Annotated in this window: 100 protein-coding genes, 1 tRNA gene and 1 pseudogene; 45 read left to right on the forward strand and 57 right to left on the reverse strand. The window is 62.6% G+C overall.

Annotated elements, in window-relative coordinates; all coding sequences use genetic code 11:
• Both KUL93_RS05285 and KUL93_RS05290 read right to left on the reverse strand, forming a co-directional pair.
• Positions 1–186, reverse strand: a 186-nt coding sequence (locus KUL93_RS05285; protein ID WP_217126040.1) for a hypothetical protein, incomplete at its 3' end; no start/stop codon positions are given.
• A 104-nt stretch (positions 187–290) separates the two neighbouring features.
• Positions 291–974 (reverse strand): hypothetical protein, encoded by a 684-nt coding sequence (locus KUL93_RS05290; protein WP_217126041.1) that lies wholly within the window; start codon positions 972–974, stop codon positions 291–293.
• Positions 975–1,217: 243 nt separating this feature from the next.
• On the opposite strand from KUL93_RS05290, the gene KUL93_RS05295 reads away from it, so the two are divergent.
• Both KUL93_RS05295 and KUL93_RS05300 read left to right on the forward strand, forming a co-directional pair.
• Positions 1,218–1,691 (forward strand): Dps family protein, encoded by a 474-nt coding sequence (locus KUL93_RS05295; protein ID WP_217126042.1) that lies wholly within the window; start codon positions 1,218–1,220, stop codon positions 1,689–1,691.
• A gap of 51 nt (positions 1,692–1,742) precedes the next feature.
• The gene (locus KUL93_RS05300) at positions 1,743–2,177 is read left to right on the forward strand and encodes a hypothetical protein (protein WP_217126043.1); all 435 of its coding nucleotides are present in this window, start codon (positions 1,743–1,745) and stop codon (positions 2,175–2,177) included.
• Here the strand turns inward: KUL93_RS05300 and KUL93_RS05305 are convergent.
• The 3 genes from KUL93_RS05305 to KUL93_RS05315 are packed head-to-tail and all read right to left on the reverse strand — an operon-like array spanning position 2,130 to position 6,948.
• On the reverse strand, positions 2,130–4,643 hold the full coding sequence (locus tag KUL93_RS05305) for a DNA topoisomerase III (protein ID WP_217126044.1): 2,514 nt from the start codon (positions 4,641–4,643) through the stop codon (positions 2,130–2,132). The two genes, KUL93_RS05300 and KUL93_RS05305, sit on opposite strands and share 48 nt — an antisense overlap.
• A gap of 41 nt (positions 4,644–4,684) precedes the next feature.
• Positions 4,685–5,830 carry a DNA-processing protein DprA gene (gene dprA, locus KUL93_RS05310; protein ID WP_217126045.1) on the reverse strand — a complete coding sequence of 382 codons (1,146 nt, stop codon included), beginning with the start codon at positions 5,828–5,830 and terminating at the stop codon, positions 4,685–4,687.
• Complete coding sequence (locus KUL93_RS05315) at positions 5,827–6,948, reverse strand: LysM peptidoglycan-binding domain-containing protein (protein WP_217126046.1); 1,122 nt, start codon at positions 6,946–6,948, stop codon at positions 5,827–5,829. Before KUL93_RS05315 ends, dprA begins: the two co-directional genes overlap by 4 nt.
• Before the next feature lie 74 nt (positions 6,949–7,022).
• Here KUL93_RS05315 and def point away from each other — a divergent pair, with 74 nt between their 5' ends.
• Genes def through htpX form a run of 3 tightly spaced genes read left to right on the forward strand, consistent with a single transcriptional unit; the run spans position 7,023 to position 9,365 of the window.
• Entirely contained in the window at positions 7,023–7,526 is a 504-nt protein-coding gene (gene def / locus KUL93_RS05320; protein WP_119334162.1) for a peptide deformylase, read from the forward strand.
• Complete coding sequence (fmt, locus tag KUL93_RS05325; RefSeq protein ID WP_217126047.1) at positions 7,523–8,515, forward strand: methionyl-tRNA formyltransferase; 993 nt, start codon at positions 7,523–7,525, stop codon at positions 8,513–8,515. The genes def and fmt overlap by 4 nt, the downstream gene beginning before the upstream one ends.
• Positions 8,505–9,365, forward strand: a complete 861-nt coding sequence (gene htpX, locus KUL93_RS05330; RefSeq protein WP_217126048.1) for a zinc metalloprotease HtpX — start codon at positions 8,505–8,507, stop codon at positions 9,363–9,365. Before fmt ends, htpX begins: the two co-directional genes overlap by 11 nt.
• A gap of 59 nt (positions 9,366–9,424) precedes the next feature.
• Here the strand turns inward: htpX and KUL93_RS05335 are convergent, their stop codons facing one another.
• The 3 genes from KUL93_RS05335 to KUL93_RS05345 are packed head-to-tail and all read right to left on the reverse strand — an operon-like array spanning position 9,425 to position 12,581.
• Entirely contained in the window at positions 9,425–9,847 is a 423-nt protein-coding gene (locus KUL93_RS05335) for a GtrA family protein (protein WP_217126049.1), read from the reverse strand.
• Between the two features lie 5 nt (positions 9,848–9,852).
• Positions 9,853–11,550 carry a glycosyltransferase family protein gene (locus tag KUL93_RS05340; RefSeq protein WP_217126050.1) on the reverse strand — a complete coding sequence of 566 codons (1,698 nt, stop codon included), beginning with the start codon at positions 11,548–11,550 and terminating at the stop codon, positions 9,853–9,855.
• Positions 11,550–12,581, reverse strand: coding sequence for a glycosyltransferase family 2 protein (locus KUL93_RS05345; protein WP_217126051.1), 1,032 nt, complete (start codon positions 12,579–12,581; stop codon positions 11,550–11,552). The genes KUL93_RS05340 and KUL93_RS05345 overlap by 1 nt, the downstream gene beginning before the upstream one ends.
• Positions 12,582–12,626: 45 nt before the next feature.
• Between KUL93_RS05345 and KUL93_RS05350 the strand changes: the two genes are divergently transcribed.
• From KUL93_RS05350 to KUL93_RS05365, 4 genes are all read left to right on the forward strand, one after another.
• On the forward strand, positions 12,627–13,511 hold the full coding sequence (locus tag KUL93_RS05350; RefSeq protein WP_217126052.1) for a ChbG/HpnK family deacetylase: 885 nt from the start codon (positions 12,627–12,629) through the stop codon (positions 13,509–13,511).
• A 105-nt stretch (positions 13,512–13,616) separates the two neighbouring features.
• Positions 13,617–16,334 carry a cation-transporting P-type ATPase gene (locus KUL93_RS05355; RefSeq protein WP_217126053.1) on the forward strand — a complete coding sequence of 906 codons (2,718 nt, stop codon included), beginning with the start codon at positions 13,617–13,619 and terminating at the stop codon, positions 16,332–16,334.
• Positions 16,331–17,989 (forward strand): cation:proton antiporter, encoded by a 1,659-nt coding sequence (locus KUL93_RS05360; RefSeq protein WP_217126054.1) that lies wholly within the window; start codon positions 16,331–16,333, stop codon positions 17,987–17,989. Before KUL93_RS05355 ends, KUL93_RS05360 begins: the two co-directional genes overlap by 4 nt.
• Positions 17,986–18,882, forward strand: coding sequence for a universal stress protein (locus KUL93_RS05365; protein WP_217126055.1), 897 nt, complete (start codon positions 17,986–17,988; stop codon positions 18,880–18,882). The genes KUL93_RS05360 and KUL93_RS05365 overlap by 4 nt, the downstream gene beginning before the upstream one ends.
• A 15-nt stretch (positions 18,883–18,897) precedes the next feature.
• Here KUL93_RS05365 and KUL93_RS05370 read toward each other — a convergent pair whose 3' ends face one another.
• The 3 genes from KUL93_RS05370 to pdxH are packed head-to-tail and all read right to left on the reverse strand — an operon-like array spanning position 18,898 to position 21,617.
• Positions 18,898–19,854, reverse strand: a complete 957-nt coding sequence (locus KUL93_RS05370) for a peptidoglycan -binding protein (protein ID WP_217126056.1) — start codon at positions 19,852–19,854, stop codon at positions 18,898–18,900.
• 10 nt (positions 19,855–19,864) lie between these two features.
• Positions 19,865–20,956, reverse strand: coding sequence for a hypothetical protein (locus KUL93_RS05375; protein ID WP_217126057.1), 1,092 nt, complete (start codon positions 20,954–20,956; stop codon positions 19,865–19,867).
• 16 nt (positions 20,957–20,972) lie between these two features.
• Positions 20,973–21,617, reverse strand: a complete 645-nt coding sequence (pdxH, locus tag KUL93_RS05380; protein ID WP_217126058.1) for a pyridoxamine 5'-phosphate oxidase — start codon at positions 21,615–21,617, stop codon at positions 20,973–20,975.
• A 34-nt stretch (positions 21,618–21,651) separates the two neighbouring features.
• Here pdxH and KUL93_RS05385 point away from each other — a divergent pair, with 34 nt between their 5' ends.
• Positions 21,652–22,044 (forward strand): rhodanese-like domain-containing protein, encoded by a 393-nt coding sequence (locus KUL93_RS05385; RefSeq protein WP_346731655.1) that lies wholly within the window; start codon positions 21,652–21,654, stop codon positions 22,042–22,044.
• A 3-nt stretch (positions 22,045–22,047) separates the two neighbouring features.
• Here KUL93_RS05385 and thmT read toward each other — a convergent pair whose 3' ends face one another.
• The 19 genes from thmT to KUL93_RS05480 all read right to left on the reverse strand — a co-directional run bounded on the left by thmT (position 22,048) and on the right by KUL93_RS05480 (position 37,029).
• On the reverse strand, positions 22,048–22,239 hold the full coding sequence (gene thmT, locus KUL93_RS05390; RefSeq protein WP_119334169.1) for a 2-hydroxymuconate tautomerase: 192 nt from the start codon (positions 22,237–22,239) through the stop codon (positions 22,048–22,050).
• A gap of 81 nt (positions 22,240–22,320) precedes the next feature.
• Positions 22,321–23,193, reverse strand: coding sequence for a SphA family protein (locus KUL93_RS05395; RefSeq protein WP_217126060.1), 873 nt, complete (start codon positions 23,191–23,193; stop codon positions 22,321–22,323).
• A 29-nt stretch (positions 23,194–23,222) separates the two neighbouring features.
• On the reverse strand, positions 23,223–24,008 hold the full coding sequence (dmpH, locus tag KUL93_RS05400) for a 2-oxo-3-hexenedioate decarboxylase (RefSeq protein ID WP_217126061.1): 786 nt from the start codon (positions 24,006–24,008) through the stop codon (positions 23,223–23,225).
• A 24-nt stretch (positions 24,009–24,032) separates the two neighbouring features.
• Positions 24,033–24,656, reverse strand: coding sequence for a glutathione transferase GstA (gene gstA / locus KUL93_RS05405; RefSeq protein ID WP_217126062.1), 624 nt, complete (start codon positions 24,654–24,656; stop codon positions 24,033–24,035).
• A gap of 19 nt (positions 24,657–24,675) precedes the next feature.
• Entirely contained in the window at positions 24,676–25,725 is a 1,050-nt protein-coding gene (gene dmpG, locus KUL93_RS05410; RefSeq protein ID WP_217126063.1) for a 4-hydroxy-2-oxovalerate aldolase, read from the reverse strand.
• Between the two features lie 26 nt (positions 25,726–25,751).
• Positions 25,752–26,675 (reverse strand): acetaldehyde dehydrogenase (acetylating), encoded by a 924-nt coding sequence (locus tag KUL93_RS05415; RefSeq protein WP_217126064.1) that lies wholly within the window; start codon positions 26,673–26,675, stop codon positions 25,752–25,754.
• Positions 26,676–26,697: 22 nt separating this feature from the next.
• Entirely contained in the window at positions 26,698–27,318 is a 621-nt protein-coding gene (locus KUL93_RS05420) for an antibiotic biosynthesis monooxygenase (protein ID WP_217126065.1), read from the reverse strand.
• Between the two features lie 56 nt (positions 27,319–27,374).
• On the reverse strand, positions 27,375–28,157 hold the full coding sequence (gene dmpE / locus KUL93_RS05425; protein WP_217126066.1) for a 2-oxopent-4-enoate hydratase: 783 nt from the start codon (positions 28,155–28,157) through the stop codon (positions 27,375–27,377).
• Positions 28,158–28,190: 33 nt separating this feature from the next.
• Positions 28,191–29,051 (reverse strand): alpha/beta fold hydrolase, encoded by an 861-nt coding sequence (locus tag KUL93_RS05430; RefSeq protein WP_217126067.1) that lies wholly within the window; start codon positions 29,049–29,051, stop codon positions 28,191–28,193.
• A gap of 27 nt (positions 29,052–29,078) precedes the next feature.
• Positions 29,079–30,143, reverse strand: coding sequence for an NADH:ubiquinone reductase (Na(+)-transporting) subunit F (locus KUL93_RS05435; RefSeq protein WP_217126068.1), 1,065 nt, complete (start codon positions 30,141–30,143; stop codon positions 29,079–29,081).
• An 86-nt stretch (positions 30,144–30,229) separates the two neighbouring features.
• The gene (locus tag KUL93_RS05440; protein ID WP_217126069.1) at positions 30,230–30,586 is read right to left on the reverse strand and encodes a phenol hydroxylase subunit P4; all 357 of its coding nucleotides are present in this window, start codon (positions 30,584–30,586) and stop codon (positions 30,230–30,232) included.
• A gap of 17 nt (positions 30,587–30,603) precedes the next feature.
• Positions 30,604–32,154 (reverse strand): aromatic/alkene/methane monooxygenase hydroxylase/oxygenase subunit alpha, encoded by a 1,551-nt coding sequence (locus KUL93_RS05445; protein WP_217126070.1) that lies wholly within the window; start codon positions 32,152–32,154, stop codon positions 30,604–30,606.
• 10 nt (positions 32,155–32,164) lie between these two features.
• Positions 32,165–32,434, reverse strand: a complete 270-nt coding sequence (locus KUL93_RS05450) for an MmoB/DmpM family protein (RefSeq protein WP_217126071.1) — start codon at positions 32,432–32,434, stop codon at positions 32,165–32,167.
• Positions 32,435–32,456: 22 nt separating this feature from the next.
• Positions 32,457–33,452: an aromatic/alkene monooxygenase hydroxylase subunit beta gene (locus KUL93_RS05455; RefSeq protein ID WP_217126072.1), complete on the reverse strand. Its 996-nt coding sequence runs from the start codon at positions 33,450–33,452 to the stop codon at positions 32,457–32,459.
• A gap of 38 nt (positions 33,453–33,490) precedes the next feature.
• Positions 33,491–33,727: a phenol hydroxylase subunit gene (locus KUL93_RS05460; protein WP_217126073.1), complete on the reverse strand. Its 237-nt coding sequence runs from the start codon at positions 33,725–33,727 to the stop codon at positions 33,491–33,493.
• 21 nt (positions 33,728–33,748) lie between these two features.
• Positions 33,749–35,203: a 2-hydroxymuconic semialdehyde dehydrogenase gene (locus KUL93_RS05465; RefSeq protein WP_217126074.1), complete on the reverse strand. Its 1,455-nt coding sequence runs from the start codon at positions 35,201–35,203 to the stop codon at positions 33,749–33,751.
• 42 nt (positions 35,204–35,245) lie between these two features.
• Positions 35,246–35,692 carry a GlcG/HbpS family heme-binding protein gene (locus tag KUL93_RS05470; RefSeq protein WP_217126075.1) on the reverse strand — a complete coding sequence of 149 codons (447 nt, stop codon included), beginning with the start codon at positions 35,690–35,692 and terminating at the stop codon, positions 35,246–35,248.
• A gap of 15 nt (positions 35,693–35,707) precedes the next feature.
• Positions 35,708–36,652 (reverse strand): catechol 2,3-dioxygenase, encoded by a 945-nt coding sequence (locus tag KUL93_RS05475; RefSeq protein WP_217126076.1) that lies wholly within the window; start codon positions 36,650–36,652, stop codon positions 35,708–35,710.
• 2 nt (positions 36,653–36,654) lie between these two features.
• Positions 36,655–37,029, reverse strand: coding sequence for a 2Fe-2S iron-sulfur cluster-binding protein (locus tag KUL93_RS05480; RefSeq protein WP_346731656.1), 375 nt, complete (start codon positions 37,027–37,029; stop codon positions 36,655–36,657).
• A gap of 117 nt (positions 37,030–37,146) precedes the next feature.
• On the opposite strand from KUL93_RS05480, the gene KUL93_RS05485 reads away from it, so the two are divergent.
• Complete coding sequence (locus KUL93_RS05485; protein ID WP_217126078.1) at positions 37,147–38,076, forward strand: LysR family transcriptional regulator; 930 nt, start codon at positions 37,147–37,149, stop codon at positions 38,074–38,076.
• Positions 38,077–38,125: 49 nt separating this feature from the next.
• Here KUL93_RS05485 and KUL93_RS05490 read toward each other — a convergent pair whose 3' ends face one another.
• Together KUL93_RS05490 and tyrS are read right to left on the reverse strand one after the other, a co-directional pair.
• A complete protein-coding gene (locus tag KUL93_RS05490; RefSeq protein WP_217126079.1) occupies positions 38,126–39,652 on the reverse strand; it encodes a YifB family Mg chelatase-like AAA ATPase in 1,527 nt (508 codons plus the stop codon).
• A gap of 11 nt (positions 39,653–39,663) precedes the next feature.
• Entirely contained in the window at positions 39,664–40,950 is a 1,287-nt protein-coding gene (gene tyrS, locus KUL93_RS05495; RefSeq protein ID WP_217126080.1) for a tyrosine--tRNA ligase, read from the reverse strand.
• Between the two features lie 129 nt (positions 40,951–41,079).
• On the opposite strand from tyrS, the gene KUL93_RS05500 reads away from it, so the two are divergent.
• The 5 genes from KUL93_RS05500 (at position 41,080) to KUL93_RS05520 (ending at position 46,471) form a co-directional block, all read left to right on the forward strand.
• Positions 41,080–41,226, forward strand: coding sequence for a hypothetical protein (locus KUL93_RS05500; protein ID WP_217126081.1), 147 nt, complete (start codon positions 41,080–41,082; stop codon positions 41,224–41,226).
• Positions 41,207–42,574 carry a glycerate kinase type-2 family protein gene (locus KUL93_RS05505; RefSeq protein WP_217126082.1) on the forward strand — a complete coding sequence of 456 codons (1,368 nt, stop codon included), beginning with the start codon at positions 41,207–41,209 and terminating at the stop codon, positions 42,572–42,574. The genes KUL93_RS05500 and KUL93_RS05505 overlap by 20 nt, the downstream gene beginning before the upstream one ends.
• Before the next feature lie 92 nt (positions 42,575–42,666).
• Positions 42,667–43,524, forward strand: a complete 858-nt coding sequence (locus KUL93_RS05510; RefSeq protein ID WP_217126083.1) for a sulfite exporter TauE/SafE family protein — start codon at positions 42,667–42,669, stop codon at positions 43,522–43,524.
• 96 nt (positions 43,525–43,620) lie between these two features.
• Positions 43,621–44,592, forward strand: a complete 972-nt coding sequence (locus KUL93_RS05515) for an NAD(P)H-dependent flavin oxidoreductase (protein ID WP_119334190.1) — start codon at positions 43,621–43,623, stop codon at positions 44,590–44,592.
• Positions 44,593–44,617: 25 nt separating this feature from the next.
• Entirely contained in the window at positions 44,618–46,471 is a 1,854-nt protein-coding gene (locus tag KUL93_RS05520; RefSeq protein WP_217126084.1) for an autotransporter domain-containing protein, read from the forward strand.
• Here KUL93_RS05520 and KUL93_RS05525 read toward each other — a convergent pair.
• The 7 genes from KUL93_RS05525 to KUL93_RS05555 form a co-directional block, all read right to left on the reverse strand.
• Complete coding sequence (locus KUL93_RS05525; RefSeq protein ID WP_217126085.1) at positions 46,449–47,291, reverse strand: LamB/YcsF family protein; 843 nt, start codon at positions 47,289–47,291, stop codon at positions 46,449–46,451. The two genes, KUL93_RS05520 and KUL93_RS05525, sit on opposite strands and share 23 nt — an antisense overlap.
• Positions 47,288–48,415 carry a 5-oxoprolinase subunit C family protein gene (locus tag KUL93_RS05530; RefSeq protein ID WP_217126086.1) on the reverse strand — a complete coding sequence of 376 codons (1,128 nt, stop codon included), beginning with the start codon at positions 48,413–48,415 and terminating at the stop codon, positions 47,288–47,290. The genes KUL93_RS05525 and KUL93_RS05530 overlap by 4 nt, the downstream gene beginning before the upstream one ends.
• Positions 48,412–49,098, reverse strand: a complete 687-nt coding sequence (locus tag KUL93_RS05535; protein WP_217126087.1) for a 5-oxoprolinase subunit B family protein — start codon at positions 49,096–49,098, stop codon at positions 48,412–48,414. The genes KUL93_RS05530 and KUL93_RS05535 overlap by 4 nt, the downstream gene beginning before the upstream one ends.
• Positions 49,099–49,203: 105 nt before the next feature.
• On the reverse strand, positions 49,204–50,013 hold the full coding sequence (locus KUL93_RS05540; protein ID WP_217126088.1) for an EAL domain-containing protein: 810 nt from the start codon (positions 50,011–50,013) through the stop codon (positions 49,204–49,206).
• A 2-nt stretch (positions 50,014–50,015) separates the two neighbouring features.
• Positions 50,016–51,044, reverse strand: a complete 1,029-nt coding sequence (locus KUL93_RS05545; RefSeq protein ID WP_217126089.1) for a response regulator — start codon at positions 51,042–51,044, stop codon at positions 50,016–50,018.
• Positions 50,995–54,378 (reverse strand): MHYT domain-containing protein, encoded by a 3,384-nt coding sequence (locus tag KUL93_RS05550; protein ID WP_217126090.1) that lies wholly within the window; start codon positions 54,376–54,378, stop codon positions 50,995–50,997. The genes KUL93_RS05545 and KUL93_RS05550 overlap by 50 nt, the downstream gene beginning before the upstream one ends.
• The gene (locus KUL93_RS05555) at positions 54,375–58,766 is read right to left on the reverse strand and encodes an NAD-glutamate dehydrogenase (RefSeq protein ID WP_217126091.1); all 4,392 of its coding nucleotides are present in this window, start codon (positions 58,764–58,766) and stop codon (positions 54,375–54,377) included. Before KUL93_RS05555 ends, KUL93_RS05550 begins: the two co-directional genes overlap by 4 nt.
• A gap of 88 nt (positions 58,767–58,854) precedes the next feature.
• Here KUL93_RS05555 and KUL93_RS05560 point away from each other — a divergent pair, with 88 nt between their 5' ends.
• From KUL93_RS05560 to KUL93_RS05630, 15 genes are all read left to right on the forward strand, one after another.
• Complete coding sequence (locus KUL93_RS05560; RefSeq protein ID WP_217126092.1) at positions 58,855–59,130, forward strand: DUF1289 domain-containing protein; 276 nt, start codon at positions 58,855–58,857, stop codon at positions 59,128–59,130.
• A 23-nt stretch (positions 59,131–59,153) separates the two neighbouring features.
• Positions 59,154–60,014: a deoxyribonuclease IV gene (nfo, locus tag KUL93_RS05565; RefSeq protein ID WP_217126093.1), complete on the forward strand. Its 861-nt coding sequence runs from the start codon at positions 59,154–59,156 to the stop codon at positions 60,012–60,014.
• Positions 60,015–60,053: 39 nt separating this feature from the next.
• A complete protein-coding gene (gene mnmG, locus KUL93_RS05570; protein WP_217126094.1) occupies positions 60,054–61,982 on the forward strand; it encodes a tRNA uridine-5-carboxymethylaminomethyl(34) synthesis enzyme MnmG in 1,929 nt (642 codons plus the stop codon).
• Entirely contained in the window at positions 61,979–62,629 is a 651-nt protein-coding gene (gene rsmG, locus KUL93_RS05575; RefSeq protein WP_217126095.1) for a 16S rRNA (guanine(527)-N(7))-methyltransferase RsmG, read from the forward strand. The genes mnmG and rsmG overlap by 4 nt, the downstream gene beginning before the upstream one ends.
• A 2-nt stretch (positions 62,630–62,631) precedes the next feature.
• The gene (locus KUL93_RS05580) at positions 62,632–63,435 is read left to right on the forward strand and encodes a ParA family protein (protein ID WP_217126096.1); all 804 of its coding nucleotides are present in this window, start codon (positions 62,632–62,634) and stop codon (positions 63,433–63,435) included.
• Complete coding sequence (locus KUL93_RS05585) at positions 63,432–64,328, forward strand: ParB/RepB/Spo0J family partition protein (protein WP_217126097.1); 897 nt, start codon at positions 63,432–63,434, stop codon at positions 64,326–64,328. The genes KUL93_RS05580 and KUL93_RS05585 overlap by 4 nt, the downstream gene beginning before the upstream one ends.
• Before the next feature lie 52 nt (positions 64,329–64,380).
• The gene (locus tag KUL93_RS05590) at positions 64,381–64,764 is read left to right on the forward strand and encodes an ATP synthase subunit I (RefSeq protein ID WP_217126098.1); all 384 of its coding nucleotides are present in this window, start codon (positions 64,381–64,383) and stop codon (positions 64,762–64,764) included.
• Positions 64,730–65,581 carry a F0F1 ATP synthase subunit A gene (gene atpB, locus KUL93_RS05595; protein WP_217126099.1) on the forward strand — a complete coding sequence of 284 codons (852 nt, stop codon included), beginning with the start codon at positions 64,730–64,732 and terminating at the stop codon, positions 65,579–65,581. The genes KUL93_RS05590 and atpB overlap by 35 nt, the downstream gene beginning before the upstream one ends.
• 65 nt (positions 65,582–65,646) lie before the next feature.
• A complete protein-coding gene (atpE, locus tag KUL93_RS05600) occupies positions 65,647–65,892 on the forward strand; it encodes a F0F1 ATP synthase subunit C (RefSeq protein ID WP_217126100.1) in 246 nt (81 codons plus the stop codon).
• Positions 65,893–65,932: 40 nt separating this feature from the next.
• Positions 65,933–66,406, forward strand: coding sequence for a F0F1 ATP synthase subunit B (locus tag KUL93_RS05605; protein WP_217126101.1), 474 nt, complete (start codon positions 65,933–65,935; stop codon positions 66,404–66,406).
• Between the two features lie 2 nt (positions 66,407–66,408).
• Positions 66,409–66,951 carry a F0F1 ATP synthase subunit delta gene (locus KUL93_RS05610; protein WP_217126102.1) on the forward strand — a complete coding sequence of 181 codons (543 nt, stop codon included), beginning with the start codon at positions 66,409–66,411 and terminating at the stop codon, positions 66,949–66,951.
• A 9-nt stretch (positions 66,952–66,960) separates the two neighbouring features.
• Positions 66,961–68,499, forward strand: coding sequence for a F0F1 ATP synthase subunit alpha (gene atpA / locus KUL93_RS05615; RefSeq protein ID WP_217126103.1), 1,539 nt, complete (start codon positions 66,961–66,963; stop codon positions 68,497–68,499).
• 25 nt (positions 68,500–68,524) lie between these two features.
• The gene (gene atpG / locus KUL93_RS05620) at positions 68,525–69,397 is read left to right on the forward strand and encodes a F0F1 ATP synthase subunit gamma (protein WP_217126104.1); all 873 of its coding nucleotides are present in this window, start codon (positions 68,525–68,527) and stop codon (positions 69,395–69,397) included.
• 24 nt (positions 69,398–69,421) lie between these two features.
• Positions 69,422–70,819, forward strand: coding sequence for a F0F1 ATP synthase subunit beta (gene atpD, locus KUL93_RS05625; RefSeq protein WP_217126105.1), 1,398 nt, complete (start codon positions 69,422–69,424; stop codon positions 70,817–70,819).
• Between the two features lie 15 nt (positions 70,820–70,834).
• Positions 70,835–71,272: a F0F1 ATP synthase subunit epsilon gene (locus KUL93_RS05630; RefSeq protein WP_217126106.1), complete on the forward strand. Its 438-nt coding sequence runs from the start codon at positions 70,835–70,837 to the stop codon at positions 71,270–71,272.
• A 69-nt stretch (positions 71,273–71,341) separates the two neighbouring features.
• Here KUL93_RS05630 and KUL93_RS05635 read toward each other — a convergent pair whose 3' ends face one another.
• From KUL93_RS05635 to KUL93_RS05645, 3 genes are read right to left on the reverse strand one after another with little or no spacing between them, the layout of a single operon-like run.
• Positions 71,342–72,235, reverse strand: a complete 894-nt coding sequence (locus KUL93_RS05635) for a Tim44 domain-containing protein (RefSeq protein ID WP_217126107.1) — start codon at positions 72,233–72,235, stop codon at positions 71,342–71,344.
• A gap of 28 nt (positions 72,236–72,263) precedes the next feature.
• Entirely contained in the window at positions 72,264–72,998 is a 735-nt protein-coding gene (ubiE, locus tag KUL93_RS05640; RefSeq protein ID WP_217126108.1) for a bifunctional demethylmenaquinone methyltransferase/2-methoxy-6-polyprenyl-1,4-benzoquinol methylase UbiE, read from the reverse strand.
• Positions 72,995–73,435, reverse strand: a complete 441-nt coding sequence (locus tag KUL93_RS05645; RefSeq protein ID WP_217126109.1) for a gamma-butyrobetaine hydroxylase family protein — start codon at positions 73,433–73,435, stop codon at positions 72,995–72,997. The genes ubiE and KUL93_RS05645 overlap by 4 nt, the downstream gene beginning before the upstream one ends.
• A 123-nt stretch (positions 73,436–73,558) precedes the next feature.
• On the opposite strand from KUL93_RS05645, the gene phoB reads away from it, so the two are divergent.
• Together phoB and KUL93_RS05655 are read left to right on the forward strand one after the other, a co-directional pair.
• A complete protein-coding gene (gene phoB, locus KUL93_RS05650; protein ID WP_217126110.1) occupies positions 73,559–74,266 on the forward strand; it encodes a phosphate regulon transcriptional regulator PhoB in 708 nt (235 codons plus the stop codon).
• A 3-nt stretch (positions 74,267–74,269) separates the two neighbouring features.
• Complete coding sequence (locus KUL93_RS05655; protein ID WP_217126111.1) at positions 74,270–75,553, forward strand: sensor histidine kinase; 1,284 nt, start codon at positions 74,270–74,272, stop codon at positions 75,551–75,553.
• Here the strand turns inward: KUL93_RS05655 and KUL93_RS05660 are convergent.
• From KUL93_RS05660 to gatC, 5 genes are all read right to left on the reverse strand, one after another.
• Entirely contained in the window at positions 75,523–77,070 is a 1,548-nt protein-coding gene (locus KUL93_RS05660) for a hypothetical protein (RefSeq protein WP_488165575.1), read from the reverse strand. The two genes, KUL93_RS05655 and KUL93_RS05660, sit on opposite strands and share 31 nt — an antisense overlap.
• 2 nt (positions 77,071–77,072) lie before the next feature.
• Positions 77,073–78,128, reverse strand: coding sequence for a YeeE/YedE family protein (locus KUL93_RS05665; RefSeq protein WP_217126113.1), 1,056 nt, complete (start codon positions 78,126–78,128; stop codon positions 77,073–77,075).
• A 71-nt stretch (positions 78,129–78,199) separates the two neighbouring features.
• Entirely contained in the window at positions 78,200–79,660 is a 1,461-nt protein-coding gene (gene gatB, locus KUL93_RS05670) for an Asp-tRNA(Asn)/Glu-tRNA(Gln) amidotransferase subunit GatB (protein WP_217126114.1), read from the reverse strand.
• Positions 79,661–79,673: 13 nt separating this feature from the next.
• Complete coding sequence (gatA, locus tag KUL93_RS05675) at positions 79,674–81,155, reverse strand: Asp-tRNA(Asn)/Glu-tRNA(Gln) amidotransferase subunit GatA (protein WP_217126115.1); 1,482 nt, start codon at positions 81,153–81,155, stop codon at positions 79,674–79,676.
• Positions 81,152–81,442 carry an Asp-tRNA(Asn)/Glu-tRNA(Gln) amidotransferase subunit GatC gene (gene gatC, locus KUL93_RS05680; RefSeq protein ID WP_217126116.1) on the reverse strand — a complete coding sequence of 97 codons (291 nt, stop codon included), beginning with the start codon at positions 81,440–81,442 and terminating at the stop codon, positions 81,152–81,154. The genes gatA and gatC overlap by 4 nt, the downstream gene beginning before the upstream one ends.
• A 101-nt stretch (positions 81,443–81,543) precedes the next feature.
• Between gatC and KUL93_RS05685 the strand changes: the two genes are divergently transcribed.
• The 10 genes from KUL93_RS05685 to KUL93_RS05730 all read left to right on the forward strand — a co-directional run bounded on the left by KUL93_RS05685 (position 81,544) and on the right by KUL93_RS05730 (position 92,862).
• Entirely contained in the window at positions 81,544–82,584 is a 1,041-nt protein-coding gene (locus tag KUL93_RS05685; RefSeq protein ID WP_217126117.1) for a rod shape-determining protein, read from the forward strand.
• Complete coding sequence (gene mreC / locus KUL93_RS05690; protein ID WP_217126118.1) at positions 82,581–83,432, forward strand: rod shape-determining protein MreC; 852 nt, start codon at positions 82,581–82,583, stop codon at positions 83,430–83,432. Before KUL93_RS05685 ends, mreC begins: the two co-directional genes overlap by 4 nt.
• 6 nt (positions 83,433–83,438) lie before the next feature.
• Complete coding sequence (locus KUL93_RS05695) at positions 83,439–83,966, forward strand: rod shape-determining protein MreD (RefSeq protein ID WP_217126119.1); 528 nt, start codon at positions 83,439–83,441, stop codon at positions 83,964–83,966.
• Entirely contained in the window at positions 83,921–85,828 is a 1,908-nt protein-coding gene (mrdA, locus tag KUL93_RS05700; RefSeq protein ID WP_217126120.1) for a penicillin-binding protein 2, read from the forward strand. Before KUL93_RS05695 ends, mrdA begins: the two co-directional genes overlap by 46 nt.
• Positions 85,810–86,955 carry a rod shape-determining protein RodA gene (rodA, locus tag KUL93_RS05705; protein WP_217126121.1) on the forward strand — a complete coding sequence of 382 codons (1,146 nt, stop codon included), beginning with the start codon at positions 85,810–85,812 and terminating at the stop codon, positions 86,953–86,955. Before mrdA ends, rodA begins: the two co-directional genes overlap by 19 nt.
• The gene (locus KUL93_RS05710; RefSeq protein ID WP_217126122.1) at positions 86,952–87,923 is read left to right on the forward strand and encodes a septal ring lytic transglycosylase RlpA family protein; all 972 of its coding nucleotides are present in this window, start codon (positions 86,952–86,954) and stop codon (positions 87,921–87,923) included. The genes rodA and KUL93_RS05710 overlap by 4 nt, the downstream gene beginning before the upstream one ends.
• 122 nt (positions 87,924–88,045) lie before the next feature.
• The gene (locus KUL93_RS05715) at positions 88,046–89,137 is read left to right on the forward strand and encodes a D-alanyl-D-alanine carboxypeptidase family protein (protein ID WP_430408202.1); all 1,092 of its coding nucleotides are present in this window, start codon (positions 88,046–88,048) and stop codon (positions 89,135–89,137) included.
• A gap of 8 nt (positions 89,138–89,145) precedes the next feature.
• The gene (lipB, locus tag KUL93_RS05720) at positions 89,146–89,787 is read left to right on the forward strand and encodes a lipoyl(octanoyl) transferase LipB (RefSeq protein WP_346731658.1); all 642 of its coding nucleotides are present in this window, start codon (positions 89,146–89,148) and stop codon (positions 89,785–89,787) included.
• A gap of 36 nt (positions 89,788–89,823) precedes the next feature.
• Positions 89,824–90,855 (forward strand): lipoyl synthase, encoded by a 1,032-nt coding sequence (lipA, locus tag KUL93_RS05725; RefSeq protein WP_217126125.1) that lies wholly within the window; start codon positions 89,824–89,826, stop codon positions 90,853–90,855.
• Positions 90,856–90,861: 6 nt separating this feature from the next.
• Positions 90,862–92,862: a UvrD-helicase domain-containing protein gene (locus tag KUL93_RS05730; RefSeq protein ID WP_217126126.1), complete on the forward strand. Its 2,001-nt coding sequence runs from the start codon at positions 90,862–90,864 to the stop codon at positions 92,860–92,862.
• A gap of 109 nt (positions 92,863–92,971) precedes the next feature.
• On the opposite strand, the gene KUL93_RS05735 is transcribed toward KUL93_RS05730, so the two are convergent.
• Entirely contained in the window at positions 92,972–93,394 is a 423-nt protein-coding gene (locus KUL93_RS05735) for a c-type cytochrome (protein WP_217126127.1), read from the reverse strand.
• 99 nt (positions 93,395–93,493) lie between these two features.
• On the opposite strand from KUL93_RS05735, the gene KUL93_RS05740 reads away from it, so the two are divergent.
• Together KUL93_RS05740 and KUL93_RS05745 are read left to right on the forward strand one after the other, a co-directional pair.
• A tRNA-Arg gene (locus KUL93_RS05740) sits at positions 93,494–93,569 on the forward strand.
• Entirely contained in the window at positions 93,520–94,140 is a 621-nt protein-coding gene (locus KUL93_RS05745) for a UbiX family flavin prenyltransferase (RefSeq protein WP_217126137.1), read from the forward strand. The genes KUL93_RS05740 and KUL93_RS05745 overlap by 50 nt, the downstream gene beginning before the upstream one ends.
• On the opposite strand, the gene KUL93_RS05750 is transcribed toward KUL93_RS05745, so the two are convergent.
• From KUL93_RS05750 to KUL93_RS05790, 9 genes and pseudogenes are all read right to left on the reverse strand, one after another.
• Entirely contained in the window at positions 94,095–96,554 is a 2,460-nt protein-coding gene (locus KUL93_RS05750; protein ID WP_217126128.1) for a putative bifunctional diguanylate cyclase/phosphodiesterase, read from the reverse strand. The genes KUL93_RS05745 and KUL93_RS05750 overlap by 46 nt on opposite strands.
• The gene (locus KUL93_RS05755; protein ID WP_217126129.1) at positions 96,551–97,411 is read right to left on the reverse strand and encodes a phosphate/phosphite/phosphonate ABC transporter substrate-binding protein; all 861 of its coding nucleotides are present in this window, start codon (positions 97,409–97,411) and stop codon (positions 96,551–96,553) included. The genes KUL93_RS05750 and KUL93_RS05755 overlap by 4 nt, the downstream gene beginning before the upstream one ends.
• Before the next feature lie 61 nt (positions 97,412–97,472).
• Positions 97,473–98,531 carry an RsmB/NOP family class I SAM-dependent RNA methyltransferase gene (locus KUL93_RS05760; RefSeq protein ID WP_217126130.1) on the reverse strand — a complete coding sequence of 353 codons (1,059 nt, stop codon included), beginning with the start codon at positions 98,529–98,531 and terminating at the stop codon, positions 97,473–97,475.
• Positions 98,506–99,066 (reverse strand): YqaA family protein, encoded by a 561-nt coding sequence (locus KUL93_RS05765; RefSeq protein ID WP_217126131.1) that lies wholly within the window; start codon positions 99,064–99,066, stop codon positions 98,506–98,508. The genes KUL93_RS05760 and KUL93_RS05765 overlap by 26 nt, the downstream gene beginning before the upstream one ends.
• A gap of 22 nt (positions 99,067–99,088) precedes the next feature.
• Positions 99,089–100,945 (reverse strand): signal peptide peptidase SppA, encoded by a 1,857-nt coding sequence (sppA, locus tag KUL93_RS05770; RefSeq protein WP_217126132.1) that lies wholly within the window; start codon positions 100,943–100,945, stop codon positions 99,089–99,091.
• 42 nt (positions 100,946–100,987) lie between these two features.
• Positions 100,988–101,782: a tRNA (guanosine(46)-N7)-methyltransferase TrmB gene (gene trmB / locus KUL93_RS05775; protein WP_217126133.1), complete on the reverse strand. Its 795-nt coding sequence runs from the start codon at positions 101,780–101,782 to the stop codon at positions 100,988–100,990.
• A 64-nt stretch (positions 101,783–101,846) separates the two neighbouring features.
• Positions 101,847–102,668 (reverse strand): thiazole synthase, encoded by an 822-nt coding sequence (locus KUL93_RS05780; RefSeq protein WP_217126134.1) that lies wholly within the window; start codon positions 102,666–102,668, stop codon positions 101,847–101,849.
• Positions 102,669–102,693: 25 nt separating this feature from the next.
• A complete protein-coding gene (gene thiS, locus KUL93_RS05785; protein ID WP_217126135.1) occupies positions 102,694–102,915 on the reverse strand; it encodes a sulfur carrier protein ThiS in 222 nt (73 codons plus the stop codon).
• Positions 102,916–103,355 (reverse strand): annotated as a pseudogene (locus KUL93_RS05790) (DUF4351 domain-containing protein); the annotation flags it as partial.

A 103,355-nucleotide genomic window follows, 5' to 3' on the forward strand; every position in this document is an offset into this window, starting at 1 on the left:
GACGCTTGCGGTCACCTCATCGAGTTTTTGATCGAGGTGGTTGATGTGGTTGTACTGGCTTTTGAGAAGGAGCGTATTGATGTCTTCCTGGGTCAAGCCCTCCCCGCGGGAGAACTTCTCTTCGATCTCCCGCACCTTCGGGGTGATCATTTCGATGAGCATCTCATCGACGCGGGTCTTTTTCATTGGCGGCTCCGTGCGCCATGAGCTGTTCGAAGTCGATTTTAGCTGATCCCTCCCAGATTGTGTCGCTCGATACGGAGGTCAGCTCGATCAGGAGTTGCCGAAATTCACCACGTCCTTGGCGTAAACCCAGGCTGGTTTCTCACCACCACGTCGTCGTCCGCTTGCACGAGCACATAAAGCCCTTGCTTCTCGGCATAGCGCACCACCTCATCAGGTGCGCCCATCGCCGCTACCGCCCCATGCAAAAGCTTATCGGCATACTCGGGAAACGCCGCTTTGAAGCGCGAAAGGCGCTCGAGGTGTTCGTCGACATCATCAGTGGTGAGGCGGCTTTTGCATTCCACTGCGATTGCATGATCACCGTTGATCACCAAAAGGTCGATCTCCATCACCGTTTGCCCGGCGTCATCACGCGCGCGCACATTCGGCATCACCCGATGCACCGGAATGCCCTGCTCTTGAAAAAGGCGCACCACCGCAGGTTCGACCATGTCCTGCACGAACTGCCCCAGGCGGTTTCCGAGGCGCCCCAATTGGCGCTCGAGCGCACGGATCCGGCGGTCAGTTTCCTGCATGCGGCGGTCGGTCTCTTTGCCCGACTCGCGCAGTTCGCGAATGAGGCGGTCGGTCTCTTTGCCCGATTCGCGCAATTCGCGAATGAGGCGGTCGGTCTCTTTACCCGACTCGCGCAGTTCGCGAATGAGGCGGCCGGTTTCCTGCAACTGTGCGCTGTGGGCAAAAATCATCGCCTTGAGGTCGTCCCAAGAGATTTCAGCGGCGGTGGTCATGGTGTGGGCTCCTCTTGATCCGCACTTTCTTGGGATTCTATCTTAGCCATGCAATTTGATGGCAATCTGCTTTGTTCGGCAAGGCCCAAGATCATCGCTTTGAGGTCTTTCCAGGAAATACGAGTCGGCCTCCCGGTCCTCTTTCTTGCCCATCCCAATCGTCGCGATAGGTCTTTTTGCCTCGCATTGCGGGGGTGGTGCTGCTATAGTGTAGGTTGTGAACCAAACCGGAAAGGAGCCATCATGGAACCGAAAATCGACATCGGCATCGCCGACGAAGACCGGCAAGCGATCGCGCAAGGACTTGGCAGACTCTTGGCCGATACCTTCGTGCTCTATTTGACGACGCACAATTTCCACTGGAACGTCACTGGTCCGATGTTCCAGACGCTGCATACGATGTTCATGACGCAATATACGGAGTTGTGGAACGCGCTCGACGAAATCGCGGAGCGGATCCGCGCACTCGGCCATCCGGCACCGGGGAGTCTTTCGGAGTACCTGCAATTGACCCGCCTTTCGGAAGTGCGCGGGGTGCCGAAAGCGGAGGAGATGATCCGGATTTTGGTTGCCGGGCACGAAGCGGTGTGTAAAACGGTGCGTGAGCTCGTGCCGACCGTGGAGCGGGCCAACGACGAGCCGACGTTGGATCTCCTCACCCAACGGCTCCAGATCCACGAAAAGACGGCGTGGATGTTGCGCAGTCTGCTTGCGTAGCGCTTGCTGCGGTGGCTGCGTGGATTCGTAAGCGGTAGGTTCGGCAGGGCAATGAGGCGTTTACAGCAACGCCGGTGGGGATCCGCACTGGCACGGACGTTTGCCAGTTGGTGGGTCGAGGTACGCGGCTGGGCGGCCGCCACCGCAACGCCGCAGGGGGCGACTGTGGCGCTGGCGGTGGTGGGGTTGGGTCTCTTTCTGTTCGGGCTCTGGGTGTTTGTCTTCGATTGGGATCAACTGGTGGCGCTCACCCACAACAGTGGGCGCTGCGTCCAATACCTCACCGGCCCAAAAGCGGCGTTTTTCATCGTCGCGACCCTCACCGCGGTGTTGTTGTCGCTCTTTTTCATCGCGGAGGCGGTTTCGCTCTACCTGCACCGCCGTCGGCGCAGACAGCGCTGGTCGAATTGGCTCGTGGGGCTCGGGGTTTCGAGTGCGCTACTCTGGGGCGCGCTCTTTTACGGCCTTGCGGCGTGGTGTGTTTGATTCCGGAAAGCGAAATCCCACCTGACCCGTGGCATCGAGGGTCAGTTGCGCTTTGAAGCGGCGGCGGGTCCGCGCCGAAACGAACCCTTCGAGTACGCGGGTGGTCTTTTCCCGCAGCAGTTCGGCGGCGACTTCCGGGGAGATCGGTTGCTGCAGGATGGTTGCCGCAAGGCGAAAGTCGCACGTGGGCTGCGGCGTGAGGCTGTTGCGACAGCGGTAGCCGTTTTGCCAAAAGAGGACGTCGCTGCCACACTTCGGACAGGGGCCAATTACTTCGGCGTTTGCGAGCGCTTCGCGCTGCGCTTCGGGGTCAAGGGGTTCTGCTTCGTTTGCGAACGCGAATTTCGGTTCGTGGTTTTCGTCGAGTTTGAGTTCGGCGGCAAATGGCCGTCCTTGCTTGCTGCGAAAGCCTTCAAGCGGTCCCACCCGTCCGTTGCGGATCAGGGTTTCGGCTTCGTCCGCGCTCAATTCCCGCCCTGCGATCTGCTTGAAGAAACCCCAGCCGCACGTTTCGCACTGGAACTTCTTGTAGTTCTCTTTGATGACGCCGCCGCACTTCGGGCATGGCGTGCTCAAGGTGGCGTAGTCACCCGGAACCGTTTCTGCGTCGTACCGTTTGGCGCGCTCGACGATCTCGGCGGCCATTTCGCGGATCGACGCCATGAAGGCGTCGCGCGGGATTTCACGCTTTTCCATGAGCGCAAGGCGGTGCTCCCACTCTCCGGTCAGCTCCGGAGAACGCAGCAGCTCGATCCCAAGCCCTTTGAGGAGCGTCATCAGCGAAAAGGCTTTCGGCGTGGGGATGAGCTCGCGTCCGTCGCGGATGAGGTACGCATCTTCGATCAGCCCTTCGATGATCTGGGCACGGGTCGCGGGCGTTCCCAAGCCGCGTTCGGCCATCGCGGCGCGCAGCGCTTCGTCTTCCACGAGTTTACCGGCACTCTCCATCGCGGAAAGAAGGGTAGCTTCGGTGAAACGGGCGGGCGGTTTGGTGGTGAGCGCTTTGGCTTCGATCGCTGCAACCTTCGCGGTTTCGCCTGGCGCCAGCGGCGGAAGCGTCCCCGTTGCGGTTTCGTCGTCCGTTTCGCCCTGTTTGCCATAGACTTCGAGCCAGCCGGGATGCACCAGCACCTTGCCTTCGGTTTTGAACGCGTCTTCACCGACGCGGCTGATGCGGGTGGTGATGCGGTACTCCGCGGGCGGGTAGAAGATCGCAAGGAAGCGGCGCACCACTAGGTCGAAGAGTTTCGCTTCGGCGTCGTTGAGGTGCTTGGGACGCTCGCCCGTGGGGATGATCGCGAAGTGGTCGGAGACTTTGCTGTTGTCGAAGATCCGTTTGTTGGGCCGCACCCAGCCGTTTGCGAGGATCTTGTCGGCGAAGGGCTGGTAGCTGTCCGGGAGTTGAGCCAGCGTCTCCCGCACCGTCGCGATCATGTCTTCGGGGAGCGCTTTGGCGTCGGTACGGGGGTAGGTCAGCACCTTGTGCCGCTCATAGAGCGCTTGCGCCAGCGCCAGCGTCTGCCGCGCGGAAAAACCGAATCGGCTGTTCGCTTCGCGTTGCAGGCTGGTGAGGTCGAACAAGAGCGGCGCCGACTGCTGGCTCGGTTTGCTGCGCTCTTCGACCGTGGCGGTTTGGCCGCGACAGCGATCGACGATCGCTTGCGCCGCTTCGGCACGCCAAAGCCGGTAGGGGGTGGCGTCGGGGTCGTCCCCTTTTTCGAACGATTCACAAAACCAGCGGCCGCGGTAGGTGCCAGAGGAGATCGCGAATTCGGCTTCGACTTCCCAATAGGGGCGCGGGGTGAATGCGCGGATCGCTTTTTCCCGTTCGACCACCATCGCAAGCGTCGGGGTCTGTACCCGTCCCACGGGTGTCAGTTGAAAGCCGCCCGATTTCGAGTTGAACGCCGTAAGCGCACGCGTGCCGTTGATCCCGATCAACCAGTCGCTCTCGGCGCGCGAAATCGCGGCTTCCCGCAAACCGGTGAGCGCTTCGTGGTCGCGCAGCTCGGCAAAGGCGGCGCGAATCGCTTGCGGTGTCATCGACTGCAGCCACAGCCGTTTTATCGGTTTTTTGACGTTGCCGTAGGTGACGATGTAGTGAAAGATCAGTTCCCCTTCACGCCCAGCGTCACAGGCGTTGATCAAACCGACCACGTCTGTGCGCTTCGCAAGGCGCAGGAGGAGTTTCAGGCGGTCTTCGCTCTTTTTGATCGGTTGCAGGTCGAAGTGGTCGGGTAGAACCGGAAGGTGGGCGAACGACCATTTGCCCCGCTTCGGTTCAACCCCTTCCGGGGTTTTGAGTTCGAGGAGGTGGCCTACCGCGGAAGAGAGGACGTAGTGGGCCGACTCATAGTAGTCCTTTTGCCGCTGGAACCCACCGAGCGCCCGCGCGATGTCCTGAGCCACCGAGGGTTTTTCCGCGATGATGAGCCATTTGCCGTTGGTAGGTGTGGTGTCGTTCATGAACCGGGTTCCTGTTGCGTGTCTTGTCGTTCGGGAGGGCCTTAGGAGAGGCGTTGGTAGCAGTCGCCCGGCAGTTTCGCAACCCGCCCTTCGAGCTCCCATTCCAAGAGCCGGGCGCTTACTTCGCTGCTGGCAAGTCCCGTTCGCGCTACGAGCGCGTCGAACGGCACCGGGTCGAAACCCAGCGCCTGCCAGAGGGGGTCGTCAGGAGGCGATGGCTCGGGCGGCTGCTGGGGGTAGTGATCGGGCGTACCGACCCCAACCGCTGCGCCGCTACCCGCCGCTGCGTGAGTGGGTTGGGGGGCAAACGGTAGCGGCGGCGTTTGCCATCGCCACTCTTCAAGGATATCTTCGACAGACTCGACCAGTTTCGCTCCTTCCCGGATCAGGCGGTGGCACCCCTTAGCCAACGGGTTATGGATCGAGCCAGGGATTGCGAAGACGTCGCGCCCCAGTTCTGCCGCAAGCCGCGCAGTGATGAGCGAGCCGCTATTGACTGCGGCTTCGACGACGAGCGTCCCGCGGGAAAGCGCCGCGATCAGCCGGTTGCGCCGGGGGAAGTGGTGGGGCAGCGCCGGGGTGCCGAGCGGAAATTCGCTGACGATCGCGCCGTGTTGCGCGATGCGTTGCGCCAATTGGCGATGCGCGGCGGGGTAGACGCGGTCGGCACCGGTGCCGATCACCGCAACGGTGCGGGTGATTGCCCCTTCGTGCGCTGCGGCGTCGATGCCTTGCGCAAGGCCACTGACCACGGTGACGCCCGCCTGAGCGAGCGCTTCGGCAAAGGCGCGCGCCGTGGCTTTCCCCGCGGCGCTGGCTCGACGGGCGCCGACGATCGCAAGCGCATCGCCGCTCAGCCACGCCGGGTTGCCGACGACGTAGAGCACAAGCGGCGCATCAGCAAGATCCAGGAGTGCTTTCGGGTAGCCCGGAGAAGCAAGGGTGAGCAGATGGTGGTTCGGTTGCGCAAGCCACGCGAGCGCTGCGTCAAGGAGCGCTTCCGCAGGCGGAGTTGCAAGCGCTGCCGCAACCCTTTCGCCCAATTCGGCAGCTACCCGCGAACGGGGCTGTGCCAGAACCTCTTCCGGTAACCCGTAGCGCGCCAGCAGCAGCCGCAGGTTCGCCGCCGTGAGGTTGGGGTTGAGCGTGAGGGTGAGCCAGGCACGGGCTTCTTCGAGCGACGTCATGGCGCGCGCGCGCGATCTCCCAAACGGACCGAATCGGTGGTTTCGAGCACCAGCGCGTAGGCTAAGTGCGGAAAGGTGCGAAAGACCATCGCAACACCGTACCGTTTGGGCGGTAACGGCACCGGTTGCTTCGTCTCGGGGTCGGTGATCGCGCCACGGTCACGCCAGAGCGAGACGATATGACCGCGCTCGAGCCCTTCGTTCTCACCGGCATCGAGCAAGATGACCTCGTACGCGCCGCTTTCGGGCGTTTCTTGCCAGAACCGGACCACTTCGGCGTCGAAGTCGGGGTCCGGCGCGTGCGGGACGAAATTGGTGAGCGGCTCGGATTCAGGAACGAGCACGCGGTCCCCGGCGCGAATCTCCGCGACCGTTTTGGTGAGCGTGAGGATCGCACCTTGGTGGGGATCGTCGCTGAACGCGACTTCGGCTTCACCCAGATAGCGCGCTTCATACCCAAGCAGGGTTTTGCCGTCGCGCCGGGTGATCGGTGCTGCAGAGCGGAAGAGTTGCACGCGGCGCACCCCTTCGGGAATCCCCACTGCGAACGCTCGGTCGAAAAGCCCCGCGATCGTCCGTCCTTCTTCAATGCCGACCACACGTCCGGCGTTTGCGAGTTCGCGGTGCGTTACGACTAAAGGACGGGTGAGGAAGGGATTGACCGCAGCAAGCGGCAGCGTTGGGATTGCGGCTTCGAGCGGCGTGTGACGAAGCGTCGGAAAGCGCTTTTCGTAAAGCAGCGGCTGTGCGACGCGTAGCCGCTGTTGCCTGCGGTCAAGGAGCAGTTTTTGTCCCGGATAGATGCGATGCGGATTGGCGATCGCTTCCCGATTCATGCCCCAGAGCGTCGGCCACTGCCAGGGGTCGTCGAGGTAGCGGCGGGCGATTCCCCACAGCGTGTCGCCACGCTGGACGGTATAGAGCTCCGGCGCGTCGGCGCGCAGCGTGAGGGGCGGTGTGGCAGGGCGCTCATGATGCTGTTGGACTGCGGGCGCGGCTGTAGGGGCGGCTACGGGGCGCGCGCCTGCCTCCCCCGTCTGCGCGCGCACGAACGCGGGTGGCGCTACCAGCGCCAATGCGGTGACCAACTGCGCGTAACGCTTTATAATGCCAACCATTCTTGTCCTTTGCGCCTGTGTTTTCGCGCTCATTCTAAAACAATTTTTTCTTGAGACAATAGGAAGACCCAACGATGGCTCTGCTACCGATCCTCCATTACCCCGATCCCCGCTTGCACCGCAAAGCGGAAGCGGTGGAGCATGTTACGCCGGAGATCCGGCAACTGGCAGCCGATATGGCCGAAACGATGTACGAAGCGAACGGCATCGGCCTTGCGGCAACCCAGGTCAATGTCCTCAAACGGGTGATCGTCGTCGATGTCAGCGAAACGCGCGATCAGCTGCAGACTTTCATCAACCCGGAGATCGTTGCGAAAGACGGCGAAGTGGTCAGCGAAGAGGGGTGCCTTTCGGTCCCGGGTATCTACGACAAAGTGAAGCGTGCCGAGCGGGTCACCGTGCGGGCGCTCACGCTCGACGGCGAGACGGTCGAATTCGACGCCGAAGGGCTGCTCGCGGTCTGCATCCAGCACGAGATCGACCACCTCGACGGCAAAGTGTTCGTCGATTACCTCTCTCCGCTCAAACAGTCGCGGATCAAAGCAAAGCTCGCCAAGCGCGCGCGGATCACGGCATGACGCTGGATTCTGGTGTCCGAATCGAGCGGGTGGCGTTTGCCGGGACACCCGAATTCGCGGCGCGCGCGCTGGCTGCGATCCTTGCGGCCGGGTATCGGGTGCCGCTTGTGCTCACCCAACCCGACCGACCGGCAGGCCGGGGGATGAAGCCTACGGCAAGTCCGGTCAAACGGATCGCGCAAGAAGCGGGTGTGCCGGTCTGGCAGCCGGTGACCCTCAAAACGCCGGAAGCGTGGGGGGCGCTCGTTGCCGAACCGCCCCCCGATCTCTTGGTGGTGGCCGCGTACGGCTTGATTCTGCCGCGGGCGGTGCTCGATTGGCCCCGTTATGGCGCGGTGAATCTGCACGCGTCGTTGTTGCCCCGTTGGCGTGGGGCGGCACCGATCCAGCGCGCGATCGAAGCAGGCGACGCCGTGACCGGCATTACGGTGATGCAGATGGACGAGGGGCTCGATACCGGCCCGATGATCGCACGGTACGAACTGGCGATTGCACCAGATGAGACCGGCGGGTCGTTGCACGACAAACTGGCCGTACTTGCGGCACAGGCGATCCTCGACGTCTTGCCCGATTTGCCGCAGCGTCTGGCGGCGGCAGAGCCGCAGCCCGAGGTGGGCGTGACCTACGCCCACAAAATCGATCCCGCCGAACGGCAACTCGATTGGCAACAACCTGCTCCGCTTCTCGAACGCAAAATCCGCGCGTTCGACCCCTATCCGGGAACACAGACACGCTGGCGGGGGCAACCGCTCAAGGTGTGGCGCGCAGTATTGGCGCCTGACGTGCCGGCGGTTTCCTCCGGAACGGTGGTGGCGGTCGATCCGGCGCGTGGGGTTCGGGTCGCGTGCGGCGAAGGGAGCCTGTGGCTCACCGAGCTGCAGCGAGCGGGCGGCAAACGGCTCGCTGCCGCGGAATTTTTGCGCGGCGCGGCGGTCGAAGTGGGGGAAAAGCTCGGAATGGGTAATGAGGAGGATCTCGATGTTCGGTAACTGGCTAAAGACCGGATTGTTGATGGCGGCGATCGTCGCGCTTTTTGGCGCAGTGGGCGCGGTGATCGGGGGGCAGCAAGGGATGCTCATCGCGCTTCTTTTCGGCGGGCTCACCAACCTCTGGGCCTACTGGTTTTCCGACAAAATGGTCCTATCCATGTACCACGCGCAAGAGGTGGACGAGCTCACCTCTCCCTACCTCTACCGCATGGTGCGGGAATTGGCGCAGCGCGCCGGGATTCCGATGCCGAAGGTCTACATCATCCCGGAAGCGCAGCCCAACGCGTTTGCCACCGGGCGCAACCCTGAGCACGCGGCCGTTGCGGTCACGACCGGTATTCTTGAGCTTTTGAACGAACGGGAGCTGCGCGGGGTGCTCGCGCATGAGCTCGCGCACATCAAGAACCGCGATATTCTCATCTCGACGATGAGCGCCACCGTGGCCGGTGCGATTTCGGCGCTCGCGAACTTCGGGATGTTCTTTGGCGGCCGTGACGAAAACGGCCAACCGACCAATCCGATTCTGACGCTCCTCGTGGTGCTCCTTGCGCCGCTCGCGGCGATGATCATCCAGATGGCGATTTCGCGCACCCGCGAATTCGGCGCCGACGCAGGCGGGGCAACGATCAGTGGCGATCCGTTGGCGTTGGCGTCGGCACTGGCGAAGATCGAAGCGTACGTGCAGGGCATTGCGCTTCCCACGGCGGAGAGCCACCCGGAGACGGCGCAGATGATGATCGCAAACCCGCTGCGGGGCGGTGGCGTGATGCGGCTCTTTGCCACCCACCCCTCGACCGAGGAGCGGATTGCGCGGCTTCAGGCGATCGCGCGGCAGATGGGGCGCTATTGACCGTTCCGCTCCCTTCCCGTCACGTGCGGCAAGCGGGGCAGTGGCGGCAAAAAAGCGCATCACCGGCGGAAGGTCCAGAGGCGGTTGGCCCCATAGTGCCAGAAGAAGAGGGTGACGGTCACTGCGACCTGCGCAGCAAGGTAGGGAACGTGCGCAACCGCCGTCGCAAGATAGATCAACCCGGTGTTGAGGCCCCACCCGCTTGCGGCAACCAGCAGAAATTTGGCGAGCGCTTCGCGGTGGCGGCTCTGGGTTTCGGGAAAGGCCCAGCGCCGCGCCAACAGGTAATTGACAAGCGCGCCGACGAGAAAGCCCAATGCGGTGCCCTCGGTCGGCGAGCGGTGCCCCCATTCGACCAGCGCGATCAATACCCCATAGTGGGCTGCGGTACCAAAGAGGCTTGCGGCGGCAAAGTGGGCAATGCGCCGCAACCCCGCGCGGTAGCGGGCGATTCCCTCACAATCTTTTGGTTTTTGGCGCATAGCGGTTAGGGAATCTGCGCGTCGGGCGGACGGCTGTCGCGCACGTCCTTGAGGACTGCGAGCGCGACGCCGCGGCGCGAAACGGTTGCGATCGTTTCGCCGTCGAGCACATAGTGGCAGTTGTCGTGGGTGGTGGAGAGATAGAGGTCGGCGTCCTCCCAATCGTTCACGACGACAACGTTCTCCGGTAACCACGGCTCGATCTGAAACCCCTCGGCGCAATAGGCGAGGTTGGCCACTGTACCGGGGGGTTGTTGCGCCAACCACGCGCGGATTGCGGGGAGCAAAGCGCGCGTGGCGTCACTCCAGTAGTCGGTTTCCCACGCGATATCGGCCTTTTCGAGGTCGCCGGCAAGGGTGTTGTAATAGACGTGTTCGTACGGATGAAGGGTGGCATTCACCCAAGCGACCCAAAGAAGGTTCGCGCCCCCGACGAGCGCAACGCCAGCCATCAGGGTGCGGCGCGCGCCCTGGGCTTTGCCCAGCGCTTCCCCAAGCGCAGTCCACCCGGCGGACGAAAGGGCGATGAGCCAAGGGACGAGAAACAGGAAGTGGCGGATGCCGTTATAAAGCGGCGGATGGGAAGCGGTAACAAAGGTGAGCACAAAAACGGCGGCAAAGACAACGAGCCGCAGACGTGCTTGCCGTTCTGCCGGAAAGCCGAGCCCTTCTCTGCGGCCAAACCGAAACAAGAGCCAAAGGAGTAGCCCGAGCCACACCCCTTCGGGGAGACGAACGAGCAAGTAGTGCAGCAGATAGAAGGGGCTTACTTGACTGTTGCGCAGGCGCTCTCCATCTTCCCATGTGTAGATATCGAACGCGAAATGGGAAAATTTGGTGAGCGCCAGCCAGAGGTGGTCCCAGCCCATCACGCTCCACGGCCAGGCAAACGCGGTGATCGCAAGCGCAACGGCACAGCCAGGAAGCAGCGACCAGAGCCAGTGAGGGATCCGGCGTGCGAGGGAGCGAAGCCTCGTGCCCCACGACGGGGTCCCGCTGAGAACGTCTGAGGCTCGGGGGGTGTCGGGTGCGGGGCGGGGCCAGAGGGTGTTCATCACGAACCCAGCGGCGAGGAAGAAGGGGATGAGCACGGCGCCGACGCGAATCCCGAGGGCAATCCCGGTTGCCACCCCCCAAAGGAGGAGATGGCGGCGGCGTAACCGCGTGGGTTGCTCGGCAACGCGCACGGTGTAGTAGAGCGCCCAGACCATCGCGGCGGCAAAGGGAATATCCTTGGTGTGGGTGAAGATCGCGCCCCAAAACGGCCCGGTCAGCAGGGTGAGCGCAAGGGCGACCCCTTCGCCCGTTGTGCCGGCGACGAGCCGCGCGAGCCGCGCCGTACCCCAGAGCGCCAGGAGGCCAAAGGTTGCGGTGAGGAGATGACGCCACGGCCACCATTCCCAGCCGAACGCGCGTGTTCCTGCCGCGGCGATGAGGTCGAAGAGTCCGCCGTAGAGATAGAGGTTGCTGAACGACAGGAAGGTTTTGTCAGTGGCACCCGAAAGCCAAAAATCCCAGAGGAGCTCGCCGTAGGTGTGCTGTACCCATTCGTCGTTGCTGGGGGTATGGCGATCGTACCCCTCTGCGATGAAAGCGAACGCCACCACCCAGAGCACGAAGCGCGCGATCTGAATGGGCGCAAAGCGCTGGCACAGCAATAGGCAGGCCCCCCCGCGCCGCAAGACGTTACCGAGCGCGTCCATTATTTGCGCTCAGGTTGTGCTGGTGGCGCTGCCACGCCGAAGCCGGGGGCAACGCCCGGGTCGGGCAGATTGGCAACTTCCCCCACCAGGTAGAGGGGGCGCCGTTTCACCTCTTCGAAGACGCGGCCCAAATATTCCCCCAGGACACCCAGGCTGATCAACTGCACGCCAGAGAGGAACAAGATCGCTACCATGATCGAGGCATAACCGGGTACGTCGCGCCCAAAGACGAGGGTGCGGAGGATGAGGTAGCCCCCGTAGCCTGCCGAGAGGAGCGCAACGAGCGCGCCGATGCTCGACCAGATGTGGAGCGGCAACGTGGTAAAAGAGACAAGCCCGTCGATTGCGTAGCGCCAGAGCTTACGCAGCGACCACGCGGAACGGCCTGCGTGGCGCGCTGCAGGGCGAAACGGGATCGTCTGGTGGGTGAAACCGACCCAGTTCGCCAACCCTTTGAGAAACCGTTTGCGCTCCGGAAGCGCGTTGAGCGCAGCGACGACGCGCCGATCAAGCAGCCGGAAATCGCCGCCGCCGGGGGTGAGCGCGACCTCGGAGATCGCTTGGTAGAGCCGGTAGAAGAGCCGTGTGAGCGCACGGCGCCACAGCGGGTCGGTCTCCCGGTCGGTGCGTACCGCAGTGACGATCTGCGCCCCTTGTTGCCAGAGCGCGACCATCTGCGGAATCAGTTCTGGGGGGTGTTGCAGGTCGGCGTCGAGGATCACGACTGCCTGACCGCGTGCGGCATGCAGTCCGGCGGCCATCGCCGCCTCTTTGCCGAAATTGCGCGCAAAACGGATCCCTTTGACGCGCCGATCGCCTGAAGCAAGCGCGGCGATCTCCTGCCAGCTGGCGTCGCGACTCCCATCATCGACCAAAAGGATTTCCCAGCGATCCGATTCGAATCCCTGTGGCACTTCGTGCGTAAGCAGGGCGGTTGCGGCATCGAGCGCGGCGCTCAACCGTTCATAGAGCGGCGCTAGGCCTTCGGCTTCATTAAAGACGGGGACGACGGCAGAAAGAAGGGCTGGCATCTTGCGGTAGACTCAGCAACCGATCACTGGGGTGTTGTCCAGACTATGACCCAAAAAAAGGAAAAAGTTCGCAACGGGGAAACGCGCTCCGAAGGCCGTCCGATTGTGCTCTGTGCCGACGATTTCGGTTTGTCTCCGGGCGTGAATGACGCGATTATAGAACTGATTGCGCAAGGAGCGATTACCGCAACGAGCGTGATGTCGGGGCAACCGTTTTGGTCGACAGGCGCTGCGGCGCTGCGCAGCGTTGCAGCGGGACGAGCCGCGGTGGGTTGGCACGTGACACTTACCGAACAGCAGCCGGCATTTGCGCACGGGAGGTTGGCCCGTTTGGGGCGGCTGCCGCCCCTCAAGACGCTTCTGGCCCGCGCCTGGACCCGCACGCTGCCGCTTACCGCGGTCCGCGACGAACTCGCGGCGCAACTCGATGCGTTCGAAGATCAGTGGGGTGCTGCGCCCGCGTTTGTCGACGGCCATCAGCATGTCCATCTGTTGCCGGGGGTGCGGGAGGTGTTGCTCGAGCTCCTGCTCGAGCGCTATCCCCCCACGAGCTTTTGGGCGCGCGACACGGTGGAGCCGATTGCTGCGATCCGCGCGCGCGGCGTGGGCGTGGGCAAAGCGGCGTTTTTGTCGCGCTTGGGGCGGCGGTGGCGGGCGCTTCTCGATCACCACGGCATTGCCCGCAACGAGGGTTTTGCTGGTGCGCACGATTTCGCTGCGGCGCCGCCGTTTCGTGCCAAATTTCAGGCGTTTTTGCGCCACGCGGGGCCGCGGCCGCTCCTTTTTCTCCACCCAGGGATTCCGGACGCGGCGCTTGCTCGGGTCGAGCAGCTGGTAGCGGCGCGCGCCTGGGAGTATGCTTACCTCAAGAGCGACGCGGTTTGGGCTGATCTGGCTGTAGCGGGATTACGGCCGGCCGTGACGTGGTAAAACGTCTTCACGCAATCCCGCCTCACTGGCGCCAACTCGTTGGCCGATAGGAGCTGGTGTGAGAAGATGGCGTTTAGCCACCCCCAAGGTAGTGAGGCTATCGTCATGCCCACGGAAAAGGCCGTGACTTCCCCCACCTGGCACGACCGTTTGGTCGATGCTGTCTTGCAGGCGCTACAGACCAGACGCGAGGGGCTCAGCAGTGCCGAGGCTGCCGCTCGGCTCGCCTATTACGGTCCGAACAGATTGCCACCACCCAAGAGACACGGCCCGCTCGTGCGCTTCCTGTTGCAGTTCCACAATGTGCTGATCTACGTGCTGCTTGCGGCTGCGGTGGTCACCGCGCTCATGGGCCATTTCGTCGATAGCGCCGTGATCTTGGGCGTGGTGGTGATCAACGCCATCATCGGCTTCATCCAGGAGGGTAAGGCCGAAGAGGCCCTCGCGGCGATCCGCGGCATGCTGGCACCCCGTGCCCAGGTGCTGCGGGACGGTCGCCGGCAGGAGATCGACGCTGCCGAGCTGGTGCCCGGCGATATCGTCTTCCTAGTTGCGGGGGATCGTGTTCCGGCCGACCTTCGGCTGATCGTGGTCAAGGGCCTGAAGGTTGAGGAGGCGGCGCTCACCGGCGAGTCGGTGGCGGTGGAGAAGCAGACCGAGCCCGTGGCTGCTGCCGCACCTTTGGGCGACCGCACCAGCATGGCCTGGTCCGGCACCCTGGTCACTTACGGTCGAGCGATCGGCGTGGTGGTGGCCACCGGCAGCCAGACCGAGATCGGCCGCATCAGTCAGATGCTTTCCGAGGTGGAGGGCCTAGAGACGCCGCTGCTGCGCAAGATGGCGCAGTTTGGCCATTGGCTCACCTGGGCGATCCTTGCCATTGCCGCTTTCACCTTTGTCTTTGGCATCCTAGTGCACGACTATACCGCCAGCGAGATGTTCCTCGCTGCTGTGGGGCTGGCGGTCGCTGCGATCCCGGAGGGGCTGCCGGCGATCCTTACCATCACGCTGGCCATCGGCGTCCAGGCGATGGCCAGGCGCCGCGCCATCGTGCGCCGGCTGCCGGCGGTCGAAGCGCTCGGATCGGTCACGGTGATCTGCTCGGACAAGACCGGCACGCTCACGCGCAACGAGATGACCGTGCAGGCGGTGCGCACAGCCGATCACGAGTTCACGGTCACTGGTGCGGGTTATGCCCCGCACGGCGGCTTCGAGCTTGGCGGCGCCGAGGCCAGGGTCGAGGATCACCCCATCCTGCGCGAGATCGCTCGCGTCGCCCTGCTCTGCAACGACGCAACGCTCGAGCAGGAAGGCAATGCGTGGCGGGTGAACGGCGACCCCACCGAGGGGGCGCTGATCACCCTAGCCCTCAAGGCTGGGCTGGATCCGAAGTTCGAGGCCGGTGCTTGGCCGCGAACCGACGTCATCCCTTTCGAGTCCGAGCACCGTTTCATGGCTACCCTGCACCACGACCATACCGGCCGTGCTTGGATCGCCCTGAAGGGGGCGCCCGAGCGAGTGCTTGCCCTCTGTACGACTCAGCGTGCGGTCGTGGGGGAGCAGCCCTTCGACCCGGATCGCTGGCAGACGGCCATGTATGACATCGCTGTGCGCGGCATGCGGCTGCTTGCCTTGGCGGTCAAATCGGTGGCTGGCGAGACGCGCATGCTCGAGTTTGCCGACGTCGAGGCAGGCGGCTTCACTCTGCTGGCGATCGTGGGCATTGCCGACCCGCCGCGCGAGGAGGCGATCCGCGCCGTGGCCGAGTGTCGGGCGGCAGGTATCCGCGTGAAGATGATCACCGGCGACCACGCTGCCACGGCGGCCGCGATCGGTGCCCAACTCGAGCTTGCCGACGAGATCCGCGTACTCACTGGTTCGGAGATCGAAGCGATGGACACGGTGCGTCTGCGACGGGCGGCGGTCGAGACCGCGATCTTCGCCCGCGCCAGCCCAGAGCACAAACTGCGCCTGGTCGAGGCCCTGCAAGCGCAAGGCGAGGTGGTGGCCATGACCGGCGACGGCGTGAACGACGCCCCGGCCCTGAAACGCGCCGACGTGGGGGTAGCCATGGGGATGAAGGGGAGCGAGGTGGCCAAGGAGGCGGCCGAGATCGTGCTCGCCGACGACAACTTCGCCACCATTGCCGCCGCGGTCGAGGAAGGTCGGAGGATCTACGACAACATCCGCAAGGCGATCGTCTTCATCCTGCCCACCAACGGCGGCCAGGCCGGCGTACTGGTGGCGGCCATCGTGCTCGGCCTGCCGCAGTTACCGATCACCCCGGTGCAGATCCTCTGGGTGAACATGGTTACCGCGGCGACCCTAGCCCTGGCGCTCGCCTTTGAACCGGCGGAGCGCGACATCATGCGCCGTCCGCCGCGCGATCCTCAGGGGGCGATCCTCACCCCCTTCATGCTTTGGCGTATCGCTTTCGTTTCGGCACTGCTGGTCGCGGGCAGCCTGGGCCTCTTTCTGTGGGAACTGGGGCGGGGCGCTAGCTTGGAGGTGGCGCGCACGGCCGCTGTCAACCTGCTGATGGTGGGCGAGGTGTGCTATCTCTTGAACTGCCGCCACCTGACGAACCCAGTGCGCTTATGGGAGGGGATGACCGGTAACCGCTGGGTGTGGATCGCCATCGCCGCGCTGCTCGCGTTGCAGCTTGCCTTCACCTATGTGCCGGCGATGCAGCGCCTCTTCCACACGGCGGCGCTCGACCCTGCAGCCTGGGGGCGGATCCTCGCCTTCGGCGTGTTGGTGCTGCTTGTGGTGGAACTGGAGAAGGCGGTGGTGCGGCGCCGTAGAAGCCGGAGCGGGTTATGAGCGCCGCCCCCTTTGCCGAGATCGCTCTGCTGTTGGGATTGACCGCCGCCGCTGGTGCCGTGGCCACGCGGCTCAGGCAGCCGGTATTGATCGCTTATATCGCTGTGGGCATCCTGGTTGGACCGGCGGTCTTCGGACTGGTTCGGGCGCACGACCAGATCGACCTGCTGGCCCAGGTCGGTGTGACCGTTCTGCTCTTTCTGGTCGGTCTCAAGCTCGATCTTGGCCACGTGCGCCACATCGGTCCGGTGGCGCTCGCCACCGGCCTGGGGCAGCTCGGCTTCACCATCTTGTTCGGCTTTCTGATCATCCTCGCGCTGGGCAAGGGCGTGATGGAGGCGCTCTACGTCGCGGTGGCGCTCACTTTCTCCAGCACCATCATCATCGTCAAGTTGCTCTCCGACAAGCGGGAACTGGATTCGCTGCACGGGCGCATCGCCGTCGGCTTCCTGATCGTGCAGGACATTGCTGTGGTGATTGCGATGATGGCGATGAGCGCGATGCGCGGCGCCGGCGAGGCGGAGCTCTGGATCGTGGCGGGCTCCCTGCTCGCGCGGGTGTCCCTGGCGGCCTTGGCCATGTTCGTCCTCATGCGCTATCTGCTGCCGCCCCTGGTGGCGATCATGGCGCGCTCCCAGGAGCTGCTGCTGATCTTCGCCATCGCCTGGGGCACGGGGTTGGCGGCCCTGGGCGAATGGGCGGGCTTCTCCAAGGAGGCAGGCGCCTTCCTGGCCGGCTTCTCGCTCGCCTCCACCAGCTACCGGGAGGCCATCGGCGCCCGGCTGACCGGCATCCGCGACTTCCTGCTGCTGTTCTTCTTCATCGACCTGGGGGCCAAACTGGACTTCTCCACCCTGGGCGATGAGGTGTGGCCGGCAGTGATCCTCTCCGTCTTCGTCCTGATCGGCAACCCGCTCATCGTCATGGCCATCATGGGCTGGATGGGCTACCGCAAGCGCACTGGCTTCCTGGCGGGGCTCACCGTCGCCCAGATCAGCGAATTCTCCATCGTCTTCGTCGCGATGGGCATCAGCCTGGGCCATGTCGGCATCGAGGCCCTGGGGCTCACGACCTTAGTTGGGGTGGTGACCATTGCGCTTTCCACCTATATGATCCTCTACGCCCAACCGCTCTATGAACGCCTCTCCCCGTGGCTGGGCGTTTTCGAGCGGCGTCGGCCCTACCGCGAGTTGGCGATGGAACGGCAAGCACGGGGTGCCCCCGTACCCGACGTCGTCGTCTTCGGGCTGGGGCGCTACGGCGAACGCTTGGCCCAACGGTTGTCGGAATCGGGTTTTTCCGTGCTCGGTGTCGATTTCGACCCCGAAGTCGTCAGACGGCTGCGTCGCCAGGGGTTGGCGGTGCGTTTCGGCGACGGTCAGGACCCCGATTTCCTGGAGAGCCTTCCCCTGGACGGGGTACCCTGGGTCGTGAGCACCCTACCGGACCTCGAATCCAACCGTGCTCTCCTGCAGGCCTTGACCGTGCGTGGTTACAGCGGCGGGGTTGCCATCGTCGCGCGTGACGAGGCGCAAGGTGTGGCGTTAGAGCGCGCAGGCGCAACCACCGTGCTCTATCCGTTCCGCGACGCGGTGGACTTTACGGTCGAACACCTCGCAGCGAAGATCACTTCCCACCCGAAGGAGGGCAGATGACTGCCATTAAGCGCATTCTTGCCGCTACCGACCTCTCTGCCATTGCGCAGCATGCTGTGGCGCGCGCTTTTCGCCTAGCCGCGGCGTGCGGCGCCGAGCTCACCCTCATGCATGTGCTCAACCAAAGCGCTATCGACCGACTAAACGGATTGTTCGGCGCAGTGGTCGCTTCGGTCGAGCAGCGCTTGATCGATACGTCGCGCGAATCGCTCGCCCAGTTGGCGAGTGACTACGGGGAAAAATTTGGCGTGAGCGCGAGTTTACGCCTAGTCAAGGGGCGCGTGGTGACGGCGATTTTGGACGAAGCTGACGCGTTGGACGCTGATTTCATCGTCGTCGCTGCCCGTGGCGAAGGTTTTTTGGGAAGGCTGTTGCTCGGCACCACCGCTGAACGCCTACTGGGCCGCTCCCTCAGACCCATTTTGGTGGTCAGACAGAGGCCAGACCGGGATTATCGGCGCGTTCTGGTTGCCGTCGACTTCTCGCCTGGGACGGTTGAGGTGATACGCTTTGCCCAGGCGGTCGCGCCTGATGCGGAAATTATTCTCTTTCACGCTTATGAGATTCCGTTCGAGTCTAAACTGCGCTTTGCGGGTGTCGGTGAGGAGGCGCTTGGGCACTACCTTGCGGCCGCCCACGCCGATGCACTTGCCAAGTTGGAAGATCTCAAGGCCGCTGCTGCGCTCGAGAGATCGCTTATTTCCGTGCGCGTGCAGCATGGTGAGGCTGCCCGACTCATTCTCGCCCTAGAAAAAGAGCTGGGGTGCGACCTCATTGTTCTAGGCAAACAGGGTCAGGGCATATGGGAAGTGCTGCTCCTTGGTGGCGTCACCAAGCATGTGCTCGAAGAATCGGCGGGGGATGTTCTGGTGGTCAACCAGCGCAACCCTTGATTGCAGCGGTCGCAATCACCGCGTGGTCAGCCGCAGTTCGATGCGGCGGTTGCGTGCGTAGGCTGGCGGGGTATCGCGCGGGTCGATCGGGTGGTATTCGCCGTAACCGGTCGCAGCAAGGTGCTCGGGCGGAATGCCAGCGTCGCGCAGAACCCGTACCACCGCCATCGCACGCGCGGTGGAGAGTTCCCAGTTGGAAGGGTATTGCGGGGTATTGATCGGGCGGCGGTCGGTGTGCCCTTCGATCTGCAACACCCAAGGAAGCGTGCGGGGAATCTTCGGGGCGAGCGCCTTGACCACCTGCGCCACCTGTTCGATGCGCTTCCGCCCTTCGGGGGTGAGTTCCGCCGAGCCGCTGGGGAAGAGGATGTCGTCGGCAAGGAGGAACCGTTCGCCCTCGATGCGCACGTTGGGGTTGCCTTCGAGCGCTGCTTTGAGTTGCGCAAAAAGTTCGGAGCGGTACTGTTCGAGTTCGCGCAAGCGGACGATCAGCGCGAGGTTGATCGCTTGCTCCAGTTCGGCAAGTTTGCGCTCTTTTTCCGTTGCTTTCGCTTCGGCAGCCGCAAGCGCCGCATTGAGCGCTTCGAGCTGACGGTTGAGTTCCTTGCGAATCACGGTGTGGGCGTCGATTTCCCCTTGCAAAACCGTCATACGCCCTTCCAGTTCCAATATCCGCTGGTGCGCGGCGTCGCGTTCGCGCTCGGTGGTGGCAAGCGTTGCTTTGAGCTGCGCGACCGCATCTTCGAGCTTGCGCCCTTTCTCTTCGGCAAGCCCCAGTTTCAGCGCCAACGCTTGGAGCTGCTGCTGCAACCGGTCGATGACGTCGTCGCGCTCACCGATCGCGAACGAGAACGCGAATTGTCCGACGGTGAAAATCAGAAGCACGAAGGTGAGCGCGATGATGAGCGAAGTGGCGGCGTCGACGAAACCGGGCCAGAAGTCGAACGGGCGGCGGGGTCGTGAGCGGGCCATCCGAGCGTCCTCACCGCGGGCCGCGCAGGTTGGTCTGTGCGCTCAGCCCTTTGGCAATGAGGCGCAGTTCGTCGCGCAGTTCGTCGAGTTGCAACCGCTGTTGCGTCGGCAGTTGCGCGAGTTGCCGCACGAGCGCACGCAGTTCGCCGTGTAGTTCGTTGATCGCTTCGATTTCGCGCGCCTCACGGGAAAGCAGCGTCACCAGCCGCCCCACCTGCGCGTTGAGTTCGACAAGTTGCGCAGCGCTGTCGCGTTCTGCCCCCTGCTGTTCTTGCATCAGCCGGCGCAATTTGTCGAGGCTTTCCGCGGTTTGATCAAGGAGTGCAGCCAGATAAGCGGGCGTCGATTCCTCTTCGCTCCAACCGAAGTGTTTGAGGCGAACCCACCCGGCCAGCCACTCTTCCAGTTGGTTATAGAAGCGATTGGCGGCGTGGCCGGCTTGCAGGTCCAAGAGGCCCAAGAGAAGCGAGCCGGCAAGGCCAAAGAGCGAGGTGGAAAAGGCGGTACCCATCGCCCCGAGCGGCTCTTCGATCCGCGATTTGAGGGCCAGGAAAACCTGCAACGGGTCGCCACTCATTTCGAGCCCGGCAACGATTTCGGCTACCGCGCGGATGGTACCGATCAGCCCCCAGAAGGTGCCCAGAAGCCCCAAAAAGACCAAGAGACCAGTGAGGTAGCGGGTGAGGTCGCGTTGCTCGTCGAGGCGGATCTGCACGCTGTCAAGAATTGCGCGCGCCGCGGTTGGCGTCAGTTGCATCGAGCGGCGATCGAGCGGGGTGAGTTGCCGCGCCAACGGCGCCAACAGTCGCGGCGGCGGGGCGGTCTCGTTGCGCGAAAAGGCTTGTAGCCAGCGGATTTCCCGGTTCAAGCGCGCCACCTGATACATCGCAACCAGAATACCGACCGCAAGCACCGCAACGATCACGCCATTGAAGAGGGGGTTGTAGCGAAACGCGGTTGCAAGCGGCGCCCAGAAAAGGGCAACGAGAATCGCCGCTTGCACGAGCACAAACCCCATCCAGAAGAGCGTTCGTCCTGGGCGCGCGAAATCGAGGATCAGCGGGTCGAGCGGGGTTTCGCGCGTTTCAACCGATGGCACCATCGCAATCCTCCTTTTATTACGGCGCCAAGCGTTGCCGCTGCCACGTGCCGTTCGGCTGCAAGCGGTAGCAGATGCGGTCGTGCAGGCGGCTGGGACGACCTTGCCAAAATTCCCAGTAATCGGGGATCAGGCGGTATCCGCCCCAGTGCGGCGGGCGGGGCGGATGCACCCCGTATTGTGCCGCAAAATGGGCGGCGCGTTCGAGCAGGAACGCGCGGCTGGGGATCGGTTCGCTTTGCGGGCTTGCCCACGCGCCGATGCGGTTTGCAAGGGGTCGTTCGGCAAAATAGGTGTCCGATTCCGCAGCGCTCACCTTTTCCACCCGCCCTTCGATCCGGACCACGCGCTCCAATTCGACCCAGTGGAATTGTAATGCAGCAAAGGGGTTTTCCTCGAGTTCACGCCCTTTTCGGCTATGATAATTGGTGTACCAAACCAACCCGCGCGCATCAGCCGCTTTGAGGAGGACGGGGCGCGTGGCAGGGCGCCCTGACGCGCCGACGGTGGCGAGCGTCATCGCGTTGGGTTCGGGAACGTGGCAGCGCACGGCGTCGTCGAGCCAGCGGTGGAATTGCACGAGGGGATCTGTGGCGATCTTCTCTTCGTCTAGGCTATCGCGATCGTAGTCGCGGCGCATCTGGGCCAATTTTTCGAAAATCATATATGGCTGGAAAAGGATGACCATGAAACGCGAACTGCAACATCTTACCCCCAAAGAGGCTTATGCGTTCCTGAAGAGTCACCCGGAAGCGCTCTTCATCGATTGCCGTTCCGAGATCGAATATTGGTTCGTCGGTCATCCCGTGGGGGCGGTGCATGTGGCATGGGTCGAGGCGCCCCATTGGACGCGCAACCCCCATTTCGAAGATCAGGTGCGCAAATTGGCGGGCGACGGGCTTCATCGCCCGGTGGTGGTGATCTGCCGCAGCGGCAATCGCTCGGTAGCAGCGGGTGAAGCCCTTTTGGCTGCAGGCTTCACCCATGTGATCAACGTGGTGCATGGGTTCGAGGGCGACCTGGACGAGCACCACCACCGCAGCAGCGTCAATGGATGGCGTTTCGATGGGTTGCCGTGGGAGCAGGGGTGAAACTCACCGTCCCCGTTTTGCGGCGCTCTCTCCAGCAATCCCAAAGTGCTCTTTCGGCATCTCGATCAAAATCACGCGAATCGATTCCATTGGGGCGTCGAGTGCGCGGTGGATCGCGTCACTGACCTCTGCGATCAACCGCTCTTTTTTTTCGTTGTCCCGCCCTTCCATAATATAGATTTGTGCGATGGGCATACTTTTCCTCTTGTATTGGGTTGGTGGTGAGAAAAACGGCACCCTCTCAAGTGCAGGTGCCGTTCTGGGTGCGACCCCGGGTCAAAAAACCTTGACCAGGGTCATTCTGAACAGATTGCCCTTCGGTCCATTATCGCTGCTGAGCTCATGGTAGCCTGCAAACTTAAGGATTACCCCATGCTCCATCATCGGGTAATCGAATTGTAAGCCAACCGCGTTCTTCGATGGCTTGACGTCGGTTGCGCCCGGCCCACTGTCTTTTGTCATCTGTTTCTGATAGTAACCGACCAGCCCCAGCTGCTTTCCTCCTCCAATCTGTTTTCCAATTCCCCACTCGAGCGAAAACCCATCACCGGGCGTGATTCGTGTCTGGTCCTGCTTGCCGTTTTGCTCATAACGGGCCAAAGCCGAGATCGACCATGTCTTGGCGGAATCGGGATAGAAGGTACCGCCTAAAGTCCACATCGTTGACTGGAACCCTTTACCGACTGAAGAGGGATCCGCAGCAGAGAAGTCACCGGTGTCGAACCAGCGACCGAGCGCAAAGACTCCGTCCCAGTTGCTTCCATGCCAACCCAGGACAACGGGACCTAGAAAGATGTCGCCCACATCATGTGTCGTAAACCCCCCCACACCGCTGATGGTGAGTGACGTAGATTGGAGCGGAACGATGGCCTCCACGCCATAGTCAGCGCCCAGGATTTTTTGGTCGGTGATCCAGACGAAACGGTTGGCCAATGCGGTGACGGTGCCATCGATTTTTACAGGTGCGCCGTCAATTTTGTTGATGTTGTAATTCACCACATAACCCAAATAGTACTTGCCAGGGGGAGGGACCGAGGCAGCTTGGATCCCTTCTACCCCTGGCACGTAATGTCCCTCAGCATGAGCGATACCGCTCATTGCCAACGCTGCACACGAAACCGCATAGGCAATTTTGCTAGCCTTTTTCATCAGCACTACCTCCTCTTTTGGTGAAAAAATCAAACGAAATGCAGGGAAACAGACCCCATCTCCTGAACGTGTAACGTGATATGGTCCCCAGCGGCTACGGCGACCGCTTCGGTGATACCCCCGGAAAGAATCAGGCTGCCAGCAGGCAGTTTTTCTCCCCGTTGCCCCAAGTGGTTGGCCAGTGCAGCGACGGCAGCGGCGGGGTGACCGAGGACCGCCGCACCAGCACCGAATGCCACGGGCGTTCCGTTCTTTTCCAGTACGATCCCGAGCGTGCGGAGGTCGACACCGCGAACCGAAAGGGGCTTTCCGCCGACGACGAAGCGGGCTGCCGAAGTATTGTCGGCAATCACGCTTTTGAGATCGAACTTGAAGTCGCGATAGCGGCTATCGATCACTTCGATCCCCGGGAGCACGAAATCGGTTGCGGCCAAGACCGTCCCGATGTGGCATCCCGGCCCTTGCAGATCCGATTTGAGGACGAACGCGATTTCGGGCTCTACCTTTGGGTGGATCAGCTCACTCGTCCTGCACGAGCCACCAGCGGGAACGGAGAAGGTATCGAGCAGGTAACCAAAGACAGGAGTCTCTACCCCCATTTGCCGCATTTTGGCGTACGAGGTGAGCCCCGCTTTGTAGCCAATCTGCCGAGCGCCGCGCGCCAGTTGTCGCGCCCGCAGCCGATCCTGAATGCGGTAGGCATCCTCCCACCCGAGTTCTGGGCACTCGTCGGTGATTTTCGGGGTATCGCGCGCTTCTCGGGCACAATTGTCCAAGTGCTCTGCCCAACGTTCAATGATGGCTTCATCGACCATAACGCATTCCTTTGTTGTTGCGGTTCACGATTTGATCAGCCCTTCGGCCCGCAGTGCAGCTTGTACCGCTGGGCGGCTGCCCACGCGTGTCTGATATTGGGTAAGGGAGGGCCACTTCGTGAGGTCGAGCGCGACATAGGGTGCCCAGCTCAAGGTAACGAAGAGGTAGATGTCGGCAACCGAGTAGCGCTCGCCCAAAAGATACGGGCGGTGCGCGAGTTCATGGGCTACATATTCCAACCGCGTCGTAAGGAGATCACGGGCAAAATTTTTGTGGTCTTGCGATGTGTTCGGTTTGAACAGGGGGCTGTAACTCTTGTGGATTTCGGTCGAAATGAAATTGAGCCACTGTTGCAACTGGTAGCGCTCCCAGGTACCGTTTGCGGGAGCCAGCCCTTTTTCCGGAACCTGGTCGGCGATGTATTGCACGATGGCAGGTCCCTCGGTGAGCGTCCGGCCGTCGGTGAGCTGCAGACAGGGAACGTAACCGTTGGGGTTTATCTTGCGGAAATCCTCGCCGGTTTCCGTCTGTTTTTTGGCCAGATCGACGCGGACCAAAGCAAACGGCAGTTCTGCTTCGCGCAACGCAATGTGCGGCGACAGCGAACAGGCACCCGGTGAATAATAGAGGGTAAGCGCGTTGTCCATTTGAGCCTCCTAGTTGGGTTTAGGCAATTTTGTCCGTGATGAGACCACGCTGTTTGGCCAGAGTCAGCGCCGTGTCTTCGATCATGTCTTCTTGACCGCCGACCATGCCGCGGCGTCCCAGCTCGACCAAAATTTCTCGCGCGGGAACCCCGTAGCGTTGCTCGGCGCGCTTGGCAAAAAGCAAGAAGCTGCCATAGACCCCGGCATAACCGAGCGTCAGGGCGTCCCGATCGATGCGGATCGGGAAATCCATCATCGGGACGACCAGGTCTTCGGCGACATCTTGTATCTTCCAGAGATCCACGCCGGTTTCCACCCCCAGGCGGTTGAGCACCGCAACGAGCACCTCCATCGGGGTGTTGCCAGCGCCCGCGCCCAAACCGGCGCAGGCCGCATCGATACGGTTTGCCCCGGCTTCGATCGCAGCAATGCTGTTGGCAACCCCCATCGCCAAGTTGTGGTGGCCATGGAAACCGACTTCGGTTTCGGGTTTGAGCGCGTCGCGAACCGCGCCCACCCGGGCTTTGACATCTTCGGGCAGCATGTAGCCCGCAGAGTCGGTGATGTAGACGCAGTTCGCCCCATAGCTCTCCATCTGCTTCGCCTCTTTGACCAAGCGCTCGGGTGAGGCCATGTGGGCCATCATCAGAAAACCAACGGTATCCATTCCCAAATTGCGGGCCAATTTGATGTGCTGTTCGCCCACATCGCTTTCGGTGCAGTGGGTGGCAACACGAATGGTGTGAACCCCCACTTCGTGGGCCATCTTGAGATGGTCTACCGTGCCGATTCCGGGAAGGAGGAGCGCGGAGATTTTTGCGCGCTTCATCAGGGGAACGACCGCCCGCAGATACTCTTCGTCGCTGTGACGCGGAAAGCCGTAGTTCACCGACGCGCCACCCAACCCGTCTCCATGGCTGATTTCGATGAGTGGGATCCCCGCTTCGTCAAGCGCCTGGGCGATGCGGGTCATCTGTTCCAGCGTGATTTGATGGCGTTTGGGGTGCATTCCGTCGCGCAGACACATTTCGTGCAGCGTGACGCGGCGACCTTTGAGTGTGCTGGTCATGTTCGGGCTCCTTTTTCCATTGGGGTTCAGGCGGTGGCGGCAACAACCGGTTCGAGTGTCAGCGTGCCGGCCAAAATTTCTTCGGCAAACATTTCGGCGGTTCGAGCGGCTGCGGCGGTCATGATGTCGAGGTTGCCTGCGTATTTGGGAAGATAGTCACCCAACCCTTCCACTTCCAGGTAAATCGATACGCGATCCCCATCGAAAACCGGACCGTTCACCAAACGGTAACCCGGCACATATTTCTGAACCTCGGCGATCATCGCATGGACCGACTCTTCGATTTCCGCCGCTTTGGGTTTTCCCTCCACCAGGCAGTGAACGGTGTCCCGCATGATGATCGGAGGTTCGGCAGGGTTGATGATGATGATCGCTTTCCCGTGCTGGGCGCCCCCCACTTTGGCAACCGCCGAAGCGGTCGTTCGTGTGAATTCGTCAATATTCTTACGGGTTCCTGGGCCGGCAGAGCGGCTGGAAACAGTGGCGATGATCTCGGCATAGCGTACGGGTTGAATGCGGCTCACGGCATAGACCATCGGAATCGTCGCCTGGCCGCCGCAGGTCACCATATTGACGTTCATTTCGCGCTTGCCGATGTGCTCCTTGAGGTTCACGGGCGGCACGCAGTAAGGCCCGATTGCCGCAGGAGTCAAATCGATCATCATCGCCCCTTCGGCATTGACCTTACGGGAGTTTTCGGGGTGGACGTAGGCGCTGGTGGCATCGAAGACAATCTGGATGCCGTCCGCTTTCATGTGGGGAACTAGGCCATCAACCCCTTCCGCGGTGGTTTTTAGCCCCAGCTCTTTTGCGCGCTTCAGACCGTCGCTTTCTGGATCGATACCGACCATCCAGACCGCTTCAAGCACAGGACTTCTGCGGATTTTGGCCAGTAGGTCGGTTCCAATGTTGCCGGGACCGATGATCGCGCAGGCTACTTTTTTCGACATCGATTGCTCCTTCGTGCGTGATTCAAGTAGAGGGGGAGGATTCTTTGGGGTTCGGTGGATTGGGGTGAAGCCAGTCGTGGAACCATTTGGTTAAAGTGGGCGCGACGAACCAGGTCATGGCCACCACGACCATTGCCGTGATGATTGCGGTACGCAGCGGCAGCGGCCAGTGCTCCAAGTGTGGCGCGATCGTGAGAAAGAGAACCAGCACCGTGGGATAGATTCCAAACCAGGTAATCAGCGCAATCTTCCACCTTGGGGGTGCCGCCGATGACCGCACCTCGATGGAAGGAAACCAGTGTTCAAGGCCGGAAAGTTCATGGATGACCGCGTTCCCTTCCACATGGGGCTCGAGTGCTTTGAGCCCCAACGCCCGTTCAGGGGACTCCTGCCATTGGCGCAGATGCTCCGGCGTGTCAAACGCAAAAAGCATGTGGTAGCGGCGTGGTTCCCCACTGCCATCGGAATCGGAAGGCCGGATCAGTTGGCCACCCAGGTAACCCGGAAAGCGTGAAGCGACTGCGGAGAGCTTGGTCCAGGTCTGCTCCAACTCCGCTTCGTGTCCCAGTTTTGCGCGGCGCGATACCAACACCATTTTGATTTGCGCTGGTTTAGGCGCAGAGTGGGTATCTGTTCCAGCCATGGTCTCTTGCTCGTTCGTTTGGGTTGTTGTGAAAGCGTGGCGCAGCTCCTCGGGGGTTAGACGAACCGCACGCTGCAGCCACCGATTCCGCCGACGGTGACCCGCAAGTTGTCACCGCGCGCCACAGGGACCATTGCGCCCAACGCCCCAGAGAGAATCACCTCTCCTGCCTTGAGTGTCACACCCATTGCGCCCAAGGTATTGGCAAGCCACGCCACTGCAGTAAGCGGTGAACCCATCGTGGCTGCCCCAGAACCAGTAACAACCACTTCGCCGTTCTTCTCCAGCACCATGCCGCACGTATAGAGGTCAACAGCGCGCGGATCGACCAGGCGGTCGCCCAGGACGAACACACCGCAACTGGCGTTGTCGGCTACGGTATCTTGAATTTTGATCTTCCAGTCGCGGATCCGGCTGTCGACAATCTCGAAACAGGCCATGACCGCTTCGGTGGCAGCGAGTACGTCGGCTGCCGTGATTCCTGGTCCGGAGAGGTCGCGTTTGAGCAAAAAAGCGATTTCTCCTTCCGCTTTGGGCTGGATCAGACGTTCGAACGGAACCGCTTCCCCTTCGTTGTAGACCATCGCATCGGTGAGCAGGCCAAAATCGGGCTGGTTCACCCCGAGCATGTTCATCACCGCCTGGCTGGTGACCCCGATTTTTTTGCCGATGATGCGCTCGCCTTGTGCTACGCGTCGGGCGTTCATCCGTTGTTGAATCGCGTAGGCATCGGTGATGGTGATCTCCGGGTAACGATCGGTGAGCGGTTCGACCACTTTGCCCTGCCTCAATGCTTCGTAGAGTTCGTCACCCAAGGTGGTGATCAGTTGCGGATCCATCGATGAAACACTCCTCAAGGTTTTTGCCAGGAATCATTGGGAAAGGGGAATGGGCTCTTGCTCAGAGGCTTCGGCCAGAAAGTCACCCACCAGACGAACGAAACGGTCGGCGTGCTCGATTTGCGTCCAGTGGCCACAGCGCCCAAAGACGTGTAACTGGCTGCGGTGAATCCACTGGTGAAGCGTGTAGGCATTGGTGAGGGGAATCACCCGGTCTTCCCGGCCGTGGATGATCAGGGTTTCGTGCGGAATTGCTCGAATGGCCGCTTCTGGGCTCGCTAGGGCATCGACCCAGCGTTGCCGCGGGGCGGGGAACATGGCGGCGTACGCTTCCTGGACGCCTGGGCGGATGGAGGCGCGGTAACGGAGCTCAGCCAGTTCGTCGGTGACCAGGCGCCGATCATAGGCAAAGAGATCCATCAGCCGCTTCATCGCTTCCACTGAGGGTTCATACCCCCAGACTGCGTCGAGTCCAGGGGTAAGGGTGAAGGGAACGCCTGCAGAACCCATGAGCACGAGGCGCCGCACGCGGTTGGGGTGGCGAATCGCAAGCGCAAGCGCAAGAGCGCCGCCAAACGAATTACCCACGAGATCGGTTTTTTCGATGCCCAACGCGTCAAGGAAACCCAGGATGTGGTTGACCCAGGTGTCCATGTTGTACGTAATGTCTTGGGGACGCTCCGTATAGCCAAAGCCCACCATATCGGGCGCGAAGACATGGGCCCGTTGTGCCAGCTTGGGGATGGTCAGGCGCCAGTTCGCCCATGCGCTGACCCCCGGGCCGGAACCGTGGATCAGAACCACTGGGTAGCCCTCCCCCGCTTCGTGGTAGTTCGTATCGATTCCAGCAGCTCGAACCGATTTGCCGATTTCCGGGTTTGCTTGTGTGGTCATGGCTTGATCCATTTGAGCGGTTGCTGATCAAATCTTACGGAACAGTGGGCTGCGTACCTGTTGGGCATCCGCTGCGGAAATGAACTTTTCAAAGAAGATATCGGCTTCAAAAAGTCGCCCCTGCATCAGCGTGGTGATACAGGCGTCGATCATGAGAGGTGGCCCACAGAGGTAGGCCTGCATGCCTGAAAACTGGCCGTTGAATACTTTTTTTGCCACTTCATGGACCAATCCCCGTTCGCCCTGCCAGTTGCTCGTTTCCGGTTCATCAGAGAGACAGGGAACGTAGGAGAACTGGACATGCGTTTGGGCCAACGTGCGAAACTCTTCGTCATAGTAGAGCTCCGCTCGATTCCTCTGACCGTAGACCAAAGTAATGGGGTGTGGCCAGCCCGTTGCCAAAAGGTCGTGAATCATCGAGCGGGGGCTAGAGAGGCCCGATCCGCCGGCGAGGAATAGAACGGGTTTGTTGGCTGACCGGCGTACAAAAAACCGACCGTGGGGACCGGTGAGCTTCAGGGTATCGCCTACTTTTGCGTTTTCATGGAACCAAGTGGTCATCGCGCCACCCGGAACGAGTCGAATGTTGAGTTCGAGTAACCCGGTAGCTTCGACCTCTTGGGGAGCGTTGGCGATCGAGAACGCTCTGGTTCCCTCGATACCCGGGACGCCAATTTGGACGTATTGCCCCGCCTGGAATGGGAGCGGTTCCGAGAGACGCAACCAAACGCCTTTGATGGTTGGCGTCAAGTCTTCGATCCGCTCAATGGATGCGGTGAGGTCCCGCAACGGAATGGCGCGTGCGTCGGGGTCTTCATCAATTTCTGCTTCGATCACGACGTCGGAAAGGGGTTTTGCACAACAGGCGAGTGCGACACCCTCTTCGCGCTCGAAATCCATGAGGGCAAAGGGGCTCGCTTCGCCAAAATCGACGTCACCTTCGACCACTTTCACTTTGCAGGTGCCGCATAGCCCGTGACCACACGCGTGCGGAATGTAGATTCCATTTCTCAGCGCCGCATCGAGCAGGGTTTGGTCTTCTTCAATCGCACACGAATAGCCCAATGGTTCGATGGTCAGTTCAAAACTCATGCAAATACCCCACATTCCGTGGCTGCCTCTTTGTGAAGCAGCCACGAATCAGTTGGATAAGTTAGCGAGGGGACTGGGAGAGGAAATTAGCTACAACTTCCCTTGATTCCCCTGAGACCTGGGGTGCAGAATCGAATCACGTCTTTGTGTTTCAAGCCGTTTTCCGCAACGCTCTTCTCCATGTCAGGATGAAAGGGTTTCCCCGATTTGAGCCATGTCACCCGACTCCAGTCGATCTGAGAAAAGTCTGGATGGTAGCCGTAGATGCCTGGCAGGATATCGGAGATCAACGCCTTGAAGGGCAGCGTTGGGGGCACCGGTATGCAATGGGGGGCGCAGAACATGAGGTGTTCATCCCACCCGATGTATAACAACGGCGCTGGAAATTTGTCTACCGTATCCTTTGCGGGAAACGAATAGGGCTTCACTGCTTTGACCGGCATTGCCATTCTCCTTTAGATTAGACGGTGTTCTGGAGGGCTTGGCCCCGCCATGCCGCAAAATGCTTCTGATCTTCCGAGCCTTCAAAGTCTAGGTTATCCCGACCAAAATCAAGATCGTAGTAGTCGAATACCGCCATCAAGGGATCGAAACCCGGTTGCGTGGGGTCGACGCCCGGTTTGAAGCAGTTCCCTTGATAGATTTGATGAACCGGGAGCCACGACTGGACGTACTTTTCTGGCTCGTTTTCGAAGATCTCCTTGCAGTGGTCGCTGCAGAAGTGGTATTTGTCCCCTTGGTAGTCGGTTTCACGGTAGCAGATCGTGGTGGGATCACCGGGTTCGGTGAAGAGCATCGGGATTTGACAGACGGTGCACAGCATCGGCAATGTCTTGTTGTAGAACCGGTTCCCCGCTCTGTGCTGTTCGCGATAAAACTCCAACCGCGGACGATAGTATTGATCAAAGGAGTTGGGATATTTTGCCGAGAGCCAATCCAGCTCTTCGTCGGTGGGTACCCAGGTGTGGAACGGTGCGGCCGCATTGTAGTTGTAAAAGGTATTCCACGCTTGATGGGAGATATGGTCTTTTCCATCGATCGCGTCTAGCCACCCCTTCGGCTCACGGATACCGTAGCGCGCCAGGTCGCGGAAGAGCGCTCTGCCATTCTGTTCGCCGTAAATTTCCCACGCTTCCCGCCAGCTCATCACCCGCTTCGGCAACATGTAGTCCATCATCATCCCCACGAGCGTCAGTACGCGGTAGCCGCGCCAGAACCATTTGTCGATCCAGCGCTGGACGATGGGGACGTTATCGGGGTCTTGCTCCAACATGAATTTGATCGCTTCGATCCCCAGCGTCATGTGGCGGGATTCATCCGACTGGGCGGAGAAACCAAAGGTCACTGTGGCCAGGTCGCCGTTGTACGCCGCGCCGGACATGAACGGGACAAAGAGCAAATTGGTGAGGACGTACTCAAACGAGAAGCTGATCGAGGTCAAATACTCGAACGGACCAGCGGTCAGCGCATCTTCAAAAAAGCTCTTCGGCACCGAGAGATACCAGACCCGGTCGAACCAATGGAGCGAATGGTGCATGCCGTTGAAATATTTGTTGTAGGTGGAAATGGCATGCGTTTGGGTTTGATAGTGGCGGATTTCGTCAAGGGACTGCATTTGGCACGCCACGCGAAGCCCTTCGCCCACGAAATGGCGCCCGACCTGAGCAAAGCCGCGGTGCGCGTAGTACTCCAACGGTGATACCCCTTGGATAAAGAGTTTCACGGCATTCACGTAGCGCGCGTCGGTGATCCCCAGGAAACCGTTGTTTTGCTGGAACGCGTCGATCACCGCGTAGAGTTTTTTCTCTTTTTCTCCTTGGTATTTCCAATAGGCGTCCATGGTCATGCGGAATGGGTCGACCCATTTGTCCCAATCGTGGATTTTGATCCCTTCATAGGTGGCGTAAGGGTAGACCTTTTCCATCGGCTGGTAGGTGGTTTCCCAACCCAGGCCGCGGGTCATCGCCGCATACCGTTCTTTGAGACCGAGTTTTTTTACTTGGGTGTCCATGGGTGTCTCCTCAGTGTTTCCAGTACAAAGTAAATTGGTCGTCGTCCTCATCGATGTGCCCGGAGAGGCTGATGAGGTTGACGTGGATTTGCTGCAGGTCAAACGGCGTGCCGGTAATCGCTTCGATGGTTTCGCGTCGGATCGTCAGACGATTGGGGGCATCGATCTTGACCATCGCAGGCGATTCCACTGCGGTGGCATGGGGGTTATCCGCAAGGATCGCTTCGATGATCGGGCGCGCCTCTTCGTTTTGTTGAAACGCAATAAAGACGTTGGACATGGTAAAAACTCCTTCGATCGAGTTACCGGGCAAGACCGAGTTTTTTGACGCGGTTGGCCAAGCCTTGGCGGACCTCTTCGAGTGCTGAAGCGGCTGCATCACCCATCGCCAGGACAGAGATTGGGGTGAGCGCATCTGCGGCGCGTTCTTCCCAATGGCGGAACCATTGCGTCAGAAGCGCCCGGTTTTCCTCCGATTCCGCCGCGATCGTTTTGATGACGGCGTCAACCCAGCGTGCACTTTCCGCATGCCACTCGGTGATAAACGCGGTGAGCATGGAAATTGCGCTACCCCCTTGCATCGCCAGGGCGCTATCGACGTAGGTGTCAAAGATCAGCGGGTAGAGCAACCCATCGAGCGCGAGATTTTGCGCCACGAAGAGTTCGACCGGATCTGGAACGACAAACGTATCTTCGACGTAGCGGCGCAGCAGCTGCCAGTTCGCATCATGAAGCCAGGCCGACTTGCCTTGGTCGAGGCGCTCGGGGCCTTCCAAAGTGAGTGCCAGACGGGTGAGGTATTGCGCGACAGCCAGATTGTCCATCGCGTGGAACATCGCCGGGGCGGTAAAGGTGGTACCGTATCCGAGCGCGCAGATTTGCGAATTGTTCATGTTCGCCCCCCACGCGACGTGACGCAACGGGGTGAGGACCTCGAGCGCCCGTTTTTTGACCGCTTCCGGGAGCAGCGCGATGAGCCCACGTGATTCAACGAACGAGAAATTGGCTTCAACCGTCTCTTGTTGCTTGGCCCGCGTGCTGGTCCACGATCCGTAATAGAACTGGCGTGGATCGGTGATGGCGTACCAATCCTTCATCTTGACGGCGGTGCGAGTGGGATCGAACAGTTCGTGATCCGGATCCCACGTTGGGCGGTAGTGGAAATTGACGCTGGGTTGCGCCCCAAACGTGGCTTCCTGGTAACGGGTCGGAACCTTGTTGTCGCCCACGTATTTGGCGACGTGGGCATAGGTGAGCCGAAGCGGCTTGATGTTTACGGTCTTGAGGTCGATGGACATGGACAACTCCTCCGGGTTGTGGATTGTGAAAAAAGCGATTAGCTTCTTCTGTTGGCGAGTAAGTGGTAGGGGTCGTTTACCTCGACCGCTTGCATTTTGCAAAACTCGTCAAAGGCTTCGGGACGCAGCATCAATTCGACGGTGAGCTCTTTGGCTCCGATCGAAAATTCGAATTCGACGAAACCCAGGCGGTTGATCCCTGTGACCCTTGCCCATTTGCGGTTGGGATCGAATGGCTCAGGTGGCTCGGACCGATCAACCATCCTGGGTTTCATGATCGCTCTCCTGGATAAGGGTTACAGTTTGATGCAGATGTTCTTGAGTTCGGTGTAAAACTCGAGGGAGTGAACCCCACCTTCCCGACCGATCCCAGAACGTTTGGCCCCACCAAACGGGGTACGGAGGTCGCGCAAGAACCAGCTATTGATCCAACAGAGGCCCACTTCCAGTTTTTGCGCGACACGGTGGGCACGGCTCAGGTTGGTGGTCCAAACTGCCGCAGCCAGACCGTAGTCGCTGTCGTTGGCACGGGCAATTACCTCCTCTTCGCTGTCAAAAGGAGCGATGTGGCAGCAGGGGCCAAAAATTTCTTCCCGCACCACCCGGGCGGTATCGGGCAATCCCGTCCAGATGGTCGGTTGAATCCATGCGCCACCCGCGAGTTCTGGCGGCATTTCGGGAATCCCACCGCCCGTGACCACCGTAGCCCCCTCCTCGACGGCCAGTCGGTAGTAGGAGAGCACCTTTTCACGGTGTTCTTGGCTGATCAGCGGACCCATGTTGGTCGCGGGATCTTCGGGGCGACCGAGTTTCAGCCCTTCTGCGCCCCGCTTGAGCGCTTCGACGAAGCGGTCGAAGATTGGGCGTTCGACGTAGACCCGCTCGGTACCCAGGCATACTTGCCCGCAGTTGGCGAAGACCGAGCGCATGGTGCCTTCAATAGCGGCGTCGAAGTCGCAATCGGCGAAGATGATCGCCGCGTTTTTCCCCCCCATCTCGAGACTGACGGGGCGTGCCCCTTGCGCGGCCGCTTTCATGATGATCTCACCGGTACGGGTTTCTCCGGTGAAGGTGATCGCGTTGATGCCTGGGTGGGTGGTGATGAATTCGCCAGCGGAATTGGGGCCAAAGCCGTGAACGACGTTATAGACGCCTGGCGGAATACCGGCTTCGTTCATCACCTCGCCCAAAAGCGCTGCGGTTTGCGGCGTTTCCTCGCTGGGTTTGACGACGACCGTGTTGCCGCACGCAAGCGCCGGACCCACCTTCCACGTCATCAGGAGGAGCGGCAGGTTCCAGGGGCAGATCACGCCCACCACGCCGACCGGTGTGCGATAGCTGTAGTTGATCGCGCCTCGTCCGTCGGGGGTAGCCATTTCGAAGAATTCGGTGGGGACATTCTTGATGACGTCGGCGAAAATGCGGAAATTGGCAGCGCCGCGGGGGATATCGACGTGGCGGGCAAGGCTGACCGGTTTTCCGGTGTCTTCACATTCGGCGGCCAGGAATTCGTCAAACCGCTTCTCGATTCCGGCGGCAACCGCGTAGAGCCGCTCCACGCGTTCAGCCACCGTCATCTTGCCCCACGGGCCTTTGAGCGCTGCTTGCGCGGCGCGCACGGCCGCGTCGACCTGTTCGCGACTCGCTTCGTGCACCTGCCCGATGATTTCCCCCGTCACTGGGCTGCGGTCTGGAAAGGTTCGTTCAGAGGGTTTGAAGGTGCCGTTGATGAAGTTCAAGATCTGTTTCATAGGTGCTTTGCTCAGTTTTAGGAAAGGAAACCTGCATTCCGTTCAATTGGAATAGGTCAAACCTATTGCCGCAAGGCCTGCCGCTGCGCACGCTTCGTCTTCTTCGGCTGAACCACCGGAGACACCGATGCCCCCAACTACGGTGCCGTCTTGGCAGATTGGTAATCCTCCTCCGAACACGATCAGCCGTGGGCGCTGCGGGAGGCCGAGGCGCAGCGCTTCGTCGTTGCGAATCAGGTCGAAGAGCTTTCGGGTGGGCATCCCAAAACCGGCTGCAGTGTAGGCTTTGTCAATGGCGATTTCGACCGAGTGCAAAAAAGCGCCGTGCATTCGGCGAAACGCCAACAACGTCCCACTGCCGTCGCAGACAGCAACGTTGATCCGAATCCCCAAACGCCTTGCGTGGGCCACCGCGGCGGCGCACGCCGCTGCGGCAGCTTCATCGCTGATTTGGGGAACGGTGACCGTCGTGTTGCCCTGCATGGTCATCGCCCCCGCTACGCCTTAGGTATAGACTTCGGTGAAGCTTGGCACGAGCTCACCGGTGTGGTAGAAGATGCCGCTGCCCAGATGCTCTTCGGTCCAGGTAACGACCGGCCGATCGGGTTGCGCCAGATAGCCGAGCCCCGCGAAGGTTTCGTTGCGGTTGCCGCTGGGGTCGAAGAAATAGATTGTTTGCCCGCGCGTGATGCCATGCCGCGTGGGCGCGACGTCGATCTTGACTTTGTTCTTCGCCATCACGTCGGCTGCTTTGAGGATATCGTGCCAGTCGTCGAGGAAGAAGGCAATGTGGTGGAGCCCCATGCGCGGTCCGCCAACGAACGCGATATCGTGCGGCGTGCTGCTGCGCGCGAGCCAAGTGGCCGCTTGAATCGAACCGTTCGGGCCGACGACGACCTGTTCGGTCAGGAAAAAGCCGAGCACTTCGGTGGCAAATTTGGTGTTTTCCGCGACTTTATTGACTCCGGTTTCGGGGTTGAGCTCACACATCAAAAGGCAATGATCCAACCAGTGAGCCCCGGCGCCGCGAATATCGTCCGGCCACGGGTCAGGGTTGATGTTGCCGACATCAGTGCCCACGCACTCTTTGAACGCGTAGAGACGCATTTCGTGGCCGCTTGGGAGGTTGAATTGCAACATGCGGCCAGTGGAGGGCAACGTCCCTTCGGGGAGCATTGTCGTGGAGATGCCATAGGCCTCGATCTTTTCTTGGAGCTCGTCGAGATCCTCTTCCCGTTCGACCTTGTAGGCGACATGGTTGAGGCCCGCTCGATCGGAAGGGGTCAGGATGAGGGAGAACTTGTCCCATTCGTCCCAGCATTTGAGGTAGACGTTTCCGTGCTTGTCCTCCATCACCTTTTTCATGCCGAGAACGTTTTCATAGTGGCGCACCGCCGCGGCCATGTCCATGACGCGCAGGCTAGCGTGACCAATACGCAGGATGCCCATTGCTACTCTCCTTTACTTTGGGTGGATAAACGACCTTGACCGTTTGCGGCGGCCAAGGCAAGAAACGGTTTCGCCATTTTTCCAACTACGGTCAGAACAACTGCAGAACGCGGGGCGACCCGGCAGGCCAGAGTGATTCCCTCAGCTTCTTCTTCTTCGGACACATGGGCGCGACTGATCGGACCGACCACTTCGACCTCTCCCGACAGGATGCGCACTTTGCAAATCCCGCACCCTCCATTGATGCAACCCACAGGGATTCCGCGCCGCCCAAGTCGCACCATCCCGCGCAAGAGGTTTTCGTTCTTCGCGCAAGGATAGGATTCACCCGTGTTGGTGACCTCGACTGGGAAGGTTTGCGTCGTCGCTCGAAACATAGTGAGGCCAGTATAAAAATTGCATTTCATACCGTCAAATACTTTTTTTGTCTGTTTTGATACCATGGTTGTATACCACTATGCTATTAGTATTCTTTATTTTTTGGGGGTGGAGCCATGGAGCGGTGGTTGCGCGCGTTGGATGATGGTCGACGTTTGCGTCTTTTTCTTGCCGTTGCCGAGGAAGGAAATGTCTGCCGTGCGGCGGAACGGGTGCACATGGCGCAGCCGCCCCTTTCCCGTCAGATTCAAGCGCTGGAAGAGGAGTTGGGCGTTAAGCTCTTCAAACGAACTGCCCGAGGGATGGAAATTACCGAGGCGGGGCGCGTGTTGGTTGATGAAGTGCGTCACCTTCTGGGGCTGGCCGAGCAGGCCGCAGAGCGCACCCGGTCAGCCGCGGCCGGTGAGTTGGGTCGGCTGGATGTGGGGCTCTTCGGTTCTGGCATTTTGGATGTGATACCGAGGATTCTTACCCAATTTCATCGTCGTTTCCCAAAAGTACGGATTGCGCTGCACAACCTTACCAAAGCGGAGCAGTTGCAGTGGCTACGCGATCGCCGACTTACCGTTGGGTTCAACCGCTATGTGCCGGACGAGCCCGATATCGAAGTGGAGAAAATTTACGAAGAGCCGTTGATGGTGGCGCTTCCCGCTACGCACCCTCTGGTTGACCAAGAGGTGATTACGGTCGAGATGTTAGCGGAGGAGCCGATGATTCTCTACCCCAACCTTCCGCTCCACGGGCTGGCACAAGAGATTCGCTTGGTTTTTCAAAGTGATGGAGTGACGATTCGCGTCGAGCAAGAGGTGGAGGATTTCTTGACCGCACTGGCGTTGGTATCGGTTGGCTTTGGGGTGACGATTACGACACGCTCCGCTGCCAATCTCAATTTACCCAATGTGGTGTATCGTCCCTTCCATTCGCAACGGCTGTCGACATTGGAGTTGTGTTGTCTGTGGCGTAGAGACGACCACTCACCAGTTTTAACGGCATTTCTGAATATCGCGCGGGATGCTTGCCAGTGGAAAGAGGAATCCGTGTTGTAGGGGTTGCCGGGGACATCGTCGTTTTAGCGCGTGGTGTCGTTTCAGCGCTTCAACCCCACGGCAAACGGCGCAGTTGCACCGCTTCGGCAAGATGCGCCCCGCCGATTCGTTCACACCCCGCCAGATCGGCGATGGTACGTGCCACTTTACGGATACGGTGGTGGGCGCGGGCAGAGAGTTGGAGCCGCTCTGCGGCTTTCACAAGGAGCTCTTCGGCCGCAGGTTCCAACGGGGCAAAGCGGTCGAGTTCGGCGGGGGAGAGCGCGGCGTTCGGTTTGCCTTGTCGCCGCTGTTGGCGGGCGCGGGCGTCGCGAACGCGCGCGGCCACCACGGCGCTTGTTTCGCCCGGAGGGGCGTGGGCAAGCGTTTCGGCGGAGAGGCGGGGCGCTTCGACCATGAGGTCGATGCGGTCAAGGAGCGGCCCGGAAAGTCGCGCACGGTAGCGTTCGATTTGCGCGGGGGTACAGTGGCAGCGGTCCGACGGGTCGCCCAGGTAACCACATGGACATGGGTTCATTGCTGCGACGAGCTGAAAGCGCGCGGGGAAAGTGACCCGTTGCCGCAGCCGCGCGACGGTGATTTCGCCCGTTTCGAGCGGTTCGCGCAGTGCTTCGAGCACGGTACGGGAAAATTCCGGCAGTTCGTCGAGAAAGAGGACGCCGTGGTGGGCGAGCGCGATTTCGCCCGGAAGGATCCTGCCTGCTGCGCCGCCACCGACGATCGCCGGAAGGGACGCCGAATGGTGCGGGGCGCGAAACGGGCGTTGCCGCCAGGCGCTGGGGTCGAATGGCGCCAAGAGCGAATGGATCGCTGCGGTTTCCAGCGCTTCGGCTTCGCTCAAGGGGGGTAACAGGGTGGGCAGGCGCGCGGCAAGCATCGATTTGCCGGCGCCAGGCGGGCCGAAAAGGAGCAGCGAATGGCCCCCAGCCGCAGCGATTTCGAGCGCCCGCTTCGCGGCTGCTTGTCCTTTGACGTCGCTGAGGTCGAGCGAAGCGGCAGAGAATGCAGTATCACCGGGTGCAGCGGTGGCGGGTGCGAACGCCTCCGGCCAGCACGAAGGTTGCCGACCGTCGAGCCAGGCGTGGGCGTCCTGGAGGTCGCGCACCGGGTAACAGACCAAGTCGCCGACGAGCTGCGCTTCGGCCCAGTTCGCAACGGGAAGAATGAGCGCACGGCCTGCCTGTTTGGCGGCAAGCGCGGTGGGCAGCACCCCAGCCACGGGGCGGACCGAGCCGTCGAGCCCGAGTTCGCCGATGATTTCGCACTGGGCAAGCGCTTTGCCAGCGGCGATTTGGCCGCTGGCGGCAAGGAGCCCGAGCGCGATGGGGAGGTCGAAGCGGCTGCCGCTCTTGGGAAGGTCGGCCGGTGCGAGATTCACGGTGATGCGGCGCACCGGAAATTCGTATCCGGCACTGGTGAGCGCCGCCCGGACGCGGTCGCGCGCCTCTTTCACTTCGGCATCAGGCAGTCCCACGAGCGAAAAGCTCGGCAGGCCATTGGCCAAGTGCGCTTCGATCACCACTTCGGGCGCTGTGACACCCAGTGCGGCGCGGGTGCGAACCGAAGCCAGTGCCACAGCCTTTCCCGTCACTGTGTCGCCGCGGTGTCCCAGACGACGAGCGCGTGCTGTTTTTTGCCGCGCGACAGGATCGTGTACCGTCCAAAGCGGCGCGCGTCGCTTTCAAGCAGCGCACTCAGGTCGTTGACCTTGGCGCCGTTTACCGCAACCGCATTGCTTTGGATGAAGGTGCGCGCTTCGCTCTTCGAGCGGGCAAGCTGTGCGGCGACCAGCGCGTCGATGAGCGGGGTGGGTTGTGCCGGAAGACGAACCGACGGCATGCCGTCGAGCGCGAGTTGTGCGTAATCCGTTTCGGTAAGCGCCGCCAGGTCACCAGAGAAGAGCGCTTGGGTGATGTGCTGCGCCGCAGCGAGTGCTTCCGGCCCATGGACGAGGCGCGTGACCTCTTCAGCCAAGATCCGCTGCGCCTCTGGTTTGCCGTCACGCGCGCGGTCGGCCGCTTCGATCGCTTCGATCTCCGCAACCGGCAGAAAGGTGAAGTAGCGCAGGAATTTATAGACGTCGGCATCGGCCGTGTTGAGCCAGAACTGGTAGAACTGATAGGGAGAGGTTTTATTGGCGTCGAGCCAGACGGCACCCGATTCGGTTTTGCCGAATTTGGTGCCGTCCGCTTTGGTGACCAAGGGAAGGGTCAGCCCGAACGCTTCCGTCCGGAAGTAGCGGCGGATGAGGTCGATTCCGGCGGTGATGTTGCCCCACTGGTCGGAGCCGCCCAGTTGCAATCGGCAACCGAAGCGACGGTAGAGTTCGGCGAAGTCGTAGGCTTGGAGCAGCATGTAGGAGAATTCGGTGAATGAGATGCCCACTTCGTCGCGTTCGATGCGTGCGGCAACCGCCTCTTTTTTGATCATCGCGTTCACGGAGAAGTGTTTGCCGACGTCGCGCAAAAAAGTAAGCACGTTCATTTCGCCGAACCAGTCGTGGTTGTTGGCGATGATCGCAGCGTTGGGGCCGTCGAACTCCAGGAACGGTTCGAGTTGGCGACGAATCTTTGCCGACCATTCGAGGACGGTCTCCAACGTATTGAGTTTGCGCTCTTGCGCTTTGAAACTGGGGTCCCCGATCATCCCGGTGGCGCCACCGACGAGCGCAACCGGCTTGTGCCCTGCCAGTTGGAAACGGCGCAGCGCCAAAACCGGCACCAGATGGCCCAGATGGAGGCTGTCCGCAGTGGGGTCGAAGCCGCAGTAGAGCGTGATCGGACCGTTGGTGAGCACTTCGGCGAGCGCTTCCGGATGGGTGCATTGGGCGATGAGGCCGCGTGCGGCGAGGTCGTCGAGTAGGTTCGTGGTCATCGTCGTTGCCGTTGCACGGAATGGGACTGCCGGGATTATAACGTCAGGAGCACGAAGGGGGCTGCACGATACCGCGCGGTGCAGCCGCATCGCAGTGGTTAGCGGTCTGGGGGTGATTAGCGGTATAGAATGGCACCCGTAGGGTGGTGGGGTAGCGTCGATGCGTATCGCACCGCACCGGGCGTGGCGCGGGTGATCGAACCCGGGGTGGTGTTCAGCAAAACCACACGGTGGATCGTTGGATGGGAGGTGCGCGATGGCGGAACGGGGCAGTGACCAATTGGGTGCGCCGCAAAAGGATGACGCGGTTCGCGCGCAGCTGCACGCCCTTTTTGCGGCGGCGGTGGCGCGGGCGCAACCCGAACAGGTGATGCCGGAATGGGTGGCGCAGTTGATCGCTGAAGCGCCGCGTGGCCGGACGATCGTCGTCGGTGCCGGAAAAGCGAGCGCAGCGATGGCCGCGGCGCTCGCGGCGCAATGGCCAGAGGCGTTGCCCCTTTCCGGCGTGGTGGTGACCCGATACGGCCATCTGCCGCCAGCGTGCGCGCACGGCGCGACACCGTGCGGACGCATCCGACTTCTCGAAGCGGCCCACCCGACCCCCGATGCGGCAGGGTGCCATGCCGCGCAAATGGTGCTCGACGCGGTGGCCGAAGCGGGCCCGGACGATCGTGTGGTCTGTCTCCTCTCTGGCGGGGGTTCGGCGTTGTTGCCGCTTCCACAAGCGGGAGTGTCCCTTGCCACATTGCAGTCGATCACTGCGCAGTTGTTGGCCTGCGGCGCGACGATAGCCGAAATCAACTGCGTGCGCAAACACCTGTCGCGGATCCAAGGCGGACGGTTGGCGCTTGCCGCAGCACCGGCACCGGTGGTGACGTTGGCGATCAGCGACGTGCCGGGGGACGACCCTGCGGTGATCGCAAGCGGCCCAACGGTCCCCGACCCCACGACCTGCGCGGAAGCGTTGGCGGTGCTCGAACGCTATGCGATCGCAGTGCCTGACGCAGTCCGTACCGCGCTCGCTGAGGGGCGCTGGGAGACCCCGAAACCGGACCACCCTCACTTTGCCCGTTGTCGTTATCACCTCATCGCGACGCCATGGGAGAGCCTTGCCGCCGCAGCCGAGGAGGCGCGCCGTTTTGGTTTCGCTGCCCATATCCTGAGCGACGCGATCGAAGGAGAGAGCCAGACGGTGGCGCAGTGGCACGCCGCGCTCGCCCGCGCGGTGGTGTGCCACGGTGAGCCGTTTTGCGCGCCGTGTGTGCTCCTCTCTGGCGGGGAGACGACAGTAACATTGCCGCGAAAACCTGCTGACCCGCTCCTTCCGGCACGGGGTGGGCGCAACAGTGAGTTTCTGCTGGCGCTGGCGTTGGCGCTGGACGGCGCGGCGCATGTCTGGGCGATCGCGGGGGATACCGACGGGATCGACGGCAGCGAAGAGAACGCCGGGGCGCTCGTCACCCCGACCACCCTGGCGCGCGCCCGTGCGTTGGGGGTAGATGCGCGGTGTTACTTGGCGGCACACGACGCCTACGATTTCTTTGCAGCGCTGGGTGACTTGGTGGTGACCGGACCGACGCGGACCAACGTCAACGATTTCCGGGCGCTCATCATCGTGCGATAAAACCCAGGTCGATAACGGAATAACCGAAAACGGGTGTTTTCCGTACCGCATGCCCGGTACATTTGAAAGCAGACAGGTACGGGGAAAACGGTATGGAATGGGCTCTGGTTGCAGGCGGCGCGCTCGTTGGCTTCATCGTCGGGTTGACCGGCGTCGGAGGCGGTTCGTTGATGACGCCGCTCCTGATATACGGTTTTGGCGTATCGCCTCATCTTGCGGTCGGTACCGACCTTCTGTTTGCAGCGATCACCAAATCGGGGGGCGCGCTTTCCTTTGCGAAGCATCGCATGGTGCCGTGGCGAATCGTCGTTCCGCTCACCGTCGGCGGCCTGGCAGGGGTCGGTGTGATGTTGGTGTTCCTGAAAACCGTAGGGCCGGCGAGCGAACACGTTCACCGCCTGATGCAGTACACGTTGGGGGTGATGTTGCTGCTCACCGCAGCGGCAACCCTCTACAAAGTGGTGAAGAGCGGGGGCGTGGTGACGCCATCGCCAAGCGCCGCATTGGACAACCGTGGTGCCACTCCTGCCGCGGCGCATGGTCGCGTCAATTCTGGCAGCGCAGCGCACACGGTGCGCGATCGCGAACAGCCACGTTGGGCGGCGGGACCCTGGGTGATGGGCGCGGTGATCGGCGCGTTGGTCACGCTCACCTCGGTTGGGGCTGGTGCGGTGGGTATGGCGATCCTGATGGTGCTCTATCCGCATGTGCCGTTGCCCCGGCTGGTCGCTGCGGACGTCACCTACGCCGTGCCGCTGACGCTGGCGGCGGGGTTGGGGCACGCTGCGCTCGGCACCGTCGATTGGGCGATGCTGGGTTGGTTGTTGTTGGGTTCGCTTCCAGGTATCTGGGTCGGGAGTCACCTGGTCCGTGTCGTCCCACAACGCTGGGTACGCTCCGTTTTGTCGCTGCTATTGGGCGGCATCGGTGCGAAGCTGCTGCTGGCGTAGCGATTCGCGGTAGCGAACAAGTCAAACAAACGTTTGACTTGCTCATCTCCTTGCGCTATCCTTGATCTGTTTTTTCGACACGCCAAGGAGAACCCTATGCCGATTCCAGCAGCTTTCCAAGGTCGTTTTCGGGTGCCGGTGATCGCCGCGCCGATGTTTCTCGTCTCGGGCCCCGAATTGGTGATCGCGGCGTGCAAGGCGGGGGTTGCTGGCACCTTCCCGTCGCTCAATGCGCGCCCGGTGGCGCAACTGGAAGCGTGGCTCGATTGCATCACGCGGGAACTCGCCGAAGCAGCCGCGCAGCACCCGGAACAACCGGTTGCCCCGTTCGGGGTAAACCTGATTCTGCACCATTCGAACACGCGGTTGGCCGAAGATCTGGCACTCATCGAGCGCTTCAAGGTGCCATTCGTGATCACCAGCCTGGGCAATCCTCGGGAAGCCGCCGAGCGGATCCATGCGTATGGCGGGTTGGTCTTTGCCGACGTGATCCATGCCTACCACGCGAAGAAGGCGATCGAAGCGGGGGTCGATGGGATCATCGCGGTGTGCGCGGGCGCGGGCGGCCACGCGGGTACTCAGAGCCCGTTCGCACTCGCCCGTGAGATTCGCGAATTTTGGGACGGCACGCTCGTTCTCGCCGGGGCGATTTCCGATGGGTACAGCGTGCGCGCCGCTGAAGTGTTGGGTGCCGATTTCGCCTACATGGGGACGCGCTTCATTGCAACTAAGGAATCGATGGCCAGCCCTGGGTACAAGGAGATGGTGACGCGCTGCACGGCATCCGACGTGGTCTATACCGACGCGGTTTCGGGTACCAACGCGAACTTCCTTTGGCCGAGCCTCGAAGCCGCGGGATTCAAGCGCGAAGAACTCGCGATCAACTTCGGTAAAGGGAAACTGAAGGCGATCGGTGACGAAGCGAAAGCGTGGCGGGACATCTGGAGTGCCGGGCACGGCGTTTCGGTGATCCACGACGTTCCGACCGTAGCTGAATTGGTCGCGCGGCTCGAAACCGAATATCGGCAAGCGGCGGCGTTGCCGGTGAGCGCCGCAGTGCGCGGGTGATTTTTTTGGGTGTGAGGAGACGACGATGAAAAACAGGAAACGGCAAATCGGGATCGCGGTGGCGTCGGCGCTCGCGATCCTTTCGGGTGGTGTCCATGCCCAGGCAGTGGTATTCGGTGACAGCCTGAGTGATGCGGGCACGTACGCGCTGATTCCGGGGGTTGGCCGCTTCACGACCAATCCGGGGCCGGTCTGGAGCGAACGCATCGTGCAGGGCTTGGGCGGTACGGTCGGCCCCGCACAATTGTGGGCCGGAAGTGGCGCATTCGTACCGAACCCGTACGGTGGCGACATCTGGGCACAGGGTGGGGCGCGGGTGACGCAGCTGCCCGGGGTGCAACCCACGCCGCCCACGGAAGACGCCAAACCGCTGGCGACTCAAATCCAGGAGTACCTGACGGCCAATGGCGGCACCGCAAACCCGAAAACGACCTATTTCCTTTGGGGCGGCGCGAACGACATCTTCTGGCAAACCGGCTACAGCGGCAATGCGCCGGCCGTGATGCAGACGGAAATCCAGAGCGCGGCGCAGCAGATGGGAGCGCTTACCGCGGTATTGCGGCAGGCGGGTGCAACGCGGCAGGTAGTGCTTACCGTGCCGGATATTGGGGCTACGCCGTTCGGTCTGTCGCAGCCGTCGGCTGCGCGTGCTGGGTTGAGCGGCTTGACGACGCTCTATAACCTGACGCTCAATAGCACCGTGAGTGCATTGGGTGAACAAGGCGTCCTGCTTCTTGACGCCGATGGGCTCTTCAAAGAGGTGGTGGCCAACCCGGCGGCATTTGGCTTCACCGTAGGCAATGCGGGGGTGGCGTGCGTGACGACTACGTCGCTCGTCTGTTCCAGTGCGACGCTGGTCGCACCCGACGCGTCCACGACCTATCTCTTCGCCGATGGGGTTCATCCGACGAGCGGGGGACACGAACTGATCGCCGATTTCGTCACGCAGGCGCTCACGGCGCCCTACTTCGTCGGTGCCGTGGCCGACCATGTGGCGTCGGCGGCAAACGCCCAATGGCGGCTCGTCACGACGCGGACATTGTCCGGTTTCGCTGCAGGGGCTCAGGGTTGGTGGGCGACCGTTTCGGGTGAACGCATCACCACCGACGCCACCGCGACGCAAGCGAAGCGGCGTGCGACACCGACTCGTGTCGACGTCGGTTTCGACGGCGAATGGGGCGACGGCTGGTGGGGTGGCGTCACCGTCGGGTTCGTTCACGATTCCCTCAAAGTGACCGCTTTGGGCAACGCCGATGGCAACGGCGCCTCTCTTGCGGCGTATCTGGGCAAACGGTGGGGAGCGCGCTATGCCACCCTCACCGCAGGGATGGCCGGAATTTCCTATGACCTCGAACGGGAGATGACGCTGCGCACGCTTGCGCGCACCGAGCGCGGCTCGACCAGCGGAAGCGTACGTCAAGTCCGTTTCGAGGTCGGGCAATGGTTCGGCGAATCGGCACGATTGCATGGACCGTTCGCGGCACTGGGTTGGCGCTGGGTCCATCTGGGGGGTTACAGCGAGACGAGCGGTTCTGCGACGGCGCTGCGCTTCGCGGCGCAGGATTTCGATCAAGGGGTCGGTCAGATCGGCTATCAATGGCGGATGCACAGCGCGCCCAACCTGGTGTGGCAGGGTCGGCTGGCGCTCGAAAAGGCGTTCCAGGATAGCCGCCGTACTGTGACCCATGGCGCGGTGGGTTGGGCTGGGGCGTTCCCGACCGAAGTAGGGAGCGACAACGGCGTGCAGGTGACCGCTGACCTTGGTGTGCAGTGGAACCTGGCGTCGCAGCAGCAGCTTCGGCTGGGGCTCTTTGCCACCGCGGGTCAGAACGACCAGCGCGCCGCGGGCCTTTCGCTCAACTGGCAAAAGGCGTTCTGACCGAGTCGAACAACGCAGGAAGTGGCGCGAGCGCGACGCCCTGCTCCTGTAACGTCGCGGCCAGCGCTTGCGCGATCGCTACCGCTTCCGGGGTGTCGCCGTGCACGCAGATCGCGTGGATCGGCGCCGGGAGGACTTCCCCCGTGGCGGTGACGACGCCGCCGGCTTCGAGCATCGTTTGGACGTGACGGAGCACCGCGTCGGGGTCATGAAGCACCGCACCCGGTTCGCTGCGGGGCACCAGTGTGCCGTCGGCCGTGTAGGCGCGGTCGGCGAAGATTTCGTGGGCGACGGGAAGCGCAGCGTCGTGACCCGCAGCGGCAAGCGCTGAGTGCGGAGGCGCGAGCAGGATCAAGGCGCGGGTGTTCTGCCAGGGGATGCCGTGGCCGCTACCCGCAAGTGCCTGGCTTGCGGTTTGCACGGCGTGGACGATTGCGCGCGCGGTGACGGGATCGCGCCAGGCGCGGTTGTAAAGCGCACCGTGGGGTTTGACGTGGGTCAGCGTCACCCCTTCACTGGCCGCGAGTGTGGCCAACGCGCCGATTTGGTAAAGGAGAAGCGCTTCGAGCTCTTCAGGCGGAATCGCCATCTCACGGCGGCCAAAGCCGAGAAGGTCCGGGTAGCTTGGGTGGGCGCCGACACTCACCTGTGCGGCGCGCGCCAATGCCAGGGTCTTGCGTGCCGTGACGGGGTCTCCCCCGTGAAAACCGCAGGCAAGACTCGCACTTTGCACGAGTGCGAGCATCGCGGCGTCATTGCCCATCGACCAGGCGCCGTACGATTCGCCCAAATCAGCGTTGAGATTGAGGGTAAGGGTCATACGAAATCCTCCCATGTGGCGTCCCAGACGCCGCTCACCAGGTTTTCGTGCCAAAGTCGTTGCGGATCGGGTTCGCCCCCCGCGCCGATGAGCGCTGCGAGGTCTGGTGTGGCACTCGCTGCGGAACGGGCGCGGGCCAGCGCTTGCTGCTGGAAGCGGCGCCAGCGCGCGGAGAACGCATGCCAGGCGTTGTCGGGGTCGGTAAGCCAGGCAAAGCGAATTCCTTCCCCCGGTTGGAGATGGGCCAGGCGCCAGCGGTCGGCTTCGATCACCTGCGCGATCTTGGGGTAGCCGCCCATCGTCTGGGCGTCGTTGAGGAGAACGATCGGCTGGCCAGCAGGCGGCACCTGCACCGCGCCGGGCCAGAGCGGTTCAGAACGGATCTCTGGTGGCGTCGCGACCAGCATGGGGCCTTCGAGACGTGCGCCCATGCGGTCGCTTGCGGGTGTCACCTGCCACAGAGCGCTGACCCAAGCGGCGCGCGCGTCGTCAGCGAACGCGGACCATTGGGCGCCGGGTAGGCTACGGATCGGTTCGGTACTGGCCAATGGCCAAGGAAGTGGCAGGAACGCAGCGCGCGGCGGTTGGGTGGGTGGCGTCACGGGGATCCGATCGCCAGCGGCAAGCGGTCGCCCCTGCCAACCGCCAAAACGGGCACGCAGCTCCGTGCTCGTGCTGCCCAGGCATTCGGGGATGGCCAGCGTCCCCGCGCCGACGACGGCGATTCGGCCTTCGAGGATTCGCTCCACGGTGACGGTTTCGCCGGGGGCGAGTACCCAACTGAGCGCTCCCTGCACTGCCAGCTGCGTGTCTTCGATGCGTAAGCGGACGTTGCCCGCGACGACGACGGGGAAGGGCGCTCCTTCGGCGGTGAAGGCAAAGCCACCGAAGTGGTGCTCGATGAGGGGGAAGGTCAGCGGCGGGCCGAGCGGTGGCGGCGGGGTCAGCGCGGTCAAAGGGCGGCCGCTCGCATGGAAAAGGGCAGCGAGCGCCAAACGGTAGAGCCAGGGGTCGAGCATGCCAGCGCGCGGCACACCCCACTGGCGCGCGTGAAACCGCCCGTCGTCTTGGATCGTCGCAAAACGCCCTGGGTCTAGGATTCGTAACGCAGCGGCTGTGCTCATCGCGATTCCTCTCGCAGCACGAAGCGCACACGATCGCCGGGCCGAAGCCGGGCCGGAGGCATCGCCGTCGGGTCGAAGAGGGGGACAGGGGTGCGACCGATCAGGTGCCAGCCGCCCGGACTCTCCCACGGGTAGATGCACGCCATGCGCTGCGCGATCGCGACCGACCCGGCGGGCACTTTGAGGCGCGGATTGGCACGCCGCGGCAGCACAAGCGTTTCGGGTAACCCTTCCAGGAACGGGAAACCGGGCAGAAATCCCACGGCCGCAACGGTGAACGTACAGGCGAGAAACGTGTCGAGGACCGATTCCGGGGTGCGCCCCAGCGCTTCCGCGACCGTTGCGAGGTCGGGCGCCGTTTCGGGGGTAACGATGAGCGGGAGCTCATGGGTACGGGAATGGGGTGAAGGCGTCGAGGGATCTGAATCGGGGGCAGCGGCGGCAAGACGCGCACTGCGCGCTTCCGCGCCAACGGCGGCAAGTGCTGCCGAAAGTACCGCTTCGTCCGGGCAGCCCCAGAGCGCGATTGCGTCGAACCCGACCACCGCCTCAGCTGCGGGGTAACCGCGTGCGGTCAGTTCGGTAACGAGCGCATCGGCAAGCTGGGCCGCACTGTGCCGGTCGATCTGGCCAAGCGGGATGCGCCATTGCGTTTCGCTGAGGCGTTGGGGGGTTACTGTCATCGCTGTTCGTCGGGGGCAGGGGGGGTGGAGGTCGCGGCGCGGGCAGCCTGATCGTAACGCCCGGATAGGGTGCGGAGCATTTCGGCGGTGCGCTACGCGCGGAGGTCATGCGCCGGTTTCATCGACCACTTGCCAGTTGGGTTGCGGGAGTGCTTCCACCTCAGGTTTGGCAAAGAGATAGCCTTGAAAAAGGGTAATGCCCAGATTGCGCAGCCAGCGGTACTCCTCAGCGGTCTCCACCCCTTCTGCGATCGTGGCGATTCCTAAGCGTTGGGCGGTATCGAAGATGCCGGCGACGATCTCCTGGCGCACTGGTTTTTTGTCGATGCCCCGAACGAGGCCGATGTCAAGCTTGATCAGGTTGGGTTGGTAGTCGGCCAAGAGGTTGAGTCCCGAGTAACCGGCGCCGAAGTCGTCGATCGCGGTGGCAAAACCACGCGCCTGATAATCGGTGATGATGCGCAGCACGTGGTCGGGATTTTCGATTTTTTGCTCTTCTGTGAGCTCGAAGATGAGCAGCGTTGGATCGAAGCCCACTTTCTCGGCGGCAGCAAGGGTGAGGCGGATGCAGCTTGCCGGTTCATAGACCGCGTTGGGTAGAAAGTTGATCGAAAGCCGGGCTGTAAGTCCCAGGCGCTTCGCCGTTGCAATCGCCAGGACTCGGCAGGTCTGGTCGAAGTGGTAGCGATTGCTCTCGGTGACTTGGCTGAGCACCGTTGCCGCCCCTTCGCCGTTGGCGCCGCGAACGAGCGCTTCGTAGGCGAAGAGGGTTCGGTGCGCAGCGTCTACTATGGGCTGAAACGCCATGCGCAAGGGGATATGTAACTGAGCGTTTTCCCCACGGCAACGCAGGCACCCCTGAATGGACGCGTCGCTGTCGGCGAAAAAGGTTTCGAGAAAAGAGGGTGTGCTCATCATTACGCCTCCATGGGGTTTTCGACGTCAACCTCATCCCGCCACTGGTTTTGGATTTCCTGTGCCGCGTCTAGGTTGTCCAGAAACGCCGTCACGGCTTCGGGCCAGAAGTGGCGGCCGCTCTCCTCACGCAGGAGGGCGACTGCGCGGTCGATCGACCACGCCGGTTTGTAGGGGCGGGCGCTCGTCAGGGCGTCGAAGACGTCGGCCACGGCAACGATGCGCGCTTCGATGCTGATCGTTTCGCCTTGTTTTCCGTAGGGATAACCGCTGCCGTCCCATTTTTCGTGGTGTTCGAGCGCGATGCGACGCGCCATTTGCAGCAGGCTCGATGGGTCTTCACCGATGATCGCGGCGCCGATTTCGGGATGGGTACGCATCACACGCCATTCGTCGGCATCCAGTTTGCCCGGCTTGAGGAGGATATGGTCTGGAATCCCGATCTTGCCGATGTCGTGCATCGGCGCTGCGGCAAACAGTTGTTCGCTCCATTCGCGCGGGGCGCCGAGCGCTTCGGCGATCAGACGGCTGAAGTGGCTCATGCGGATCACGTGGCGCCCCGTTTCGTTGTCTTTGTATTCGGCGGCGCGCCCTAACCGCTGAATGATGGCGAGCCGCGTGCGTTCCAGCTCGTCACGGGCCACCAGGCTGAGGTGGGTGCGGACGCGCGCAAGCAACACCGGCGGCGAAATCGGTTTGGTGAGGTAGTCGACGCCACCTGCGGTAAACCCTTCCGTTTCGTGGATCGGGTCGCCCAGCGCGGTGCAAAAGAGGATAGGAAGATGCCGGGTTTCTGGGTTCGAGCGAATGCGTCGCGCCACTTCGAATCCGTTCATCTCCGGCATCATCACGTCCAAGACGACCAAATCGGGCACGCTTTCGGCAACGCGCTGCAGGGCTTCGGTGCCGTTTCGGGCAAAGCGGAGGTGATAGTGGGGGGCCAGAATCTGGCGCAGGAGTTGGAGATTCGTGACTTCGTCGTCAACGAGAAGGAGCTCCGGTTGCGGGGTTGTGGGAAAGCGGGTCTCCATCCGGCAGGTCTCCTGATGTTGGGGCAGTGCGGACGAGCATTTCTGCTTGGGCAAAATCGAAGGCGTCGAGCGCTGTGTTGAGATTGTGCCACAGGTGGGGATGCGTTTCGCGGATTGCGTCGAGCGCCGAGCCGGTGATTTCGCCACGCCGGATCATAGCAAGGAGTGCTTGACGGTCCGCGTCGGGTAGTGGCGTGGGATCGCATTGGGTAATACGCTCTGGCTGATGTGCCCCATCCGGGTGTTGGGTGGCGATCAGTGCCGTAAGCGCATGGGCGGTGGCGCGCACCGTGGCGACAAAGGTATCGAGCGGAGCTTCGCGCGTTGTGCCGTCGGCGGTTTGGCGTTCTAACGTTCGTGCCAAGTGTGCTAGGCGGGGCAGGGCCAGATTGGCTGCCGTGCCAGCAATTCGGTGCCATTCGGCAGCGGACCAGTCGCGAACCGCGTCGACCGCTTGCGGTACCGTATCGAGCCATGTTTGGGCTTTGGTCAGCCAGGCGTCGCGCCACAGCGCTTGACCCTGTTCGGGGTCGATCAAGCCAAAAGCGGCCTCTGGTGCGTCGATGGTGTTGTCTGGGGAGGTCTTTTCGTGGGCCCGGAGTCGGTCGCGCATCTCCACAAGGGGTTGCAAAACGGCGATCAGCTCCCGTTGTTGGAGCGGTTTCGCCAAAAAGGCGTCGAAACCCGCTTCGTGGCAGGCGTCGCGCTCTTCTTGCGCCACTTGTCCCGTGAGGGCGATGAGGGGCAACGGCGCCAATCCCATCGCTCGTTCGAAATGGCGGATGGCACGCGCGGTGGTGATGCCGTCGCCATCGGGCATTCGTAGGTCGAGCAGCCCAGCAACCCAACGGTCGGGACAGGCGGTATAGTGGGCGAAAAAGGCATTGCCGCTGGCCACACAGGTGACCGCGGCGCCCAGGCGCGTAAGGAGCGCTGCGAGCAGTTCCCGGTTGAGGGCGACGTCGTCGGCAGCAAGGATCGATTTGCCGGCAAGCAAAGCAGCTGCGCTGTCGCCGATGGCGTGGGGTAGCGCTTCGTCGGGACAGTCGGTTTCGGGTAGCGGAGTGAGCGGGAGCGTGAGGGTAAAGGTGGCGCCGGCTCCCGGGGCGCTCGCGACCTGTACGTCTCCGCCCATCGCCCGCGCAAGATCGCGGACGATCGCAAGTCCCAGTCCGGTGCCGCCATGGCGGCGCGTGGTGACCTCTTCGACTTGCACGAACGGGGTGAAGATCTCCTGTTGCTTGGCGGGTGGGATCCCTGGGCCGGTGTCGCGAACGAAGAGCACAAGTGTTTGGCCATCCCACTCGGCACCGAGCGCGATTTCCCCCTGTTCGGTGAATTTGAGGGCGTTGTTGAGCAAATTACCGAGCATTTGCCGCAGCCGATCACCGTCTGCCGACCAGCAGCGGGGCAGATCACTCGGTAAGGACAAGGTGAAGCGCAGCCCTTTCTGGCGCGCGAGCAGCGCGTAGTGGCTGGTGAGTTCGTGCAGGAGGCGGTCGAGGCGTGTGGGAGTGGGACGGAGCGTAAATGCGCCCGCTTCGAGTTTCGCCAGGTCGAGGAGATCGTTCAGGAGCGTGAGCAGCGTGCGCCCCGCAGCGAGGATGGCCGAGGTGCGTTCCTGCAGCCGTGTGTCATCGGGGTGGTCTTGTTGGATCAGTTCGGCAAAACCGAGTACCGCGTTGAGCGGGGTGCGAATTTCATGCGAAATCGCCGAGAAGAAGCGGCGCTCTCGGGCCAGCGCGACCTCCAGTTCCTGCTTTGCCTGTTCGAGTGCGTGTTGCGTTTCGATCTGCGCGGTGATGTCGATAGCAAGCTTCAACACATGGTCGATCGTACCGTCGAGGCGGCGCATCGGTTGGTACCAACCGTGCAGATGGCGAATTTTTCCCTCTTTCGTTTTGCGGGGAAAGGTGCCCTCGATCGTTTCGCCTTGGCGCAACCGTGCCCAGAAGGTGTCGCGCGCTTCTTGAGGGTAGTCGTCCGGCCATAGCGATGTATGGGCTTGACCGATGAGCGCCTCGGGGGAATAGCCAAGGGTTTCGGCAAGGCGCGCATTGATTTCCAGAAAAACCCCATCAAGGGAGAGGCGGGCGCGAAGGAGCAGTCCATCGATCGCGCGTACGAGTTGCGCTAGCGTCTCTGCCTGGGTTTCGATGGGCGTGAGGTCGGAGAGGACCAGATCTACTTCATCTCCTTCACTACCGAGCGGGGTGACCAAAACGCGGACGGAAACCCGACGGACGCTGCCGTCGGGTAAATGGAGCGTCAAGGTATCGGTGATTTCGGGTTTTTCTCGAGAGAGCGCCGCGGAGAAGCGCGCCAAAATTTCGCTACGCGATTGCGGCGGTAGAAAATCGAGCAGAGACCCTTTGCCCGCCAAATAGCGTGCAGGCGAAAGCCCCGTGAGCGTTTCCAACGCGCGCGATGCCCAAATGCGGGTGATCTGACCACGATGGATTCGAAAACGGACGATGGCAAATGGGAGGTGGTCAAGCAGTTGGTGAAAGAGCGCTGCGCGCTGGGCTGCGCGCTGGGCGGTGGCGCGCCATCCGAAGATCGCGAAGAGACCACCAAAGAAACCGAACACGACGAGCAATACGACCACGATCGCGAGCGCCAGTGGCCAATTGAAGCCTTGCCCGGGTTGCCAATCGGCAACCGGTTGCCCAATGAAGAGGGTGCCTGCCATCGCCGTGTAGTGCATTGCGCTGATCGCCAATCCAATCACTGTGCCCGAAACCACGACGCGCGGCAGGCGATGGAATCGCAACCACCCACGATGGAAGTGCAAAAAGAAAGCGAGGCACGAAAACGCAACGGCAACGACGATCGAGAGCAGAAACCACACGGGGTGGTAGCGGATTTCGCCCAACGTGATCATTCCGGCCATCCCGGTGTAGTGCATCGCGCCGATACCGGCGCCGACTAGCACCCCGGCCACGAGGAGGTCGCGTGTCGTGACGCTACGGTGGCGCAGCAGGCGCAAACCCACCCAGGCGGCAAACAGACTGGGAACGACCGAAAGCGCAGTCGGCCCGAACGCGTAGGTGACGGGTTGGCAGACGTCTGCAGCCAGCATCCCGATGAAGTGCATGCTCCATACGCCGAAGCCCAGCATCGGCACGGCGAAAAGAAATGCGGCGTGGCTGAGGCGTGCGCCAAAGCGCTCCGGATGGCGTGCGAGCGAAAGGAGTTGCAGCGCTCCAATGCCAGCTAGGACTGCGATCGTGACCGAAAGGCTGACGAGCAGGGGTTGGTACCGGACGGGCGCAAGAGGGAGCCCCTGCTCCGGCCAGGCAAAGAAAAGCGCGAAGAGTTCCGATGCGTTCATTTCCCCTGAAGCGCCCAATAGACCGCAGCGACGGCTGCGAGCGGTTGCCCCGTCTCCTGTGCCAGCGCGGCGAGTGTGAAGAGTGCCGACGCGGTGGGGAGCCACGCCAACTCGGTGGCGAGCGCTTCGGAAAGACCCGCGCGTTGCCAGCGTTCGATCGCCTCGACCCGAATCTGCGCCAAGTTGGGCTGGGTGGCTTCGCGCCAAAGCGAGCGCAGCGTGTTTGCGGCCGCTTCGAGTGTCGGGAGCAGCGCATCGCCGGTTTGTTGCTGCCAAGTGGGTTCGGATAGGAACCCGGTTACCGCTTGGCGGCAGTGGTTCCGTAGCCAGGTGAGCGCCTCGTACCGTGTCGCTTCGGGTATTGCGCCTGCCAGCGCGTCGATTTCGGCCAGCCGTACTTCAAGGGCGAAGAGGTGCCAAACGAGTGTGAAAGCGCGCGCGATTTCGGGTATCGCGGCGCCGGTTTCTTGCGCCAGTTCGTCGACGGTGGTGATGCCCAGACGGTCGATGAGTCGATTGGTCCAAAGCGTTGCGACGATCTCCCGCCGTAAGGGGTGTTCATGAAGCGTTTCGCCCAAGTCGTCAGCCAGTTCGGAAGGGAAGTAGCGCGGGTAGTCACGGGCCAGGAGCGGGTCGTCGAGACAGGCGCTCGCAAGTAGCGCCGCTTTCACGTCGAGTTTGGCGTACGCCAAGAGCACCGAGAGTTCCGGACGAGTGAGGCCCACGCCGTTCTGTTCGCGCTCGGCCATTTCGACGTCGCTCGGGATCCGTTCCAGGCGGCGGTCGAGCTGTTTTTCGGCAACCAGCCGCGCGATGAGATGGCGCCACGCCGGCCAACCGTGCGCGCCGCGCAACGCATCGAGCGCGATCGCTTCGGTTTGGGTGAAGTTGTCGTGCAGCACCGCTTGGACCACGGCGTCGGCCATACCCATGAAGCGGGCGTTGCGGGCTTCGGCGGCGATTTTTCCTTGTTCCACGCCGAGTCCGAGCGCGATCTTGAGGTTCACTTCGTGGTCGGAGCAGTCGACGCCGCCCGAGTTGTGGATCGCGTCGGTTTCGATGCGCCCCCCTAGGAGCGCGTATTCGACCCGCGCCCGTTGGGTAAAGCCCAGGTTTCCCCCTTCACCGACGATGCGGCAGCGCAAGGTGTTGGCGTCGACACGCACGGCGTCGTTCGCGCGGTCCCCTGCCTCCGCGTGGCTCTCCGTACTGGCTTTGACGTAGGTGCCGATTCCGCCGTTGTAGAGCAGGTCGACTGGAGCGCGCAAGATCGCTTGGATCAGTTCGGGTGGGGTAAGCGCCGTTACCGTTTCCGGAAGCCCCAACGCGGCGCGCGCTTGCGGTGAGAGCGGAATGCGCTTCGCCGTCCGCGGCCAGATGCCACCCCCTTCGGAGAGGCACTCCCGGCGGTAGTCGTCCCAACTCGAACTGGGGAGTCGGAAGAGCCGTTCCCGCTCCCGGTAGCTGATTTCGGGGTCGGGATCGGGATCGATGAAGATGTGGCGGTGGTCGAACGCGGCGATGAGTTTGAGGGTGCGGTGCGCGAGCATCCCGTTGCCGAAGACGTCGCCGGACATGTCGCCGATTCCGACGACGGTGATCGGCTGGGTGGCGATGTCGATGCCGAGTTCCCTGAGATGGCGTTCGATCGCCACCCAAGCGCCGCGTGCCGTGATACCGAGTTTTTTGTGGTCGTAACCCACCGAGCCACCGGAGGCGAACGCGTCACCGAGCCAGAAGCCATATTCGGAGGCGATGGCGTTCGCAGTGTCGGAAAAGGTGGCGGTTCCTTTGTCGGCGGCAACGACCAGGTACGGGTCGTCGTCGTCGTGGCGAACCACCTGGGACGGCGGGACGATTGTTCCTTCGACGCGGTTGTCGGCAAGATCGAGGAGGCCGCGCAGGTAGGTGCGGTAGGCATCGAGCCCGGCGGCTTGCCACGCAGCGCGATCGGGGGTGGGGGCAGCGTTACGGACGATGAAACCCCCTTTGGCGCCCGTGGGGACGATCAGCGCGTTCTTGACGAGCTGTGCCTTCATCAGCCCCAAAATTTCGGTGCGGTAGTCGTCTTTGCGGTCCGACCAGCGCAACCCGCCGCGCGCGACCGGACCGCCGCGCAGATGGACCCCTTCGACGTTGGGGGCGAAGACGAAGGTCTCGCGCCACGGTTTCGGGTCGGGAAGGAAGTCGATCGTTTGTGACGCGATCTTGAGTGCCAGCCATGGACGTGGGGTTCCGGCCTCGTCTTCGCGGTAGAAGTTGGTGCGAACCGTGGCGTCGAGCGTGGCGAGAAACGCGCGGGCGATGCGTTCTTCGTCGAGGGTGGGGAGTTGCTCGATGAGCGCGGCGAGCCGTTCGCGCCATTCTTGGTACGCCGCGGCGTGGTCGTGCGTTCGTTTTGGGTCGAAACGGGCGTGGAACGCTTGGGTCCATGCGCGAACGAACGCCGGATGGCGTAAGACCATTTCCAAAATGTAGTTGGGGGTGAACGGTAGCGCGCTTTGCTTGAGCCACGCTGCGTAGGCGCGCCACAAGAGCGCTTCGCGCCAGGTCAAGCCGGCTAGGGTCACCAGCCGGTTGTAGCCGTCGCAATCGGCTTGCCGCGCCCAGAGCGCGTGGAACGCAGCGATGAAGCGTTCGATGTCCTCGGGCTTGGGCGGATCCCCCCATGCGATAGTGAGTCGTAGATCGTGTAGCCACCACGAACCGGCGTCGGTTCGGATCTCATCGGCGTTTTCTTCCAGAAGCCGCGCGCCGAGGGATTCCAGAAGGGGGCTGAGGTCAGCAAGGAGCGCTGGGGCGAAGCGGTGCCACAGACGCAATTGCCAACGCGGTTCGGTTTCGCTGGGGGCGGGGTCTGGTTCGAGCGTGAGCCAGAGGTTGCAATCGTCGGGGAGCTGCGCGAGCGCGAGGAGATCCGGCGCGATCACCTCGGGACGCCAACGGCGTTGGGCAACGGCGTCGAAACCGTCGTGGAAACGGGTCCAAGCGCGTTCGCTGAGCCGTTTGGGCGCGGCGTTGTGCAGCGCTTGCCAGAGCCGCTCGCGCCAAGGCAACGCAATCGCGGCAACGGTACGCTCGAGCTGCGCTTCGTCCCAGGTGAGGTCCAGTGTGGGTTGGGGCAACCAGAAGCGGAACCAGACGCGGGCCGTTGCCGAATCGGTGAAGATGACTTCAGCGTCGGTGTTTTGCGCGCCGAATGCAGTTTCGAGGTGGTTTTGGATTGCCAGGCGGGTTTCGGTGTCATACCCATCGCGCGGCGTGATCAGTTGCACCGAGACGAAGCGACCGAAGGTGTCGCGGCGCGTGATCAGACGGATCTGACGCCGCTCCTGCGCGCGGAGGATCGCCTGGGCATGGGCGCTCCAGGTGGTGACGTCCACTTGGAACGCCTCGTCGCGTGGGTAGAGGTCGAGCACCAGCGCAAGCGCACGCTCCAGGTGGCTGCCTGGTCGCGCGCCGACCGCCTGTTGTACCGCTGCCGCTTTGTGGCGCAGCAGCGGGAGTTGCGCGACGGGGTAGCGGTACGCGGTTGCGGTCCACAACCCCAGGAAGCGCCGTTCGCGCACCGCGGTTCCGCTGGCGTCGCGTTCCCAGACCAGGATTTCGCTGGGGTAAGCGTAGCGGTGGACGATCGCGCGCTGACTGCCCTGCGTGATCAACATCGGTTCGGGATAGTGCAGCAAGAGTTCGCGCGCTGGCGCAGGCAGCCGCGCGAACGATTCGGAGTATTCCGAGCGGGCGCTGCTGTCGCGCAACACCCCCAGACCACTGCCCGGAATGCGCCGCAGTTGAACGGAATCGCTATTGCGCTCCACTTGATAGTCGCGACACCCCAGGAGCACGAAGTGGCCCGAAGCGACCCATTCCAGGAGCGCTTGGCATTCGCGTACCCAGGTGGGATCGGATTGCGTGCCGCACCAGCGCGGCAACAGTGACGCAGTGACGTTGGCGCGCTCGCGCATCAGTGGCCAGTCGTCACTCGCCGCCACCGCTTGCAGGAACCCTTCCGTGAGCGCCGCTTCGAGCGTGGCGCGCGCCGCTTTCGGGAGCGGCTCGCAGATGAAGAGCATCCACGATTCGGGTTGGCCATCGGCTGCGGTGACCACGGGATGGAAGGCAAAGCGCGGGCGAATTCCGGCGCGGTCGAACGCGATGAGGGCGGTGGCGAAAAGGAGCGGCCGGTCGGGCTGTGCGATCGCGAGCGCTTCGCCTTCCCCGTCCGGGAGCGAGACCCGTTGCCATCGCCAGCGCCAGCCGTGTGGCTCGGGCGGTTGCTGGGCGGTGACCGCGAGGTGTTCCGCCCATTCGGTCAAATGGGCTTCGCTGACAGCGTCGTTGGGATCGAGCGCTTGCGCCAACAACGGGACGATGACGGCTGGCTCCACGGGGCTCCTCCTCATGTTTTGGGGACGGTGCTCCTTCTGGTAGTGTAACGGTTTTGTTGGCTAATGGGACGATCGGAAGCGCACAGCGATGCAATCGCCCTGTATCAAAATCTGCCGAATCGACGACACCACTGGGTGGTGTGTGGGCTGCGGGCGTACCCGCGACGAGATTGCGCGATGGGGAACGGCAAGCGACAGCGAGCAGGCGCGTATCTGGCAACAGCTGCCGAAGCGGTTGGCGACATTGCGCGACCAGCACGATGCCGAATCGTGGGGCGGGGACGCCGAGACGGGGTGTCTGGGTCTCTGTGATCCCGATTACGGCACGGGTGTCTGTCGCAGTTGTGGTCGGACGCTCTCGTAGGGTAGTGGGAAGCGAGGACGGTTATGGCGAAATATGTGGGTGCGCACGTGAGTGCGGCAGGCGGGGTAGAAAATGCACCGCTCAACGCCGCAGCGATCGGGGCGAAAGCTTTTGCTCTTTTTACCAAGAATCAACGCCAGTGGGTGGCCAAACCCTTAAGCGAACGCAGTATCGCGGCGTTTCGTGCCAACCTCGAACGGGTGGGGATTCGCCCCGAGCATGTCTTGCCGCACGATAGTTACCTCATCAATTTGGGCCACCCCGAACCCGAGGGGTTGGCGAAATCGCGTGCTGCGTTCGTCGATGAGATGCAGCGTTGCGCACAACTGGGCCTGCGCTATCTCAATTTTCACCCTGGGGCGCACCTGGGCAAAATCAGTGAGACGGAATGTTTGGCGCGGGTGGCGGAGTCGATCGATCTCGCGCTCGACGCAGTGCCGGAGGTGGTCGCCGTGATCGAAATTACCGCCGGACAAGGGAGTAACGTCGGCTACTCCTTTGAGCACCTTGCTCAGATCATCGATCGGGTTCAGGACAAAGCGCGGGTCGGGGTTTGTCTCGACACCTGTCACATGTTCGCAGCGGGGTACGACTTGCGTACCTGGGAAGCGTGCGACGCCGTCTTCACCGAATTCGATCGGACCGTGGGGTTTCGTTATCTGCGCGGGATGCACTTGAACGGTTCGAAGGCCAAACTCGGAAGCCGGGTTGACCGCCACCACGCGCTGGAACAAGGCGAACTGGGGCTCGAAGTTTTTCGCTACATCATGAACGACCCCCGTTTCGACGACATCCCCATGGTGTTGGAGACGATCGACGAGTCGCTCTGGCCCGAGGAGATTCGACTGCTCTACCGACTTCAGGAGTCTGCGGGCTTGTCGTGATAAAATAATCTGTTTTTCGAAAGCCTTAGCGAAAACACCATGCACTTTCCCGATCGCTTCGACGTCATCGTCGTCGGCGGTGGCCATGCCGGAACCGAGGCGGCGCTCGCGGCTGCGCGGCGCGGCGCGAAGACGTTGCTGCTTACCCACAACCTCGACACACTGGGGCAGATGAGCTGCAATCCGTCGATCGGTGGTATCGGCAAAGGCCATCTCGTCAAAGAGGTCGACGCACTCGGTGGCGCGATGGCGCTGGCTACCGACGAAGCTGGGATTCAGTTCCGCACGTTGAATGCGAGCAAAGGCCCTGCAGTGCGTGCCACACGAGCGCAAGCGGATCGGGTGCTTTATAAGAAGGCGATTCGCAAGCGGCTCGAAAACCAACCCAATCTGTGGTTGTTCCAGCAGGCGGTCGACGACATCGTGCTGGCGGGCGACGCGGTTGCCGGGGTCGTGACGCAACTGGGGATCCGGTTCGACGCGCGCGCCGTAGTCTTGACCACTGGAACCTTTTTGAACGGATTGATTCACGTCGGTTTGCAGCACTACGCGGCGGGGCGTGCGGGGGATCCGCCAGCGATCGCGCTGGCTGCGCGTTTGGCCGAATTGGGTCTGCCGAAAGGGCGATTGAAAACGGGAACCCCGGCGCGGCTCGACGCGCGCACGATCGATTTCAGCAAGTGTCAAGTCCAACCGGGTGACGACCCAGAGCCGGTCTTCAGTTTTATGGGCAGCCGGGCGATGCACCCCAAACAACTGCCCTGCTGGATCACGCGGACCAACGAACGCACGCACGAAATCATTCGCGCCAATCTCGACCGTTCGCCGATGTATTCTGGGGTGATCGAAGGGATCGGTCCGCGCTACTGCCCGTCGATCGAAGACAAGATTCACCGTTTCGCCGACAAAACCGGCCACAACGTCTTCTTGGAGCCCGAGGGGCTGGAGACGAACGAGATCTACCCGAACGGCGTGTCGACGTCGCTGCCGTTCGACGTGCAGTATGCGTTCCTGCGCACCATCCCCGGGCTGGAAAACGTCCATATCCTGCGCCCGGGGTACGCGATCGAATACGACTTTTACAACCCGACGCACCTCAAGGCGACGCTCGAAACCAAGCACTTCCACGGACTCTTCTTCGCCGGTCAGATCAACGGCACCACGGGTTACGAAGAGGCCGCGGCGCAAGGGCTCTACGCGGGCGCCAATGCAGCCGCCTACGCGCTCGAGCTGGAACCGCTGTTGCTGACCCGTGACCAAGCCTACTTGGCGGTGCTCGTCGATGATCTGATCACCCGTGGGGTTACCGAGCCGTACCGGATGTTCACGTCGCGTGCCGAATTCCGGTTGCAGCTGCGCGAAGACAATGCCGACCTGCGCCTCACCGAGATCGGCCGACGGCTGGGGCTTGTCGATGATGCGCGCTGGGAAGCCTTTTGCCGCAAACGGGAGGCGATCGAACGTGAAGTGGCGCGATTGAAGGCGACGTGGTTCGTGCCTTCGCGCGACGCCGAGCGCGTTGCACAACACCTGGGAGAGCCGCTTACCAAAGAGGCGACTGCGTTCGATCTGCTGCGGCGTCCGAACGTTCGCTACACCGCGCTTGTGCCGCTATTACCATCAGCAGGCGAAGCGGCTGGGGCTGACACTCCCATCGAGGCGCTCTCGGAAGGCGTGATCGAACAGGTGGAGATCGCCGCCAAGTATGCCGGATATCTGGAGCGGCAAGCGGTCGAGGTGGCGCGCCTCAAAGCCGCTGAAGCCGTCCGCATCCCCGACGGGTTCGACTACGATTCGGTGCCTGGGCTTTCGGCCGAAATTCGCCAAAAACTTGCGGCGCAGCGGCCCGAAACACTCGGGCAGGCGAGCCGCATTCCCGGTGTGACGCCAGCGGCGATCTCGATCCTCCTCGTGTGGTTGCGGCGCAACGGATGGGTCCGCGACGACCGTGACGAGGTCAACGGATGAACGACGCGCAAGCCCGAACGTTGCTCGCAGACGGCGTTGCGATCCTCCTTCCTGACGCTCCGGCGACGTTGGTCGATCGGCTGTGGCGCTACGTGACGCTGCTCTTGAAGTGGCGGCGTGCGTACAATCTGACCGCGATCACCGCGCCAGAAGCGATCGTGACCCACCACATCCTCGATGCGCTGACGCTTTGGCCGTTCGTCGCCAATGCCCCGCGGTTGCTCGATGTCGGCAGCGGTGCGGGGCTACCCGCGGTTCCGTTGGCGCTTGCCGCCGAAGCGCTCAACGCGCCGCTTGTGGAAGTGGTTGCGCTCGATGCCGTCCGCAAAAAAGCGGCGTTCGTGCAGCAATGTGCGATCGAACTGGCGATGCCGCGTGTGACGGTGGTGTCTGCGCGGGTCGAAACGTGGCAGTCGCTAGCCCCCTTCCCGGCGATCACCGCACGGGCGTTTGCCGCGCTTGCCGAGTTCGTGACGTGCACGCGCCGCCACCTCGCGCCCCATGGGCGCTGGTTCGCGATGAAGGGGGCCGAATGGGGCGAAGAGCTTGCAGCGCTCCCCGAAGGGGTCCGTGTGGTGGCGACAACACCGGTCACCGTACCCTTTCTCGATGCCCGCCGAACGGTCGTGGTTTTGGAGGAGGCGTGACGATGGGCTATGTCTTTTGTGTCACCAATCAAAAAGGGGGGGTTGGCAAAACCACGACTGCAGTCAATCTGGCTGCGGCGCTCGCCCGGCAAGGGCGCAGGGCGCTTCTGATCGACCTCGACCCGCAGGGCAACGCGACGATGGGAAGCGGGATCGACAAGCTGGCGCTCACCGAGTCGGTCTATCCGCTGCTCTTGGGGCTGACGACATTACCGCGTGCCCGCGTCCGCGCGGAACAAGCAGGGTACGACGTCGTGGGGGCGAACCGAGAGCTTGCTGGCGCCGAAGTCGAGCTCGTCGAACTGCCCCGCCGCGAATACCGCTTGGCAGATGCAATCGCCCCTTGGGTCGCGCACTACGACCTTGTCCTCATCGATTGCCCGCCGTCGTTGTCGCTCTTGACCCTCAACGCGCTGTGCGCGGCACACGGCGTGATCATTCCGATGCAGTGTGAATATTTCGCGCTCGAAGGGCTTTCGGATCTTGCCAATACCATCAAACGGGTGCGCAGCGGCTTGAATCCCAAGCTCGAGATCATCGGTTTGCTGCGGGTGATGTTCGACCCGCGGGTGACGCTGCAACAGCAGGTATCCGAAGAGTTGGCGCGCCACTTCGGCGAAAAAGTCTTTCAAACGGTGATTCCGCGCAACGTCCGCCTGGCAGAAGCCCCAAGCCATGGGTTGCCCGGCGTCTGTTTCGATCCGCGCTCGGCGGGGGCGAAAGCCTACCTGGCGTTCGCGGAAGAGCTCATCACCCGTTTGGGACTGGCGGAATCGTCGCCAACGGTTGGAGAATCGGTAACATGAGTCGCAGTAAGAAAGGGTTGGGGCGCGGCCTGGACGCGCTTTTGGGTGCGATGAGCAGTCAGCCGGCGCAAGGCCCTACGGCGGACGGCGGAGCGCACGTGGTCGCGCTGCCCGTCGATCAGCTCGTTCCGGGGCGCTATCAGCCGCGCAGCCGCATGGATCCTGGGTCGCTCGAAGAGTTGGCGGCGTCGATCCGGGTGCAAGGGGTGATGCAACCCGTGGTGGTGCGCCCGAACGGCGTCGGGCGCTACGAAATCATCGCGGGCGAACGGCGCTGGCGTGCAGCGCAAATGGCTGGACTCCTTCATGTGCCCTGCCTCATTCGTGACGTACCGGACGATGCCGCGTTGGCGCTCGCGTTGATCGAAAACATCCAACGGGAAAACCTCAACCCGATCGAAGAGGCGCAGGGGTTGCAACGGCTGATCGAAGAGTTCGGCATGACCCATCAGCAGGTGGCCGACGCGATCGGCCGCAGCCGCTCCGCGGTCACCAACCTCCTGCGGCTTCTGCAATTGGCCGAGCCGGTGCGCGAACTCGTGCTTGCGGGCGACCTCGAAATGGGGCATGCCCGTGCGCTGCTGCCGCTTGCTGCAGGAGATCAAGTGGCACTCGCCCATCAAGCCGTCGCGAAGGGTTGGTCGGTTCGGCAGGTAGAGCGCGCGGTGCAACAACGGTTGGCGCCGCCTGAAGCAAAACGCGTTCCCGAACGCAAAACGCCCGACTGGCTGCGTCTCGAGGAGCGGCTAGCGGAGCGGATTGGCGCGCCCGTCACCATCGAACGCAAAGGAAAAGGGCCTGGGCGACTGACGATTCGCTTCACCGACTGGGACGAACTCGACGCAGTGCTCGCACGATTGGGACTTGCCGAAGCGGTGATGCACGACGTTTGACCGTTTGCGGCAAAAAATATAGAATATAAAAGATTTGCTGGGACGAGGCGGAATGACCCTGCGCACCATCGTGTCGAGCTACTGGATCGTAGCTTTTTTTGTTGCCGCGGCTGCAGCGCTCGTGGGCGGCGTCACGGCAGGGCTTTCGGCGTTGGCCGGAGGGGTTGCCGTTGCGGTGCCGGGAAGCGTTTTCGCGTTGTTGCTCGCGATGCACGCCCGGTTTGCGCCCAGTGCGGGCTTTTTTTTGCTGGGTGAGGCAGTCAAAGTCGTTGCCAGCGTGGTGTTGCTGATTGCCGCGGTGAAAGCACTGGGTGAGCCGGTGTGGTTGGCGTTGCTTGCCGGTCTCGCGTTCACGGCGAAAGCGGGATGGTTGAGTTTTGTCTTTTCGATGAGGGGGAATCATGGCAGCTTCTGGGCAAGGCCCCACAGCCTCTGAGTACGTCATTCACCATTTGACCCATCTCAATACCTTGGGTCATCCACAGGAGTCGCTCGTCGACTTTTCCGTATTGCATCTCGACACCTTTTTCTTCGCCACGGGTTTGGGGATGCTCACCGTGTGGCTGCTCTATCGCGCTGCGCGCCACGCAACCAGTGGCGTTCCGGGGCGTTTCCAAAACTTCGTCGAAATGCTGGTCGAACTGGTCAATGAACAGGCCAAGGGGATCATTCACAATCCCGAATCGCGCAAGTTTGTCGCGCCGCTTGCGCTCACCGTGTTCGTCTGGATCTTCTGGATGAACTTCATGGATCTGTTGCCGGTCGATCTTCTGCCGCGCATCTGGGAAGGAATCTATGTCGCCGCAGGGGGGGATCCGCACCATGCCTATCTGCGCGTCGTGCCCACGGCCGACCTCAACGCAACGTTGGGGATGTCGATCGCGGTGCTGCTCATTTCGCTCTACTACAACCTCAAGATCAAAGGGGTTGGCGGCTGGGTGCATGAGCTCTTTACTGCGCCGTTTGGGAGTCACCCGCTGCTCTATCCGGTGAATTTTGCGATGCAGATCATCGAGTACATCGCGAAGACCGTTTCGCACGGGATGCGGTTGTTCGGCAACCTCTACGCCGGCGAACTCATCTTCATCCTGATCGCGATGCTGGGGGGTACCGCGACGGTCTTCGGTTTTTTGGGGCACGTGATCGCGGGCTCGATTTGGGCCATCTTCCATATTCTGATCATCGTGCTACAAGCCTTCATCTTCATGATGCTCACGCTCGTCTATATCGGCCAAGCGCACGAGTCTCACTGAGGTGAAGCACAGGGTAGGTGTGTTATCATTCAACGGTTTTTGTCATCCAACTTTGAGGAGTAATCATGGAAAGCATCGTTGGCTTTGTTGCTCTTGCGGCAGGTTTGATCATCGGTCTGGGTGCGGCAGGCGCCTGTATCGGGATCGGTATCATGGGCAGCCGCTTCCTCGAGGCATCGGCGCGTCAGCCCGAACTGATGAACACGCTGCAAACCAAGATGTTTCTGCTGGTCGGTCTCATCGACGCGGCGTTCATCATCGGTACGGGTATCGCGCTCTGGTACACGACGGCCAACCCGTTTGTCGGCTAAACGTTCGCGGCGTCCCGGGTGGGCGTGAAGGAGTGAAACTGTGAACTTAAACGCAACCCTGATCGCGCAGCTCGTCGTTTTTTTCATCCTGGGCTGGTTCACGATGAAATATGTCTGGCCGCCCTTGATGAAAGCACTCGACGAGCGCGCGGCGAAAATCGCCGAGGGGCTTGCGGCAGCGGACAAGGCCAAAACCGATCTTGCGCTGGCGGAAAAGCGGGCAGTGGAAGAGTTGCGCAAAGCGCGCGAAGAAGCGGCAGCGATGCGCAGCAATGCCGAACAGCAAGCGGCCAAATTGATCGAAGAGGCGCGCGTCGAAGCGTCTCAGATCATCAACCGTGCGCAGAGAGCGGCGGAAGAGGAGGCGCGTGCGTCGGTGCAGCGTGTTCTCCAAGAGCTCCGTGAGGAGGTCGCGCGCTTGGCCTTGGTAGGCGCAGAGCAGATTCTGCGTCGCGAAATCGACGCCAAAGCCCACGCCGAATTGATTCAGCGTTTGAAAGAGGAACTCAAGTAACCATGGCCGAGACCGCAACCATCGCACGCCCTTACGCTGAAGCGGCGTTCGCTTTGGCGAAAGAGGCGGATGCGCTCGGTCCCTGGTCGCAAGCATTGCATGCGCTCGCTGAAGTGGTCGCGGTCGCTACCGTCCGGACCACTTTGGCCGATCCGCGCGTCGATGATACCGCCAAATCGGATCTGATCACGGCGCTCGTGGAAAAAGCAGCGTCTCTGCCGGATGGGTTCGCGAATTTCGTCCGGCTGCTGGTCGAAAACGATCGTGTCGCGGTAGTTGCGTCGATTGCCGAACAATTCGAAGCAAAGCGCTTGGCGTTCGAAGGGCGGTTGCACGCCGTCGTCACCAGCGCATTTGAATTGACCGACGCGCAACGTAAGCAGATCCAAGCCGATCTCGAAGCCTACTATGGCAAGCCGGTCGAAATCGAAGTGCGAATCGACCCCGAACTCATCGGCGGCGTGAAGATCGCGGTGGGCGACGACGTAATCGACGCGTCCGTGCGTAGCAAGCTTGCGAAGATGGCCGCAGCGCTCAAAATTTAGGAGTGATCCATGCAACTCAGTCCGTCTGAAATCAGTGATCTGATCAAGAGCCGGATCAAAAATCTCGAATTGTCGGCTGCCGTTCAGAACGAAGGGGTGATCGTCTCGGTGGCGGACGGCATCGCACGCATTCACGGACTCACCGGTGCGATGCAAGGGGAGATGCTCGAATTTCCGGGGAACACCTACGGTCTGGCGCTCAACCTCGAGCGCGATTCCGTCGGCGCGGTGATCCTGGGCAACTACGAACACATCTCCGAAGGGGATACGGTCAAAGCAACCGGCCGCATCCTGGAAGTGCCGGTCGGTCCCGAACTCCTTGGCCGCGTGGTGAACGCCCTGGGACAGCCGATCGACGGCAAAGGACCGATCGAAGCGAAACGGACCGACAAGATCGAAAAGGTCGCGCCTGGGGTGATTTGGCGCAAATCGGTCTCGCAGCCGGTGCAGACCGGTCTCAAAGCGGTCGACACCATGATTCCGATCGGTCGCGGCCAGCGGGAGTTGATCATTGGGGACCGGCAAACCGGTAAAACGGCCGTCGCGGTCGATACGATCATCAACCAGAAAGGCCAGAACATGTTCTGTATCTACGTCGCGGTCGGTCAGAAAGCCTCGACCATCGCGAACGTGGTGCGCAAGCTCGAAGAGCATGGCGCGATGGAATACACCATCGTCGTTGCCGCTTCGGCGTCGGAATCGGCAGCGATGCAATACCTGGCCCCATACGCCGGCTGCACGATGGGCGAGTATTTCCGCGATCGCGGGATGGACGCGCTCATCATTTACGACGACCTCACCAAACAGGCGTGGGCGTACCGGCAGATTTCGCTCCTGTTGCGCCGTCCGCCGGGGCGTGAGGCCTATCCGGGTGACGTCTTCTATCTCCACTCCCGTCTGCTCGAGCGTGCGGCGCGCGTCAATGAAGAATACGTGGAGCGCTTCACCAACGGCGAAGTGAAAGGCAAGACCGGGTCGCTCACCGCGTTGCCGATCATCGAAACGCAAGCGGGTGACGTCTCGGCGTTCGTTCCGACCAACGTGATCTCGATTACCGATGGTCAGATCTTCCTTGAGACCGACCTCTTCAACGCGGGGATCCGCCCGGCGGTGAACCCGGGGATTTCGGTGTCGCGTGTCGGTGGCGCGGCGCAGACCAAAATCATCAAGAAACTCTCCGGTGGGATTCGTACCGACCTCGCGCAGTATCGGGAATTGGCGGCCTTTGCGCAATTTGCCTCAGACCTCGATGAAGCAACCCGCAAGCAGCTCGAGCGGGGCCGTCGCGTCACCGAGCTCTTGAAGCAGCCGCAATACTCGCCGATGAACATCGCGCAGATGACCGTGTCGCTCTTGGCGGTGAACAACGGTTATTTCGACGCGATTCCGGTCGAACAGGTTCTTGCGTGCGAGCAGGCGCTGCATCAGCACATCGAGAGCAAATTCCCCGAAGTGATGAAGTCGATCGTCGCAACGGGGAACCTCTCGGACGAAGATCAGGCAAAGATCCTTGCGGAAATTGCGGCCTTCATGAAGACCTGGGCCTAGACGGGCGCAACGCCAAGGAGCGAACATGGCCGGAAGTAAAGAGATCCGCGGCAAGATCAAGAGCGTGCAGAACACGCGCAAGATCACCAAAGCCATGGAAATGGTCGCCGCGTCGAAAATGCGCAAAGCCCAGGAGCGGATGCGGCAAGCGCGCCCGTACGCCGAGCGGATCCGCCGCTTGGCGGGGCACTTGTCGCATGCCACCGCGTCGGAGTACCGCCACCCGTTCATGCAGGAATCGGAACGGGTCGAACGGGTGGGATTGATCGTGGTCACGACCGACAAAGGGCTCTGTGGCGCACTCAACACCAACATCCTGCGCGCAACGCTCAACGAAATGAAGCGGTGGGAGCAGGATGGGGTCAAGGAGATCCAGGTCGTCGCAATCGGCAATAAGGGCCTTGGCTTCATGCAGCGCATTGGCGCGAAGGTGGTCGCTGAACGAACCCATTTGGGGGATACGCCCCACCTCGACGTCCTGATCGGTCCGACCAAGGTGTTGCTCGACGCGTTCGAAGCGGGTGAACTCGATCGCGTCTCTATCGCCTATACCCGTTTCATCAACACGATGAAACAGGAACCGGTGATCGAGCAACTGTTGCCGCTTTCGGGAGATCGGCTCGACGTGCCCGAGCACAACTGGGACTACATCTACGAGCCGGAGGCCGAAGTCGTGGTGGACGAATTGCTTCGTCGCTATATCGAGGCGCTCGTCTATCAAGCGGTCGCCGAAAATATGGCGTCGGAGCAAAGCGCACGGATGGTTGCGATGAAAGCGGCGTCCGACAATGCGACGAACGTGATCAAAGAGCTGCAGCTGGTGTACAACAAGTCGCGTCAAGCGGCGATCACCAAAGAGCTCGCCGAAATCGTCGGCGGCGCAGCCGCGGTCAGTTGAGGACTCTCTGAAAAGGATAGAACGATGGCAACAGGTACGATCGTACAGTGCATCGGCGCGGTGATCGACATTCAATTCCCGCGCGATCAGATGCCAAAAATCTACGAAGCGCTGAAGCTGGTTGATGAGAACGACTTCGTCGAAAAGGGGCTCACGTTCGAGGTGCAGCAGCAGTTGGGGGACGGTGTCGTGCGCACCATTGCGCTCGGTGCCTCTGACGGGCTGCGCCGGGGGATGAAAGTCGAATCGACCGGCGCACCGATCACCGTCCCCGTTGGGCACGGAACGCTTGGCCGCATCATGGACGTGCTGGGGCGCCCCATCGACGAGGCGGGGCCGATTCAAACCGACGAGTTCCGCGCGATCCATCAGAAAGCCCCGAAGTTCGACGAGCTTTCGCCATCGGTCGAGCTGCTCGAGACCGGGATCAAGGTGATCGACCTCATCTGTCCGTTTGCGAAAGGGGGTAAGGTCGGCCTCTTCGGCGGTGCCGGGGTGGGCAAAACCGTCAATATGATGGAGCTCATCAACAACATTGCGAAACAGCACTCCGGTCTCTCGGTCTTTGCCGGCGTCGGTGAGCGTACCCGCGAAGGGAACGACTTCTACCATGAAATGAAGGAGTCGAACGTTCTCGACAAAGTGGCGATGGTTTTCGGGCAGATGAACGAGCCACCGGGCAACCGTCTGCGCGTTGCGCTCACCGGTCTCACGATGGCCGAGCGCTTCCGCGACGAAGGGCGCGACATCCTCTTCTTCGTCGACAACATCTACCGCTACACCCTTGCAGGTACCGAGGTCTCGGCACTGCTCGGCCGGATGCCGTCGGCGGTGGGTTACCAGCCGACGCTCGCCGAAGAGATGGGTAAACTGCAAGAGCGGATCACGTCGACGAAGGTTGGTTCGATCACCTCGATCCAGGCGGTTTACGTTCCGGCGGACGACCTGACCGACCCGTCACCGGCAACTACCTTCTTGCACCTCGACTCCACCGTGGTGCTGTCGCGCGATATCGCAGCGCTCGGAATCTACCCTGCGGTCGATCCCCTGGATTCCACCAGCCGTCAGCTCGATCCGTTGATCGTCGGGGAGGAGCACTACACCGTCGCGCGCAAAGTGCAGGCGACGTTGCAGCGCTACAAAGAGCTGCGCGACATCATCGCGATTCTGGGTATGGACGAGCTTTCGCCGGAAGACAAACTGACGGTGGCGCGGGCGCGCAAGATCCAGCGCTTCCTCTCGCAGCCGTTCCACGTCGCCGAGGTGTTTACCGGGACGCCGGGCAAATACGTTCCGCTCAAGGAGACGATCCGCGGCTTCAAGATGATCGTCGAAGGCGAATGCGACCACCTGCCCGAACAGGCCTTCTACATGGTCGGAACGATCGACGAGGCATTCGAAAAAGCCAAGAAGGTCCAATAAACAAGGGGTGGTGTCATGGCGATGACCGTACATGTCGATGTGGTGAGCGCCGAAGAAGAGCTCTTCTCCGGGCTTGCCGAAATGGTGGTTCTGCCCGGAGAAGCGGGCGAACTGGGCGTATTGCCAGGTCATGCGCCGTTGCTGACGCGAATCCGCCCGGGGACCGTTCGGATCAAGACGCCGGACCATGGCGAAGAGATCATCTTCGTTTCGGGAGGCATTCTCGAGGTGCAACCCAACTTGGTGACGGTGTTGGCCGACACTGCGGTGCGCGGCGCCGACCTGGACGAAGCGCGCGCAATCGAAGCGAAGCGCCGCGCCGAGGAGGCGCTACAAAACCGCGCTGCGGCGATCGACTACGCGAAAGCGCAAGCGGAACTTGCCGAAGCGGTGGCGCAGCTTCAGGCGATCGAGCGGATGAAAAAGCTCAAACACCGCGTGGGTGGCGCATAACCAGCCGAAACACCGAATCACGCACTCTGTGCAAAGCGCCCGAGGTAGCAACGCTGCCTCGGGCTTTTTTTACGAGGATTGGATTCCCGCCACTTTCCAACCGCCACCCGACTTCGGTTTGACCAGGTGCCAGAGCTCGGCAAACGCGGCGGGCGGAGTCGAGGGCGTTTCCCGGATCAGCCCGCTAAAACGCACCGTTGCCAGGTAGTGATCCCCTTCGTCGGTGAGGTCAAGGAGTTCTGCGGAGAGTTGCACCAGATCGGTCTGCTGGCCAGCCTCCCAAGCAGGATTGGCTTGCAGTTCAGCGAGTAACTGCGGGGTGACCACGCGTGCGATCGCAGACCAATCTTGAGCGTCGTGGGCTGCTTGCAATGCCACGAACTGCCGTTTCGCTTCGTTCAAAAAAGCTGCCTCGTCCAGTTGCGCGCGCAGCGGGTTTGCTGTAGCGGCACTGGTCTGGCCAAGCGCCGTGGTACCGGCAGCATTGGGCGACGTCTCGTCCGCCACGGTACGCCACGTCGCTTGGGTTCCTGCGCCTGCAGTGGCGTTTTCAGGGCGCATCTGTGGTGACTGCAGCCGGCGGAACAACCAAAAGAGGCCAGCCGCAACGAGCGCAAGAAGCAGGAGCGAGCCGAACGCTTCACTCAACCCGAGCGAGGAAAAGAGCCAAGCAAGACCCAATCCGGTAGCGATTCCAGCAAGGGGTCCCAACCACGACGGGCGTTTTTGCGGGGCCGTTTGCGGTGGGGGAGCAGCCGGGGCCGTAGGCCTTGCGTTTGGCGCCACTTGTGGGGCTGTGTGCGGGGTGATCTGCCGCTGCACGCCCAGGTTTTTACCACCCCCCAGACGCCCTGCCGCCGCATCGTCGCTCCACAGTGCTGCGCCAAAGGGGAGGCAGAAAACCAGCATGAGCAGCATCAGTCTACGCAGGGTCCGTACCAAGAAACGCGGGTAGGTGACCATCGGGTTCCTCCTTCTGTGAGTAGCAGGGTTACGGTTTGAAACCTCGGTGCAGCGCCACAACGCCAGCGGTCAAGTTGAAATATTCGACCGCAACGAACCCCACCCGTTCCATCATCGCGCGGAGCGTCTCCTGATCGGGGTGTACCCGGATCGATTCAGCGAGATAGCGGTAACTTTCGGCGTCGTTCGCAACGAGTTTGCCGAGCCGCGGCAGCACCTGAAAGGAGTACCAGTCGTAGAGCGGGGCAAGCGGTGCCCAGACGCGCGAAAATTCCAAAACCAACAGTCGCCCCCCCGGTTTCAGCACACGCAGCATTTCGGCAAGCGCCGTCTCTTTGTGGGTCATGTTGCGCAAGCCAAACGCAACCGAAACGCAGTCGAAGGTGTCGCTGGGAAAGGGGAGTTGCTCCGCGTCGCACTGGGCAAACGCGGGGACGACGCCCGCTTCGAGAAGCCGCGTTTTGCCGCGCACAAGCATCGCGTGGTTGATGTCGGTCATCCACACCTGGCCGGTGGGTCCAACGCGGCGCGCGAACGCCAATGCGAGATCCCCGGTGCCCGAAGCGATATCCAATACCCGGTGACCGGGACGTACGCCCGAGGTGGCGATCGTATAGTGTTTCCACAGCCGGTGAAGCCCCGCCGACATCAGATCGTTCATCAGGTCGTATTTGTCGGCGACCGAATCGAAGACCTGGGCGACCAGCCGTTTCTTTTCCGGTGCCGGAACTCGGCGGAATCCAAAGTCGGCTTGCTCGCTCATCGCCCACACCCTCCTTGTCCACAACCACAGGCATCCGAGCGGCTGGTCGCTTCGGCGAGGGGATGGGAAGGCGGTTCGCGGCTTGCGCCGACCGCATCCAGTTGGGCGAGGTAGTCGGCCCAACGCGCCGCATGGGTTTCGCCAAGTTCCCGCAGATAGACCCAGGTGTAGAGGCCGCTGTCGTGACCGTCCGAAAACGCGATCTGAAGGGCATAATGGCCTGAAGGGGTCAGCCGGTCGATTCGCACCCCTTTTTTGCCGGTCTGCAATACGGCTTGACCGGGGCCGTGTCCTTGGACTTCGGCAGACGGGCTAAAGACCCGCAGATATTCGGGCTCGAACGTGAACATGGCACCATCGGCGAACGTGATTTCGAGCTGGTTGCGCTGTTGGTGGTACACCACCGATTCGGGAATGTGACGAGGGTCGAGAGTCATGGTGCGCACGAAAGCTGGCTCAGACAATCGTTTAGCTTACCATGAATCGCACCTGGGCAGGACTCTTGCAATCGGAACGCCTTTGTCACAAAACTGTCATCTCCTTCGATTATGATCGTGCAGATGAACCCGACACGAACATTGTTGCTCGTTGAAGACGATGCCGCGATCCGGTCGCTTCTCGTGTTGCACCTGGAACAGGCGGGCTTTCGGGTCTTGGAAGCGCCCGACGTGCGCACGGCGTTACGCTGGTTGGACGAACTGTTGCCCGATATTGCGGTGATCGACTGGATGTTGCCCGACGTCGCGGGGATCACGTTGCTCGAGCGGTTGCGCCACAACGACCGCACCCGGCAGCTGCCCGTGGTGATGTTGACGGCACGCGCCGCAGAAGCCGACAAGGTTCGCGGGCTCGAAGGGGGTGCAGACGATTATGTCACCAAACCGTTCTCGCCGCGCGAACTGCTGGCGCGGATCCGTGCGGTGTTACGGCGGCGACAGCCGGAGCCGGAAGCGGGACCGGTTGCGTTCGGCGGGCTCGAACTGGTGCCCGATCGCCGTGTCGTCCGACGCGAGGGGGCGGAGCAGACGTTGGGACCGACCGAATTCCGGCTGTTGCATTTTTTCGTGACCCATCCGGAACGGGTATGGGATCGCGCCGCGTTGCTCGATCGCGTCTGGGGGGACGATGCGTTCATCGAAGAGCGTACCGTTGATGTCCATGTCCGGCGGTTGCGTTTGGCGTTGCGGCCGCTCAAGGCCGACGGCATGATCGAGACGGTGCGCGGCGCGGGGTACCGCATCACCGCGATCCCCCTCGAACCGCTGTAAGCGATGCGCCCGCGTCACGAACGTTTCGGGCTGGTGCTCGGCGCGATCGGGGTCGGCGTGGCGAGCGCCGTCGCCGGCTGGACGGGGGTAGCGATCGCGCTCGCGGCGTGGGCCGGTTGGGGATGGTGGCAGGAAAAGCGCCGTCGCTATGAGGCAGAGACGGCGTTGGCGCGGGTTGAAGCGCACCAGAGGGCATCGCGGCACGATCGCGCGCAGCAGGCGAACGACTTGACGCGGTTGCAGACGCTGCTCTCCGACGTACCCGTTGCAATCGTATGGGTGCGGTCAGGTATGGTGCAGTGGGCGAATCAGACCGCATGCACGTGGTTGGCGCTACGGCCAGCGCGCCACCTGGGGCAACCGGTGGTCTGGTTTTTGCCCGACACGACCTGTTGGTCAGAGGCGGTGCGTGCCGGCGCCAACGGCGTGACGAAGAGGGTCCAGATCGCACAGCGCACCTTCACGTGGCGGCTTTGCTGGTTTGCCCATACCGATACGCCCGATAGCGGCCTCTTGTGGATCGAGGATGCGACGGAACGCGAGCGCGTTGTGGCGATGCGCCGCGATTTCGTCGCAAACGTCTCCCATGAGCTCAGGACCCCGCTGACGGTTTTGATCGGCGCAATCGAGACGCTTGCGGAGCGCGATTTCCCGCTGGAACCGGCACAACGCAGCGAACTCATCGCCCAGTGCGCGCGGGAAGCGAAACGGATGTTGCGCCTGGTGGGCGATCTGCTGCAACTGGCGGAGCTCGAAAGCGGTGCGCCGCCTGCGTTCGATTGGCTTGCGGTAGCGGCGCTGATCGACGAAGCGGCCGAGTTGGCGTGGACGTTGGCGCCCGAAGGGCTCACCGTCGCGGTGTCGCTCCCCGATTCGCTCGCATCGGCGCAACTCAACGGTGACGAGGCGGAGTTGGCCACGGCATTACGCAATTTGGTGAGCAACGCCGTGCGCTATACCCCTGCACCGGGGACGGTGACCATCGGCGTGACGGTCGAAGGAGAAGCGTTGGCTCTTTGGGTCGACGATACGGGGATCGGCATTCCCGAAGAACACCTACCGCGGCTGACCGAACGGTTTTACCGAGTCGACCGGGCCCGCTCCCGCGCAAGCGGCGGAACCGGGTTGGGGTTGGCGATCGTCCAACAGATTGCCGAGCGGCACGGTGCGCGCCTCGTGATCACAAGCGAAGTGGGCAAAGGGAGCTGCTTTTGCCTTCTCTTTCCCCCCAAGCGGTGGCGAATCCCGGCAGGCGCTCAGAGCGGCCGGAACGCGAACCAGCAGTAGTCAAACCCCGTTTCGAGTTGCTCCGTGAGGAGGATCAGCCGCTCGTTTGGGGTTGCGTAGAGTTCCCACTGTTTGGGGAAAGGATCGTTGTGCCGAGGAACGAGGAGCGTTTCCCAAGGATCGAGCGCATCGCGTGAGCGAATCAGCAAAAACGCTGGCGACCAAGGAAAGGGTTCGGACCCGATCGGGCTCAAGGGTCTTGCCAAAAGGGGAATCACACGGTCGTAGGCAAAGCGTTGGATCCCAAGATGAAGCGCAGCATCGCGCACCAATCGCCAGCGGATGCGCGCAAGGATCCACGTTTTGGCTTCGGAAGCAGCCTGGGAGGGTTGTAACGCAACCAACTGCTGGGGAACAAAGCGATCCGGTAAAGCCCTCCCTTCGGTGAGCGGCTGCATCAATTGCCAGCCCTCTGCGCTTTTGTCCCAGATGCGGAAGCGGTTTTCTGTGCGGTCCGTTTCGATTGCGTTGTCAAAACCGTCGGCGAAAAGGGCGATGCGTTGGGTTTGCAGATAGGGAGAGCGTGTGCTTCCCGGCCGAGATTCGAACGGACGGCCGGCAAGCGCAGTGTGGATCGCTTCCCACCCCTGGATCAGACGCACCGCTTCGAGTGCGCCCAACTCGCGCCTCTGCGACCGCCTTTGGGGCGGTTGTGTCAGGAGCTGCTGCAACGCTTCCCGGGCACGCTCCACGGTGGGCTCACCCGTCGACGCCGCTTCAGTGGCTGGGGAAGCGGGCGGTTGTTGAAGCTGGTTGCGCATCGCAACGCCATCGAGGACCCAGAGGTCGCTCGTGTCAAGGGAGGTGTTCCGTCGCGGCGGCGCCCAACTGTGGAAAGAAAAGCCGAAGTGGTGGGCTTCATCGTCTGATGGCAGCCAATTCTTGGGAACGATTTGGAGATAAGCTGCGTGGCTTTCGATCAGTTCGCGAAATGCGGCAAGCTGCGGCGGCGGCGTGCGTGCCGGGTCGACGAGGAAGGTGGCAAGCACCGCCGCGACCCGCTCATGGAGTGAGGTCTTGCCGTCGCGGGTGAGGGGGTCTTCGACCCGTTTCCAGACGATCCGGCGCTCGTTCGCTGCCAGGTACAGCCGATAGAGCGCGTTCCACAGCGCTTCGGGGATCGTGTGCGCGCGCTGCCAGAACCAGTCAAAGGCGTGCTGAAGCAACCACCCCATGCGCGCAAAGGCAACGGCCAAATGGGTTCGGTAGCGGGTGTGGTTCGAAAGGCGCTGCGCGACGGTCGCGTAGAGCGCGAGCAACACGGACCAGAGCGACCAGAAACGCTCGGGGTCGCGCTGGGTGAGCGTGTGGGCGTGGCTGCGCAGCATATCGATGGTGTTGAGCAACTCCCCCCAGGCGGGTTCGCCGTCTGGGGATGCCGGACGGTGCCGCTCTGCCGTGAGGATTTGGAGAAGCTGGGTGGCGTGGTGGTGCAGTACCCCTTCAACGCCTGCGGCATCATCGGCCGCGGTCAATTCGCGTTGCAGCGTCTCATGAAAACGGGCTGCATCCCACATCGTCACGGCGTTCGCGTCGCACCGTCCACCAACCGATGGGTGACGATCCCGCCGACCCACATCGCCAACAGGGTGAGCCAAGAGGTGAGGGAAAAGAGCGACGCGCCGGTAACGCCTGCGCCTACCGCACAGCCGCCAGCCAGAATGCCGCCGAAGCCCATCAATACGGCGCCGGCAAGATACCGCTTCATCGCGTGCCCGCCCTGAAACCCTTGGAGCTCGAGTTCACGATTGTGCCATGCGGCCAAAAAAGCGCCAAGGAGTACGGCTGGAATGAAGAAAAAATCGAAGTCCAGGGGCACGGTGGCGGTAGCCAGAACGGTCATCAGGACATTCGCCGAAGGGGAGGTGAAGGTGAGGCTGCGCACGGGAACCGGGTCGAACGAGACCAGCGAGAGTTGGTAGGTGGCGATCCACGCGACGACGATTACCGCACCGGCGCCGATCGCATGTCCGATTTGGCCGCGCGGCAGCCGCGAACGAATTGCCCAGAAGATCGCTGCGGCAAGCCAAACGCCAGCGAACGCGATCGCAAAGGGGCGCCCCCAGCCCAAAATCGCGAGCAGGTCGCGCGCTGTGCCACCCGGGATCGTCCAGAGCGCGTTCAACCATTCGCGAAACGGGGCGAGGATCCCACCGGTTGCCGCCTGCGCGGTGACCGCAAAGACGAGCCCGGAAAGGAGCGACCGCAGGTTGCCGGTTCCCGCGAGGATCAGCATGCGCGACGCACAGCCACGGGTGAGGATCATGCCGGCGCCGAACATCAACCCGCCCAGGATCGCGCCGGAGAGACTGCCGACGCTGGCCAGTTGCCGAACGTTCGCGGTGTCGAACCCGCCCAAGGCGATCGCCAGTTGGGTTCCCATCACCGCCACCGAGAAGGTGATGAGCCAGACGGTGGTGCGCTGCCCCCATTGCCGTTCGGCAAATTCGATCGTCGCAGCGCGCAGGCAAAAGCGCGACCGTTGGCCGAAATAGCCGAACGCCAAACCGATGAGGGCGCCGAGCGCAGCGAGAAGATAAGGGGTTTCGAAGCGGTCGACGAGCCAAGCCCACATGGCGACACCTCCCGGAGGAAGATGTCGCCATTATCGCATACGAATATGTTAAATCGGAATAAAATAAAACGTTAAGATGCCAATGCGCGGCGGATCAATTCGGTAACCTGTTGCGGATTGGCTTTTCCTTTGGACGCTTTCATCACCGCGCCGACGATCGCGTTGAGCGCCTTCTCTTTCCCCGCCCGGTATTCGGCAACCGATTTCGGGTTGGCGGCGATCGCCTCGGTAACGAGCTGCTCCAAAAGCGCGGTGTCGTTCACCTGGCGTAGCGCCAGCGCGTCGATCAGTTCGTCTGCTGAACGGGTGTCACCGGCCCACCACGCGGCCAAGAGTTGCTTACCCCCGGTGGAGGAGAGGGTGCCGTCGCTAACGCGCGCGACCAACGCCGCGAGCTGGTGCGGGGTCACGGGGGCGCTTTCGATCGTCCGCTCCTCTTTGTTGAGCCGTCCGAGCACTTCGACGAGAAGCCAGTTGGCGCACGGTTTCGCAAGCGCTACCCCCGCTGCTTCGACGGTTGCGACGAAGAAGTCGGCGAGCGCCTTGTCGCTGACGATGAGCGCCGCGTCGTGTGCCGAGAGGCCATAGCTGGCCTCGAACCGCTCCGCAAGCGCCTGAGGGAGTTCTGGCAGTGCCGCGCGTTCGCGTGCGATCCATTCGGCAGGGATTACGAGCGGCAGTAGGTCCGGGTCGGGGAAGTAGCGGTAGTCGTGCGCCTCCTCTTTGGTGCGCATCACCCGTGTCTCCCCTTTTGTCGGGTCGAAAAGGACGGTGGCCTGTTCGATCGCGCGGCCCGATTCCAGTTGGTCGATCTGCCAGGCGATTTCGTATTCGATCGCTTGGTGGAGGAAACGGAACGAGTTGAGGTTTTTGATTTCGCGCCGCGTTCCCAGTGTGGTGGCCCCACGCGGGCGTACCGAAACGTTGGCGTCGACCCGAAACGACCCCTCTTGCAGGTTGCCGTCGCAGATGCCGATCCAGCGCACGAGCGCATGCAGCGCTTTGGCGTACGCCACCGCCTCGGCAGCGCTGTGCAACTCCGGTTCGGAGACGATCTCGAGGAGCGGCGTGCCGGCACGGTTGAGGTCGATGCCGCTCATGCCGTGGAAGTCTTCGTGCAGGCTCTTTCCTGCGTCCTCCTCGAGGTGGGCGCGGGTGAGGTGCACCGTCTTCTGGTAGGCGTTCGCGCCGTCGCCGACCCGGATGGTGAGGGCACCGCCGGAAACCACCGGCCGTTCGTACTGACTGATCTGATACCCTTTGGGGAGGTCGGGGTAGAAGTAGTTTTTGCGTGCAAAAACGCTACACGGTGCAATGGTCCCATGGACCGCGAGGCCAAAGCGAATCGCGCACGCCACCGCTTCACGGTTGAGCACCGGCAGGGTACCGGGCAACGCCGCGTCGACCCAGCTCACCTGCCGGTTGGGTTCGGCGCCGAACGCGGTTGCCGCCCCGGAAAAGATCTTGCTGCGTGTGGTGAGTTGCGTGTGAATTTCGAGTCCGATCACCGCTTCGTAACGCTTCGAGTGCATCGCTTTCGCTCCTTCACCACGCGGCAACCGGGGGCACCGCACGGTGCCAGTCGGTTGCGTTCTGGTAGGCATGGACCGCGGCGAGCAGTTTCGCTTCGCCGAAATGGGGGGCGATGAGTTGCGCGCCGATCGGCAAACCCGCGCCGTCGAATCCGCAGGGATGGGCGATGGCAGGAAGTCCGGCAAGGTTGGCGCCGATCGTGAAGACGTCGGCCAGGTACTCTTCCACCGGGTCGCTCTTTTCGCCAATCCGCCACGCGGTAGTGGGGGTGACCGGCGCGAGGATGAGGTCGCACACGGCAAAAGCGTTGCAGTAGTCGTCGCTGATCAGCCGTCGCACCTGCTGCGCTTTGCGATAGTAGGCGTCGTAGTAGCCAGCGGAGAGCACGTAGGTGCCCATGAGGATACGCCGCTTTACCTCCCAGCCGAACCCTTCGGCGCGGGTGCGGGAGTACATTGCGAAAAGGTCGTCGTCGTGCGCGGTGCGGTAGCCGTACCGGACACCGTCGTAGCGCGCAAGGTTGCTCGACGCCTCCGCAGGCGCCAAGACGTAGTAGGCGGGAATCGCCAGTTCGGCTCGGGGGAGGTCGACGTCGACGAGCGTGGCGCCAAGCTGCTCATAGCAGCGCGCTGCGGCAAGAACCGCGTCGCGAACTGCGGGTTGCAGACCGTCAGCCGCCAAGAACGCTTGCGCAACGCCGATGCGCCAGCCAGAAAGCGGCCGCTCCGTGGCAAGCGCGGCGAGCGCAGCCGCGTAGTCGGGAACGTCGACGGCCGCCGACGTGGAGTCGAGGGGATCGAACCCGGCGATCGCTTGCAAAAGGAGCGCGCAATCTTCGGCGGTGCGGGCAAAGATTCCGGCTTGGTCGAACGAGGAGGCGTAGGCGATCATCCCCCAGCGGCTTACTAAGCCGTAGGTCGGTTTCAGTCCGGTCACGCCGCAGTGCGCCGCAGGTTGGCGCACGCTTCCGCCGGTGTCGGTTCCCGTCGCCGCAGGGACGATCCCCGCTGCGACCGCTGCGGCAGAGCCGCCCGAAGAGCCGCCGGGGATGCGGTCGGTCGCCCACGGGTTGCGGCACGGACCAAAATGGCTGTGGGCGTTTGCCGATCCCATTGCGAATTCGTCGAGGTTCGTCTTGCCGATCGTCACCGCTCCTGCGGCCTTGAGGCGCGCGACGACCGTGGCGTCGAAGGGCGAGCGGTAGCCGTCGAGCATTTTCGACGCCGCGGTGGTCGGGAATTCGGTGGTGCAAAAGAGGTCTTTGTGCGCGATCGGGATCCCGGCAAGCGGCCCGGAGGCCTGGGATGCGCCAGCGAGTTCGGTCAGCCGTGCGGCGAGCGTCGCGTCGTCGGCGATCGTGATGAAGGCGTTGAGGGTAGGCTGCAATGCGTGCGCACGTTCGCAGGCTGCGCGCGCCACCGCTTCGGGAGTGGTTTTCCCTTCGGCGAAGGCGCGGCGCAATTGGCTGATGGTAAGGGGGTGCTGCGCATTCATGATTCGATGACCTTGGGAACCAGGTAGAGGCCGTTTTCGGCAAGCGGGGCCAATGCCATCAGCGCGTCGCGCCGATCGGGTTCGGTGACGGCGTCGTCACGCAGCCGTTGCGTGAGCTCCAATGGGTGCGCGAGCGGCTCGACTCCGTCGGTCGGTGCTGCTTGTAACCGATCGAGCAGCGCGAAGACGCCGTCGAGTTCGTGTGCCATCTGTTCGGCTTCGGCATCGGTGAGCGCAAGCCGCGCCAGCGCGGCCAAACGGTGAATCGCTTCGGTGGTAAACGCCATGGTTCGAACCGTGTCGTCACAATCGGAAACGCGGTAGGGTATCATATCGCATGGGCATTTGCGAAGCACGATCGGTGCTTCTTCTCGTTCGAGGAATTCTTATGTTCGGCTTTTTGCGCTCGTGGTTCTCCAACGACTTGGCGATCGATCTGGGGACGGCCAACACGTTGATCTACATGCGCGGCCGCGGCATCGTGCTCGACGAGCCGTCGGTGGTGGCGATCCGCGTCGATTCCCATACCGGAAAAAAGACGATCCAGGCGGTCGGGAAGACCGCGAAAGAGATGCTCGGAAAGACCCCAGGCAATTTGGAGGCGATCCGACCGATGAAAGATGGGGTGATCGCCGACTTCGTCGTCACCGAGCAGATGATCAAACAGTTCATCAAAAAGGTGCACGCGTCGAAATTGATCGCACCGTCGCCGCGCATCATCATCTGTGTGCCGTGCGGGTCGACGCAAGTGGAGCGGCGTGCGATTCGTGACGCCGCGCTGGCGGCGGGGGCGAGCAAGGTCTATCTGATCGAAGAGCCGATGGCCGCGGCGATCGGTGCAGGGTTGCCGGTAGCCGAACCCACCGGTTCGATGGTCGTCGATATCGGGGGCGGCACCACCGAAGTCGGCGTGATCGCGCTCGGCGGGATGGTCTACTCCGGGTCGATCCGCGTCGGCGGCGACAAGTTCGACGATGCGATCGTCAATTACATTCGCCGCAATTATGGAATGTTGATCGGCGAGTCAACGGCCGAGATGATCAAAAAAGCGATCGGCACCGCGTTTCCAACCGCCGAGGTGCTCGAGATCGAAGTGAAGGGGCGTAACCTCGCGGAAGGGATTCCGCGCGCCTTTACGGTCTCCTCGAACGAAGTGCGTGAAGCGATCCAGGAGCCGCTCAATCAGATCGTCTCTGCGGTGAAGATCGCGTTGGAACAGACCCCGCCTGAGTTGGGTGCCGATATCGCGGAGCGCGGGATCGTGCTCACGGGGGGCGGCGCGCTCCTCAAGGATATCGACCGCCTGATCCAGGAGGAGACGGGGTTACCGGTTTTCGTCGCCGACGATCCGCTGACCTGCGTCGCGCGTGGGTGCGGCGCGGCGCTCGAAAAGGTCGATCTCCTGGATACGATCTTCACCCATGAATGACCGTGGGTGATTCGGCCGCAACGCCGCTGTCGTTTCGCCGTTCGCTGTCGCTCACGACGCGCGCGTGGTTGGCTACGCTCGTTGCCGTTGCCGTGATGGTCGCCGACGCCCGCTTCGACTGGCTCACGCCGCTACGCGATGGCGTCTCGGTGCTGGTTCGGCCGTTGGTCGCTGCGGGGCAGTGGCCGTTTCGCGTTTGGGAGATGCTGGAGCGAACGACGATCGACGTCGTCGCGCTGCAAAAAGAGAACGCCGAACTGCGGCGCCAGGTGTTGACCCTTTCGGCGCAAATCTGGGAGGGCGCGGCTGCGCGGCGGGAGAACGACCGGCTGCGTGCGTTGTTGGGCTTTGCGCCCATGCCGGGGACCCGTCTGCTCCCGGCGCAGGTGCTCTACGATTCGCCCGATCCCTTTTCCCGCCGCATCGTGATCGACCGCGGCAGCAACCATGGGATTCAGCCCGGGCTTGCGGTTGCTGCCGCGAAGGGGCTGGTGGGGCAGGTGACGCGGGTACAACCGTTGGTCAGTGAAGTGACGTTGATGACGCACGAGCGCATGCGGATCCCGGTCACCGTGGCGCGCACCGGAATGCGCGGCATCTTGTGGGGGCGCGGTGAAGGGGCGCTGCAGCTGCGCGACGTGTTGGGCGAATGGTCGGTTGCGGAAGGAGACGAGGTGGTCACTTCGGGGTTGGACGGCCTCTTCCCCACTGGGTTACCGGTGGGGCGCGTGACGCGTGTCGAACATGGAGGCCAGGTAGAGCCGCTGGTCTTCGTCACGCCGTTTGAGGCTGGCGAGCGGTGGCGACAGTTGCTCGTCTTGGTGCGCGACGAAACGGTGGCGCCGTAAGCAACGATGGAACAGCCGACCCACCGTTCGCGCGAACTGCTGTCGCCACCCAGCCGAGCGTGGATGATCGTGACGCTCCTCGCCGCGTTAGCGCTCGATCTCATCCCTCGTCCATGGATGGCGGTCTGGGGTCCCGAAGCGACGTTGCTGACGTTGACGTTCTGGGCGTTGCGTGCGCCCGCATGGACGGGCTTCGGTTTGACCCTGCTCGTGAGCATCGCGCTCGACGTTGGCCGCGGCGCCGTGTTGGGGCAGACGGCGCTTGCCGCGATCTGGGTGGTGTGGGGAGCGCAGAAGTGGCGCAGTCGAGTGCTCTGGTTCGGCCCCTTGGGCCAAGCGGCGCACTTGGTCTGGTTGTGGGCTGGGGCGCTCGCGCTGCAGGTGGCGGTGCGTTGGCTCGTGGTCGGTGACGGGATTGTTGCCTATGGGTATCTCTTGGCGCCACTTTGGATGGCGCTCCTCTGGCCCCTCTGGTATGCGGTGTTGCTGTGGCCACAACGGTGGCGCGCGGTGATGCCCAAACATCGGGTATGACGCTGGAGACGCTTTCCCCCGACCAACTTCAGCGCCGAACCCGCTGGCGCGCGCTGGTCGCAGCCGTGGTGATGGTGGCTGGGTTTGCGCTCCTGTTGTGGCGACTACACCATCTGCAAGTGGCGCAGCACGAACGGTTCGCGGCGCTTGCTGAGGCCAACCGTCTGACGTTGGTCCCCGTCCCGCCGCAGCGTGGCGAGATCTTCGATCGCAACGGTAAGCCCTTGGCGCGCAATGAAGGGGTGTATGTGCTGGAAGTGACGCCGGCGCTTGCGCCAGACCTGGACGCAACCTTGAAGGCGCTGACTGAGCTGGTCGCGATCGATCCCGAAGCGCTGCGGTCGTTTCGTCGCAGAGTGCGCGAACAGCGGGGCTTGGGAAGCGTGCCGCTCAAATGGCGTCTTACCGACGCCGAAGCCGCTCGAATCGCGGCAAACGGGTTTCGTTTGCCCGGCGTCCAGGTCGCCGTCCGATCGATGCGCCACTATCCCTACGGCGAGGTGATGGCGCATGTCGTCGGCTATTTGGGGCGGATCAGCGAACGCGACCTGCAGCGTATCGAAGCGCAAGACGCGTTGGGGCGCTACCGGGGGTTGGAGGTGATTGGCAAAGAGGGGGTTGAGGCGAGCTACGAATCCGAACTGGTGGGCTGGCCGGGGTGGGAGCAGCTCGAGGTAAACGCCGCCGGGCGCGCGGTGCGGCGGTTGGCCTCGGTGCCAGCGCAACCCGGGCGCGATGCGGTTTTGACGATCGACGTCGATTTCCAGGCGTTCGTCCATGAGTTGCTGCGCGACAAACAGGCGGCGTTCGTCGCGCTCGATCCGCGCGACGGCGCGGTGTTGGCGATGGTGAGTACGCCAACGTATGACCCCAACGCGTTCGTGACCGGCTTGTCGAGCGAGACGTGGCAGAGTCTCCTCAACGACCCGGCGCGTCCGTTATTGCATCGCGCGCTGCGGGGAACCTATCCGCCTGGGTCGACTTTCAAACCGTTCATGGCGCTCCTTGGGTTGGAAACGAAGGCGCGTCATCTCGGGCAACGTTTCAACCACCAAGGATCGTTCCAGATCGGCCAACAGGTGTTGCACGACCGCAAATCGGCGTGCCAAAGCGGCGTCGACCTCATTCGTGCGCTCACCTATTCGTGCAACGTCTATTTCTACCAGTTGGGAGTCGATCTGGGAATCGACGCGATCGCAGCCTTCATGACCCATTTTGGTTTCGGATCCCCGACTGGGATCGATCTGCCCAACGAGGCGGCGGGGGTGTTGCCGTCGCGCGAGTGGAAGCGCAGCTTCTTCAAAAGGCGGCGTGACCAGCAGTGGTTCACCGGCGAGACGGTTTCGGTGGCGATCGGTCAGGGCTACAGCAGCTATACGCCGCTGCAGATGGCCAATGCCTTGATGATCCTCGTCAATGGCGGGTTGGGGCCGATTCCCCACCTCGTCGACCATTTTCGTGATCGCCGCACCGGCGCACTCATTCCCGTAACTCGACCGCCGGCGCGCTTTGTGCCGCTCGATCCGGCAAACGTCGAGGCGGTGCTCACCGGGATGCGGGAAGCGGTGCGGGTGGGTACCGCGGCGCGGGCGTTTGCCGGTGCGCCGTATCGTGCCGGTGGCAAGACCGGCACCGCGCAAGTGGTGTCGACGCAGCGGGCGCACCGCGATGCCGACGCCGCGGACGAGCAAGACCATGCGTGGTTCATCGCCTTTGCGCCGGTCGAAGAGCCGCGGATCGTCGCCGCACTGATCGTCGAGCACGGCGGCTATGGCGGTGCGGTTGCGGCGCCGTTGATGCGCATCATCTTCGATCGCTTCTTCGGCGTCGAACCGAAACCCGAATGGGAGACCGCACGGTGAAACCGGCGTGGTGGCAGAACCTCTTGCGGCGTTGGGATCCGCTGCTGCTCCTCACTTTGGTCGGTTTTTTCGCCTTTTCCCACTGGGTGATGACCAGCGCTTCACCGCAACGGCTCGACGAACAGTGGGTGCATCTCGGGTTGGCGTTGGCCGCCTTTTTGGGTTCGGCGCTGGTGCCGTTTCGCTGGTGGCTGGCGCTCTCGCCGCTCCTTTACTTGGTCGGGGTGGTTGCGCTCGTTTTGGTGCTCGTGGTTGGCGTGACCGCAAAAGGGGCCACGCGCTGGCTCGATCTCGGTGTGGCCCGTCTCCAGCCTTCAGAGCTGATGAAGCTCGCCGTGCCGCTCTTTGCCGCGGCGTATTTCCATTGGCGGCAAGGGATGCTGCGCTGGTGGGACCATCTGGTCGCACTCGTTTGGGTGGTGGCGCCCACCGCGCTCATTTTGAAACAGCCCGATTTGGGAACGGCGATCATGGTGGGGGTGATCGGCGGGTGCGTCCTCTTTTTCGCCGGGTTGAGCTGGCGTCTGATTCTGCCGTTCGTCGTCGCTGGGTGCGTCGCGATCGCGGCGCTGCTTCAGTTTGGCGATCAGTGGTGTGCGCCTGAGGTCGAATGGCCTGGGCTGCACGATTACCAAAAAGGGCGGATCTGCACGTTGCTCGATCCCGAACGCGATCCGCTGGGTAAAGGGTTTCATACCATCCAAGCAGCGATTGCGATCGGTTCGGGCGGCATTTGGGGCAAAGGCTTGGGGCAGGGGACCCAGGCGCAATTGGCGTTCATCCCCGAGCGGCATACCGATTTCATCCTGGCGGTGATCGCCGAGGAGCTTGGATTTGTCGGGGTCGCGGGACTCTTTGCGGGGTATTTGGTTCTGCTGTTGCGAGGATTTTCGCTCACGCTCCGCTCGGGGTTGTGGGCCGGGCAGCTCTTCGGCTGCGCGGCGGTGACGGGGATCTTCCTCTATACTTGGGTCAATGCCGCGATGGTGATGGGGCTTGCCCCCGTGGTTGGCGTGCCGCTGCCGTTTGTCAGTTACGGGGGAACGGCGCTCGTGAGTCTCTGTCTCATGTTGGGGGTGACGGCAAGCGCCGCGGCAGAGCCGTTTCCTGGCGGAGGGCGACGATGAGTATCGTGCGTAGGGTGGGGGTCGTAACCGTTGCGATGGGGTTGGCTGCGTGCAGTTCGCCGCGGGTCAAGAGCGATTGGCCCCGTGCGGTGGCCCCAAGCCCTTCCATCGAGCCCCGCATCGAACCGTTGCGGCCCGCGAATGCCCGTCCCTATACGGTGCTGGGGCGTACCTATTACCCGATGACCGACTTCGAGCCCTTTTGGGAAGAGGGGGTTGCGTCGTGGTATGGGCGCGAATTTCACGGCAAACCGACCGCAAGCGGCGAACCGTACAACATGTTCTCCTTCACCGCAGCGCACAAGATTTTGCCGATTCCCAGCTACGCGCGGGTGACGAACCTGGCGAATGGGCGACAGATCGTCGTGCGGGTGAACGACCGTGGTCCTTTCGTCGCCGATCGGGTGATCGACCTTTCGTTTGCTGCTGCCGACGCGCTGGGGTTTGCCAACCAGGGAACGACGCGTGTGCGCGTCGAGCTGCTGTTGCCGGAGGAAATCGCCGCGATGCAAAAAGGGGCGACGCGCCCGCAGACGGTGGCGGAGGCCGCAGCGACGGCGCCACCGCAACGGGAAGTCGCGGCAACCCAACGGGGGCGCGACGCGGCAGCGGAGCCGAAAGCGAACGGGGTCAGTTCCGAATCGGCGCTTGCAACGGCGCGGGTTTTCCCCGAAGCGGCTCCCGCAGCCGTGGCATCCGAAGCAGTAGAAGGGGGTAACGGCACCGTGTTTTATCTCCAATTGGGGGCGTTTGCGCAAGCAGAAAATGCCGAAAACTTTGCTACCCACCTGCGGGCGCAGTTGCCGAGTCTGCCGGTGCGTCTTTTCAGTGCAGGAGCAATGGTGCGGGTCGTTGCGGGACCATTTCGCGACGTGACGTTGGCACAGCTTGCGGCCGATCAGGTGGTGGCTCAGCTGGGTGGTCGGCCACTGGTCGTTTCGGCTCGCGCACTTGGGGTGCGCCCCTGACCCGGCAGGTAAAAAGCGGTACACTTCGCTTTTTGGGTACCCAAGCGCTTCATCATAAGGAGAAAAGAGCGGTGCAATCAGCGGTTGTCCAAGGGGTATTGGGGTTTGTGTTGTGGGTGGCGATGGCAGCAGCGCAGGCGATGGCGATCGATCTGCCGGCGAAACGGTGGTTCTTGCTCGATTTCACCACCGGTGAAGTGTTGGCCGAACAGGGCGCCGACGAAGCCGCGGAGCCAGCGTCGATCACCAAAGTGATGACCGCCTATCTCGTCTTTGAAGCGTTGCGCGAGGGACGTCTCAAGTGGGATCAGCGGGTCCCTGTTTCGGAGAAAGCGTGGAAGATGGGAGGGTCGCGGATGTTCGTCGAACCGCGGCAGCAGCCCACCGTCGAGGCGTTGTTGCGCGGTTTGGTCGTCGCCTCGGGAAACGACGCGGCGGTGGCGCTGGCCGAAGCGGTTGCGGGCACGGAAGAGGCGTTTGTGGCGATGATGAACCAGACCGCGCAGCGGTTAGGAATGACGAACACCCATTTCGCCGATGCGTCGGGTTGGCCCAACCCTGAGCACAAAACCACGGCGCGCGATCTCGCGATTCTGGCGCGCGCGCTGATTCGTGATTTTCCGAAGGAATATGCGCTCTTCAAAGAGAAAGAATTTACGTATAACGGCATTCGCCAACCCAACCGCAACCGCTTGTTGTGGCTCGATCCCACCGTCGATGGGCTCAAAACCGGCCACACCCAAAGCGCCGGTTACTGTCTCCTTTCGTCCGCAGAGCGGGATGGCCGGCGGTTGATCGCGGTGACGCTGGGGAGCGGCTCGGACGCGCAGCGGACCGAGGCGTCGCTGAAGCTGCTTCAGTACGGCTTCCAGAATTTTGCCCATTTCCGTGTCGCGAAAGGGAAAGAGGCGGTTGCGAAGCTTCGGGTCTGGCAAGGGGTGCAACCGGAAGTGGCAGTGGGCGCTCCGGAAGATCTCGTGGTGACGCTACCTCGTGACGCGGTTGCCAAAGCCACGGCCCATTTCGTCGGGCAGCAACCGCTGATTGCCCCTGTCGAAGTGGGACAGCAGGTGGGGCGGATCGATATCGTCGTCGAGGGCGAGGTGCGCCGCTCGGTTCCGGTGGTGGCGCTCGAGGCTGTTCCCCAAGCCGGTTGGTGGGGGCGCACCGTCGATGCCCTCACCTTGTGGTGGCAGAATCTTTGGCAGCGGTGACCATGCGCATGGGCTACTGCGCGGCGTGGTGGGGGAGAGCGCCCTACGCGGCGATGTGGCGGCGGATGCAGGCCTATGCCGCAGCGTGTGACGACGCAAGCCCCGATTGGCTGTGGTGTGTCGAACACGATCCCGTCTATACCCTGGGGCTTGCGGGAAGAGAATCCCACCTCACCCCCGCGGCGCGCGCAAGCGGCACCCCGGTGGTGCGTTGCGATCGCGGCGGACAAGTGACCTGGCACGGTCCCGGGCAACTGGTGGTTTATACCCTTTGGAACTTGCGCCGCCGTGGTCTTACCGTTCGGGCGTTGGTGGCGCTTCTCGAGGAGGCGGTGATTCGCTTGCTGGCGGATCACGGGATTTGCGGCGATCGCAAACCGGGCGCGCCGGGGGTCTATGTCGACGGGGCGAAGATTGCGGCGTTGGGACTCAAAGTGCGTCGCGGGTGGTGTTACCACGGCTTGAGCCTCAACATTGCGAACGCTCTCGAACCCTTTGCTGCGATCGACCCCTGCGGTTACCCTGGGTTGGCGGTAACCCGCACGGCCGATTGGGGGTGGAACCCGCCGTTGCGCGCCGCGGCAGAGGCGCTTGCGGCGTATCTGCCGCCGGGGAATTGGGCGTGGTGTGCGCCGCCAGCGGTCGCATGACCGCCGCGTGGCTTGATTCAGAAAAAGGAAGCAACGATGGCTTTGCAACCCGGGGTGAAATTGCGCAGCGCCGAAAAGACGGCGCGCATTCCTGTGAAGATCGTGCCCAAACCGAAACTGGCGAAACCGGAGTGGATCCGCACGCGCTTGCCGGCGGGCGCGTCACTCGAACGGTTCCACCGCGTGAAGGAGATTTTGCGCGCGCAGGGGCTGCACACGGTGTGCGAAGAGGCCACTTGCCCGAACATCCACGAATGTTTCGGCAAGGGAACCGCCACCTTCATGATTCTTGGCGATATCTGTACCCGTCGCTGCCCCTTCTGTGACGTCGCCCACGGCCGACCGCTCCCGCCCGACCCGCAAGAGCCGGAACGGCTGGCCCGTACGGTCGCGGCGTTGGGGCTGCGGTACGTGGTAATCACGAGCGTCGATCGGGACGACCTGCCCGATGGCGGTGCGGAACAGTTCGTGCGCTGCATCGCGGCGATCCGGGAGGCGAGTCCAGCTACGCGGATCGAGGTGCTGGTTCCCGATTTCCGCGGTCGAATGGAACGGGCGCTCACGGCATTTGCTGCAGCGCTGCCTGACGTGATGAACCACAACTTGGAAACCGTTCCGCGCCTCTATTGGGCCGCGCGGCCCGGGGCCGATTACGCCCATTCCCTCAGGCTGCTTGCCGAATTCAAGGCTCGCTATCCGAACGTGGTCACCAAGTCCGGGTTGATGGTGGGGTTGGGAGAAACCGACGACGAGATCGTTGCGGTGATGCGCGACTTGCGTGCGCACGACTGTGAGATGCTCACGATCGGCCAATATCTGCAACCTTCCCCGGCCCATCTGCCCGTTGCGCGTTTCGTTGCGCCCGAGACCTTTGCCGCGTTTGAACGCGAGGCGCTGGCGATGGGTTTCCTGCACGCCGCCTGTGGCCCGATGGTGCGCTCCTCCTATTGGGCGGACCGGCAAGCAGAAGCAGCGGGGGTGGCGGCGACGGAGGTGGTGACTCTGGGAAGAAGACCCGACGCCACGCAGGCCTCTGGGGGTGGGTCGGCGCCTTCCCACGCGGGGTGACGCGCGGTGCGGCTCGACGGGCTCAACCCGGCCCAGCACGAGGCGGTCCGCTACCTCGACGGGCCGTGTCTGGTGCTTGCGGGCGCAGGCAGTGGCAAGACGCGGGTGATCACCCACAAAATCGCCTATTTGATCGAGGTGGCAGGGTTTGCGCCGCGCCACATTGCTGCGATCACCTTCACCAACAAAGCGGCGCGCGAGATGCAGGAGCGTGTGGCCAGCCTTCTGGGCGGGCGGGCTCCTTCGGGACTGACCGTCTGCACCTTTCACGCGCTCGGGGTGCAAATCCTGCGGGCGGAGAGCGCCCGGCTTGCGTTGAAACCGCGCTTTTCGATCCTCGATCCCACGGACGTGCGCACCCTTTTAGCCGAATTGGTGCAGGAGGCCGACCGCGGATGGCTCCAAACGCTGCACGGGCAAATCTCGCAGTGGAAGAACCAAGGGGTTTTGCCCGATGCCGCGGAAGCGCTGGCCAACGACGATGTGACCACCCAAGCAGCGCGCCTCTATCGCGACTACGAACGGGCATTGGCAGCGTATCATGCGGTCGATTTCGACGATCTCATCTTGAAACCGCTGTTGCTCTTCGAGCGCGACCCTGAGGCGCGCGAAGCGTGGCAACGGCGCTTGCGCTATCTCCTCATCGATGAGTACCAGGATACCAACCGCACCCAGTATCGGTTGTTGCGCGCGCTTGCCGGGGTGCGCGGCGCCTTTACCGCGGTGGGCGACGACGACCAGGCGATCTACGCGTGGCGTGGTGCCGACGTCGAAAACCTGCGCCTACTACAAACCGACTACCCGCAGCTCAAGGTGATCAAGCTGGAGCAGAACTACCGCAGCACCCGCACGATCCTCAACGCCGCGAACACGCTGATCGCGAACAATGACAAACTGTTTGCCAAACGGCTTTGGTCGCTGCACGGTGTGGGCAGTCCAATCGTGGTGCGCCCGTGTCGCGACCCCGAAGCCGAAGCGGAGTGGGTGGTGGCAACGCTCGACGCGAGGCGTTTCGAGCTGGGTGCGAAATGGTCCGACTTCGCGATCCTCTACCGGGGTAACCACCAGGCGCGCCTTTTCGAGCAGGCGCTTCGCGCCCACCGGATTCCCTACGTGATTTCGGGCGGGGGGTCGTTCTTCGACCGTACCGAAATCCGCGATGCGATGGCCTATTTGCGGCTGCTGGTGAACGAGGACGACGATCCGGCGTTCGTGCGGGCGATCACCACGCCGCGCCGTGGCGTCGGGGCAACGAGCTTGGAAGCGCTTTCCCGTTATGCGGGCGCGCGCCATTCGAGCCTCTTTGCCGCGCTCTTTGAGACCGGTGCCGAGGCGCATGTGCCTGCAGCGCCGCTTGCGGCGATGCGCGAATTCGCGGCGTTCCTCAACCGTTTCCGCTACCGGGCCGAACGCGAACCTGCGGGTCGGGTGGTGCGGGAGCTCTTTGCTGCGGTCGGTCTCGACGACCACTACTTGACCACGATGGAACCCCGCGAAGCGGAACAGCGCACCCGTTCGCTCGGCGAGTTTCTGGGCTGGATCGAGCGGCGCGGCGAAGCGGACGGCGCCGATCTTTTGAACATCGTGCAGACGATCACGCTGATTGCGCGGCTCGAGCGCGACGACGAAACGCCCGACGCGGTGCAACTGGCGACGCTGCACGCCGCCAAGGGGTTGGAGTTCCCCCACGTCTTTCTGGTGGGTGTCGAAGAAGGGCTGTTGCCGCACCAGTCGAGCATCGACGCCGGAGACATCGAAGAGGAGCGGCGCCTGATGTACGTCGGGATCACGCGCGCGCAGCGCACGCTCACGATCACCTACTGCGAAAAACGACGCGACGGTAAAGAGTGGCGCAGCGTCGAGCCCTCACGCTTCATCGCTGAGATGGGGAGCGACGGCGTGACCGTGAAAGGTCGCGATCACCCCGTACCGAAAGAAGAGGCGAAAGCGCGGCTTGCGCAATTGCGGGCGCTGTTGGAACGGGCGCCCGCAGTTGCCGACGAGTAGCGATTGGGAACGGGCAGGCGCAGTGCTCAGCCGCTAGCCCGCGAGCGGCTTCATGCGGTCACGTGCAGTATGGGTACTACCAGACGCGCGCCGTTTGCGCCGCGTGCCGTTACTCGACGGGCGGCGGTGTGAAGTTTGCGCCCGCCTGGTTGGCCAGATAGGCCACCGCACGCGCGATCTCGGCGTCGGTGAGGTCCGCAGCGCCCCCTTTCGGCGGCATTTGCCCGATCCCGTTCGTCGCGGTTTGGATGAGCGCTTCGAACCCTTTCGCGATGCGCGCCGCCCACGCTGCGGCATCGCCCGTTTTGGGGCTGCCGAGCGCGCCGGCTTCGTGACAGCTCTTACAGACCGCCTGGTAGATCTGCTCGCCGGTGCGCTTGCCGGGTTCGACCGTTTGGAACTTGAGGTTGACCTGCGCAACCGGCAAAATGGCCGCGAGTGTGGCGTTTTCGTCGGGCTTCTGTTCTTGGGAACAGGCAACCACCAGCGTGGTTGCGCCCACTGCCAGGAAAAGGCGTGTGATGCGCTGCATGGTATCGTCCTCGATACGGAAAATAGATGGATGAATTATAACGCAGCGCTGATGCGTCTTGCCGAATCTGTGCTATCATGCGCGCTTCACGCAGTACAGGCGCCCGTAGCTCAGTGGATAGAGCGTTGGCCTCCGAAGCCAAAGGTCGCAGGTTCGATTCCTGCCGGGCGCGCCATCGCCTCATCGTTGCCGTTACCGGCGCTTCGGGGGCGATTCTCGCCGAACGGTTTCTGCTGCGGGCGCAGGAACTCCCCGAAATCGAACGCCACCTGATCCTGTCGCCAGCAGCGCTTCTCACGGCCCAGCTCGAATTGGGCAAAAAACGGCGCGACTGGGCTGCGCTTGCCGATGTCGTCTATCGGGCCGACGATCTCGCGGCGCCACTTGCAAGCGGCTCATTTTCCACTGCGGGTATGGTGATCATTCCGTGCAGCATGAAGACGCTTGCGGCGGTCGCGCACGGTTTGTCCGATAACCTCATTGCCCGCGCTGCCGAAGTGACCCTCAAAGAGCGGCGGCGGCTGGTGCTCGCGGTGCGCGAAACGCCGCTGTCGCTCGTGCATCTGCGCAACATGACGCTCGCCACCGAGGCGGGCGCAGTGGTGATGCCGCCTGTGCCGGCCTTTTACGCGGGGGTGCGCACGATCGAAGCCGCAGCGGACCAATTCGCGTGCCGGGTGCTCGATCTGTTGGGCTGGTCTCACCCGTTGGCAACGCGCTGGTTGGGTGCTGGTGCCGCGCCCTGAGGGTCATTGACCGCTACGTTTGACGCAGGCCATTGCGGCGACGGGCGGCCGAGGTAGTAGCCTTGCACGGCGTCGATCCCCAGATGGGCCAAGAGGGTGAGCGTTTCGTGGTCTTCGACGAATTCCGCGATCGTGGTTTTCCCCATGCCGCGCGCCACTTCGGCAATCGCGCGCACGATCAGGCGGTTGTTTTCGTCCTGCGGGAGATCGCGGATGAACTGGCCGTCGATCTTGACGATATCGGCTGGGATGTATTTGAGGTACGAAAACGAGCTAAAACCGGTGCCGAAGTCGTCAAGGCACAGGATCGCCCCCATTTCGTGGAGCTGGTTGGCAAAGCGGATCGCCTCTTGCAGGTCGCCGATTGCGGCGGTTTCGGTGATTTCAAAGAGGAGGCGCCGCGCATGCGGTGGGACAGCGTGCCAGACGCTTTCGAGCCACGGCAGAAAGCCCGGGTCGGAAAGGGTTCGTCCAGAGATATTGACGGCGATGCGCGGCGCTTCGGGGTGGCGACTGAGGTGCTCCAGCGCTGCGGTGATCACCCAGCGGTCGAGATCGCGGATTTTGCCACTCTTTTCGGCAGCCGGGATGAAATGGGCCGGCGCGACCAAACGAGTGGGCTCCTCTGGGTCCCGCATCCGAACAAGCGCTTCGACGTGGGCAAGGGTTCCGTCGAGGCGATAGATCCCCTGAAAATGGAGTTCGAAAAGGCTTTCGGTAAGCGCGCGCTCCAGCCGTTGGTTCCAGTTGAGTTGGGTAACGCTTGCTGCTGAGGCGTCGGCACGGTAGCCGCGCCAAGGATTGCGGCCAGCGTTTTTGGCTTGATACATCGCGATGTCGGCGGCAACGACCAGGTCGTCCGGGGTGGTGCCGTGTTCGGGAAAAAGGGCAACCCCCAGACTGACGGTCACGCCGATGCGCTGCCCGTCGAACTCAAACGGAATGCGCGCAAGGGTCCGGATGATCCGTTCGGCAAGCTGCTGCGGCTCGTTGTGGTTCTGGAGTAACGGGATGAGCACCGCAAATTCATCGCCCCCAAGGCGCGCCACGATCTCATGGGCGCGGGTGATCGTGGTGAGTTCGCTCGCGATGCGCGCCAAGAGTGCGTCGCCTGCGCGGTGGCCAAAGGTGTCGTTGAGCTGCTTGAACTCATCGATGTCGAAAAGCAAAAGGGCCGCCTCGTGGCGATTGCGCATCGCCTCATTGAGTTTTTCCTCGAGCAGTTCGGCAAAGCGGCGGCGGTTGTAGAGCCCGGTGAGGCCATCGCGCTCCGCTAGGTAGATGAGCTGCTCCGCGGAGCGGCGCTCACGGGTGATGTCTTCGAAGAGCCAGAGGCGACCGATCAAGCGCTGATGGCTGTCGCGCACCGGGAAGAAAAGTTGCAACAGGATCCGGCCGTCGATGAGGTGTAGCTCAGTGCTGTCAGAGATCTCCTGCGTGCCAGGCACCATGAGGAGGAGCTTCGAGAAGTGGTCGGGTTCTGCGCAGAGGGTGTTGCTGGCGCGCATCGCGTCGCGCGCGTTGCGGCCGACGAGTGGCGCTTCGGGCGGGATGTGCCAAAGGCGGCGAAGCGCCGTGTTGGCGAAAAGGATCTGATTTTGGGTGTCCACTAAGAGCACCCCAAGACGCATCGCTTCCAGGAGCGCGGTGAATTGCGCGTGTTCCGCCTCGAGCACCGCAAGTGTCGCCTCCATCTCCCGTTCCGCGATGGTGCGCTGCGTCAGTTGGTCAGCGATTTCGCGCGCCATGCGATTGAAGGCGCGCCCCAGACGCGCGATCTCGTCGCTATCCCCTTCTGGAGCGTGCACGTGCCGATCGCCTGCAGCGAGGTGGTTCGCGGTTGCTTCGATCACGCCAAGGCGGTGGCTTACCCGCAGGAAAAAAACGAGGTAAAGGAGCAGCGCAAAGAGGGTTGCCGCGACAACTGCCGCAAGCCCCGTCTGGGTGAAGGTGGTGAGCCAAGTAAGGAGCGGCTGCGGGGAGTAACCCACCTGCACCGCGCCACTGGTGAGCGGCAGAAGGACGTCGTAGCGCGGCAAAAGGGTGGCGCTTCGGTGCTTGAGGGTGGCAAGCGGTTGGCCCTCAGGGAGCTCCGAGTGCGGCACATGCCCCGCAAGCGCAAGCCGCTGCCCAGCAGCGTCGAAAACGGCAAGATAGTCGATTTCCGCCGTTGCCGCCAATTCCGTGGCGATCTCCTCGAGCGTTGGCAGGTTGCGCGCAAGAAGTGGCTCCTGTAGTGCGGCGCGCAGCTCCACCTGTAACGTAGTCAGTCGATCGAGAACGAGCGTTTGCGCTGCATTTTGTGCTTGGTACCAGAAAAAGAGCCCCAACGCGGTCAAGATGGCCAATTGTCCAAGGAGCAAAAGAGGCACCCAGCGGAAAAAGAGCGATCGCCGAAGCGGCGGGCGCTTCATAGGCCGCTCCCTTGGTTGAGCTGGTCGAATTCGGCGACAAACCCATCGAGCGCCTGCCAGTCGGCGTCACGGATCGGGCGAAGCACACCGTGGCCAAGCCGGGCAAAGTGCTCCTGCCCGCTACTGCGACTCCACTCTTGGAACGCTTCGGCAAGCGCGGCGATGCGCGCTTCGCCAAGCCGAGCATGCGCCAGGTACAGGAGCGGCGGCGTGGGGGGTAGGCGATAGAGGATCCGGTAGCTGCCTTCGGGCAGTTCCAGTTGCTTGAGGGTGGTGACCGAAACGACGGCGGCGTCGGCCAACCCCTGCCGCAAGTGGGCCAGCGAATTGGCGTGGCTACCCGTGGCGATGAGGCGAACGTCTTCCCCGATCGTCCAGCCCTGTTCGCGTAGGAGCCGACGCGCAGCAAGGGTCAAGTTGGCCCATCGGTCGCTGGTGACAAGGGTGCGCCCTTTGAGGTCGGCGAGCGTCTGAAGGGGGCTGGTGGGGAGCACAATGAGGAGCGGCTCCAGATCGGTGCTGGGGCGGGCAAGCCCGACCATCGCGTGGCGCAGTTGGGCGATGCGGCCAAAGTAGGGGCTGGTGGCGATCAGGTCGTATTCTCCTACTGCGGTACGGGCGAAATGGGCGCTGTAGTCAGGCGCCGACTCGAGCGCGACCGGTTGCGCAAGCGCGGTGGCAAACCAGGCGCGCAGCGGCTCGTAGAGTTCGGCGAGCTTACGCGCGGAGAGGTACGGGACGACGCCAAAGAGGCGCGGCGTAGCGGCATGCGCGGCGCGAGGCGCGAGCACCGCCCCGAAAAAAAGCCCCGAGAGGCGCGCTAGGGTCTGGCGGCGGGAAATGAGAGAGAGGGACATGTTATCCTTGCAGCAACACTGGATGGGGTACATTGTAAATCATCCCGTTCGTCCCGTTCGGCTACCGGCGCTTGAAGAGGCGCGCCGCGAAAAAGCCGCTGAACCCATCGCGCGGCAGCACCCGCCGCGTGTGAGCGAGTTGCGCTGCCCGTTCCGCGGAAAGCTGCGGGGGGTGACGGGGCGTGAGCGCGGAAGGGATCGCGTCCGGGGTAAGTCCCGGGAGGGCGGTTGGGGGCGACCAGCGGGGGGGTACGACTTCGGCCTCCGGGGCTTCGGCAAGGAGCTCAGCGACCACCCATTCGTTCTCTTCGGGGGCGTAGCTACAGGTGCTATAAACGAGCGTGCCGCCCGGGGCGAGCGCTTGCCACGCGGCGCGCAGAAGCAGCTTCTGCTTGTGCGCGGCTTCGCGTACTTTGCGCGGTTTCCAGTGGCGCCAGGTTTCGGGGTCGGCAAAACGGATGCGCGCTTCCGACGAACACGGGGCGTCCAAAAGGACGCGCGCAAAACGCTGCGGCGTTTTGGCTCCGATGGTGCGCCCGTCCGCGAGGTAGGTCTGCGCACAGGTGACCCCAAGCCGCGCCAACTCCGCGCGCAGTTTGAAGAAACGCGGCTTTACCGCTTCCACCGCTGCGATGCGCCCGCGGTTGGCGATTGCTGCGGCAATGAGCGCGGTTTTGCCGCCGGGCGCTGCGGCAAGGTCGAGAATCTCCGTATCGGGTTGCGGGTCGAGCAACCAGACCGCCCACTGGCTGGAAAGGCTCTGCACCGTCAACAGGCCATCGCGAAAGGGGGCGCTGTGGGTGAGGGTGGCGCGCGCTTGCGGTTCGGCGACGAAGCTCCACGCGGCAAGGGGGTGGGGGAGCGGGGCGTTTGCAGCAAAGGCGGGGCGAATGGGCAGCGCGAAGGTCGCGGCGGTTTGGGCAATTGGCGCGTCGTCTGCGGCGCCTTTTCTTTGCGCCGCGCGCAACGGGTTGATTCGCCCGGCAAGCGGCTGTGGCGCGCAAAAGCTTCCAAACCACGCTGCGCGCACTGCTTCGGGCAGCACCAGCGCTTCTGCAAGCGCTTCGAGGCGCGCCACGAACGGCGCGAGCGGTTCAGGAAAAGAGACCCAGGCCGGCATGGATCACGCCGTAATAGACGAAGAATCTGGGGATGCGAAAGAGGCACGCGCTAGCCACAAGCAGCAAGGGCAGTTTCAGCATCCCCGCGGTCCAGGTGGTGACCGAAAAGGGGAGCGGTGTCGTTGCGCCGAGCACCACCCACCAGAAGCCATACTTGCGCAGTTGCGGTCCATGCTCTTCGCGAAAGCGGCCGCAGACGCGGTGAAGCGTCGGGAAGTGTTCAAGCCAGCGGCCGATGAAATAGCCCTGGATACCTGCCCAGGCCGATATCGCGCCGATCCCAAAAACGTAGAGCCACCAGTTGGCTGCCATATGGCTGCGGCTGATGACGACCAGCATCGAGTCGGGCGGAAAGGGCAAAACGAACGAATCGCCGATCAGGATCACGAGCGCGATGCCAGGAAAACCGAGATGGTTCGCGACCCATTCCGCTGCGGCGACGAGCTCCTTCTGAAACGCCCAGCCGAGCGCCCCCATGAGGAGCAGCAGGCCGACGATTGCGATCACGGTTTTTTTGAGGGTCTCTTCGATCATCGCAGCGTGTCCAGAGAGCGACCTAGGGGGCAGCACACAGGCAGTGCGCCCAGACGGGGGGCAATGTGGCGCCGGGCGCGGTGAGCGGGCGCAGTAGCGGCGCAAGTGGGCGCAGGGAAGCGGTGAGCGAGGCAAGCGGAGGTGCCAAAGCGAACGTTTCGCTGCCGAAAATGAGGCGACGGACCACTTCGCGCGGCGACAGCGGCGGCGTTGGCCAGCGCACCACTGCGTCCGGGGCGTTGGCACGTTCGCGGGCAAGCGCAATCGCCGTCTCCAACCCGCCCAGGCGGTCGACGAGGCCGAGTTTCGCTGCCGCGGCCCCCAGCCAGACCCGCCCTTCCGCGACCGGCTCGAGCTCCGCTTGCGGGATCCCCCGCCCTTCGCCGACCACGGCAAGGAAACGGCGGTAGGTGTGGCCCACCGACGCGTCGAGCGCGCGGCGCACCGCGTCGGGAAGCGGCCGGCGCGGGTCGAGCGGCGCGGCAAAGGGGCCAGTACGGACGCCATCGGTGGTAAGCTCGAGCTTTTCCATGAGGGGCGCGGCGTTGGGGATGAGCGCGAAGACGCCGATCGAGCCCGTGAGCGTTTCGGGGCGGGCGACGATTGCGTCGGCGGTGCTCGCAACCCAGTAGCCCCCCGACGCGGCAACGCCTGCGAAACTCGCGATCACCGGCTTGCCTGCGTCGCGCACCGCCTGCGCCGCGCGCCGGATCTGCTCGGCGGCAAACGCGCTGCCTCCTGGCGAGTGGATGCGCAGCACCACGGCACGGACCGCGTCGTCGTCCCGTGCTGCTTCGAGTTCGTCCACCAGCTGTTCGCTGCTTGCGGTCGCGTCGTTTCCGTCGTCCGTTTCGGTGATTACTCCTTCGAGCGTGATCACCCGAATTTCGCCGGTGCGGTTGGGCAACAAGTGTTTGGCTTCGAGCGCCGCATGGTAGCGTTGCCAAGGGAGAACATCGCGGTCGCGATCGGTGAGCGCAACCGACTCCAGGAGCTTGGTTTGCCATTCGCCAAACGGAGTGAGCGCATCGACGAGCCCTTGCGCGTGCGCAGCCGCAGCGGCGTCACCCTCATGTGCGGCCAGGATTTCGTCGAACGCAGTGTGGTAGCGCTCGATTGCCGTTGCTGGGCGTTTGCGCGCGGCGGCGATCGCGTCGCGAATCTGGCCCCACAGACCGAGCATGAGGTCGGTTGCCGCGCTTTTTTCGCTTTCCGACATCGAGGTGCGGGTGAAGGGTTCGACGAACGACTTGTACCGACCCGCACGGAAGGCGTGGACGGTGATCCCGATGCGGTCGAGCGCCGCTTTGAAATAGGTGGGTTCCAGCGCCAATCCTGGTAAGAGCACGAATCCTTCGGGGTCGAGCGTCACGGTGTCGGCAACCGACGCCAGGAAATAGCTTTTCTGATCGTAGCGGTCGGCAAATGCAAAGAGCGGTTTGCTCGCTTGACGCAGGCGAGCGAGCGACTCGCGCAGTTCCGCAAGCTGGGCGTAGCTTGCGCCCGGAAAGTCACGGAGATCGAGCGCGACCGCTGCAACGCGTGGATCTTTGGCGGCGTGATCGAGCGTGGTGAGCAGCGCGCCCAAGTGGATCGGCTGGGGTTCGTCCCAGAGCGGCAAGGGGGCCGAAAGCGGCGGGGTTTCGGTGAGCGGCGCATCCAGCGTAAGCGCAAGCACGAAGCGGCTTGGGAGCGTCGGCGCCGCGGGGGGCGCGGCGTGCCACGCAAAGAGGAGTGCAACCACGGCCGCAAAGCCGACGCCAAGCGCAATCGCGCCCAGCACTGCGCGCCCGATCCATTCGAGCGCGCCCAGAAGGCGCGCGATGAGGCGAATGGGCCAAAAGAGGAGCGCCTTGAGAAGCAGTACGAGTGGCTTCATGCGGGAAATGGCGAAAATGGGTTGGCGCTATTTCTCATGGGTTCAACGCTCGCTGCGTTCGGCCAACAGCGTATCGACCTCCGGTACGTCCGGGCCGTCAGGCACCTGGACCGTGCCTTTTTCGATTGCGGGTGCGGCACGCCGGCGATAGACCAGGTCCCAGACTGGATGGCCGAGGTTTTGCCCGCGCTGTTCAAATTTGGTGCGCGGCCGCCATGCGGGTCGCGGCTGCGCAAAACCGCTTGCGGGATAGTCGTTCGTCAGCAGGGGCTCCGCGTCGAGCACTTCGCGCATCCAGTGGGCGTACTCTTCCCAATCGGTGGCGCAGTGGAGATAGCCACCGGGCTTGAGACGCGAAACCATCAGCGCGACAAGCACGGGTTGCACGATGCGGCGCTTATGGTGCTGTTTCTTCGGCCACGGATCGGGGAAGAAGAGGTGGATCGCCGAGAGCGACGATTCGGGGATGACGCGTTCGAGCACTTCGATCGCGTCGTGGCGCAGCACCCGCAAGTTGGTGAGTCCGCGCGCCTCGATCAGTTTGAGGAGGTTACCGACCCCTGGCCCGTGCACTTCGACCGCAAGGAAGTCGATGTCGGGGTTGGCTTCGGCGATCGCAGCGGTAGCATCGCCCATCCCGGAGCCGATTTCGAGAACGACCGGGGCGGTTCGGCCAAAGATCGCAGCGAAGTCGAGCGGCGCGTCGGGATGCCACGCCAGGCCCCATTTGGGGTAGAGGGTGGCGAGCGCCTCTTTTTGGCTGGGGGTCATGCGCCCTTGGCGCAAAACGAAAGTACGGATCGAGCGTTGCGTCAGGCGTTCCGGGGTTTTGGTCATCGTTTCGTCATCTGCGGTAAAGGAAAGACTGCGGTCAGGGGATCAGGGTGCATTCTACCTGCGGTCAGCGCCCGATGAGGCCACTTATCGGGGAGCTGGGGTCGGCGCTGTAGGCTTTGCGGGGCATACGACCTGCCAAGTACGCGGCACGGCCTGCTTCCACCGCACGACGCATCGCGTGCGCCATGAGCACGGGCTGCTTCGCGTGTGCGATCGCGGTGTTCATCAGCACCGCGTCGCAGCCGAGCTCCATCGCGATCGCTGCGTCGGACGCAGTGCCGACGCCCGCGTCGACGATCACCGGGACGCTCGCCTGCTCGATGATGAGCCGTAGGTTCCACGGGTTCAAAATTCCCATGCCAGAGCCGATGAGCGACGCAAGCGGCATTACCGCGACACAGCCGATCGCCTCGAGGCGTTTCGCGAGGATGGGGTCGTCGGAGCAGTAGGCCATCACGTCGAACCCTTCGGCAACCAATTGTTCCGCCGCCTTGAGGGTTTCGACCATGTTGGGGAAGAGGGTGTTGGGGTCGCCGAGCACTTCGAGTTTGACGAGGTTGTGCCCGTCCAAGAGCTCACGCGCCAAGCGGAGCGTGCGCACCGCTTCTTCCGCGGTGTAGCACCCCGCGGTGTTGGGCAGGATCGTGAACCGTTCGGGCGGCAGAAAGTCGAGCAGGTTCGGTTCGTCCGGGTTTTGCCCCAGGTTGGTGCGGCGGATCGCGACGGTGACGATCTCTGCGCCCGAGGCTTCGACCGCGGCACGCGTCTCCGCGAAATCGCGGTATTTGCCGGTACCGACGATGAGGCGCGAGCGGAATTGGCGTTGCCCCAAAACGAGGGGTTGGTCTACGAATGGAAGCTCGGCTTCAGGGGATTGGGTTCGCATCGGGACTCCTTGACATTCGATGAGGTCAACCGCCACCCACGGCGACGACGATTTCCAAAACGTCACCGTCGCAGAGGATGGTGGCCTCATAGGCGCTTTTCGGGACGATCGCGCCGTTGCGTTCCACCGCGACGCGCTTGCCCAGCCAGCCGTGGCGCTCAAGGAGCGCCGCGACCGTGGTGCCTACTGGGACTTGCTCGGGCGCGCCGTTGAGGCGGAGGGTAAGGGTGGAAGGGGTGTTGGCCATTTAGGCAAACACCTCATTGAGCGTTTGCGCATCGAGCACCCGATCGAGCCAGCTCTCGATCTCCTCTCGGCTTGCGGTGCTTAGGCGCACCTGCACCGCTTCTGGCAGCGGCCCGAAGCGTTTGGTAAGCAGTCGCCGCAAGGTTTGCAGCTCGCCGAGGTAGAAACCCTTTTCCTCACCTTGCTGCAACCCCTGCTGCAACCCCTGCTGCAACCCTTGTTGCAACCCCTGTTCCCACCACTCTTTCGTCCAACTCTCGATGCGTTCGGCCAACATCGTATCGACCTCCAGTAAGTCCGAGACGTCAGGAATCTCGACCGTGCCTTTTCCCATTTTACGCTGCAACAGCCGCAGTAACCACCGGGTGAGACTGAAGCGCAGCGGCTTCTGTTCCGGTTCGGCGAGCCACTCGATCAGTTCCTGAACCACACGGCGCATAT

This window comes from Hydrogenophilus thiooxidans, from assembly GCF_019049855.1.
GTDB lineage: Bacteria > Pseudomonadota > Gammaproteobacteria > Burkholderiales > Rhodocyclaceae > Hydrogenophilus > Hydrogenophilus thiooxidans.

What these genes read in the sequence shown, in the direction of transcription:
- KUL93_RS05290 (WP_217126041.1), bottom strand. Translation starts at nt 974, where the DNA reads ATGACCACCGCCGCTGAAATCTCTTGGGACGACCTCAAGGCGATGATT.
- KUL93_RS05295 (WP_217126042.1), top strand. Translation starts at nt 1,218, where the DNA reads ATGGAACCGAAAATCGACATCGGCATCGCCGACGAAGACCGGCAAGCG.
- KUL93_RS05300 (WP_217126043.1), top strand. Translation starts at nt 1,743, where the DNA reads ATGAGGCGTTTACAGCAACGCCGGTGGGGATCCGCACTGGCACGGACG.
- KUL93_RS05305 (WP_217126044.1), bottom strand. Translation starts at nt 4,643, where the DNA reads ATGAACGACACCACACCTACCAACGGCAAATGGCTCATCATCGCGGAA.
- dprA (WP_217126045.1), bottom strand. Translation starts at nt 5,830, where the DNA reads ATGACGTCGCTCGAAGAAGCCCGTGCCTGGCTCACCCTCACGCTCAAC.
- KUL93_RS05315 (WP_217126046.1), bottom strand. Translation starts at nt 6,948, where the DNA reads ATGGTTGGCATTATAAAGCGTTACGCGCAGTTGGTCACCGCATTGGCG.
- def (WP_119334162.1), top strand. Translation starts at nt 7,023, where the DNA reads ATGGCTCTGCTACCGATCCTCCATTACCCCGATCCCCGCTTGCACCGC.
- fmt (WP_217126047.1), top strand. Translation starts at nt 7,523, where the DNA reads ATGACGCTGGATTCTGGTGTCCGAATCGAGCGGGTGGCGTTTGCCGGG.
- htpX (WP_217126048.1), top strand. Translation starts at nt 8,505, where the DNA reads ATGTTCGGTAACTGGCTAAAGACCGGATTGTTGATGGCGGCGATCGTC.
- KUL93_RS05335 (WP_217126049.1), bottom strand. Translation starts at nt 9,847, where the DNA reads ATGCGCCAAAAACCAAAAGATTGTGAGGGAATCGCCCGCTACCGCGCG.
- KUL93_RS05340 (WP_217126050.1), bottom strand. Translation starts at nt 11,550, where the DNA reads ATGGACGCGCTCGGTAACGTCTTGCGGCGCGGGGGGGCCTGCCTATTG.
- KUL93_RS05345 (WP_217126051.1), bottom strand. Translation starts at nt 12,581, where the DNA reads ATGCCAGCCCTTCTTTCTGCCGTCGTCCCCGTCTTTAATGAAGCCGAA.
- KUL93_RS05350 (WP_217126052.1), top strand. Translation starts at nt 12,627, where the DNA reads ATGACCCAAAAAAAGGAAAAAGTTCGCAACGGGGAAACGCGCTCCGAA.
- KUL93_RS05355 (WP_217126053.1), top strand. Translation starts at nt 13,617, where the DNA reads ATGCCCACGGAAAAGGCCGTGACTTCCCCCACCTGGCACGACCGTTTG.
- KUL93_RS05360 (WP_217126054.1), top strand. Translation starts at nt 16,331, where the DNA reads ATGAGCGCCGCCCCCTTTGCCGAGATCGCTCTGCTGTTGGGATTGACC.
- KUL93_RS05365 (WP_217126055.1), top strand. Translation starts at nt 17,986, where the DNA reads ATGACTGCCATTAAGCGCATTCTTGCCGCTACCGACCTCTCTGCCATT.
- KUL93_RS05370 (WP_217126056.1), bottom strand. Translation starts at nt 19,854, where the DNA reads ATGGCCCGCTCACGACCCCGCCGCCCGTTCGACTTCTGGCCCGGTTTC.
- KUL93_RS05375 (WP_217126057.1), bottom strand. Translation starts at nt 20,956, where the DNA reads ATGGTGCCATCGGTTGAAACGCGCGAAACCCCGCTCGACCCGCTGATC.
- pdxH (WP_217126058.1), bottom strand. Translation starts at nt 21,617, where the DNA reads ATGATTTTCGAAAAATTGGCCCAGATGCGCCGCGACTACGATCGCGAT.
- thmT (WP_119334169.1), bottom strand. Translation starts at nt 22,239, where the DNA reads ATGCCCATCGCACAAATCTATATTATGGAAGGGCGGGACAACGAAAAA.
- KUL93_RS05395 (WP_217126060.1), bottom strand. Translation starts at nt 23,193, where the DNA reads ATGAAAAAGGCTAGCAAAATTGCCTATGCGGTTTCGTGTGCAGCGTTG.
- dmpH (WP_217126061.1), bottom strand. Translation starts at nt 24,008, where the DNA reads ATGGTCGATGAAGCCATCATTGAACGTTGGGCAGAGCACTTGGACAAT.
- gstA (WP_217126062.1), bottom strand. Translation starts at nt 24,656, where the DNA reads ATGGACAACGCGCTTACCCTCTATTATTCACCGGGTGCCTGTTCGCTG.
- dmpG (WP_217126063.1), bottom strand. Translation starts at nt 25,725, where the DNA reads ATGACCAGCACACTCAAAGGTCGCCGCGTCACGCTGCACGAAATGTGT.
- KUL93_RS05415 (WP_217126064.1), bottom strand. Translation starts at nt 26,675, where the DNA reads ATGTCGAAAAAAGTAGCCTGCGCGATCATCGGTCCCGGCAACATTGGA.
- KUL93_RS05420 (WP_217126065.1), bottom strand. Translation starts at nt 27,318, where the DNA reads ATGGCTGGAACAGATACCCACTCTGCGCCTAAACCAGCGCAAATCAAA.
- dmpE (WP_217126066.1), bottom strand. Translation starts at nt 28,157, where the DNA reads ATGGATCCGCAACTGATCACCACCTTGGGTGACGAACTCTACGAAGCA.
- KUL93_RS05430 (WP_217126067.1), bottom strand. Translation starts at nt 29,051, where the DNA reads ATGACCACACAAGCAAACCCGGAAATCGGCAAATCGGTTCGAGCTGCT.
- KUL93_RS05435 (WP_217126068.1), bottom strand. Translation starts at nt 30,143, where the DNA reads ATGAGTTTTGAACTGACCATCGAACCATTGGGCTATTCGTGTGCGATT.
- KUL93_RS05440 (WP_217126069.1), bottom strand. Translation starts at nt 30,586, where the DNA reads ATGCCGGTCAAAGCAGTGAAGCCCTATTCGTTTCCCGCAAAGGATACG.
- KUL93_RS05445 (WP_217126070.1), bottom strand. Translation starts at nt 32,154, where the DNA reads ATGGACACCCAAGTAAAAAAACTCGGTCTCAAAGAACGGTATGCGGCG.
- KUL93_RS05450 (WP_217126071.1), bottom strand. Translation starts at nt 32,434, where the DNA reads ATGTCCAACGTCTTTATTGCGTTTCAACAAAACGAAGAGGCGCGCCCG.
- KUL93_RS05455 (WP_217126072.1), bottom strand. Translation starts at nt 33,452, where the DNA reads ATGTCCATCGACCTCAAGACCGTAAACATCAAGCCGCTTCGGCTCACC.
- KUL93_RS05460 (WP_217126073.1), bottom strand. Translation starts at nt 33,727, where the DNA reads ATGAAACCCAGGATGGTTGATCGGTCCGAGCCACCTGAGCCATTCGAT.
- KUL93_RS05465 (WP_217126074.1), bottom strand. Translation starts at nt 35,203, where the DNA reads ATGAAACAGATCTTGAACTTCATCAACGGCACCTTCAAACCCTCTGAA.
- KUL93_RS05470 (WP_217126075.1), bottom strand. Translation starts at nt 35,692, where the DNA reads ATGACCATGCAGGGCAACACGACGGTCACCGTTCCCCAAATCAGCGAT.
- KUL93_RS05475 (WP_217126076.1), bottom strand. Translation starts at nt 36,652, where the DNA reads ATGGGCATCCTGCGTATTGGTCACGCTAGCCTGCGCGTCATGGACATG.
- KUL93_RS05480 (WP_346731656.1), bottom strand. Translation starts at nt 37,029, where the DNA reads ATGTTTCGAGCGACGACGCAAACCTTCCCAGTCGAGGTCACCAACACG.
- KUL93_RS05485 (WP_217126078.1), top strand. Translation starts at nt 37,147, where the DNA reads ATGGAGCGGTGGTTGCGCGCGTTGGATGATGGTCGACGTTTGCGTCTT.
- tyrS (WP_217126080.1), bottom strand. Translation starts at nt 40,950, where the DNA reads ATGACCACGAACCTACTCGACGACCTCGCCGCACGCGGCCTCATCGCC.
- KUL93_RS05500 (WP_217126081.1), top strand. Translation starts at nt 41,080, where the DNA reads ATGGCACCCGTAGGGTGGTGGGGTAGCGTCGATGCGTATCGCACCGCA.
- KUL93_RS05505 (WP_217126082.1), top strand. Translation starts at nt 41,207, where the DNA reads ATGGCGGAACGGGGCAGTGACCAATTGGGTGCGCCGCAAAAGGATGAC.
- KUL93_RS05510 (WP_217126083.1), top strand. Translation starts at nt 42,667, where the DNA reads ATGGAATGGGCTCTGGTTGCAGGCGGCGCGCTCGTTGGCTTCATCGTC.
- KUL93_RS05515 (WP_119334190.1), top strand. Translation starts at nt 43,621, where the DNA reads ATGCCGATTCCAGCAGCTTTCCAAGGTCGTTTTCGGGTGCCGGTGATC.
- KUL93_RS05520 (WP_217126084.1), top strand. Translation starts at nt 44,618, where the DNA reads ATGAAAAACAGGAAACGGCAAATCGGGATCGCGGTGGCGTCGGCGCTC.
- KUL93_RS05525 (WP_217126085.1), bottom strand. Translation starts at nt 47,291, where the DNA reads ATGACCCTTACCCTCAATCTCAACGCTGATTTGGGCGAATCGTACGGC.
- KUL93_RS05530 (WP_217126086.1), bottom strand. Translation starts at nt 48,415, where the DNA reads ATGAGCACAGCCGCTGCGTTACGAATCCTAGACCCAGGGCGTTTTGCG.
- KUL93_RS05535 (WP_217126087.1), bottom strand. Translation starts at nt 49,098, where the DNA reads ATGACAGTAACCCCCCAACGCCTCAGCGAAACGCAATGGCGCATCCCG.
- KUL93_RS05540 (WP_217126088.1), bottom strand. Translation starts at nt 50,013, where the DNA reads ATGAGCACACCCTCTTTTCTCGAAACCTTTTTCGCCGACAGCGACGCG.
- KUL93_RS05545 (WP_217126089.1), bottom strand. Translation starts at nt 51,044, where the DNA reads ATGGAGACCCGCTTTCCCACAACCCCGCAACCGGAGCTCCTTCTCGTT.
- KUL93_RS05550 (WP_217126090.1), bottom strand. Translation starts at nt 54,378, where the DNA reads ATGAACGCATCGGAACTCTTCGCGCTTTTCTTTGCCTGGCCGGAGCAG.
- KUL93_RS05560 (WP_217126092.1), top strand. Translation starts at nt 58,855, where the DNA reads ATGCAATCGCCCTGTATCAAAATCTGCCGAATCGACGACACCACTGGG.
- nfo (WP_217126093.1), top strand. Translation starts at nt 59,154, where the DNA reads ATGGCGAAATATGTGGGTGCGCACGTGAGTGCGGCAGGCGGGGTAGAA.
- mnmG (WP_217126094.1), top strand. Translation starts at nt 60,054, where the DNA reads ATGCACTTTCCCGATCGCTTCGACGTCATCGTCGTCGGCGGTGGCCAT.
- rsmG (WP_217126095.1), top strand. Translation starts at nt 61,979, where the DNA reads ATGAACGACGCGCAAGCCCGAACGTTGCTCGCAGACGGCGTTGCGATC.
- KUL93_RS05580 (WP_217126096.1), top strand. Translation starts at nt 62,632, where the DNA reads ATGGGCTATGTCTTTTGTGTCACCAATCAAAAAGGGGGGGTTGGCAAA.
- KUL93_RS05585 (WP_217126097.1), top strand. Translation starts at nt 63,432, where the DNA reads ATGAGTCGCAGTAAGAAAGGGTTGGGGCGCGGCCTGGACGCGCTTTTG.
- KUL93_RS05590 (WP_217126098.1), top strand. Translation starts at nt 64,381, where the DNA reads ATGACCCTGCGCACCATCGTGTCGAGCTACTGGATCGTAGCTTTTTTT.
- atpB (WP_217126099.1), top strand. Translation starts at nt 64,730, where the DNA reads ATGGCAGCTTCTGGGCAAGGCCCCACAGCCTCTGAGTACGTCATTCAC.
- atpE (WP_217126100.1), top strand. Translation starts at nt 65,647, where the DNA reads ATGGAAAGCATCGTTGGCTTTGTTGCTCTTGCGGCAGGTTTGATCATC.
- KUL93_RS05610 (WP_217126102.1), top strand. Translation starts at nt 66,409, where the DNA reads ATGGCCGAGACCGCAACCATCGCACGCCCTTACGCTGAAGCGGCGTTC.
- atpA (WP_217126103.1), top strand. Translation starts at nt 66,961, where the DNA reads ATGCAACTCAGTCCGTCTGAAATCAGTGATCTGATCAAGAGCCGGATC.
- atpG (WP_217126104.1), top strand. Translation starts at nt 68,525, where the DNA reads ATGGCCGGAAGTAAAGAGATCCGCGGCAAGATCAAGAGCGTGCAGAAC.
- atpD (WP_217126105.1), top strand. Translation starts at nt 69,422, where the DNA reads ATGGCAACAGGTACGATCGTACAGTGCATCGGCGCGGTGATCGACATT.
- KUL93_RS05630 (WP_217126106.1), top strand. Translation starts at nt 70,835, where the DNA reads ATGGCGATGACCGTACATGTCGATGTGGTGAGCGCCGAAGAAGAGCTC.
- KUL93_RS05635 (WP_217126107.1), bottom strand. Translation starts at nt 72,235, where the DNA reads ATGGTCACCTACCCGCGTTTCTTGGTACGGACCCTGCGTAGACTGATG.
- ubiE (WP_217126108.1), bottom strand. Translation starts at nt 72,998, where the DNA reads ATGAGCGAGCAAGCCGACTTTGGATTCCGCCGAGTTCCGGCACCGGAA.
- KUL93_RS05645 (WP_217126109.1), bottom strand. Translation starts at nt 73,435, where the DNA reads ATGACTCTCGACCCTCGTCACATTCCCGAATCGGTGGTGTACCACCAA.
- phoB (WP_217126110.1), top strand. Translation starts at nt 73,559, where the DNA reads ATGAACCCGACACGAACATTGTTGCTCGTTGAAGACGATGCCGCGATC.
- KUL93_RS05655 (WP_217126111.1), top strand. Translation starts at nt 74,270, where the DNA reads ATGCGCCCGCGTCACGAACGTTTCGGGCTGGTGCTCGGCGCGATCGGG.
- KUL93_RS05660 (WP_488165575.1), bottom strand. Translation starts at nt 77,070, where the DNA reads ATGTGGGATGCAGCCCGTTTTCATGAGACGCTGCAACGCGAATTGACC.
- KUL93_RS05665 (WP_217126113.1), bottom strand. Translation starts at nt 78,128, where the DNA reads ATGTGGGCTTGGCTCGTCGACCGCTTCGAAACCCCTTATCTTCTCGCT.
- gatB (WP_217126114.1), bottom strand. Translation starts at nt 79,660, where the DNA reads ATGCACTCGAAGCGTTACGAAGCGGTGATCGGACTCGAAATTCACACG.
- gatA (WP_217126115.1), bottom strand. Translation starts at nt 81,155, where the DNA reads ATGAATGCGCAGCACCCCCTTACCATCAGCCAATTGCGCCGCGCCTTC.
- gatC (WP_217126116.1), bottom strand. Translation starts at nt 81,442, where the DNA reads ATGGCGTTTACCACCGAAGCGATTCACCGTTTGGCCGCGCTGGCGCGG.
- KUL93_RS05685 (WP_217126117.1), top strand. Translation starts at nt 81,544, where the DNA reads ATGTTCGGCTTTTTGCGCTCGTGGTTCTCCAACGACTTGGCGATCGAT.
- mreC (WP_217126118.1), top strand. Translation starts at nt 82,581, where the DNA reads ATGACCGTGGGTGATTCGGCCGCAACGCCGCTGTCGTTTCGCCGTTCG.
- KUL93_RS05695 (WP_217126119.1), top strand. Translation starts at nt 83,439, where the DNA reads ATGGAACAGCCGACCCACCGTTCGCGCGAACTGCTGTCGCCACCCAGC.
- rodA (WP_217126121.1), top strand. Translation starts at nt 85,810, where the DNA reads ATGGGAGACCGCACGGTGAAACCGGCGTGGTGGCAGAACCTCTTGCGG.
- KUL93_RS05710 (WP_217126122.1), top strand. Translation starts at nt 86,952, where the DNA reads ATGAGTATCGTGCGTAGGGTGGGGGTCGTAACCGTTGCGATGGGGTTG.
- KUL93_RS05715 (WP_430408202.1), top strand. Translation starts at nt 88,046, where the DNA reads ATGGCAGCAGCGCAGGCGATGGCGATCGATCTGCCGGCGAAACGGTGG.
- lipB (WP_346731658.1), top strand. Translation starts at nt 89,146, where the DNA reads ATGGGCTACTGCGCGGCGTGGTGGGGGAGAGCGCCCTACGCGGCGATG.
- lipA (WP_217126125.1), top strand. Translation starts at nt 89,824, where the DNA reads ATGGCTTTGCAACCCGGGGTGAAATTGCGCAGCGCCGAAAAGACGGCG.
- KUL93_RS05735 (WP_217126127.1), bottom strand. Translation starts at nt 93,394, where the DNA reads ATGCAGCGCATCACACGCCTTTTCCTGGCAGTGGGCGCAACCACGCTG.
- KUL93_RS05750 (WP_217126128.1), bottom strand. Translation starts at nt 96,554, where the DNA reads ATGAAGCGCCCGCCGCTTCGGCGATCGCTCTTTTTCCGCTGGGTGCCT.
- KUL93_RS05755 (WP_217126129.1), bottom strand. Translation starts at nt 97,411, where the DNA reads ATGTCCCTCTCTCTCATTTCCCGCCGCCAGACCCTAGCGCGCCTCTCG.
- KUL93_RS05760 (WP_217126130.1), bottom strand. Translation starts at nt 98,531, where the DNA reads ATGCCGGCCTGGGTCTCTTTTCCTGAACCGCTCGCGCCGTTCGTGGCG.
- KUL93_RS05765 (WP_217126131.1), bottom strand. Translation starts at nt 99,066, where the DNA reads ATGATCGAAGAGACCCTCAAAAAAACCGTGATCGCAATCGTCGGCCTG.
- sppA (WP_217126132.1), bottom strand. Translation starts at nt 100,945, where the DNA reads ATGAAGCCACTCGTACTGCTTCTCAAGGCGCTCCTCTTTTGGCCCATT.
- trmB (WP_217126133.1), bottom strand. Translation starts at nt 101,782, where the DNA reads ATGACCAAAACCCCGGAACGCCTGACGCAACGCTCGATCCGTACTTTC.
- KUL93_RS05780 (WP_217126134.1), bottom strand. Translation starts at nt 102,668, where the DNA reads ATGCGAACCCAATCCCCTGAAGCCGAGCTTCCATTCGTAGACCAACCC.
- thiS (WP_217126135.1), bottom strand. Translation starts at nt 102,915, where the DNA reads ATGGCCAACACCCCTTCCACCCTTACCCTCCGCCTCAACGGCGCGCCC.